This window comes from Streptomyces sp. NPDC057280, from assembly GCF_042668605.1.
Lineage (GTDB): Bacteria > Actinomycetota > Actinomycetes > Streptomycetales > Streptomycetaceae > Streptomyces.
Map to the genome: position 1 here is coordinate 112,476 of NZ_JBHUYR010000001.1, position 115,343 is coordinate 227,818.

Below are 115,343 nucleotides of genomic sequence, written 5' to 3' on the forward strand. Positions count from 1 at the left end.
GCCCTGTACCGCGAAGAGATCACCTCCGGGACCGATGTGCTGGATCTGGGGACAGGCACCGGCGCGGTCGCCCTGCAGGCGGCCCTCCTGGGCGCACGGGTGACCGCGGTGGACATCTCGCGGCGGGCGGTGTTCGCCACCCGCGTCAACGCGCTACTGGCAAGGCAGCGACTTCGCGTACGACGCGGCGACCTGACGAGCGCCGTCACAGGGCAGTCGTACGACCTCGTCGTCAGCAATCCGCCCTACGTCCCCTCGCCCGCCGACCGGCTGCCGCGCCGGGGAGCTGCCCGCGCCTGGGACGCGGGCAGCGACGGCCGGGCGTTCGTGGACCGCATCTGTGGGGCAGCGCCTACCCTGCTGCGTCCGGGCGGAGTCCTGCTGATCGTGCACTCCGGGTTGTGCGGGCCGGACACCACGTTGCGACGGCTGACGGAACGCGGGCTGCGCGCCTCGATCACCGACCGCGCCCTGGTGCCCCACGGTCCCGTACTGCGCTCCCGGATGCCGTGGCTGGTACGCCAGGGCCTGGCCGGAGCGGACGACAGCCGGGAGGAACTCGTGGTCGTCCGCGCCGAACGACGGTGAGCACGCGCCCCGATCCGGCCGAACAGCTGCCATCCGCGCCCTCACAGCAACGAGGCACCGTGCTCCCGCAGGACCGCGCCAGGTGACCGGCCGTGCCGGACGCCAGACCCCGCCACGGCACGCGTTTCATCATGCGTCGGCGAGCACCCGAGTCTTCACGGTCCACCTGGATCTTCACCTCGCCACCCTCAGGGTTTCGTTCGGGAGGCCGCGGACACCCGGCGCCGGACGGTGCCCCCCTTGGACACCGGAGCGGAGGGCATGCGGTGAAGAGGCTGTGGTGGACGGTTCCGGTCGCGGCGGCCGGGGCGGCGGCCGTGTGGCGGTCCCGGTCGGCGCGTCGGCCCGACCGACGGGCGGACGACCGTTGGCTCACTGTGACGGTCAACCTGCCAGCCGCCGACGTGGGGGCCGAGGGGAAGCTGCCTCCGCCCCTGGATGACCTGGCGGAACGGATCGACGTGCAGATCCGGCCGGCCCCGGGCGACCGCGGCACGGAACTGGCCGCGCGGTTCAAGGCGTTCGTGCCCGCCGCGTCCGCCTCCGTGCCGGCGCGTCTGGCCGGGCAGGACCCGCGCCAGGAGCTGCGGCGCGCGCTGCGGGACGCGAAGTCCCTGCTGGAGGCGGCTGAAGTGCTGCGGCCCGACGCGCCGCCCACGACTCGCTCCACGCCGGGCGGCAAGCTGGTAGGGGTGTTCACCCGCCGCTCCGGCGGGGAGGGCGTGCTGTGAAGGCCCTGTGCTGGGAAGGCGTCAACAAGCTGTCGGTCGAGCAGGTTCCCGACCCCGAGCTGCGCAACGACCAGGACGTCATCGTACGGCTGATCGCGGGCACCACCTGTGGCTCCGACCTGCACCTCATCGGCGGCTACATCCCGGCCATGCGGGCCGGTGACGTGATCGGCCACGAGTTCGTCGGCGAGGTCGTGGAGACCGGCTCGGCCGTGCGCAGGCACGCGGTCGGCGACCGGGTCGTCGTCTGCTCGTTCGTGGGCTGCGGGCGCTGCTGGTACTGCGCCAACGACCTGTGGTCCCTGTGCGACAACACCAACACCAACCCCGGTCTCGGACAGGCGCTGTTCGGCTACGAGACGGGCGCCGTCTTCGGCTACTCGCACGCCATGGGCGGGCTGCGCGGCAGCCACGCCGAGTACGTCCGCGTGCCCTTCGCCGACTACGGCGCGTTCAAGGTCCCCGAGGGCATCGACGACACCAGCGCCCTGTTCATCTCCGATTCCGCGCCCACCGGATGGATGGGCGCCGACCTGGCCGGGGTGAAACCCGGTGACGTAGTCGCCGTGTGGGGCTGCGGTGCCGTGGGACAGATGGCAGCCCGCGCCGCGGTCCTCAAGGGCGCCGAACGCGTCATCTCCATCGACCGCATCCCCGAACGGCTGGCCATGACCGAGCGATACGGCGGCGCGGAGACCATCGACTACACCACCACCGACGTCGCCGCCGAACTGCGCGAGCGCACCGGCGGACGCGGCCCCGACGTCTGCATCGAGGCCGTCGGCATGGAGGCCCACAGCGACGGCCCGATGCACCTCTACGACCAGGCCAAGCAGCAGCTGCGCCTCCAGAGCGACCGCCCCACCGCCGTACGCCAGGCCATCCACGCCTGCCGCAAGGCCGGCACCGTCTTCGTCCTGGGCGTCTTCGCGGGTGCCGTCGACAAGTTCCCGCTCGGCGCCGTGATCAACAAAGGCCTCACCGTGCGCGGCGCCCAGCAGCATGGGCAGCGTTACATCCCCATGCTGCTCGACCGGCTCGCCGCGGGAGAGCTCGAGACCGCCCATCTGGCGACCCACACTCTCCCGCTCGACGAGGCGGACACGGCCTACGACATGTTCAAGGAAAAGACCGACGGCTGTGTCCGCGCCGTCATCCGCCCCCGGCTTTAGGGTCCGCATGGTCATCACCACGGTCGCTCGCCACGTCGCCGAACGCCTGGCCCGGTGGCGGTCGGCACCGGGCCTGCATCCCCACGGGGTGCTGTGCACGGGAACGCTGACCGTCGCCGCCCGCTCGGGCACCCGATGGGGTGTGCCGTGGCTGGACCGGCCCGGCTCATACCCGGTGATCGTGCGCTGGTCGCGGGCACTGGGCCTGCCCCAGGGGCTGCCGGACGGCCTGGGGCTGGCCGTCCGCGTCGAGGAGGCCGACGGGCCGGACAGCACACTCGACCTGCTGTTCACCTCCAGCCGACCCGGCAGGTTCGGCCGCCACCTGCCCTTGCTCCGACCCCACGCCCTCAAGGGGCCGTACTCGACCCTGCTGTCGTACCGGATGGGAGAGCGCGAACGCGTGCTCGCGGCGTTCCCCGCCCGCGACCCGAGCGGCACTCGCGAGGGGACCATGCCGACCTTGTGGCAGGAGCTGGCCCGCCGGCCCGTCCGCTTCGATTCCGTGCGCGCCGCCGCCCCCGGCGAACCCTGGACCACCTTCGCCTCACTGTCCCTCGAGGCCACCCGCCCCGCTACGCCCTCCCGCACCGTGTCCTACGACCCGTACACGCACTGCCTGCCCGGACTGCGACCCACCGGACCACTGCGCGCACTCCGCGTCGCCGCGTACACCGGTTCCCGCCACGGACGAACCGGCGACGACCACGACGAGTGAGGTGATCCTGCGGTGCGGAGTGCCGACGTCCGACAACCGACGACCGACACTCTCCCAGAACCCTGCGGGTTGACTTCCTCCCCCTCCTGATGGAGGGGGATTCCTACGGCTCGCGCCGTGGGGTTTCCCGCTTCGCAGCCGAGTGCCCGTCGTGGCCGTACCACCGGCCCTTGTACTCCGGCGTGCTCCGAAACTCCGACCAGGCCGCATCCCTGTGGCGCGGGCCAGACGGCCGCCCTTCACCATGCTCAGCGCAGCGACGCATCGTGGTGCCCGAGGTCCAGGCGACTGTCGTGACTGTGATGACCGGGGCATCTGCGGGAAGAAGGATCCGTAACTCAAGGAGGGTGCGGTGAGGCGTGATCGAATCGGGCTGGCCGAGGTACTGGCAGCAGCGGAGGGTGCCGCGCCGGTGCACTCCCTCGATGTCGTGGCGCACAACCTGCGCCAGCGATTCGGCGCACGTTACGTGTCGTTCCTCTTCGTCGACGTCGTCGGCCGACGCCTGCTACGGGTCAGCGACGAGGCGACGGCACCACACGAGCACGCCGCCGACCAAGTTCTCCTGGCCGGCAGTGTCTACGACGATGTCCTGCGCACTCAGAAAGTGGTGCAAGTGACCGAGGGCTCACAGGGGCAGCGCGTGCTAGCCCCCGTGACCAACCGTGGCGACGCCATCGGGGTCCTGGAGCTCCATCTCACCCACGTCACACAAAACATCCTCCAGCAGGTTGAGGAGGCTGCTCACGCCCTGGCGTACATCATTGTCACCGACCGGCGCTTCACCGACCTCTACTACTGGGGCAACCGCACCGCCACGGTCACCCTGGCCGCGGAGATCCAGCGTCAGCTACTGCCCTCGGCTCCCTCGTGCGAGGCTCCCGAGTTCACCCTCGCCGGCGCCCTTGTCCCGGCCTCCGACATCGCCGGTGACACCTACGACTACAGCCTCGACCACGACACCCTGCACCTGTCCATCACCGACGCCATGGGCCACGACGTCGACGCCTCCCTCATGGCCACCCTCCTGGTCAACGCCTCCCGCGGCGCCCGCCGCGCCGGCGTCGACCTTGCCGAACAAGCCCGGCAGACGCACGAAGCCCTCATCGAACACGGCAGAAGGACCTTCGCCACCGGACAACTGATGCGCATCGCTCTGGACGGAAGCAGCGCACAGCTCGTCAACGCGGGCCACCCCTGGCCCCTACGACTGCGCGACGGCACCGTTGACGAGATCAAGCTGCACATCAACCAACCCTTCGGGTTTTTTACACAGGGCCCCTATCAAGTACAGGACATCGACCTGCGCCCTGGTGACCGCCTCGTCTTCTACACCGACGGCGTGCAGGAGCGCCAAGCAGAAGCCGTCGACCTGCCGCGCCTCATGCGCGACACCGCAGGCGAGCATCCCCGCGAGGCGGTACGCGCCATGGTCGCCGCCGTCACCGACGCCCGCCACGGGCACGTGCGAGACGACGCCACGGTCCTGTGCCTGGACTGGCACGGCACTGCCTCCGCAGACCGAAGCGCGTAACACCCAGGGCCTGTGGGATGTCGTGCGGCTGCCGGCCGTACTCGCCTATCGGCAGGAACGGCTCGATCAACTGCCGCCGGGTGTGTCCTGGTCGGTCAGGACTTCGTCTCCGTCGCCCACTGGTCCGTTCGGAGTGGGAGACCTCCGAGCGGACCGAGATCGCAGGCCACATCCTGTCGCGCTTCCCAAGGAGCGCGGGTCAGGGGTTGTCTGCGCCGACGCGATCCGGGGTGCACGTCCACAGCCCCGTCACGTAGTTGCCGTTGGGACCGTACCCGGAGAAGGTCGCCCAGTTGCCGGGGTCTAGGACGCGGCAGGGGGCCCACTGGTGGTCCGTGTACTCAACCGTGACGGCGACGGTGTCCTGGCAGCCGTTGTGGACGTCGGTGTAACGCCAGCTCTGGTAGTACTCCACGCACGACGGAGCCGGAATTTCGGTGGCCGCTCCCGCAGGGTGGGCCGTGATCAGCAAGAGGCCTGCTGTGGTCATGGTGGCGAGAGCCGTGTGACGCGATATCTGTGCGATGCGTGTCGTCATGTGACGCATTCTCAGACGAGATGAAAGCACGATGCAACTCATTGAAAATATTTTCAGTCAAGATCCGACTCGGAGAACAAATGCCCAGCTAAAAGCTCATGTTGAGCGTTGAAAGAATCTGAAACGGCCTCACCTTCGCTCCATGAAGCACGTGTTCCTGGCGGGGCTTGGATGCCGTCGCAGCCTTCCAGGCCCCCTCCTCGCACGGCCGACCGCCCGTACCCGGCCCACCGGTGGTGAGGTCCTGGTTGCCGCCACCGGACAGTGCATCGCCGGGGGCCGGCTGCAGCGGGTTGCGCGTCAGCCCAGGATGCTCCAGCGGCCCGTCGACGGTTCGGATCATCCCGGTCGCCAGCTGCGGTGCCGGCCGAGGTGTGTGCCCAACACATTTGGATACACGCCCAGGCGCCGCGAGGTTCCTGGCGCGTCATCGTGCGCCGCACGACCGTTCACGAGACCTTGATACCGGAATATCCACTTCTATGGATGAAGGACCCGATGACTGCTGAAACTGCGCCAGTCACGCTGGTGCCTACCGAGGGGCGGCGCAGCAGAGGCCGTGTGGTCGTGTCCTGGCTGACCACCACCGATCACAAGAAGATCGGCCACCTCTATCTGATCACCTCGTTCTGCTTCTTCCTGATCGGCGGGATCCTCGCCATGGCGATCAGGGCGGAACTGGCCCGGCCGGGGCTGCAGTTCCTGTCGACCGAGCAGTACAACCAGGCGTTCACGATGCACGGCACGATCATGCTGCTGCTCTTCGCCACCCCGACCTTCGCCGGGTTCGCCAACGCCATCATGCCGCTGCAGATCGGGTCGCCGGACGTGGCCTTCCCGCGGTTGAACATGTTCTCCTACTGGCTGTTCCTCTTCGGCGGCCTGATCGTCCTCGGCAGCTTCCTCACCCCGCAGGGCGCCGCCGATTACGGCTGGACCGCTTACACCCCGCTCAGCGGCCCCATCCGCAGCGGTTACATCGGCGCCGACCTGTGGATCATGGGCCTTGCGCTGGCCGGGTTCGGCACCATCCTCGGCGCGGTCAACTTCATCACCACCATCATCTGCATGCGCGCCCCGGGCATGACCATGTTCCGCATGCCGATCTTCACCTGGAACGTGCTCCTGACCTCAGTGCTGGTCCTGCTGGCCTTCCCGGTTCTGGCCGCCGCACTGTTGGCCCTGGAAGCGGACCGCAAGTTCGGCTCGCACGTCTTCGACGCCCAGTACGGCGGGGCGATCCTCTGGCAGCATCTGTTCTGGTTCTTCGGCCACCCCGAGGTCTACATCCTCGCTCTGCCCTTCTTCGGCGTCATCACGGAGATCATCCCCGTGTTCTCCCGCAAACCGATCTTCGGCTACATGGGCCTGGTCGGCGCGACCATCGCCATCGCCGGCCTTTCGGTCACCGTCTGGGCGCACCACATGTTCGCCACCGGCGCCGTCCTGCTGCCGTTCTTCTCCTTCATGACCTACCTGATCGCGGTGCCCACGGGGGTGAAGTTCTTCAACTGGATCGGCACCATGTTCAAGGGCTCGCTGTCCTTCGAACCACCCATGCTGTGGGCCGCCGGCTTCCTCGTCACCTTCCTGTTCGGCGGGCTGACCGGTGTGATCCTCGGCTCCCCGCCACTGGACTGGCACGTCACCGACAGCTACTTCGTCGTCGCCCACTTCCACTACGTGCTCTTCGGCACCATCGTCTTCGCGATGTTCGGCGGATTCAGCTTCTGGTGGCCCAAGATGACCGGCACCATGCTCGACCACCGCCTGGAGAAGATCCACTTCTGGACCCTGCTCGTCGGCTTCCACACCACGTTCCTGGTCCAGCACTGGCTCGGTGCCGAGGGCATGCCCCGCCGCTACGCCGACTACCTGGCCGTCGACGGCTTCACCGGCCTGAACACCGTCTCCTCCATCGGCGCCTTCCTGCTGGGTCTGTCCACCCTGCCGTTCCTCTACAACGTGTGGAAGACCGCCAAATACGGCAAGAAGGTCGAGGTCGACGACCCCTGGGGATACGGCCGCTCCCTGGAGTGGGCGACCTCGTGCCCGCCCCCGCGCCACAACTTCGTCGCCCTGCCCCGCATCCGCTCGGATTCTCCGGCGTTCGACCTCCACCACCCCGACGTGGCACAGCTGGACCAGGCGGAGACCACCGGCAAACGCGATGCGATCGACGCCGAAGGACACAAGGGCGACCGGTCGTGATCAGAGGGCAGGCTCGTCACCACAGCGCCGACCAAGCGGCCGTGCTGGGCCCCGAGGCAAAGGGCCACCTCCTGGCCCGCAGCCACCGCGACACCACACGCCGTGAGGCCGAGGAGTTGTGCGCAACATGCACTGGCTGACCGCCGCCCAGGCCCAACACATCACCCGCCACTCGGTGCTCACTGGGCACATCCTGCGCGCAACCGTCCAACGCGTCGAGCAGCTGAGCCTGGCGTACGAGACCCGCTACCAGGAACTGCGCCGCGCACTCCTCAGACTCCATGCGGCCTGCGCGTCGGCGGTCCCGGCTGCGCCCGGGGCGCGGACGCCGCGGTGGGCCTGCCGGCGCGATAAGCGCGACGGCCGGTCCGTTTCGCGCAGGGCGCACAGGGCGGTCGTCGCCCCGCCGTATCGCCGGTCGAAGCCGCTCAGCCCTCTTTCTTCCGCCGCGTCCTCCACCTGACGTAGGCGACGGTCGAGACCACGACAAGGAGCATGACCGCGTCCTCGGCCAGGGTCCCCGACGCGTTCGTGACGGAGTGGCCGAACGTGATGGCGGCCGCGAAGTGGGCGATCGCGATGGCGCAGAGCATGAGCGCGAATCTCAGCAGCGAGAACCCATGCTTCTTCTCGTCCGCATCAGCTGTCATCTCCGGCGTCCCCTGAGCCAGACGGTCGCCGACGCGATCAGCAGGAACACGACCATGAAGACGAGGTGCTGCCCAACGGCCGACCAGCGGTAGTCCGTGAAGGTCGCGCCGAGGATGTACAGAAGGGCGAACACCCCGAACAGGGCAGCCAGGACATAGACGCGCCCCCAACCGGATTTCACTTTCCGGGTCATCCGAGCAGCGGCCCCGAGTTTTTCCGGGATGTGGTACATGAGCACTTCCATCTTCACGGTGTGGCCGGTCTTGCCCAGGGGGACGGAACGGCTGCCTCTGGTCGACGGCCGGCTGTCCAGCGTGATGTTCTCCGAGAGGGGGCTGCCGGACCCCCGACGTCCTGAAGCTACGCCCCCCATCGCTCCTGCCTGCGTCTGTACAGGACCACGCCCATCACGAGTGCGGTGGTCACGCCTGCTTCGATGACCATGCGGATCAGGGCGCCGATCAGCCCGCCGGCTGTGCGGTCGGACAGGGCCGTGCCCAAAAAGTGCACCACGGTTCCCGAGTAGAGGACGAGGGCAACCAGCGCCAGCGGAATCCGGTGGGTCGGTTGCCCCGGTCGCCCTTCGTTCTCCTCGTCCGGCGTGCCGTTCCCGCCGTTCACGTCCCGCATGCCCTTGATCGGGACCGGGAGACCAGCGCCGGATCTGCCGGACCTGGATCTGCTGCGCACGGACTATCCCCCGTGATCTTTCCATCGGTGAAGGTGAGGAGCAGCAGATCTTTGCATCGTCCACAAACGGCGTTGTATGACGAGCACTCACATCATCAATCAGGAGTAAAGGGGGTCGGCAGGAGATCCCGAACGAGAGCATCCGAAGATCACCTAAATACTGACATTGCTTCCAAGTGCGTTGTCACCGAGCGCGATCTGTCCCGGTTCTCGGTACGGGTGTCTGTTGGGCAGGTCTTTACGGAAAATCACTTCAAGTGCGAATAAAAGGGTCACGAATGTCAAGGAATTGATGTTACGTCGCGTCAGCCCTCGGATGGGACGACGGTTCGACAGATCGATGAACTCGATCTGGGTGATGGCGACTTGACCCGGTTGCGATGAACGCCTGGCCTTGGGGCGAGAGCGGAGGGGAGCGAACGCACCTGGGCTACGGAACGGATACCCCAGAGCCGCCATGTCCACCAGATACGTGATCACTCGAAGGCCGCGCGCGGTAACACTCGCCGAGAGCCTGCGGCCGCCGCAACGAGTCGGCAGGCACGGTTCCGTACGTCCTGCAGACCCAGGCGTGCACTCCATTTCCTGGGACGGGTGAGGCGTAGAGCGGCGGGGGCGGTCTACCGGGTGCGCCGAGCGGCGGCGTGAGGGCCGTGGGCTCCTGCTCGGCCTCGTCGACGGCACGGAGGTCCGCGACACCGCGGCCACGTGGACCGGACGGGTCGACGCCGTCACCGCCCGCACGGACCGAGCGGACGTCGAGGCGTTGCTCATCCGGCCCGACGACTGCGTTGCCCGGGCCTTGCCCACCGGGCAGGACCTCGACACCACCACCCTGCTGTGCGCACCGGGCACACCGGTCGGCCGACCCGCCTCAGCAGCGCATTAACAGTCGCCTCAGGTTCGCTCAGTACCAACTAGGCGTCCAGACAAGCGATGCAACTCGTATGTAGGAGGCTAGTGATGGCAGTCAACGCAGGGCCGTCCGGGGAAGCTCCGGCCGGTCGGTTGGCCGGCCGGTGGGTGCCCTGGTTGGTGATTGGCTTGTGGCTGGTGCTGGCGGCGGGCATGGTGCCGCTGAGCGGAAAGCTGAGCTCGGTCACCACCGACAGCGCCGTAGACACCCTGCCGGCCAGTGCCGAGTCCACCAAGGTGGCGGTGCTGGAAGACAGTCTCCCCGACGGTGACAGCAACACGTTCGTCTTCGTGTACCACCGCGCCGGCGGCCTGACCGACGCCGACCGAGCGACGGTCGAGCGCCACTACACCACACTGGCCAAGCGGTATCCGCCGAAGGCGACGGCCGCCGACGAGGACGACGAGGGCTCACCGACGAGCCCCTCCACCGACGGCGAGGCGATGATGTTCACCCTCGAGGTGAGCACGGTCTACGGCGAACCGGAGACCCTCGTCGGCCCGTTGCGCGATGCCACGAAGGACCGCCCCTCCGGCCTGGACCTCGACGTGACCGGCCCGGGCGCGATCAACGGCGACATGGATGCCGTCTTCGACGGCATCGACGTGCAGGTCCTCCTCACCACGATCGTCGTCGTCACGCTCCTGCTCATCCTCACCTACCGCAGCCCGGTGCTGTGGCTCATCCCGCTCATGGCCGTCGGCGCGGCCGCACTGACCGCGATGGCGACCGTCTACCTGCTCGTCAAGGGCTTCGGCATCGTGGTCAACGACCAGAACTCGGCGCTGCTGACGATCCTGGTGTTCGGCGTCGGCACGGACTACGCGCTGCTGCTCATCGCTCGATACCGGGAGGCACTGCACCACCACGAGAACGTGCGGGTCGCGATGGTCCACGCGCTGCGCGGCGCGGCGCCGGCCATCGTCGCCTCCGCGGCCACCGTGGTCGCCGGCCTGCTCTGCCTGCTCGTCGCGGACCTGAACAGCACCAGCGGGTTGGGCCCGATCGGTGCGGCCGGCATCCTCTGCGCGCTGGTGGCCATGCTGACGCTGTTCCCGGCGGTCCTCGTGGTGCTCGGCAGGCGGATCTTCTGGCCCGCCATCCCGCGGTTCAGCACGGCGGTTCAGGAGAAGCCGGGGCTGTGGGGACGGCTCGGCACCGTCATCAGCCACCGCCGGTGGGTGGCGACCCTCGGCTCGGTCGGAGTCCTCGGCGTCCTCGTCCTCGGGCTGGCGGGCAACACCGGTGCCCTGCGAGAGCAGGACCAGTTCCTGTCCGCGCCGGAGTCGGTCACCGGCTTCACCGTCCTGCGCCAGCACTTCCCGGAGCTCGGCGGCCAGCCGATGACGGTCTTCACGCGGCCGGCGCACCAAGAGCAGGTGCTCGACGTCGTCAAGGACACGCGCGGTGTGGCCCTGGCCATCCCGGAGCAGACCAGCGGGGGTTGGGCCGGCATCTCCGTGTTCCCGAAGGACGCGCCGGACAGCGTCGCGGAGTACGACACGATCAGGCGGGTGCGCACCGCCGTGCACGCGGTGAGCGGGGCGGAGGCGATCGTCGGTGGGCCGAGTGCGGAGAACCTGGACACCGAGGCGACCACCGAGCGCGACGAGAAGCTGGTGATCCCGCTGGTCCTCGCCGTCGTCCTCATCGTCCTCGGGCTGCTGCTGCGGGCGATCCTCGCCCCGCTGGTCCTGATGGCCACCGTGATCGTCTCGTTCGCCGCAGCCTTCGGCGGCAGCGTGTTCGTCTTCGACACGATCCTCGGCTTCAAGGGTGTCGACTCTTCGGTGCCGCTGCTGGCGTTCCTGTTCCTGGTGGCGCTCGGCGTCGACTACAACATCTTCCTGGCCAGCCGGGCCCGGGAGGAGACCGTGCGTCTCGGCACCGCAAACGGCATGCTCAAAGCCCTTTCCGCCACCGGTGGCGTCATCACCTCGGCAGGCCTGGTCCTGGCGGCCACGTTCGCGGTCCTCGCCACCCTTCCGCTGGTGATGCTGATCGAGGTCGGGTTCCTGGTCGCCTTCGGCGTGCTGCTCGACGCCCTGCTGGTGCGGTCGGTCCTGGTGCCCGCCCTCACCCTGCTGATCGGCCGACGCATCTGGTGGCCGAGCCGGCTGTCCCGTCCAGCGGTCCAGCTGCCGGACGGTCAACAACCGCTTGCCGACGACGAGGAGCCCGCGCTGCAACGCTGAGCGCGGCGGCACGGACGCGATCCGGGACGGGGCCCCAGGCCTGTCCCGGATCTCTTCATGGGCGCGAAGTAACCTCGTACCTGCGGGAGTTCAGCGCCTTGTGTGCCGGTCCCGGTCAGGGGTTGGACGATCTCGGGACGTCGGGGCGACCTCCTGGGCACCGGACCTCGGTGTCCCCGCCGAACACCTCCCGCCGCCCGACTGGCCGGAGCCCCTGTCCGCTCACGAGATCCAGCGACTGCGGGACGCGTTGCGGAACGGAACACGTGACGAACTGACCAGGCTGCAACCCCGGCCGGCCCAACGTTGACCGCGCCCATCTGAACCTGCGGGTAGGGGGCCAGCGGCGTGCACACGTGGCGGCTGACCTGCTCCGGGGTGTCCTGGCGGCGCGGCCGGTGGAGTTCGAGTGGTCCGTCCTCCGTGGGGTTGTCAGCCGCAGCAAAGCAGAGCACAGACAGCACCAAGCCCTGTGCAAAGCTCTGGTCACGCGCCGTGCGGCCGGGACTGGGGCCGGCGGGCCGTGTCCTGCCCCGACGGTCAGCCACGCAGGGCCATGTCCGAGAGACGCCGCCCCTCGTCCTGCGCCGCGTCGCCGGGGCGGGTCAGTGCACCGCGCTGTCATCCCCGGCGGCGAGCGACGCGATCGGAGTGGGCGGAGCCGCGGTCGGAAGCTCGACCCGGAGCAGCGCGCCACCCCGTGCGGAGCGGCCAACGGTGGCCCGGCCGCCGTGGGCGTCGACGACCCGCTGCACGATCGACAGCCCCAGACCGGATCCCGGCAACGCCCGGGCACTGTCGGCACGGTAGAACCGGTCGAACACCCGCGGTACGTCGGCTGCGTCGATGCCCGGCCCGGCGTCGTCGACCTCAAGCACCGCCGACGCGCCCTCGGCACGGAGCCGGACCTGGACCGGCTGATCCGCAGGAGACCACTTGCCGGCGTTGTCGATGAGGTTGAGCACCGCCCGCTCAAGCGCAGCGGGACGCCCGCTCACCCACACAGACGTCACGTCGAGCGCGACCTCGACGTCGGGCACCCGGGACCGCGCCCGGATCGCGGCGGCCGCCACCACGTCGGCGAAGTCGAGCACTTCGGTGCTCTCGTCGCTGACGTCACCGCGCGCCAGGTCGGTCAGCTCAGCGACCAGGGTGCTCAACTCGCCCACCTGGGCGCCGACATCGTTGAGCAGCCGGGTCCGGCTCTCCGCCGGAAGTGCGCTGTCCAGGGTGCCGCGCCGATCGAGCCGGATCAGCAGCTCCACGTTGAGGCGCAGGCTGGTGAGCGGGGTCTTGAGCTCGTGGGCGGCGTCCTCGGCGAGCAGCCGCTGGGCCCGTCGGGAGTCCCGGAGCGCGGCGAGCATGTCGTTGATCGACTGGACCAGCCGCCGGATCTCCCCACCCCCCTCGTCCGGGATGTCGGCGTCGAGATCCCGGGTGCGCGCCACGCGTACCGCGGCGGCGGTCAGCCGGTCGATCGGTGCCAGCCCGGTCCGCGCCACAGTCCGCCCGACAAGGGCACCGCCGACCACGCAGAGCAGCCCGATCAGCAGCATGCCGAACCCGAACCGGTTGATCGGGCTGTCGTCGACCGCGCGCGCCACCTGGACCGCGCCGTCGCCCGCCCGCAGCGTGTAGATGACGTACCCGTCCTCGTCGCTGTCGTTCGACTCCATCAGGTCGACCGACGCGCCCTGCGCCACACGCCAGGCTACCTCGCTGACCGGGGGCAGCGCGGGTTGCCCGGCCGGCGTCCGGATCGAGCCGTCGGACAGGATGACCCGCACCAGCCGTCCGGATCCGGGATACGGCGGTAGCCGGACCTGCGCCAGACCGGCGCGCTCGGCGTCCGTCGCCAGGACGCGGGAGTCGGCGCGTAGCTGATTCTCGGTCGTTCTCTGCAGTTCCCAGCCCATGAGCTGGCTGGCCACCTGAAAGGCCACGAACACGCTTACCGCGATGGCCGTCGCCGCGATCACCGTCAGCCTGGCCCGCAGGGACCGCCGACGCCACCACCGGGTCAGCCGGCGCGGTTCCCGGCCCGCGGGCCTGCTCACGGAGGAGTCTCCCGCAATGTGTATCCCAGGCCGCGCAGTGTGTAGATCAATCGCGGCTCACCGTCGGCCTCCAGCTTGCGGCGCAGGTAACTCACGTACACCTGGAGGTTGTTGGCGGTGGAGCTCATGCCGAAGCCCCAGATCGCCTCGAACAGCGCGTCGCGGGTCAAGACCCGGGTCGCATTGCTCAGCAGCACCTGCAGGAGGGAGAACTCGGTCCGGGTCAGGTGCAGCGGCCGCCCGCCACGCCACGCCTCGAACCTGTCGGGATCGAGCCGGACGTCGGCGTACGACAGGATCTGCGACTCCTCGTCGGTCGGCGTCCGCCGACGCAGCAGGGCCCGCACCCGGGCCAGCAACTCCTCGGTGGCGAACGGCTTGGGCAGGTAGTCGTCGGCGCCCGCATCCAGCCCCGCGACCCGGTCGGAGACCTGGTCACGGGCGGTGAGCATCAGCACCGGCAGATCCTGGCCCGCGGCCCGCAACCGCCGGCAGGTCTCCAACCCGCCGAGGCGGGGCATCATCACGTCGAGGAGCAGCAGATCCGGCGCGTCACCACCGACCTCGTCGAGCACGGCAAAACCGTTGGCGACGGTGCTGGTGTCGTACCCCTCCACCTGGAGCACCCGCTCCAGCGAGTCGCGGATGGCTGCCTCGTCATCCGCGATCATGATCCGCACCCCGGCCCGCCCCCTCCAGTCGATGCCCTTGCCGCTCATTGTCGCCGACCAACCTGAAGCCAGGCTTAGAGGTCCTCAGAGAAGCCAGCTGATCATGTGACTGTCGGTGAATTGGCGGGGGCGCAGTTCTCGGGCGTGCGGTCGAGGCGCGCGGTTCTCAGAACGGCCATGGAGCCGGTGCCGAATCGGTGAACGAACCCCGTTGCCGGTGACGTAGAAGACCGCATCCGACATCTGCCGGTGACAGTGGCCCTTCGGCAGCCCGCCCCGGTCCTCCAGCCCTGCCGGCGCCGGCAGCGCATCCCGCACGCCGTCCACTCTGCATCCGTCATGTCCGACGGATGCCGCCGCAGGGCCTCCTGGTACTCGAGTGGCGTCGCAACTCCGAGCTGCCAGGAGGCCCTGTCCTCATACATCCCTCAGGCCAAGATCACCCGACCAGCAGTGGCCGCCGTGGGAACCGCCGCTCGTCAGCTGATCGGAGTCAGCTGCCAGAGCTCGGAGTCGGTCCCGTTGTCGGTGTTCTGGAGCGTGCTCGCTCCGGGGTCGGTCGAGGCTGCGGAGACGTCCAACGGCAGTCCGCTGCGCACGTTGACCAGCTTGACGTAGCCGTGGCCGGCGTCGACCACCTTCCACAGGTGGTCGTCGTGGCCGTCGTCGCCCCATTGCACGGCGTCGGCGCCCGGGTTGCCGGAGCCGCCGGCGATGCCGAGCAGCAGGCCACTGTTGACGTTCTTGAGCTTGTACTGGTCGTTGCCGGCGGGGATCAGCCGCCACTGCTGGTTGGCGGTGGCGTCCGCGCTCTGCTGTACGACCGCACCGCCGTCCGTGGTGGAGGCGCCGTCGATCCCCAGGTCGAGGTTGCTCTTCTTGTTGGTGATCTGGATCGCCGGGGCCTTCGTGCTGGCGATGGTGACCTGGCCGGGGTAGGCGGCCACCAGTGGGTCGGTGACCGAGGAGGGGGCGTCGGTGTCCACCACGATCCGGTCGCTCGTCCCGTCGTAGTGGGCGGCGGCGTAGTACATCGTCGAGCCGACCGGCTCGATCTGGTCGACGGCGGCGACGATGATCTTCTGGACCTGCGCGGCGGTGAACTGGGCGCTGCGGGTGGTGGTCGGAGTGGGCCAACTGGTCGGGGTGTTGCCGCCTGCGTCGGTCCAGTCGCTCGGGTGTTGCAGGTTGTTGATGTCACCGGCGTAGTCGGACGGGAAGATGATCACCGGGCCGGTGTTCGGGTCCTCATAGGCGGACAGGGCGCAGTTGTAGTCGGCCAGGGCCTGCAACTGCTCGCTCGCCGCGGTCGCGCCGCCCTTGTTGCCGGGGTTGGACGTGAGCGAGAGCTGCGGCTCGCACACGGTGGGCGGGGTGCTCGCGGGCGGGCCCTGGATGACGACCTGGTCGGGGTACTTGGCGGCCAGCGGGTCGGTGACGGACGAGGGGGCGCTGGTCTGCACGATCACCCGGTCGCTCGCGCCGTCGTAGGCGGCAGCCAGGGAGTAGGTGGTGGTGTCGTTGCCGGGCTGGATGGCGTCGAGGACCGCGTTCTGCACGGTGTTGAGCTGGTCCTGCGTGAACGAGGAGCTTTTGGCGGTCGCGGGGGTGGGCCAACTGGTCGGGGTGTTGCCGTTGGAGTCGGTCCAGTCGCTCGGGTGTTGCAGGTTGTTGATGTCACCGGTGTAGTCGGACGGGAAGATGATCATCGGGGAGCCAGTTTTCGGGTCCTCGAACGCGGTGAGGGCGTGGTTGTAGCCCGCGAGTTCCACCACCTCCTCCCAGTCGGAACCGGTGGCGGTGTCGGCGTGTGCGGCCGCGGCCGGCAGCAGCGACCCGCCCGCCAGCACAAGCGACAGGAGTGCGAGCAGGGCGGCGTGCGGCCGCTCCCGCAGCGCGGAGCGCATGCGGCGCGGCGCTGTTGATGCGTTGTCCAACATGGTCTTCCTTGGGTCCGAGGGGCGGGCGATCACGGCGGCGTCTGCGTGGTCGGTTGTGTCGGGAGTCGAGCCGGTTTCAGCCATGGCCACCGTCATCGCCCCTGCACCGGGTGATCGCTGAGCAGCCGCGGTGGTACGGGTTCGCCGGGATCGAGGGCACGCCGAGGTAGGTGTCCCTGTTGAAGTGGGCGCCCGGGTCAGCGGACGGGTCATAGGTCATCTGCGCCTGGGCATGGGCGGGGTTGCCTACGAAGCGGTCGTACGTGAACGTCTGGCCCCGGTATTCGAGCTGGCCATTGACGACTTGCGCCCTCATTCGGTACACGCGCGCGCCGATGATCGCGGTGTTCGGGATGTGGTGGATGTACGCCCACTCCTGCTGGCCCCCGAAGCGCGCCAGCCCGGGGTTTCCGCGCACCTGGTCGTCGGTGTAAAGAGCGTTCCGCGCCATGTTGGCATCGATGAGGTACACGTAGGTGTCGGCCTCCACCCAGCGGCTGGTGCACTGACCGGTGATTCTCCAACCCATCCCCGGAAAGGGAGTCCACTGCGCATTCGGGCGGCCGCTCCGGCAGGGATTCGTCATCGCCGCACCCAGATTGCGGCCACCCTGGCTGCGGGCGAAGGTTTCCGACACCGACAGGGCCGCGCTCGTGGAGATGTAGCCGCTGCCGTCGCGGCCTTGGATGTGGCGCGGGAGGTCGTAGTCGGTACCGACCGCTGTGAAGCCGTTGTTGAAGATCTCGTACGGCGTCCGCGAGTCCCCGCGGTACACCACGGCCGGCAACTGCCGTTCGCTGACCGTGTCGGTGTTGACGATGTTGGAACACGAGGAGCCGTTGCCGAAGCCGCCCGCGCAGAAGCCGTACCCTGCCGCGTGCGCCGGGCTGGTCGAGACGAGGGCCTGGGTCAGGATGACCGCGACGGCGGCGAGGAACACCGCGAGTGCTGATATCCGGTAGCGCATCTGCCAGTTGGGCAGACGCGTTGCTGCTCGATTGAACATGGGCTCTCCGTGTCGGGGAGTGGTTGCGGTGTGCCACTGCACGCGCAGGTTGGAGTGCGAGAGCGTTCTCACGCGTTGTCGTGGCTTTCACCTGCATGGATGGCATCGACGATCCAGGCTCAGGGCAGGCCGAAACAATGGGGGACGGATTGAATGGGTAGGCGGCGCATCAGGATGGGTAGGGCCGATCCGGCCGCTGCGCGAACCCCTGCCGTAGGCGCCGGTGGTGGACGCGCTCGGCAAGGTCGGTCCCTGGCTGCCGGCCACCGGGCTGCCGTGGGCTGCGCCACCAGTCGATCCAGGCCGTGACGCCGTCGGCCCACGCGAGAGCGCGCTCACCCGCCGTCGACGACTGAACCGCGGGTTTCGGTCTCCGGAAGCGTCCGCGAAGGGTGGGGAAACAACACCGACGAGGCACGTCCGCGGTGCAGCGAAACAATGAGGAACGCGTCACAAACGTATTGAATGGGTAGGCAGCCGCAATAAAGTGCGTACCGCCGACGACGGCGGACGGACCAGCCTCCGCCGGTCACCTTTTCCGTCACCAGTCGAGCCAGGATGTGTCCGCAAGGGACGGTGCGCAGGTGGCTGAGCAGCAAGGCTCCCCCGGTCTTGGCCGGGGCTTCACGTTCGTCGGTCGCCGCCAGGAACTCGATCTGCTACTTGCCGTCACCAGACGGCCGCCCGCCGTGGTCATGATCGAGGGCGAGGCCGGCATGGGCAAGTCCCGGCTGGTGCGCGAGGCCACCCAGATCCTGAAGACCGAGGGGTGGCGGGTGGTGACGGGCTACTGCTGTCCACTGCGCGAACCCCTGCCGTACGGGCCGGTGGTGGACGCGCTCGGCAAGGTCGGTCCGTGGCTGCCGGCCGGCGGGCTGCCTCCGTCGGCCGGGGCGCTGGCCCCGCTCCTGCCGGACCTGGCCGACCGCCTCCCGGCGGCACCCGCCACACCGGGCCACCCCGGTGCGCTGCGCCACCAGTTGATCCAGGCCGTGCGCTCCGTGCTCGACGCGGTCGGGCGGGTGATCCTGGTCGTCGAGGACCTGCACTGGGCCGACGAGGCCACCCGCGAACTGCTCCTGCTGCTCGCCCGTGACCTGCCCGACCAGTTCGTCCTGGTGGTCACCTACCGGGCCGAGGACCTGGCGCCCGGGACGGCGGCCCTGGGCGCGGCCTACCGTCCACCACCCTGCACGAGCGGCACCGTGATCCGGCTGTCACCGCTGACCGAGAACGACGTGGCGGATCTCGCCGGCGCCGCGCTCGGCAGCCACGCCACCCCAGAGCTGTGCACGGTCCTCCACCGCCGCAGCGAGGGCCTGCCGCTGGTCGCCGAGGAAGACCTGATCACGCTGCGGGACCAGGCGTGTCGCGACGTCAGGGAGCTGGAGCGGGCCGAAGTGCCCACCGGTCTCAAGGAAGCGGTCAGCGAGCGGCTGACCTCGCTGTCGCCGGTCGGCGCCGCGGTCGTGGACGCGGCGGCGGTGCTGGCCGTACCGGCCACCGAAGAACTGCTGGCCGAGGTCGCCGGCCTGGACGGTGACGCGGCGGCCGAGGGGCTGGTCGACGCGCTGCGGGCGGCGGTGCTGCGCGTGACCGACACCGGCCGCTACACCTTCCGTCACGTGCTGGCCCAGCAGGTCGCCTACCGGCACATCCCGTGGCCTCGCCGGGCCCGCCTGCACCGGCGGGCCATCGACGAGCTCCAGGCCCACGACCCCCTCCCGCTGGTGCAGATCGCCCGCCACACGCTGGCCACCGGCGACCAGGAGGGCTGGCTCGACCAGATCGAGCAGGCCGTCGACCAGGCGGTCGCGCTCGGCGACACCGGCACCGCGGCCACCCTCCTGCACCGGATCCTGGACCGACCCCACGTGGACACCGAGCGGCGGTCCCGAGCCGCGCTCACGCTCGCCCGGATCGTCAACTACGGCGTCGACTACGCCGTGACCGTCCGCGAGCTGGGATCGGTGCTGGACGATCCGCGGCTGCCGGATGCCGTCCGGGGCGAGATACGCCTGGGGCTCGGCCTGGTCATGCTCAACCTCGGCGCCGACCCGGCCGGTTTCCGCGAGCTCGCCCACGCCGCCGACGAACTGGCGGCCACCCAGCCGCACAAGGCCGCTGTAGCGATGTTCAACCTGGCCCTCAACGAGCGGGACGGTGCCGCCGCGCACGCCTGGAACTGGCAGGACCGAGCCGAGCGGACCGTCCGCGACAGCGCCGACGAGAGGACCCGGAGACTGGTCCAGATCAACCGGCTCATCCTGACGGCTCGGGACGGCGATCCCGCCGTCTGGCCGCTGCTGGACCGGCTACCGCGCCGAGATGCCACCGGCGCGGTGCCGCGTGACGCCATCTACGCGCTGTACTCCCTCGCCGAGGTGGCCATGCAGCTCGGCCATGACCGGCGGGCCCGTGCTCTGCTGCGCGAGGTCGAGGACTTGGTCGAGCACGCGGCTCACGGGCGCATCGAGTGCCTGCCCCGCGTTGTGGGGCTGCGCCTGGACTGGCTGGCCGGGCGCTGGAGCAGGCTGGAGGAGGAGTACGCGGCCCTGGCGCAGGCCCACCCCGACGTGAAGCAGATCACCGTGGACCGAACTCTGTGCCAGGGACACCTCGCCCTCGCCCGGGGACGGCGCTCCCTGGCCCACGACCACTTCGCTACCGCGGCGGCGGCCGCCGACGGCACGAGCGAGGTGGACGTGAGCATCAGGATCGCCGCCGCGCTCACCGCGGTCCATCTCGCCGAGGGTGACCCGCAGGCGGCCTGGGCGATCGCCGAACCCGCGCTGTCAATGCTGCGAGGACTCAGGTCCTGGACTCGGACCATAGACCTCCTCCCGGTCGCCGCCGAGGCCGCACTGGCCTGCGGGCACCACGCGTTGGCCGAACGACTCGTGACGGAGGCCGAGTCGGACCTGTGCGACCGCGACGCGCCGGCGACCTCGGCCGAACTGGCGGTGGCCCGGGGTGTGTTGCTCCGCGCCATCGAGCCGGCGCGGGCCGCCGAGCACTTCGCCCAGGCGCAGCGCAGGTGGCAGGACATCGGCCGTCCCTACGACGCCGCCAAGGCCGCCGAACGCCGGGGTGAAGCCCTGACCTGCTCGTCTCCCGACGACGCGGCGGCGCACCTGGCCGACGCCGCGCGCTGCTTCACCGAGCTCGGCGCGAACGGCGACGCGGCACGCTGCCAACACCGCTTGCGCGAAGTCGGTGTCCAGACGTCGCGGCGACCGGGACGCCGCGGCTACGGCGGCGAGCTGTCGCCCCGTGAACGGGAAGTCGCCGAGCTGCTCGCCGACGGCGCCACCAACCAGGACATCGCCCAGACCCTGTTCCTGTCCCCCCGCACCGTCGAGAAGCACGTGGCCCGCGTCCTGACCAAGCTGGGCACCGAGCGGAAGGGAATCCAAGGCGGCCTGCCGATCTCCGGCGGCCACGGCCCTACGACCCCGTCTGAGCAAAGAGCCGAGCACCACCGATGATGCCGGACACACCGCACGGCACGTCATTGCACTCCAACGGAAACCGTCGGCTGGACAGGCCGCTGGTCTGGCACGGCTACGCTCCTTGCCCTTCCTCAGCCGCAACTGAATGCACGCGGGTGCATCACTTTCGTGAAACATGGGCCTTCTACTGTGAATGAACCGGTTGGTTCAATCGGGCTTCGCTCCGGGGACTTCAGGAGGCGCTGTGCCGGACGTCAGCTCCGCAAGTTTCATCCCGCGCAAGGTGACCGGCCCGCAGGAGGCGGCAGAGGTGCTCGCCGCCGAGGGCGCGGCCATCGTGACGGGGCTGGCGGACGAGGAGAAGGCGGTCGCGATGGGCCGCGCGATCATGGGGGACCGGGCAGTGCGGTGCGGTACCCAGTTCGAGGCGACGAAGGAGAGCGCCCGGGTCGAGGCGATGCAGATGAAGGCGCAGCCAGCCGACAGGCGCGGCCGCAAACGCGACGCCGCCGGCCCGTCCGAGGAGCGGATGGTCGCCCACAACGACGGCTTCGCTTTCGGTGACTACGCCCCCGACCATCTGTTCCTGTGGTGCGAGCGGCCCGCGGCCCGCGGCGGCGACTCCTTCCTGATCGACACCTCCCGGCTGCTGGACCTGCTGGCCGCCGATCCCGGCAGCGCCGCGCTCGCCGACTTCTGCCGTACGGTCGACATCGACCACTCCGAGCCCAACTACCCGCAGCGCGGCTTCTCACCGATCGTCCGGCGGACCCCGTCGGGCCGCTTCCAGGGCCGTCACCACCCCTATCTCGCGCCGGTCGAGGGTCCGTCGGAGCTGGAGCACTGGACGTATGTGCGTGCCTGGCAGGCCGCTGTCGTCGCGGCCCGTGACAGCGGGCCGATGTTCCGGGTGGGCCCGGGCGAGATGATCTGCATCGACAACTACCGGGTGTTGCACGGGCGGGACGGGTACAGCGACCCGCTGCGCAGGGTCTGCTCGATCTGGGGCTGGAGCCAGGACGCGGTCGCGGTTCCGGACGGCCCGCTGGACATCGTCGTTCCCCGGATCCCGATGGCGTCGTGAAACCTCCGTCGTTCCAGCGCCGTCCCTGACCGCGCGACCGGCCCCACCTCCAGCACCACCCACGCCCCCCTGTGCCGAAACCGGGCATGGAATCCGTAAGTAACGAACACGGAATGGCAGGGCAATCTACGTGCGTCAGTCTCGGCTTGGTCAACGGCGGGCGGCAGACAGTCGGCACTGAGCACGGAGGGATGCGCGATGAGCTGTGTCAGCACATGCAGCACGGATCTCCGGTGCCGTGCCCACCGGTCGGCCTGGACCCGCGGACGCGTGGCGCACGGTTCACATCCGGGGTCCGAGGGCTCTCACCACTGACCTCGGACCGATGACCGCGCCCGGCGCCCTGCCCGCTCAGTGGTTCCACGGTGCCTCCACCCCGGGATCGGCTTGTCACCGCGCTCTCTCGCCTCACACGTGTCCACGCCCCCGTGCCGGTGTGTGCGCCGCACACGTGTCTGTCCGGCCGTTCCCCGCCGCGCCACGCAGAAGGACTTCCGCATGACCACTGCTCCACCCCGCCCTGCTCTCCCTCAGGACTGCACGTTCGACGCCGGCGACTGGTCGATCCTCGCCCAGCACCGGTACCCGGTCGCCCTTTCGAGCCAGATCGGCGACGCCCCGACCGCCGTGCGCCTGCTCGAAGAGACGCTGGTGGCCTACCGCGTGGGCGGCAGCGTGGTCGTGCCCAACGGCATCTGCCCGCACCGCGGGGTGCCGCTGAGCCTGGGCGGCGGCGACCCCGCGCGGGCCTGCCTCCCGAACTCCAGGTCCCCGAACCGGACACGGCCGCCTGCGTCTTCGGGCCCGACGGCTTCATGACCCACGTCGCGGCCGAGGCGACGGCCGCGGGCTGGCACCCGGGGCAGCTTCACACCAAGCGCTTCGCCCCGGCGGCTCCGCCGTCCGCCGAAGCCGAAGCCGGAGCCGGAGCCGGAGCCAAAGCAGTTAGTCGCCACCGCGTGCACCATACGGATCGCAAGCACCGGCACCGGCTACCGCGTCCCCGCCGAACGCACCATCGCCGAGGTCTTCACCGCCCATAGCGTCGAGGTCGAGTTGTTCTACGAGCAGGGCATCTGCGGCGCCTGCCTCACCCCCGTCCTGGCCGGCGACCGGATCACCATCTGCTGCTCCCGCGCCCGCACCCCCGAACTCCTCCTCGGCCTGTGACCCGCGATCCCTGATCCCGGGCCGCCGCCCGACCGGAGACCGGCCCGGCACCGTCCGGCCTCGCCCCACCCACGTTCCTCAGGTCCGCAAGGCCGGTGCCGACCCGGCCAGTGAAAGGAAAGCGCGCCATGACCCGAAGCACGAACAGTGACAGAGCGTTCGCCGCCACCGACCGCCGTCTCTTCCTCAGGCGGGGACTCCAGTTGGGCGGTGCCGTGCTGCTCGGCGGCCCGCTGCTCGCCGCGTGCGGCGATTCCGATTCGTCGTCCTCCACTTCTCCCACGTCCTCCGGTGACAAGAGTTTCGGTGAGCTCACGCTTCGGCTGTCCTGGATCAAGAACGTCGAGTTCGCGGGCAGCTACATCGCGGACAGCAAGGGCTACTACACGGACGAGGGCTTCTCGAAGGTCACGCTGATAGGCGGCGGCCCGTCCGCGACCCCGATGGAGACGGACGTCGTCACCAAGAAGGCGCTCGTGGCGATCAGCGCCCCCGACATCACGGGCTCGGCCGTCGCCAAGGGCGCGCCGCTGAAGATCATCGGCGCGCAGTACCAGAAGAACCCGTTCTGCATCATGTCGATGGCCAAGGCCCCGATCACCAAGCCGGAGGACATGTACGGCAAGAAGATCGGCGTCCAGGCGGGCAACGAGTCCGTGTGGGCGGCGTACATCAAGGCGACCGGGCTCGACGAGTCGAAGATCACCAAGGTGCCGGTGCAGTTCGACCCGCTGCCCCTGACCCAGGGCACCGTGGACGGCTGGTTCTCCTTCGTGACGAACGAACCGAACACCCTGCGCCTGAAGGGCTTCAAGGTCGCCACGATGCTGCTCGCCGACACCGGCTACCCGCTGGTCTCCGAGACGTACATCGTCCGCCAGGACACCATCGACAAGCAGCGCGAACTGCTCAAGGCGTTCCTGCGCGCGGAGATCAAGGGCTGGAAGGCGAACATCGCCGACCCGGCGCTCGGCGCGAAGCTCGCGGCCGAGACGTACGGCAAGGGGCTCGGGCTGACGACCGAGGAGCAGACCCTCGAGGCCAAGGACGAGAACAAGCTCATCGTGAGCACCGACACCAAGAAGAACGGGCTGTTCACGATCACGCCGGAGCTGGTCGAGGAGAACCTCAAGACGCTGAAGTACGGCGGCCTCGACCTCACCGCCGCCAAGCTCTTCGACCTCTCGATCATCGAGGAGGTCTACAAGGAGGACCCCAGCCTCATCTGAGGCTCCGGCGGTACCGGTGCGGCCCCGTCGGGCCGCCGGTACCGGCTTCCCACTACCCGCACCGCACCCAGAGGTCAACTGATGAGTACCGCAGCAGCTGTTCCCGACGCCTCCGACGACCCCGGACAACAGGCCCGCTCCGGCACCGGGCTGTCCCTGCGCGGGCTGAGCAAGGAGTTCAAGCTCGGCCGGCAGCGCGTCCCCGCACTGGCCGGCGTCGACCTGGACACGGCCGAGGGCCAGTTCCTCACCCTGCTCGGGCCGTCGGGCTGCGGCAAGTCGACCGTGCTGCGGATCCTCGCCGGTCTCGACAGCCCGACCTCCGGTACGGCGCTCGTGCACGGCGAGGATCCGGAAGCGGCCCGGAAACGGCACCACCTGGGCATAGCCTTCCAGGACGCCGCGCTGCTGCCGTGGCGCTCGGTCGCCGCCAACATCCGGCTCCCGCTGGAGATCAGCGGCATCAAGGCCGACCCGGCCGCCATCGCCGACCTCATCAAGCTGGTCGGCCTCGAAGGCTTCGAGAAGGCCCGCCCCGCCCAGCTCTCCGGCGGCATGCGGCAGCGCGTCGCGATCGCCCGCTCGCTGGTCGTCGACCCCAAGGTGCTGCTGCTGGACGAGCCGTTCGGCGCGCTGGACGACATGACCCGCCAGCGGCTCAACCTCGAACTCCAGCGCATCTGGCAGGCCCGCGCGGTGACCACCCTGCTGGTCACCCACTCCATCAACGAGGCCGTGCTGCTGAGCGACACCGTCGCGGTCATGTCTCCCCGTCCGGGCCGGATCGTGGAGGAGGTCACCATCGATCTGCCCCGCCCGCGGACCCCGGAGATGATGCGCTCGCCCGAATTCCACGCGTACGCCGACCAGTTGTCGGAACTCCTGTTCGGCCGCGCGGAGGCTCCCGCCGAGGCCACCGAGGCCACCGCCGAAGCCGCCGACGCCGCCCCCGAGCCCGCCGCGGAGGCGTCATGAGCGCGCACCGCTCCGCCTGGGCCGGAGGGGCCCTCGGCATCGCCGCCCTGCTCGGGGTGTGGTCGCTGCTGTCCACCACGGTCGTCGGCACCGGGGACGGCGTGCCCACCCCCTGGGCGGTCGTGGCGAGCGTGTTCGACGACGGCTGGACCTTCTACAGCCCGCACGTCACCCAGACCGTGGGCGAGGCCCTGACCGGCTATCTGCTCGGCAACGCGCTGGCGCTGGGCCTGGCGGTGCTGGTTCTCCTGGTGCCCGTGCTGGAGCGGGTGATCACGCAGATCGCAGTGGCCTCGTACTGTCTTCCGATCGTCGCGGTCGGCCCGATCCTGTCCCTGGTCCTGGACGGTGACAAGCCGATGGCGGCGATGGCCGGGCTGTCGGTCTTCTTCACCACCCTCATCGGCGCCCTGCTCGGACTGCGCTCGGCCGACCCAGCCTCGCTGGACCTGGTACGCGCCTACGGCGGCGGCCGCTGGCAGCAGTTGCTCCGGGTCCGCCTGATCGCCGCGCTGCCCAGCACCCTGGCCGCGCTCCGGATCGCCGGTCCCGCGGCACTGCTCGGCGCGATCATCGGCGAGTACCTCGGCCGCGTCGACAGCGGCCTCGGCATCGCCATGACCATCGCCCAGCAGCAGCTCGACGTGCCCCGCACCTGGGGCATCGCCCTGGTCTCGGGCGCGGTGGCAGGCGTCGCGTACGGGGTGGTCGGGCTCGTCGCCCGCTATGCCCTGCCGTGGTCGCGCACGACGACAGTGGAAGGCGGAGGCGCATGAGCACCGTGACGGGAACGCAGCCAGGGAGGGCCCCGGCGCTGCGGTTCGCGGCGGGCGTGCTGCGCCCGCTGTTGAACGTGATCGTGACGATGGCGGCCGTCGTCGTCCTCTGGATCGTCTTCCTGGAGGTCTACGACCTGGACCCGCTGGTGGCCAAGTCACCGGTCGACATCTTCCACTACCTGTTCACGGGCGCGGACGCCGGCGCCCACCGTTCGCTGGTCTCCTCGGGCCTCGGTCGCACGCTGCTGGACGCCGGGTTCGGCTTCGTGGCCGGGCTGGTGGCGGCGGTCGCGGTGGCGGTCGTGTTCGTCCTGTCCCGGAGCGTCGAGCAGGCGCTGCTGCCCGTGGCGGTCGTCCTGCGGTCGGTACCCCTGGTGGCGATGACCCCGCTCATCACGCTCGTCTTCGGGCGCGGTCTGATGGCCACCACCGTCATCAGCGGCCTGATCGTCTTCTTCCCCGCCCTGGTCACCATGGCCTTCGGCCTGCGCTCCGCGTCCCGCCAGGCGGCCGACCTGTGCCGCGCCTACGGCGCCGGTGACTGGACGGTCGCCCGCAAGGTCATGCTGCCCAGCGCGGTCCCCGCGTTCTTCGCCAGCGCCCGCGTCGGCGTCCCCGGAGCCCTGATCGGCGCGCTGCTCGCCGAATGGCTCTCCACCGGCCAGGGCCTCGGATACGCCATGCTCAAGGACTCCTCCACCTTCGACTACGACCACCTCTGGGCGTCGGTCGCGGTCCTCACCGCGGTGTCCGCACTGGCGTACAACATCATCGCGGCCGTGGAGACCGTCGCCCTGGCCCGCTTCGCGCCCAACATCCGTCCGGGCACCTGATCCCGTCCCGCTGCAACTGGAGACCTGCGCAATGGATGCCTCCGCCGTCGCCACCACCTTCGGCGCCCAACTCCCCCCATGGGTGCTGACCGAACTGGCCGACGCACCCGAGACCCTCCCCACCGACGAGGACCGGATCCGTCTCACCAACCGCCTCGCGGACCGCAACCACCGTGAGGACACCGGCGGCCCGTTCGCCGCCCTGGTCGTGGAGACGGAGACCGGTCGCCTCGTCTCGGCGGGGGTCAACCTCGTCCTGTCCTCAGGGCTCTCCTCCACCCACGCCGAGGTCGTCGCCGTCTCCCTCGCACAGACCCGGCTGGGCGCGTGGGACCTCGGCGCACCGGGCGGCCCCGATCTCGAACTGGTCGTGAACTGGCGCCCCTGCGTGATGTGTTACGGCGCCGCGATGTGGTCCGGGATCCGCCGCCTGGTCATCCCGGGAGAAGGCCCCGAGCTGGAACAGCTCACCGGCTTCGACGAGGGCCCCATGCGTGAGGACTGGGCCGAGCAGTTCGAGCAGCGCGGCATCCAGGTCACGTCCGGAGTACTGCGCGATGAGGCGATCGCGGTCTTCCGCGCCTACGGCGAACGCGAGGACGCCGTCGTCTACAACGCACGCGGCTCCGCCACGGTCACCTCGTAGCCGATCCGGGTGGCGCATACGACCAGGAACCCGACCACCGCGGCACCGACATCGACCACGACGGCCCCGGCGCACCATGTGCTTGGGCCAGTGCCGTCCAGCCACGGGCAGCACGACGTCGGACATTCCCCAGAGGATCCGTCGACCGGCTCAGCGACGGACGCGGTAGCGGATGTGAGTGGCCTCCGGCGTGTCGATCACCCGGATGATCTCCAACTCGATCTGCGACGGCAAGACGTCGAACAGCCGACGGCCATCACCGAGCAGTACCGGGATCTGATGGATCTGCACCTCGTCCAGCACCCCGGCCTCAAGCGCCCGTTGCGCGGTGTACGCGCCACGCACCTGCACGTCCTTGTCCCCGGCGGCGGCCTTGGCCTGTGCCATCGCGCTTTCGATCCCGTCAGTCACGTAGGTCACCAACGGATAGCCCCAACGGGCGGCGGGGCCGGGTGGGCGGTGACTGGGCACGAAGATCGGGAGACCGCCGTGATCACCACCCCAGTGATCCATCAGTTCGGCGGTGCGTCGTCCCGCGAGCACCGCACCGGCTGCGTTCCATTCGTCCTGGAATCGCGCGGCCGGCCCGGACAGCGAGCCGGATTCGTCCTCCGGGTCGGCCCACTTGTGCAGTCGTTCGCCATCGTCGCCGCCCAGAAAGTCGTTTGGATCGGCGATGAATCCGTCGAGCGACATCGACATGTCGAGCACTGATACGGACACTGCGACCTCCTGCGGCTTCGAACCAGACTGCTTCAACTGGGCTGTAGACCCGGCACGGCGCCATTACTCATCGGGCAGTGCGGCGGCAACGGCTCACCGAGGAAGAAGCGGCCGTAGAGCTGGGTGAAGCAGGCCTCTGCCGCGGAGATGCACTGTCCGTCTTTCCGCAGGTCAGGAGCCTGCACAAGGGAGACGGCGGGTGGGACTCGAACCCACGGCCGACGGATGATGAGTCCGCCGCACCGCGCCAACGGCGTTCCGCCGAGCGGATCCGGATCAGGGGCCCGCGAGTCTGGCCGCCAGATACGGCGCCGTGGCGCTGCGGCGGGACCTCGCCACCTTGGCCGGCGCCCCCGCCGCGACGACCCGGCCGCCCGCGTCGCCGCCGCCCGGACCGAGGTCGATGACCCAGTCGGCGGTGGCGATGGTGTCCAGGTCGTGCTCGACGAGGACGACTGTGTTGCCGGCGTCGACGAGCCGGTGCAGCTGCCGCAGCAGCAGCGCGATGTCCGAGGGGTGCAACCCCGTCGTCGGCTCGTCGAGCAGGTACAGTGCGTGCCCGCGGCGGGCGCGCTGCAGTTCGGTGGCCAGTTTGATGCGTTGCGCCTCACCGCCGCTGAGTTCCGTCGCGGGCTGGCCCAACCGCAGGTACCCCAGCCCCACCTCGCGCAGCGTCTCCAGGCTGCGGGAGGCGGCCGGGACGGCGGACAGGAACGTGGCGGCGGCGTCGACGGACAGCGACAGTACGTCCGCGATGTTCTTGCCGCGGTAGGTGACTTCCAGCGTTTCGGCGTTGTACCGGGCGCCTTCGCAGGTCGGACACGGCGCGTAGGTGCCGGGCAGGAACAGCAGTTCCACCGCGACGAAACCTTCGCCCTGGCAGGTCTCGCACCGCCCTTCGGGCACGTTGAAGGAGAACCGCCCGGCCGAGTAGCCGCGCGCCCTGGCCTCGTCCGTCGCCGCGTACAGCTTGCGCACCGCGTCGAACATCCCCGTGTACGTGGCCAGGTTGGAGCGGGGAGTTCGGCCGATGGGCCGTTGGTCGACCAGGACCAGCCGGTCGAACGACTCGACCCCCGCCGCGTCCTGGACGTCGACCTCAAGCTGCGCCTCGTCGGGTTCTTCGGGCACGAGTCCGAGGTGGCCGCGGACGACCTCGGCGAGCACCTGTGTCACCAGCGTCGACTTCCCGGAACCGGACACGCCCGTCACCGCCGTCAGCACGCACAGCGGTACGTCGACGGACACGTCGTGCAGGTTGTGGCGGGAGACGCCGCGCAGGTGCAGCCAGCCGTGGGGTGCGCGCGGGCGGTGCTCGAGCGGCTGGGCGCGGCCGAACAGGTACCGGCTCGTCGCCGACTCCTCGACCCGCTCAAGACCGGCGACCGGGCCGCTGTAGAGCACGCGTCCGCCGCCCTCGCCCGCGCCGGGGCCGATGTCGACCACCCAGTCCGCCCGCCGTACGACGTCCATGTCGTGCTCCACGACGAACAGCGAGTTGCCCGCCGCCTTGAGGCGGTCCAGCACGTGCAGCAGCGGTTCCGCGTCAGCCGGGTGCAGGCCCGCGGAGGGTTCGTCGAGGACGTAGACGACGCCGAACAGCCCCGAGCGCAGCTGGGTGGCGATCCGCAGACGCTGCGCCTCGCCGGGCGACAGGGTCGTCGAGCGGCGCCCGAGGCTGAGATATCCGAGACCCAGGTCGAGCAGTACGTCGATCCGCGCGACCAGATCACCGCAGATCCGGACCGCGACCTCGGTCGTCTCCCCGGACCGGGCGGTCGACGTGGTGGCCTCGGCCTTCGACCGCTCCGCGACGGGCCGCAGCAGCACCACGACCTCGGTGAGCGGCATCGCGTTGATCTCGGCAAGGGAACGCCCGGCGAAGGTCACGGCGAGCGCCTCGGGTCGCAGTCCGCTGCCGTGACACTCGGGGCAGGGCACACTCCTGACGAACCGGAGGGCCCGTTCGCGCATCTTTTCGCTCTTGGAGTCGGCGAGGACGTGCATGACGTGCTTGCGGGCGCTCCAGAACTTGCCCTGATAGCCGTAGTCGACGCGGTCCTCCTCCGGCTCGATGTACACGGAGGGCTGCTCGTCCGTGTACAGCAGCCAGTCCCGGTCCTTCTTCCTGAGCCTGCGCCATGGCCGGTCGATGTCGATCCCCAGGTTGCTCACGACGCTTCGCAGGTTGGCGCCCTGCCAGGCGCCGGGCCAGGCGGCGATCGCCCCCTGACGGATGCTCAGCGAGGGGTCCGGGACGAGCAGGTCCTCGGCCACGTCGTGGACGACGCCGAGCCCGTGGCACTCCGGGCACGCGCCGGCCGCGGTGTTGGGGGAGAACGACTCGGCTTCCAGCCGCGCGGCCCCGGGCGGATAGGTACCGGCACGGGAGTACAGCATGCGCAGCAGATTGGACAGCGTGGTGAGGGTGCCGACCGTCGAGCGCGAGCTGGGCGACCCGCGCCGCTGCTGCAGGGCCACGGCCGGTGGCAGCCCGGTGATCTCCTGCACGTGCGGTGCACCGACCTGTTGCAACAGCCTTCGGGCGTACGGTGCCACGGACTCGAAGTAACGCCGCTGGGCCTCCGCGTAGAGCGTGCCGAACGCGAGCGAGGACTTGCCCGAACCGGAGACGCCGGTGAAGGCGACCATCGCGTCCCGCGGGACGTCGACGTCGATGTTCCGCAGGTTGTTCTCACCGGCGCCCCGGACATGCACGAATGGGTCGGTCGCGTCCTTGTCCACCGTTCATGCTTACCTGATCACGCCGGGCACCGCGCGACGGACGCCATCATGGGGCCCCGCTCAGGCGAGCACCCGCCAGATCTCCCGTATGTCGTGGCCCGCTTGGTCGACGCTGGTCAGCTGGACAGGAGTGAGGCCGGCGATCTCGGTGGTATGGCGGACACGAACGTGCTCGGTGAGCCTGTGCCTGCCATCGCCTCGGTGTAACCGCTGGTCAGCACGGTCTCGGGTGTGCGCTCCCAGAGCCACTGGGTCACGTCCAGCGGCAAGGTCCCGGTGTACATGGGTACGTCCGCGGTCTCCCTCACGTACGTGGGATCGATCACCGTGAAACAGCGTGGGAGTCCGCAGCCGGGAGACAGGACGGCGGTGGCTGGGGACGTTGTGAACCGTGAGGTCAGGGCAGAGGGCGTCGGTGATGCAGCGGCGACCGGCTCATGGTTGACGTGTGCGGTCGGCCTCGGGCGATCATGGTGCATGACTCGCGCTCTGTCGACGCCGCCCGTCATCACCCCCGGCTTGCTCGGGGGCTCCCCCCAACCCGTGCTCCCCGCCGCCGGGGGCTTGCTGCTGCGCCCCTGGGAAGACGCCGACGCACCGGCGTTCCTGTCTGCTTACCAGGATGATGAGATCCGCCGTTGGCACACGCGTCGGCCCTCCTGCGAGGGCCAGGCCCGGGAATGGTTCGACGCATACCGCCAGGACTGGAAGCGCGAGAAGGGCGGCCACTGGGCGATCACCCGCGACGGCGAGGAGGTGCTCGGCCGGCTGGCGCTCCGCGGCCTGGACTTCGACGACGGCACAGCCGGCGTGGCCTACTGGACACTTCCGGCCGCCCGCGGCGCCGGTGTGGCGTCGCACGGCCTCCAGGCGCTCACCGCCTGGGCCCTGGACGAGATCGGCTTCCACCGTCTGGAACTGGACCACTCCACCCACAACCATGCGTCGTGCAGGGTCGCCACCAAGTCCGGTTACCTCCTGGAAGGCACCAAACGCAGTGCCGCCGTGCATGACGACGGCCGACACGACATGCACCTGCACGCCCGCATCCGAGAAGACCGGGACACCCCACCGACACCGCCCGCCGGCCCCCGTTCAGACCGCCCTCCGAAGCCAATTCACGACGCCTGGTCTTCATGAATCATGGGCGAACTGGGGCCGGTTGAGGTCGCCTCCGCGGGGCCGCGGAAAGAGCAGGAGATGACGGCAGAACTGGCCACGCACATCGTGGAAGTGTGTGGTCGTCACTACGCGGCCGTGACCGGCGCAAAACCTCTGCAGCAGTGGGGCTGAGGGGGCGTGCAGACGGGCGGCGCGGAAAGCCTGGGCAACGACGCCGGTGGTCTGTTTCAGGCCGCCCGCCCGGCCAACCTGTGCAGGGTCCTTGCGGCAGATGATCCGGGGTCGGCCGTGATCAGGACGACTTCCTGGTCGTCCTCGGGTACGAGCAGGACATCGCAGTTCAAGCGCAGCGTGCCGGCCTGCGGGTGGTGGAGGGTTTTGGTGCGGTGTCCGGGGGCGTGGACCGGGCGCGTCTGCCAGATCTGGCGGAACTCCTCGCTGCCGGCGTGCAGTTCTGCCAGCAGGGCCGACAGCTGTGGGTCATGCGGATAGCGGTCGGCGGCCCGGCGCAGCCGCGCCACCACCATGTGCCCGAACTCCTCAGTGCGGGAGGTCTCGTACATCCGTCCCTGGCCGAGGAAGCGGCGCCGGGCCAGGTTGGTCGTCCCGCTGCCGAGGTCGCCGCCGAGCAGTACCTGGGCCAGGGGGTTCCAGGCGACGACGCCGTACGCCGCGTCAGTGACGAGGGCGCCGGTCTCCGGCAGCCGCTCCAGCATCCGGGCCACATGCGGGCGCACCCGGCGCACGGCGCTGATGCCGGGCGGTGCGCTCGATCCCGCCAAGCGGAACAGATGGCTGCGCTCGGCCGACGTGAGCCGCAGCGCCTTCGACAACGCCTCCAGGATCCGGGCCGACGGCCGCGGGCCCCGGGCCTGCTCCAGCCGCGTGTAGTAGTCGACCGACATGTGGGCGAGCTCGGCCACCTCTTCGCGGCGTAGGCCTGGCGTCCGGCGATCGGTGCCCGTCGCCGTCAGCCCGATCTCGTGCGGACGCAGGCCCGCCCGGCGGTCCCGCAGGAAGCGGGCCAGCTCCTGCCGTGCCATGCCGATTCCTCCCACTGCCTGGTACAGGCTGTCCCTGGCAAAGCGCCCACGGCCAGGGAACCGTAGTTGTCATGAACGATCGCACAGCTTTGGTCACCGGTGCCAACAAGGGCATCGGCAAGCACATCGCCCGGCTGCTCGCCGCCGAGGGCCTCACCGTGTACGTGGGCGCACGCGATCGCGGGCTCGGACAGCGAGCCGTCGAGGAGATCGGTGAAGGCGCCCGCCTGCTGGTCCTCGACGTGACGGATCCTGACGGCATCGCAAGGGCCGCGTCCCAGGTGGAGCGTCTGGACGTGCTGGTCAACAACGCCGGGATCTCACCGTCTCTCGCCTTGCCGGCCGACACGAGCGTCGAGGAGTTCCGGCGCACCTTCGAGACCAACGTCTTCGCAGTGGTGGCGGTGACCAATGCCTTCCTGCCCGCCCTGCGCCGGTCCCCGTACCCGCGCATCGTCAACGTCTCCAGCGGCACCGCGTCGCTGACCTGGAGCACCAACCCCAACCCCCAGTTCACACCCGGAAGCGGTGGCGCTGCCGCCTACCGGTCGTCCAAGGCCGCTCTGAACGCCCTCACCGTCCTCTACGCCCAGACATTGGCCGAGGACGGCTTCAAGGTGAACGCGCTCGCCCCCGGCATGCGGGCCACCGACCTCAATCCCCTGGCCGCCGCTGCCGGCGGCGACCCGGCCGAGGCCGCCCGGGAAGCCGTCCACCTGGCTCTGCTGCCGGACGACGGCCCCTCAGGAGGCTTCTTCTCCTGGGACGGAACACCCGTGCCCTGGTGAGCGCGGCGACACCCGGGCGACGCCTGGCGGTCCTGCGTCACTCCGAGGAAGCCGCACAGGAGGCGACGAGACACCGTATGATTTGGGTCCGAACAATTCTGTCGTCTCACGGTCTCAGGCGGCCCGAAGGAGCGTGCACGTGCCCGGCCAGCGATCCATCACCGAGGCCGAGAAACTGGCAGCGGCCAGGCTCGGCGGTATCCCCGTCCGGCATGACCAGATGGCGGTGGTCGCCAACATCTATCGCGCCGCCTCGGCGGTGCGGCAGCACCTGGAGAACTCCGTGCTGCGCGGCGTCGACCTGACCTGGACCGCGTTCGTGGTGCTCTGGGTCATCTGGATCTGGGGCGAGTCGGAGACGCGGCACGTGGCCGAAGAAGCCGGGATTTCCAAGGGCACGCTCACGGGGGTGGCCCGGACGCTGGAAAGTCGAGGGCTTGTGCGGCGAGCAGACCATCCCACCGACGGGAGGCTGGTGCTGTTGAGCCTGACCGACGAAGGGCAGGAGCTGATGCAGCGTCTGTTTCCGGCGTTCAACGAGGAGGAAGCCTTCGTCACCGGGCGGCTCAGCGACGCGGACTGCCGGACCGTCGCCGACGGGTTGCGCCGGGTGGTACTGCAGGTGGAGGAGAACGGCGAGGAGCGCCGCCAGGATCTGCTGGGCGGTGCCGCCCCGGCGCCACGCCGCAGCGGCCGCCGTAAGGCCTGAGCCGCGGCAGTTCCGGACAGGGACGTCCGGATCGCTACGGGTCGAATTGCGACCAGGAACAGACCTCGGCCGCCCTCGTCCCCATGGCGGCCCGTCGCAGGTGGGGTGAGGTGTGGCCGCCGTCGGAGACCTCGCCGATGAGGCCGCGTTCCCGGATGAGCCGTAGGCACACCTGAGCGCCGCCGTAGCGGATGGCCGGCACCGCCGTCGCGCCGACGGGCGCCGGTAGGGCTGAGGAGAGCCTGCCAGGTGGCCGGACCTGCTGGTCACACCCTGGGGACATGCTCGACATCGCCGCTCACTGGGTGCGCGCGGGAGAGCTTCGGCTCATCAGGGAACGCCGGGTGCCCTCGGTGATGCCTGTGCGCGGTGGGCCGCGAGGAGCCGGCGCAAGGCCTCGATGCTCTCCTCGATGCGTTCCGGCGCGCCGGATGTGACCTGGTGGAAGACGAGGCCGTCCAGGGCCGCGAAGACGATCTCCGTCATCTCCTGCGACACGTCGAAGCAGGCGAGTGCCTCGCGAACGGCATCGCGATAGGCGTCGTAGAGCAGGTCGACATGGTGGCGCAGTTCCGGCCGCCGCCTGGATTCGAGCTTGAGCTCGTACTGGAACACCTGCAGGTCCGGATCGGCGGCGATGAACGCGGCGAGCGTCGCGGCGAAGTCCTCCAGACGGCCGCTGGCGGGCACCAGCGACGACGTGTCGATACTGCGCCGCACGGCCCAGCCCAAAGCCTCTTCGAGCAGCGTGTCACGTGATCCGAAGTGGTGGACGACGAGGCCGTGGGTCACACCGGCCTCGGCGGCCACGGACCGGTACGTCAGCTTCCGCAGGCCCCCTCGCGCGACGACCCTGACGGCCGCGGCCATCAAGGCTTCCCGCCCCTGACCGTACCCCGGCCGATTGTCCTGGCCGCCGGTCCCCTCATCGACCACCGTCTCGGTCATATACCCCTCTCCCCCTCCCCCTGCAGGCCCTGACAAGCAAATCTATCCTATTGACAAGTTATCCGAATGGATAGATTCTCGGCGGTGCCTCACTTCCTCCGCCTCACTGGAGTTCCCATGGCCCTGCCCGAAGGACTGCGCAGCACCCCGTTCTCCCCGCGGTACGACGACCGCGTCGAGGAGTGGATCGACGTCTACGGCCATGCCGTGCCCCTGTTCATCACGGACCCGGCCGAGGAGTACGAGGCGTTCCGCACCGCCGCCGGTGCGCTGGACTACTCGATGCTCTACAAGTGGCACGTCGAGGGCGAGGGCGCGCTCGCCACCGTCGACGCCGTCTTCTCCCGGAGCGTCCGCGGGCTCGGCGAGGGCCGCATCGCCTACGGCGTGGTCGTCGACGAGGACGGCTTCATGATCGACGACGTGACCGTGGCCGTCCTCGCGCCCGGCCACGTGGTCGTCACCGGCGGCAACCCGGCCACCCAGGAATCGCTGACCGCGCACGCCCCCGACGGCACCACGGTCACCGAGCGTCGCGACGAGTTCGCCGTACTGACCCTGCAGGGACCGCGCAGCCGAGAGGTTCTCCAGCGACTCACGCACGTCGACGTCTCCAACTCCGCCTTCCCCTACTACACCTTCATCCGGGACGTCCTGGTCGCCGGCATCAGTGCGCAGGTCAGCCGGATCGGGTTCACCGCCGAACTCGGCTACGAGATCCAGGTGCCGCGCGAGCGTGCGCTGGACCTGTGGGACGCGGTCCTCGACGCGGGGGCCGACCTCGGGGTGAAGGCCGCCGGCGCGCTCGCCCTGCTGACCTGCCGCACCGAGGCCGGGATGATCATGGGTGAGCTGGAGTACGACCACACCGTCACCCCGTTCGAATGCCGGATGGGCTGGGCCATCGACTTCGACAAGGGCCCCTTCCAGGGCCGCGACGCGCTGCTCGCCAAGAAGGGCACCGCGCAGGGGCGTGTGGTCAGCGTCGTCGTGGACACCGCCCCCGAGGCGGCCGAGGGCGCGCGCCTGGAGCTGGACGGACGGGACGTCGGCTACGTGACGATGGCCGTGCCCTCGCCCGCACTCGACGGCGCCACCCTGGGACTCGCCCGCGTGCACCGCGACGCGGTGAAGCCGGGAACCGCGCTGACCACGGTCACCGCCGACGGCTCCAAGGCCGACGCCACGGTGAAGCCCACCCCCGTGTACGACCCCGAGCGCACCCGCGTACGGGCCTGATCCGGAAGGCACCGCAGCCATGCAGCGCTACATCCTGACCGTCAGCTGCCCCGACCAGCCGGGCATCGTGCACGCCCTGTCCGGCGGCATCACCGAGGCCAAGGGCAACATCGTGGAGAGCGCCCAGTTCTCCGATCCCGGCACCGGCACGTTCACCATCCGGGTGCTCCTGGAGACCCCGCAGGCCGACGTCGAGAGACTGCGGGACGAGCTCTCCCTACGCCTGGCGCGCTTCGACCCGGTGCTGTCCCTGCGGCCGGAGCAGCAGCGACGCCGGGTCCTGCTGATGGCGTCGAGGTTCGACCACTGCCTGGTCGACCTCCTCTACCGCTGGCACCTGGGCGAACTGCCCGTCGACATCCCGCTCATCGTCTCCAACCACCCCGACCTGGCACCCGTCGCGCAGCGCTACGGCATCCCGTTCGTCCACCTCCCTGTCACCCGCGACACCAAGCCGGAGGCGGAGGCCGAGCTGGTGCGGCTGGTCGCCGAGCACCGGGTCGACTTCGTGGTCCTCGCCCGCTACATGCAGGTCCTCTCCGACGACCTGTGCCGCAAGCTGTCGGGGCGGGTCATCAACATCCACCACTCGTTCCTGCCGGGCTTCAAGGGCGCCAAGCCCTACCACCAGGCCCACGACCGGGGCGTCAAACTCATCGGCGCCACCGCCCACTTCGTCACCGCCGACCTGGACGAGGGCCCGATCATCGAGCAGGACGTCGTGCGCGTCGGACACCGGCACACCGCGCCCGAGCTGGTCGCCATCGGCCGGGACGTCGAACGGGTCGTCCTGGCGCGGGCGGTGCGCCTGCACGCCGAGGACCGGGTCGTGCTGACCGGCTCCCGCACCGTCGTGTTCTCCTGACCCGAGAGGTTCGTACGACCATGACCACCGCGACGCTGCTCGACGGCAAGGCCGCGGCAGCCGAGATCAAGGCCGAACTCGCCATCCGTGTCCAGGCGTTGAAGGCGCAGGGCGTCACCCCGGGCCTGGGGACCATCCTGGTCGGCGACGACCCGGCCAGCCACTCCTACGTCGGCGGGAAGCACCGCGACTGCGCCCAGGTCGGCATCGCGTCCATCCGGGTGGAGCTGCCCGCCACCGCCTCCCAGGCCGACGTCGAGGCCGCCGTGCTCCGGCTCAACGCGGATCCGGCCTGCACCGGCTTCATCGTCCAGCTGCCGCTGCCGGCCCACATCGACACCCACGCCGTACTGGAGCTCGTCGATCCCGCCAAGGACGCCGACGGGCTGCACCCGGCGAACCTCGGGCGCCTCGTGCTCGGCATTCCCGGGCCACTGCCCTGTACGCCCCGCGGCATCATCGACCTGCTCCGCCGCAACCAGGTGGCCATCACCGGCAGGCAGTTCTGCGTGATCGGCTGTGGCATCACGGTGGGCCGTCCGCTGGGCCTGATGCTGACCCGGAGCACCGAACACGCCACGGTCACCCTGTGCCACGAGGCCACCCAGGACATCGCGGCCCACGCCCGGGTCGCCGACGTGGTCGTGGCCGCGGCCGGCGTGGCCCACCTCGTCAGGCCTGACTGGATCAAGCCCGGCGCCACGGTCCTGTCCGTCGGCATCACCCGGACCGTGGAGGGCATCCTCGGGGACGTCCACCCGGACGTCGACCAGGTCGCCGGCTCCCTGGCCCCGCCGGTGGGCGGGGTGGGACCGATGACCCGGGCCATGCTGCTGACCAACCTCGTCGAAGCCGCCGAGCGCGGCCGGCCCTGACGGGAAAGCGGCGGGGCCGAGCCTGTCCGGGCTCGGCCCCTCAGCCGTGTGTGCACCCGCGGCGAAGGAACCGACGGCGCCGGGGCTCGACAGGCAGGACGCGCGCATGCTCGCCACCGGCAGTCGGTACGTCGCATACGTCGGCGGCGTCAGCGGACAGGCAGCGGCAGGACGCGCCGGTAGCCGGCGACGGCGACGACCGCGACCACCACATGCATCACCATCAGCGCAGCCACGGCCAGCGGCCCACTGCCGGGCGTGCCGCCACCGAGCAGGGACAGGTCGGGCCCGAACGACACGACCACGAGCACGGGCACCAGCCACCGCAGCAGCCCCGCCGGGTTCTTGGCGACACGACGGACGACCGTCCAGCCTATGGCGCCGAGGGCGACACCGAATACCGTCAGCGGCCCGTACGCGGAGGGGTGCAGCGGAGCGAAATCGCCGGACGCACCCGCCGCGCGGGCGAGCAACGCGACCACCGCGTCTGCGAGGACGGCCACGACAACCGCCGCGAGAAGCCCCGCGGCCACGGTCAAGACGCGGGATCGCGGCGCGGGCGAGACGGACGGTACGGCTTCGGGGGCGGAACCGGGCATGGGGACCTCCTGCGGAGAGCTCGAGAACGACAGGTGCAGCGCCGGAAAGGCAGATGTTTGATTTCTCAATCATGCGGGACGCTACCCCGAAGTGTTTGATCAGGCAAACACCTCGGTTAGGGTGACCCCATGACGTCCCCCCGGTGGCTCACTCCCGAAGAGCTGCGAGCCTGGATCAACTACCTCGACTGCTCGACGCTGCTGAACGACTACCTCGATCAGCAGTTGCGCCGCGACGCGGCCATGACGCACGCCGACTACAGCCTCCTGGCCCGCTTGTCCGTGGCACCCGACCGCGCCCTGGGGATGTCCTTGCTCGCCGAGCAGTTGAAGTTCACCCGCAGCCGCCTCACGCGCGCGGTGATCCGCCTGGAGGAGTCGGGCTACGTGCGGCGCCGGGAGGATCCGGCCGACGGACGCGGACAGCTGGCCGAACTCACCGATGTCGGCATGGAGTTGATGACCAAGGCCGCCCCCGGCCATGTTGCCGCCGTGCGCCGCGTGGTGTTCGACGCCCTCAGCCCGGAACAGGTGGAACAACTCGCCACCATCACCGCCACGGTCGTCGCCTCCCTCAAGCAGGCCGGCGAGGAGGACACCTACCCGGCGGCCTTGCCGTGGCATCGCCGCTGACTCCGAGAACCCGCCCCTGCCGCTCGAGGGCCGCGTGCATGCAGGTGGTCGCCGCGTACTGTGCGGACTGACCTGAGCGCGCGCCGGCTCGTGGGAGAGCTGGGCTTTCCCTCGTTGAACCGGGTCAACTTCCGCCGCACCTCAGAGGGCGATGTGCAGGCTCGACCGCGTCATGGGCCTGACACAGGCCCTCGACCGCCGGACCAGCCACCCTCTCGGTGTCGGCCGAGTCGGGGTGGCCGGTCCGTCGCATGGTGGCAGCAGCCCAACAGCCCTCCTGAGAAGGGCTGTAGAGGCGTCGTTCGTGCAGTCGGACCCGTCCAGCCTCACTCCTGGGCTGTCATGGCCCAGGGATGGGCTTGTTCCGAGCGCAGGTGCGCTTTCAACCACTGCTCGGTGTTGCTGACGTGCAGGAGCGCGGCGGCCTGGCTGAGGGACGTGTCGCGAACGGACAGGGCCCGGAAGATCGCCTCGTGTTCGGCGAGGGTGCGGTCCGAGGCCCGGGTGTCGACCAGGCCGCGCCAGATGCGGGCGCGCAACGTACGTCCGGAGATGCTTTCCAGGAGGGTGAGGAGGGTCTCGTTGCCGGTGGCGGAGATGACGGCGCGGTGGAACGCGGCGTCGTGGGCGTTGAGCCGCTCCACGTCGTCACGGGCTTCGCGCATGGCGTCCAGGTGCCGCTCGACCTCGGCGAGTTGCTGGTCGGTGATGCGGGTGGCGGCCAGTGCGGTGGCGACCGGTTCCAGGAGCCGGCGTGTCTCCATGAGGTCCTGCAGCGCGGTCGAGTCGCCCTGCAGCAGTTCCACCGCACCGCCGAGTCCTTCCAGGAGCAGGCTCGGCTGCAGGCTGGTCACATAGGTGCCGTCGCCCCGCCGGACCTCCAGGACCCGGCCGACGGCCAACGCCTTGACGGCCTCCCGGGCGAGGTTGCGGGACAGACCCAGCTGGGCGGCCAGCTCCGGCTCAGGGGGGAGTTTCGAGCCCGGCGGCAGCGCTCCGCTGCGGATCAGCTCCCGGATCTGCGCGATGGCCTTGTCCGTCAAAGACATGGTCTCCTCCTTCCGGGCTCGTCGGCCGAGGGCACGTCTGTTCTGATGAGTCCCCGGCTGCGGAGATCGTCCCAGAGGCCGTCGGGGATGTGCTGACGGTGGAGTTCCGCGTTCCGTCCGACCTGTTCCGCGGTCCGCATGCCGAGGGTGACGTTGACGACGGCGGGGTGGCTGAACGGGAAGGCGACCGCCGCCGCGGGCAGCGTCGTGCCGTGCGCCGCGCAGACCTCGGCGATGGCCCGGGCGCGGTTCACCAGGGCTGGGGGTGCCTCCTGGTAGTCGTACTTCATGCCTTCGGCGGGACGGTCCTTGGAGAGCAGGCCGGAGTTGAAGACGCCGACCGCGACGACGCTCTTGCCGTGGGCCTGTGCGGCGGGCAGGACGTCGTCGAGGGCGGACTGGTCGAGCAGTGTGTAGCGGCCGGCGAGCATGACCACGTCGGCGGCGGTCTCGCGCAGGAAGCGGGCGAGCATGGCGGACTGGTTCATGCCGGCCCCGATCGCTCCGATCACGCCCTGGTCGCGCAGGTCGGCCAGGGCGGGCATGGCCTCGTCGGCGGCCTGCTGCCAGTGGTCGTCGGGGTCGTGGAGGTAGACGACGTCGATGCGGTCCAGGCCGGTGCGCTCCAGCGTGGCCTCCAGGGAGCGCAGTACGCCGTCGCGGCTGAAGTCCCATTGCCGGCGCAGGTCGTCGCGGACGACGAAGCCCTGGTCGTCGACGCCGGTCGGGTGTTCGTTGGGGACCAGGAGGCGGCCCACCTTGGAGGAGATGACGTATTCGTCGCGGGGGCGGTCGCGCAGGGCGGCGCCGAGCCGGCGTTCGGAGAGGCCCAGGCCGTAGTGCGGCGCGGTGTCGAAGTAGCGGACGCCCGCGTCCCAGGCCGCCTCGATCGCCGCGTGGGCGTCGTGCACCGGGGTGACCTTGTAGAGGTTGCCGATGACGGAGGCCCCGAAGCCGAGTTCGGTCAGCTCGACGGGGGTGCTCCCGATCTTCCGGCGCCCCATGCTCGGTTGCGTCAACTGTTCTCCTTGGGAAGCCGGGGCGGCGTGAGCGTCCATGGGACAGTCACCGCCTTACGGCGGCCGAGCCGCCTGTCATGAGTGCTTCCACCTCGGCGAGCGAGGCCATGGACACGTCGCCGGGGGTGGTCATGGTGAGGGCGCCGTGCGCGGTCCCGTAGGCCAGGGCGCGGCTCAGTGTGGCGACGTCGAGGGGCGCCGTCGGCCTGGCACCGCCCGCCGGTCCGCCCTCTTCACCGCAGGCGGTCAGCAGTCCGTAGATCAGGCCGGCGGCGAAGCCGTCACCCGAACCGATGCGGTCCAGGACGTGCAAGCCGGACATCTGCGGGCCACGGACGTACCCGGTAGGGGCCGACCAGGCGGCGGAGGACCAGTCGTTCACGCCCGCCGAGGGCACCTCGCGCAGCGTCGTCGCCAGCACCTTCACCTCAGGCAGCAGACCGGCCACCTCCGCGAGGGCGTCCTGCGCCTCGTCCGCCACGACGCGTACCGCCCCCGGGTACGGTCCGGCCAGGCCGAGGGCGCCCACGATGACGTCGGCGTGCCGGGCGAGCCGCAGGTCGACCTCGCGGGCGCGTTCCGGTCCGCCGCGGTCGGCCCAGAGGCTGGGGCGGTAGTTGGGGTCGTAGGAGACGGTGACGCCGTGCCGGCGCGCGGCCGCCATCGCCTCGTCGGCCACGTCGACGGTGGTGTCCGACAGGGCGGCGAAGATGCCGCCGGTGTGAAACCAGCGCACCCCGGCCGAGAACACCGTGTCCCAGTCGATGTCTCCCTTGCGCAGTTGGGAGACGGCGGTGTGGGCGCGGTCGCTGACGCCGAGCGCGCCGCGGATGCCGTAGCCGCGCTCGACGAAGTTGAGGCCGTTGCGGGCGGTGCGGCCGATGCCGTCGTCGGGCACCCAGCAGATCAGCGAGGTGTCGACGCCGCCCTGGAGCATCAGGTCCTCGACGAGACGGCCCACCGCGTTGTCCGCCAGCGCGGTCACGACGGCGGTGCGCAGGCCGAAGCAGCGCCGCAGCCCGCGCACGACGTTGTACTCGCCGCCGCCCTCCCACACCTGGAAGGTACGGGCGGTGCGGATGCGGCCCTCACCGGGATCGAAGCGCAGCATGACCTCGCCCAGGGCGATCACATCGGTCATGGCGTGCTCCTTTCGACCGCGTCGGCGGTCAGCCGTCGGATCTCCGCGAAGTCACCGCTCTTCAGAAGGGCGGGAGTGGCCATCCAGCTGCCACCCACCGCGAGCACCGCCGGGTCGGCGAGGTAGGCGGCCATCCGGTACGCGTCGATCCCGCCCGTCGGCACGAACCGCACCCCGGGAAACGGCGCCGCCAGCGCCCGCAGCGTGCGCAGGCCGCCGAGCGACTCGGCCGGGAAGAGCTTGACGGCGTCGAGGCCCGCCTTCAGGGCCCGCATCAACTCGGTGGCGGTGGCAACCCCGGGCACCACGGGCACCCTCAGTTCGCGGCACTTCGTGACGACGTCCTCGTCGAAGCCGGGCGAGACCACGAAGCGGGCCCCGGCCGCCACGGCCCGCTCCGCCTGCTCGGGCGTGAGTACCGTGCCCGCGCCGACGGTGAGGCCACCGTGCGCGGCCATCGCCTTCACGACCTGCTCGGCGTCCGGGGTGCGGAAGGTGACCTCCGCACAGCGGGCACCGCCCGCCGCGAGCGCATCGGCCAGCGGGCCGGCACTCGCGATGGACGGCACGGTCAACACCGGCAGGAGCCGGGCACCGGCCAATACCGAGGCCGGGTCGCTGCTGTTCATCGGCCCAGCCATCCGCCGTCGACGGGCAGGGTGACGCCGTGGACGTAGGCGGCCGCGTCGGAAGCGAGGAAGACGGTGGCGCCCGCGAGGTCGTCGGCGCTGCCCCAGCGGCCGGCCGGGATACGCTCCAGGATCGCCTTGCTGCGCACCGGGTCGTCTTGCAGGGCCTGGGTGTTGTCGGTGGCGATGTAGCCCGGCGCGATGGCGTTGACGTTCACCCCGTGCGGCGCCCACTCGTTGGCCAGCGCCTTGGTCAGACCCGCAACACCGTGCTTGGCGGCGGTGTAACCGGGCACCGTGATGCCGCCCTGGAAACTCAGCAGCGAGGCGGTGAAGACGACCTTGCCCTGGCCGCGGGCCACCATCGCCGCACCGACCGCCCGGGTCAGCGCGAACTGCGCACTCAGGTTGACCTGGAGAACCAACTCCCAGTCCGCGTCGCTGTGTTCGCCCGCCGGGGCACGGCGGATCGTGCCCGCGTTGTTGATGAGGATGTCCACCGGCCGTTCCCGGCCCGCCAGGTCCGCGCCCAGTTCCCGCACCGCGGCGGGGTCGGCGAAGTCGGTGCGGATCGCCTCGAACGTACGCCCGGCGGCGTTCACGTCCTTCTCCACCGCGCTGCCGGAGGCCTCCAGCGAGGCGCTCACCCCGATGATGTCCGCGCCGGCCTCGGCGAGCGCGCGGGCCATGGCCCGCCCGATGCCGCGCCGGGCCCCGGTGACCACGGCCAGCTTCCCGGTGAGGTCGAAGGCGTTCATACGGCGGCCTCCCGGGCCTCGTCGGTGCAGTCCACCAGGATCTTCATCACGTCACCGCCGCCCTCCAGCGCCTCGAACGCGGCCGGGGCCTGGGTGAGCGGGACGACCTTGCTGATCAGCCGGTCGGCCGGAACCGTGCCCTCGGCCACCAGGGCGACGGCCTTCTCGAAGTCGCAGCGGTCATACAACCGGGCGCCGACGAGGGTCAGTTCACGCCAGAAGAAGCGGTGCAGATTGATCTCACGCGGCTTCGGATGGATCGCGACCAGACACAGCCGCCCCCGCACCCCGAGCACATCGACCGCGGTGTCCACGCCGCCCTGCGCGCCGGACACCTCGAAGGCGACGTCCGCACCCGCATCCCCGCTCCACTCCCCGACCAGGTCGGCCACGTCGTCGGTGGCCGGGTCCCACACAACAAGCCCCAACTCCTCGGCGAGCAGCCGCCGGTGGGCGCTGAGCTCCACCACCCGCACATCCCCGCCGGCAGCCTGCGCCACCAGCGCGATCAGGACACCCACCGGCCCGCCGCCGACCACCACCACCTTCTCACCGGCGGCGACCTGCGCCCGGCCCACGTCATGCACGGCGACCGCGGTGGGCTCCACCAGCGCGGCCCGGTCCAGGGCCAGGGTGTCGGGCAGCCGTATGAGGGTGGTGGCGGGCACGGTCCAGCGCTGCTGCATCGCGCCGGGGGAGTCGATGCCGATGAAGTCCAGGTGCTGGCAGATGTGCTGGTGGCCCACGCGGCAGGCCGGGCAGGTGTCGTCCCAGCGCAGCGGCATCACGGTGACCGCGTCCCCGGGCGCCCAGCCCTCGACGCCCGGGCCGACACGGACGACCCGGCCGGCCATCTCATGCCCCAGGACGGCCGGTACGGCGACCCGGGCGTCCATGTCGCCGTGGAAGATGTGCAGGTCGGTGCCGCAGATACCGACGTAAGCGGGGGCCAGTTCCACCTCGCCGGGACCCGGCGGTGTGCTGGGAGCCGGAGCCGTGTCGAGAGTGCGGGCGGACAAGTAGCGGGCGGCAAGTGTCATCGTGTCGTCAGGGTCCCTTCAGCGCGGACGCCGATGGTCAGCAGCAGGTTGGCGTAGGTACGGGTGTCGGCGGTGACGATCGCCAGCGCCAGGTCGGGCGAGCGTGCGGCGTCGTAGAACGCGAAGCGGTCGAGCGTGTCGACCGGGACCGGGGCCAGCCTCTTGCGGTACTCGGCGATGGCCGGTGGCTCCGGTTCGCCCTCGGGCGGCACCATCACCTGGGCCGACTCGACCGGCAGGGCGCGCAGCAGGACGTCGAGCACGCTCGTGACGTCGAGCAGGCCGGGGGCGAGGTTGAGGTGGACGGTTCTGGCGCGCTCGCCGGTGGCGGTGCTCGCCGGGTAGTGGCCGTCGGCGAGCAGCACACGGGCGCCGTGGCCGGCTCCGGCCAGGGATTCGAGGATGCCGGGGTGCAGCAGTTCGGTCAGGAGCACAGCGTCCCGTCCTTCATCGGAGCAGGGGCAGGGGTCAGGTGGTAGAAGGCGGTCGCGGTGCCGACGAGCACTGCCTGGGTCTCTGGGCCGGAGCAGCCGTCCAGGAGTTCCTCGACGGTGGCGGCCCAGCGGTTCCAGCCGCCCGCGAGGTTCGCCACCGGCCAGTCGGAACCGAACATCAGCCGGTCCGGGCCGAAGGCGGAGAGCAGGACCTCCCACACCGGGCGGATGTCGTCGACGGTCCACTTCTCATGGTCGGCCTCGGTGACCAGGCCCGACACCTTGCAGTGGACCTGGGGATGGCGGGCCAGCGTTCGCAACTGCTCCTCCCAGTCGGCCAGTTCCCCCCGTGCGATGGGCGGCTTGCCCGCGTGGTCCAGGACCAGCGGCAGCTCGGGGAACCGCTCGGCGAGGCGGAGCGCCTGGGGAAGCTGGTGGCTGCGGACCAGCACGTCGTATCCGAGCCCGCGCTCCCCCACCGCTCGCAACCCCCGTTCGACGTCCGGCCGTTGCAGCCACTGGGGGTCGGGCTCGCCCTGCACGACGTGTCGTACGGCCCGCAGGTACCGGCCCTGGGGACCTGTGCGCAGGTCGTCCAGTACGTCGCCGGCCGCGGGTGACGTCAGGTCCACCCAGCCGACGACGGCGCCGATCAGCGGATCGCTGTCGGCCAGGGCGAGGAGGTCGCGGGTCTCGGGCACGGAGGCGATGCACTGCACGACCACCGTGCTCGTCAGCCGGCGTCCGGCGATCGGCCGGGTGGCGGCCGAGCGCAGGGCGTGGGATCCGAAGCTGCGGCGGATCGGCTCGTTCCCCGGTTCGTCCAGCCAGGGCTGCGGCCGGACGTCCAGGTCCCACACATGGTGGTGGGCGTCGACGAGGGCCTGGGCGTCAGACACGCGCGCTCCAGACCGGGCCGTCGGGGTAGGCGTACTCCTTCAGGGACTCGGGGTGCATCTGTGCGCTCAGCCCGGGCAGGGTCGGCGCCAGGTAGTGGCCGTCTGCGATGCGGACCGGGTCGACGAAGTGCTCGTGCAGATGGTCGACGTACTCGATGACGCGGTCCTCGGTGGTGCCGGAGACGGCGACGTAGTCGAACATCGACAGGTGCTGCACCATCTCGCACAGGCCGACTCCGCCCGCGTGCGGGCAGACCGGGACGCCGAACTTCGCGGCGAGAAGCAGGATCGCGATGTTCTCGTTGACGCCGCCGACGCGGGCGGAGTCGATCTGCACGATGTCCACCGCGCCGGCCTGGAGAAGCTGCTTGAACACGACCCGGTTGGCGATGTGCTCGCCGGTGGCGACCTTGATCGGACTGACGGCCTTGCGGACGGCGGCGTGGCCGAGGATGTCGTCGGGCGAGGTGGGCTCCTCGATCCAGTACGGGTCGTAGGGGGCCAGGGCACGCATCCAGTCGATGGCGGGCTGGACGTCCCATCTCTGGTTGGCGTCCACCGCGATGCGGATGCCCGCGCCGACCGTCTCGCGGGCGGTACGCATGCGCCGTACGTCGTCCTCCAGGTCGGCGCCGACCTTCAGCTTGATCTGGGTGAAGCCGTCGGCGACGGCCTCGCGGGCCAGGCGGGCCAGCTTCTCGTCGGAGTAGCCGAGCCAGCCCGGGGTGGTGGTGTAGGCGGGGTAGCCGCGCTCCAGCAGCCGCGCGATCCTCTCCTCGCGGCCGGGTTCGGCGCGGCGCAGGATCTCCAGGGCCTCCTCGGGGGTGAGCGCGTCGGACAGCCAGCGGAAGTCGACCTGGGCGACCAGGTCTTCGGGTGACATCTCGCCGAGGAAGCGCCAGACCGGCTGGCCGGCCCGCTTGGCGGCCAGGTCCCAGGCGGCGTTGACGACCGCGCCGGTGGCCATGTGGATGGCGCCCTTCTCCGGTCCCAGCCAGCGCAGTTGGGGATCGTGGACGAGGGAGCGGGAGAAGGCTCCGAGATCGCCGCAGACCTCCTCGACCGACAGGCCCACCACGTGCGGGGCGAGGGCCGCGATGGCGGCGGCCTGGACATCGTTGCCGCGTCCGGTGGTGAAGGCCAGGGCGTGGCCCTCCAGTCCGTCACCGGCGTCGGTGCGCAGGACGACGTAGGCGGCGGAGTAGTCGGGTTCGGGGTTCATCGCGTCCGACCCGTCCAGATGCTCGGACGTCGGGAAACGCACGTCCAGCACGTCCAGAGCGGTGATGCGGGCGGATGAGGGCACGGTGGAGGACATGGGCGGCAACTCCTGTGAGGGGCAAGGGAGAATCGGTCCCCTTGCGACGAGACGTGAACGCGGCGGAGGTCGGGCGGCCGGCGGCGGCCGCCCGGGTCACTCCTGGACCTTGCCGCCGGTGATGCGGGAGATGGCGAGGGCGACCAGGATGATCAGGCCGTTCAGGGCGCCGATCCACTGAGCGGGGACGCCGCCCAGGGTCAGCACGTTCTGGATCATGAAGAGCAGCAGGATTCCGCAGAACGCGCCGAACATGGTGCCTTTACCGCCGTTGAGGCTGATGCCGCCGATGACGGCGGCGGCGAAGACGGTGAAGATGTAGCCGTTGCCCTGCGCCGAGGCGACAGAGGCCAGCCGTCCGGAGAGCAGCAGTCCGGCGAGGGCGGCGAGCACGCTGCCGGTGACGATGACGATCCACAGCACCCGGTCGGTGCGGATGCCGGCGGCCTTCGCCGCGTCGACGTTGCCGCCGATGGCGTACAGCGAGCGTCCGAAGCTGGTCCAGCCGAGGACCACGATCGCGACGGCGAACAGCGCCAGGCAGATCCAGATCGAGGCGGGCATGCCGAGCCACTGCGCGGTGCCGAGGTAGAGCATCGACTCCGGCAGCTGGAAGAAGGTCTGCCCGCCGGAGATGCCGGTGAGGACGCCGCGCAGGACGATCAGCATGCCGAGGGTGACGATGAACCCGTTGAGGCCGAAGCGGATGATGAGCAGGGAGTTGATCACACCGACGAGCGCGCCCACGGCGAGGGTGACGGGAACGGCCCAGGCGCCGGGGAGCAGGCCGAGGCCATGGGTCGCGCCGGTGGGCACCACCAGCCAGGCCGCGACACCGGGCGCGAGGCCCATGGTGGACTCCAGCGACAGGTCCATCTTCTTGACGATGAGGACCATCGTCTGGGCGAGGACCAGCAGGGCCATCTCGGACATGGTCTGCAGGACGTTGATGAGGTTGTCGGTCTGCAGGAAGACCGGGTTGACGATCTGGCCGACGATCGCGATGACGACGATCGCGGGGACGAGGGCGAGGTCGCGCAGCCGGGCCAGGGGGATCCGGCCGCCGAGCAGTGCGGTGCGCTTGGGCTTGGGTTCAACGGCCTTGGCGGCTGCGTCCGCGAGGGCGGTTTCAGGCATCGAGGTCCACTCCTTCCATCGCGGCCACGAGTTCGTGGTCGTGCCAGCCGCGGGCTATCTCTGAGGTCACCCGGCCCTGGAACATCACCAGGACCCGGTCGCACATGCGCAGGTCGTCGAGTTCGTCGGAGGCGATGAGCACTCCGGTGCCGGACGCTGCGGTCTCCTCGACCTTGCCGAGGAGGAACTCCTTGGAACGCACGTCCACGCCCGCGGTCGGGTTGATCAGCACCAGCAGACGGGGATCGTCCGCCAGGGCGCGGGCCATGACCACCTTCTGCTGGTTGCCGCCCGAGAGCGCGGAGACGGGCAGTTCGGGTCCCGGCGTCTTGATCGCCAGCTTCTCGATCATGGTTCCGGCGAGCCGGTCCCGGCGGTCACGGCTGAGGAAGCCGTTCTTGCCGAGCCGGTGAGGAACGGACAGCGTGGCGTTGTCCGCGATCGACATGTCGGGCACGAAGCCCTGATGGTGCCGGTCCTGCGGGACGAATCCGACGCCGGCTGCGAGCGCGGCGGGCACACTGCCCGGCCGGGGGCGCCGCCCGGCGATCTCCACCTCGCCGGCCTGGGCCGCCCGCAGGCCCACGACGGTCTCGGCGACCTCGGTGCGCCCGCTGCCGGCGGCGCCCGCGAGTCCGACGATCTCCCCGGCGCCCACCTCGAAGGTGACGTCACCGTAGGCGTCGTCACTGCCCAGTGCCTGGACGGACAGTGCGGGCTCGGCGGTGCGGTCGAGGGTGCTCGGCCGCGCCTGCAGCCGGTCGATCGCCGCTTCGCCGGTCATGGCGGCGACCAGCTCGGTGCGGGGTAGCTCCGCGACCGGCGCGGTCACGATGTGCCGGGCGTCCCGGAACACGGTCACCATGTCGCAGATGTCGTAGACCTCCTGGAGATGGTGGCTGATGAACAGGAAGGTCACGCCCTGGCGCTGCAGATCGCGGATCCGGTCGAAGAGCCGGCTGATGGCCGCACCGTCGAGCTGCGCGGTCGGCTCGTCGAGGATGATGAACCGGGCCCCGAAGGACAGGGCCCGCGCGATCTCGACGAACTGCCGCTGCTCCACGCTCAGTTCACCGGCCGGGGTGTTCGGGTCGACGTCCACCGACCACGTCGACAGCAGCTCCTGCGCCTGTCGGCGCACACCCTGCCAGCTGATCAGCCGGTTGGCGCCGTGGTGGTGCCGGTTCAGAAAGAGGTTCTCGGCGACGGTCAGCGTGGGGATGATCGTCGACTTCTGGTAGACGCAGGCCACGCGCCGGCGCCAGGCGTCGCGGTCCGAGAGGCGTGGTGCCGCCTCGCCGCCGAAGGTCACCGTGCCCTCGTCGGGGGCCTGAAGGCCGGTGAGGACCGACACCAGGGTCGACTTCCCGGCACCGTTGCGGCCGACCAGCGCATGCGTCTCGCCGGGCCTGATGGTGATCCGGGCGCCGTTGAGGGCCACCGTCGGACCGAATCGTTTGACTATGCCCGTCGCCTCGACGACGGGCGGGGCTGCGGGGGCCCGCCCGTCGTCCGCCGGGGCGGGCGCGGGGGTCACTGCTCGCTCCCCGTCGCTCATCTCAACCGCCTTGTTCTCGTGAGCCGTTGGTTCCGGAGGAGGAATCAGCCGAGGTTGTTGCCCCACAGCGACTTGTCATCGCTCTTGACGCTGGCCACGCCGCCGTAGGTGCCGCCGTCCGCGGTGACCAGCGGGGCGGAGAGCTGGTCCTCCAGCAGACCCTCGCGGACCTGGATGATGGTGCTGTCGTGGTCGGTCTTGCCGGGCTTGAACGTCTTCCCCTCGATCGCCGCCTTCAGGTAGTACAGGGCGTACTTGGCGTACAGGTCGGCCGGCTGGGAGACGGTGGCGTCGATCTTGCCCGCGGCGATGTCCTTGAGTTCCTCGGGGATGCCGTCGTTGGAGACGACGAACACGTGCTTCTTGTCCTTCGGGTCGACCAGCAGGCCCTTCTGCTTGAGGACCTGGAGCGTTCCGGACAGGGCGAAGCTGGACTGCATGTAGACGCCCTTGATGTCCGGGTGGGCGGTCAGGTCGGTCTGGAGCTTCTGCGCGGCGACGGCGCCGTCCCAGTTGGTGGCCTCGCCGAACACCTTGATGCCGGGGTAGTTCTTCTTCATGCAGTCGTTGAACGCCTCGGTGCGGTCACGGCCGTTGATGGAGTCCAGGCCGCCCTGGAGCATGACGACCTTGCCCTTGCCGCCCAGCTTGGTGCCGAGGTACTGGCAGGCCTTCTCGCCGTAGGCGCGGTTGTCGGCGCGCACCACCATGAACACGTTGCCGCTGTCCGGGCGGGTGTCGACGGTGACGACCGGGATCTTCTTCGCCTCCAGCTGCGCCAGCGTCGGCGCGATGGCGGCGGTGTCCTGCGGGGCCATCGCGACGCCCTTGACGCCCTGGCTGATGAACGTCTGCGCGTTGGCGGTGAGCTTGGCGACGTCGTTCTGGGAGTTCGTGGTCTTCAGGTCCAGGCCGAGTTCCTTGGCGTTCTCCGGCGTGTACTTGATGTACGAGTTCCAGAAGTCGGTGTCGGAACGCGGGTAGTCGACGCCCACGAGCGGCTTGCCGCTCGACGAGTCGGTGGTGCCGGAGCCGCTGCCGCAGGCGCTGAGCAGCGTCAGTGCGCAGACGACGGAGGCGGTGGAGCCGAGTGCGGTTCTCAGTCTCATGGGGATTTCCTCGCGCTGGTCCCGGAGCGGGGTTGTTACGCCGATGCGACGGTTGCGTGTCGTCGGCGGAGAGATGGGATGTTTATAGGGCGGGAGGCGTGAGGTTGTCTAGGGGGTGCGGCAAAAGTGCTGGAGATGGCTCGCCTGGGCAGTAGATCCATCCCATCAATGATGCGCACTCGTGATGGCCTGACGGGTTGCCCGGGGACCGCCCATGTGGTGTCACACCCTTCGTCGAGCCCAAGACATTCCATGTTTGGCCCCACGGCAATGCGCTGATAGCCCTTGTTTATGGACAAAAGGTGCTTGAGATAAGGGTTTTCATCCCTGCACGCCCGTTGACATCAGCGCGTCACATGGTCGAACTTCATGCGTAACCTCCGACGCCCCGCAACCGTCGGTGTCCCGCGTCTCCCCCGTCCCCTTGCTCCTACCTCAGGGATGTCCTCATGTCGCGTTCCCTCAACAGACGCCAGTTCCTGTCCGCCGCCACCGGTGTGGCGGCGGCGGCCGTGGCCGGCGGCGGCCTGGGCGCCGGCGTCGCCCAGGCGGCACCGAGCACGTACACACCGGACTGGAACTCGGTCGACCAGCACCCGCCGGCCCCGGAGTGGTTCCAGGACGCGAAGTTCGGGATCTACTTCCACTGGGGCGTCTTCAGCGTTCCCGCCTTCGGCAACGAGTGGTATCCGCGGTCCATGTATCACGCCGGCGACAGCGTGAACCAGCACCACATCGCGACCTACGGCCAGCCCTCCGCATGGCCCTACCACAACTTCATCAACGGGGCGAACGACCTGCAGGGCAACTTCGTCAAGTTCGCGCCGAAGCTGAAGTCGGCCGGCGGGAACTTCGACCCCAACGAATGGGCACAGCTGTTCCTCGACGCCGGCGCCAGGTTCGCCGGCCCGGTCGCCGAGCACCACGACGGCTTCTCCATGTGGGACAGCCAGGTCAACGAGTGGAACTCGGTCAAGAAGGGCCCCGGCCTCGACCTGCTGCAGTTGTTCACCACAGCCATCCGGGCCAAGGGCCTGAAGCTGCTGGTGGCCATGCACCACGCTTACAACTACAACGGCTTCTACGAGTTCGCCCCCGCGCAGACCGACCCCAGCCTCAAGAAGCTGTACGGGCAGCTGGGGGCGACCGCGGAGAACCAGCTCTGGTACGACAAGCTCAAGGAAGTCGTCGACCGCGCCCAGCCCGACATCCTGTGGCAGGACTTCAAGCTGGACGCCGTCGACGAGACGCAGCGCCTGAAGTTCCTGTCCTACTACTACAACCAGGCCAACTCCTGGGGCAAAGAGGTGGTCGCCACCTACAAGGACGGGTTCAACGGCAAGGGCGAGGTCTTCGACTACGAGCGCGGCGGCCCGGGCGACCTCACCAACCCGTACTGGCTGACCGACGACAGCATCTCCAGCTCCAGCTGGTGCTACACGCAAGGCATCGGCTACTACAGCAGCCAGCAGATGCTGCACTCGTTCCTCGACCGGGTCAGCAAGAACGGCAACGTGCTGCTGAACATCGCGCCGATGGCCGACGGCACCATCCCCCAGGCGCAGAAGGACATCCTGCTCGCCATGGGCGACTACCTGAAGCGATTCGGCGAGTCGGTGTACTCGACCCGCGCCTGGACCGTGTACGGCGAGGGCCCGACGAAGATGGGCGGCGGCGCCTTCACCAGTCCGACGGCCGGCACCGCGCAGGACATCCGCTTCACCCGCAACAAGGCCGGCAACGTCCTGTACGCCACCGTCCTGGGCTGGCCCGGCAGCTCGGTGACGATCAAGACGCTCCGCTCGGACCGCATCAACCTCTCCTCGCTGACCTCGGTGAAGCTGCTCGGCTCCACCGCCGGCACCTACATCGACCTGCCCACGCCCACGCAGAACTCCTCCGGCCTCACGGTCACCCTGCCGTCCTCGGCGCCGTACAGCGCGGGCGCCTATGTCCTGAAGCTGGCCTTCTCCGGCGCCATCCCGACGCTGTCGCCGCTCGCCGGCGCGACCGCCTTCACGGACGTCAACTACACCGGCGGCTCGGCCCCGTTGCCCGTCGGCGACTACACCGCGGCCGACCTGAGCGCCGCCGGCCTGGGCACCCGCACCATCTCCAGCCTGCGCCCGGCCCCCGGCTACCAGGTGGTCGGCTACTCCGGCGACAACTTCACCGGCACCGCCTGGACCTTCACCGCCGACAACCCCGACCTCAGGGTCACCGGCAACAACGACCAGATCACTTCGCTGAGGGTCCAGTTCAACCCGGCGACGTACTTCCGGATCACCAACGTCACCGACGGACTCGCCCTGGACAGCGGCGGCAACGTCGCCTCCGGATCCAACCTCAAGCAGTGGAGCTGGGACTCCAGCAACAACCTCCAGTGGCAGGCGGTCGACGTGGGCGGCGGCTACTACAAGCTGGTCAACCGCACCAACGGCATGGTCGCCGACGGCTGGGGCAGCACCGCCGACGGCTCCCCGGCCCAGCAGGCCGCCTGGAACGGCGGCACCAACCAGCAGTGGAAGATCACCCCCCGGGGCGGCAACACCTACACCATCGCCAACCGCACCACCGGCCTGGTCCTCGACGGCGGCGGCAACGTCTCCTCGGGCTCCGTCACCAAGCAGTGGACCAACGGCAGCAGCACCAACCTGCAGTGGACCTTCACGGCGCTGTGACGCCCGCGCCGCCCTGACAACCGCGGCGGGCACGCCCTCGGCCTGCCCGCCGCCTTCACCCCCCCCCGCATCCAAGCCATCCGACCGGGAGTACACCCATGTCGTCAGAGAGAAGACTGTCCCGCCGTACCCTGCTGGGCGCCGCGGGCGCCGCCGTGGCCGCGAGCGCGCTGCCCGTGGTGCCCGGCTTCTCCCGCCTGCTCGACGAGGCCGCCGCCGCAGACCTGCAGACCAACCTCAGCAAGCTGGTCGACATGCGGTTCGGCATGTTCAACCACTTCAACCTGGGCACGTTCACCAACCAGGAGTGGGCCGAACCGAACCAGAATCCCGCTCTGTTCGCCCCCACGGCCGTGGACTGTGCCCAGTGGGCCGACGCCGCCGCGGCGGCGAAGATGAGCTACGGCATCCTGACGACCAAGCACCACGACGGCTTCGCCCTGTGGCCGAGCGCCTACGGCACCCAGAACGTCGCCAACAGCTCCTACAAGCACGACGTGGTGCAGGCGTACTGCGACGCCTTCCGGGCCAAGGGGCTGAGGGTCGGGCTCTACTACTCGATATGGGACCGCACCTTCGGCGTCGAGGCGTGGGAGAGCCGGCACAAGAACGTCGGTCTCGAGACCACCGATGCCATCCAGCCCTCCGACATGACCTTCATCCTGGGCCAGATCACCGAACTGCTCACCAACTACGGCACCATCGACCTCTTCATCACCGACGGCTACGCGTGGCAGATGGGCCAGCAGGCCGTCTCCTACCAGCGGATCCGCGAGCACGTGAAGTCGCTCCAGCCGGACATCGTCATGATCGACCACGGTGCGCTGTCGGTGCCGTTCCTCGGTGACGCGATCTACTTCGAGGAGCCGTTGGGCGTCAGCGCGCCCGCCGGAAACACCTACGCCGCCACGCAGGGGCAGACCATCAGCAACGGCTGGTTCTGGCATCCGGCCACACCGACCGAGAGCCTGATGAGCAAGGACGCGATCCTCTCCCATCTGGCGGACCTGGAACCGAAGTACACCTCCTTCATCCTCAACTGCCCGCCGAACCGCAACGGCAGGCTCGACACCAACATCGTCAACCGGCTCGCCGAGGTCGGCGCGGCCTGGAGCCCCGACACCTCACGCCCGCCGCTGCCGACGCAGATCCTGCGCGCCGAGCACCCCGTCACACCGGTCAGCGCCTACGCGACCGCGTTCCGCACCGGCGAGGGGCCGCTGAACGCCATCGACGGACTGAGCGACCGGAACTACGAGACCTGCTGGTCGACCTGGGGCCTGTCCCCGGCCCTGCCCCACGCGCTCACGATCGACCTGGGCGGGGTGTGGAGCAACGTCTCCACCCTTGAGTACCTGCCCAAGCAGTGGAACCGCACCAACACCACCGACGGCGACATCACGTCGTACACCATCTCCACCAGCACCGACGGCACCAACTTCACCCAGGTCGCCACCGGCACCTGGGCCGGAGACCGCGCCACCAAGGTGGCCGAATGGCCCGCACGGAACGTGGGCTTCGTACGCATCCAGGCCAACACGGCCACCGGCGGCTACGCCAACATCGGCGGCATCCACATCGGCGGCCGCACCGCCAAGCCGGCCCTGGTCTCGAAGGTCCTGCCAGGTGACGGCACGGTCTACCGCATCGTCAACCGCAAGAGCGGCAAGGTCGTCGACGTGTTCAACTTCGGCACCGCCAACGGCACCAACATCCAGCAGTGGCCGTGGCTGAACAACACCGCCCAGAAGTGGACCTTCGCCTCCACCGGCGACGGCTACTACGAGATCAAGAACGTGAACAGCGGCAAGCTGATGGAGGTGGCCGGACTGTCGCGGGTGGACGGCGGGAACGTCGCCATCTATTCGGACAGCAACGTGCCCCAGCAGCACTGGGCGGTCACGCCCACCGGCGACGGCTACTACTACCTCACCAACCGGTTCAGCGGCCTGTCGCTCAACGTCGACGCGGGCTCGACCGCCGACGGGGCCAACGTCAACCAGTTCACCTACACCCGCGCCCCCGAGCAGCAGTGGCAGATCATCGCCCTCTGACACCCCCGACGACGGGCGAGGCCTTCACCGGCAACCGCGGTCGGTGAGGCCCGCCCACCCGGCGAGAGCCAACGGTCAGCGTCTGTCGTGGGCGGCTCGGACCAGGGCGTCGAACAGTCCCTGCTGGGCGGGGTCCTCGTGGGCGGTGTCCTCGGGGTGCCACTGGACGGCGGTGAACCATCCGTGCACTCCGGGGAGTTCGAGCCCCTCCACGGTGCCGTCGGCCGCGCGTGCGCTGACCGCGAGTCCCACGCCGGCCCGGTGGACGCGCTGGTGGTGGTAGCAGGACGCCTCGACCTTCTGCGCGCCGGTGGCCTGCTCCAGCAAGGTGCCGCGCTGGACCGCCACGGGGTGGACGACATGCCGGTGCTCGCGTTCCGGGCCGCCCATGTCCTGCTCCAGGGTGCCGCCGAGGGCGACGTTGACGACCTGGAGTCCTCGGCAGACCGCCAGCAGCGGCAGGCCCAGGTCGAGGGCTGTGCGGGCGACTTCGAGGTCGAAGTCGTCCTGCACGTCGTCCACGTCGTAGACGGTGTCATGGGTGTCGGTGGCGCCGTAGCGGTGCGGGGCGAGGTCGCCGCCGCCGGGGAGGAGGACGCCGTCGAAGCGGGCGAGCCGTTCGGGGACGTCCGCGGTCGCGGGGTGGATGCTCGCCGGTTCGCCGCCCGCCCGCCACACCGCCTCGATCAGTGCGCGGGCGTTGACCTCGGCGGCGTAGCGCAGTGCGGAGGTCGTCGCGGAGAAGCGGGCGGGGATCGCGATCAGGGGTCGGGTCACAGCTGGATCCAGGTGGTCTTCAGTTCGGTGTACTTCTCGATGGCGTGGGCGGACTTGTCGCGGCCGTTGCCGGACTGCTTCATGCCGCCGAAGGGGACGGTCAGGTCGCCCTCCTCGTAGCAGTTGACCCAGACGGTGCCGGCCCTGAGCGCGCGGGAGACCTGGTGGGCGGTGGACAGGTCGGAGGTCCACAGGCCCGCGGCGAGGCCGTACTCGGTGTCGTTGGCCAGCCGGACCGCCTCGTCGAGGTCGTCGAAGGTGAGGACGGACAGGACGGGGCCGAAGATCTCCTCGCGGGCCAGTCGCATGCCGGGGCGCACGTGGTCGAAGACGGTGGGCCGGAGGAAGCTGCCGCCGGTCTCGGCCTGGGTGCGGCCGCCGCCGACGCGCAGGCGGGCGCCTTCCTCGAGGCCGGTCCCGATGTGGCCGAGGACCCGTTCGAGGTGGCTCTCTCCGGCCATCGCGCCCATCTCGGTCGCCGGGTCGAGCGGGTCCCCGACGACCAGTTCCCGGGCCCGCGCCACGATCGCGTCGGTGACCTGTTCGGCGACGGAGGAGTGCACCAGCAGCCGGGAGGGCGCGGTGCACATCTCGCCCTGGTTGAAGAAGATGCCCCAGGCGGCGGTGGCGGCGGCCTTCTCCAGGTCGGGCGCGTCCGGGAAGATGATGTTGGGGGACTTGCCGCCGAGTTCGAGCCAGACCCGCTTGAGGTTGGAGTCGGCCGCGTAGTGCAGGAAGTGACGGCCCACGGCGGTCGAGCCGGTGAAGGCCAGGACGTCGACGTCGGGGTGGAGACCGAGAGCGCGCCCGGCGACGGGGCCCTTGCCGCCCACCACGTTGAGCACACCGGGCGGCAGGCCGGCCTCGGTGGCGAGCCGGCCGAGCAGCAGAGCCGAGAGCGGGGAGTTCTCCGACGGCTTCAGCACGACGGTGCAGCCCGCCGCGAGAGCCGGCGCCACCTTCCAACCGGCCAGCGTCAGGGGGAAGTTCCAGGGCACCACCGCGCCCACGACACCGGCCGGCTCCCGGGTGACCAGTGCCAGGGCATCGGGCGCGGTGTGGGGCGATTCGTCGGTGAGTTTGTCGGCCAGCTGCCCGTACCAGCGGAACGTGTTGATGACGGCGCGCAGCTCGATGCCGTGCGCGTCCGTGACGGGCTTGCCCATCTCCAGGCTGACGGTCAGCGCCAGTTCCTCGCGGTGCTCTTCGAGCAGGTCGGCGACGCGCAGCAGGATCCGGCCGCGGTCGGCCGGTGCGAGGCGGGGCCAGGGGCCGGAGTCGAAGGCCCGGCGGGCGGCGGCGACGGCCGCGTCCACCTCTTGCGTGCCCCCGTCGGCGACCTGGGTCAGCACCTGGCCGTCGCGGGGCGAGACGGCGGCGAAGGTCGCCCCTCCCCCGCCCTCGTCCACGCCGTCGATGTGATGCGCGCCGGCCAGGTCCAGAGCCTTGGCCCGGCGCAGCCATTCCTCGTGGGTGATGTCCAGCATGCAGAACCTCCGAATAGTTTATTTGATTCCAAACGATATGCTGGGGGCTCAGCCGTCACAAGAGTTCACGGATCGATCCCACGAGTCCGTGGACCCCGGGAGGGAGCCCACCGTGCGCGCACTCGTCATCCAGCACGACCACGTGACCGACCCCGGCCCCGTCGGGGCCCGGCTCGTAGAGCGCGGATACGACCTGCACGTCGTGACCGTCGTACCCGAGCACCGCCACCACGCGCCGGACGTCGCCTTCGACTTCCCGGCGGCCGACGGCTGGGACCTGATCGTGTCGCTCGGCGCGCCCTGGTCGGTGTACGACGAGAGCGCCGTGGGCTCCTGGATCGGTGGCGAGCTGGCGCTGTTGCGCAAGGCCCACCACCTCGGTGTCCCGGTGCTCGGCGTCTGTTTCGGCGCGCAGGCGCTGACCACCGCGCTCGGCGGCTCGGTCGAGGCGTCGCCGCGCCCGGAGATCGGCTGGGTCCGGGTCGACACCGACGATCCCCGACTGATCGGCCCGGGCCCGTGGTTCCAGTGGCACTACGACCGCTGCCTCCTGCCGCCCGGGGCCGAGGAGGTGGCCCGTACCTCCGTGTGCACCCAGGCGTTCCGGCTCGGGCGCAGCCTGGGGGTGCAGTTCCATCCGGAGATCACGCCCGCCACCGTGCGCCGGTACCTGGGGCTCGGCGGCGCCGAGCAGTGCCTGCGGCACGGCGTGGATCCCGGGCAGTTGCTCACCCGGACAACGGAGCTGGCGGCGACGGCCCGTGCGAACGCCCGCCGCCTCGTCGACGGATTCCTCGACCAGGTGGCGGGCACGGCCGGCTGACCGTCATGGTGGCCGATCCGGCTGGAAGCCCGGACCGGCCACCCCGTGCGAAGCAGCGTCCTCAGACCTGATCCGTCGCCCGGTCACGCGTCACGCGGGCGGTGACGACGCCGAGGATCAGGACCAGCGGAACGGCCAGTTCGAGCCAGGCCGCCGTGGTCGAGTCGCCGCCGATGAGGGTCGTGAAGTTGGCCAGGATCAGCCAGATCGCACCGGCGATGCCGAGCGCGCCCAGGATGGGGGCGATCAGAGTGTTCCAGGGGCGGGTATCCAGCCGCTCGCGCCGGAAGAACACCACCACGGACACGGAGGTCAGCAAGTACAGGAGCATGATCCCCAGCACGGCCACTCCGCTGAACCACGAGAAGAGGGTCAGCACCGGGTCCTTCCCCAGCAGCGCGAAGGGCATGACGAGCAGCAGCGAGAGCACGGTCTGCACGCTGCCGGCCGCCCACGGGGCGTGACGTCGGTTGGTCGCGGTCAGCCCGTGGGGCAGCAGGCCGTCGCGGCCGAGGGAGAAGAGGTAGCGGTTGGCGGAGTTGTGGAAGGCCAGGAGGCCGGCGAAGAGGGAGGTCGCCAGGAGGATCGGCAGGACGTCGCCCACCCATGCGCCGAACTGCGCGGTGATCGGTCCGAAGACCCATGCCGTGGCGTCACCGTTCGCCAGCGCCTTGCCGGCCTCACCGGTGGCGCGGGAGGCGCCGTGGGCGGAGACCAGCATCCACGAGGTGAAGGCGAAGAAGCCGGTAATCACGGCGACGGAGAGGTACGTGGCCCGGGGCACTGTCCTGCGCGGCTCGCGCGCCTCCTCGCCGTAGATGGCGGTGGCCTCGAAGCCGAACATCGACGCGACGGCGAACATCAGGGCGACGCCGGGAGCGCCCTGGAGCGCGGCGTGCGGCGAGAAGCTGTCGGCGAAGCCCAGCCCCTCGGGGCCGCCGCCCTTGAAGAGGGTGACCAGGGCGAAGACGAGCAGGATGCTGAACTCGGCCAGGACGAACACGGCCAGCACCTTGGCCCCCATCTCGATGCCGGCCGCACCGAGGATCTGGACGATCGCCATGGTGACCAGGACCCAGACCCACCACGGGGCGTTCAGACCGGTGTACTGCTCCACCAGGGCGCTGACGGTCGATCCGTACAGCCCGTACATGGCCGCCTGGACCGCACAGTAGGCGAAGAGCGCGACACCGGCGCTGCCGGATCCGGTCGGACGGCCGAGCCCCTTGCCGATGTACGTGTAGAAGGCGCCGGCGTCCACGACATGGCGCCCCATGGCGACGAAGCCCACGGAGAACAGCAGGATGACGATCCCGGCCCCGGCATAGGCGGCGGGCGCACCCGCGCCGTTGCCGATGGCGACGGCGATGGGCACGGCCCCGGCGATGCCGGTCAGGGGGGCCTGGGCGGAGAGGACGAAGAAGAGGATGCCCAGGACGCCGAGGGAGTTGGGCTTGAGTCGGCCAGCGGTGGGTTCGTCCTGCACGGTCTGGTTTCTCTGGACCGTTTGACTGTCCACGGGGATCACCTGCCAGGGAGCGGAGCGACGGAGGTTTGTTTTGGAGCCAAACGAGTTGCCTCATAGTGGAGGTGGAACTATCCACATGACAAGGGGTTGAGCGATGATTTTCCGCCGCCGCCCCGCTTCTTACACAGCCGTAACCGGCTCACTCGTGGACGGTGATGGCCTGCAGCGGGCAGACGTCCGCGGCTTCCTGCACCTCGTCGACGTTCGCCGCGTCCAGCTCCGCGGTGTACAGCTCGGTGGCCTCGTTCCGCAGGGACAGGCGTCCCTGCTCGTCCAGGGCGAAGAGTTCGGGGGCGGCGTAGACGCACTGGCCGTGGTCCTGGCACTTCTTGAGGTCGACTTCGACGCGCATGGTGACTCCTGGGTGTGGTGCCGTGCTGTGTGCTGAGCGGGAAAGGCCGGGGTGCGGTCAGCGCAGCCGGATCGGCAGATGGGCGATGCTGCGCAGGAACTCGGTGTGGGTGAAGGTGGGCTCGCCCGCGAGTTCGATCGCGCTGAAGCGGTTGACCAGCGTCGTGAAGACGACGTCGGCCTGTGCGCGGGCGAGCACCTGTCCCGCGCAGCCGTGCTGGCCGGAGCCGAAGGCCAGGTGCTGGCTCGCGACGGCCGGACGGGTGTGGTCGAAGCGGTCCGGGTCGGGGAACGCCTCCGGGTCGCGGTTGGCGGAGCCGATGAGCAGGACGAGGACCTCGTCGGCGGGCACGGTCGTGTCGCCGATGACCGTTTCCTGGGTGGTGAGGCGCGAGACCATCTGCTCGGGGGTCTCGATGCGCAGCACCTCGTTGATGAAGCCGGGCCGGATGTCCGGCTGGTCGCGGTAGATCCCGAGGTACTCGGGGTGTTCGGCCAGGTGCCGGATGCCTTGCACGATGAGGTGCTTGATGTCCAGGTGGCCGACGGCGAAGAAGAGCAGGATCGAGAAGACGACCTCGTTCTCGCTCATGTTCCCCGCGTCCTGCTCGGCGAGGAAGTGGTCGATCAGTCCGCTGCCGGGCTGCGCGCGCTTGTGGCCGATCAGGGCACGGATGTGCTGCTCGTACCACTCGAAGGCTTCGCCGGTGACCCGCCAGTCGTCCTCGTCGGACCCGGGCCCGAGGCTGACGCCGATGTCGTAGGTGGCCTTCTGGATCTCCAGCATCTTCGTGGGCTCGACGCCGAAGATGTGACAGATGGTCTCGAAGGTGGAGCGCAGGGCGAGGTCGTCCACCGCGTCGAGCGTGCCGCCCGCCTCGACCGCCTTGTCGAGTGCGGCGTCCACGGACGCCTGCATCACCTTGGACCAGTCCTCGACCGCCTTGGGTGTGAACCAGCGGTTGGTGATGCGGCGCAGCCGGGTGTGGTCGGGGGCGTCCTGGCCGAGCACCGTGTCGTGCAGCGGATCGGCCACGCCGAAATCGAGCTTGCGGACACTCAGGGTGGGGTTGCGGATCAGCTTCGCGACGTCCTCGTAGCGGGACACCACGTACACGCCGATCGGATGCCGGTAGACGGGCGCGTACGTGCGGAGCCGGGCGTAGTACGGAGCGGGGTTCGCGCGGTAGGCCGGGTCGCGGAACGGGAGCAGCTCGGCTGCGGGAGCCTCGATGGTCATGGTGGTCTCCTAGGGATGCATGGCGGCCGCAGGGCGGTCCCTGCCATGCAGGCGAGAATTATCCATCTGGAAAGCTGCGTCAATGATTCCGGCACCCGTAACCAACTCTTTACTCGTACGGAATCAAACGAGATCAGGGCGCCGCACAGCGAAAGGCTCCGGACGCCGAACGTCCGGAGCCAGAGAACAAGCAGGTCAGAGGGGTCTTTCAGCCGTCCTCGGCGGTACGGTCGCCGACAGCGTCTCCGTCGGCGTCGAGAAGCCGCAGCAAAGAGCGCAGCTCGTCCAGTGCGGCATCCGTGACGTCGGGCTCACCGAGGACGAGCTGGTGCAGTACGAGGCCGTCGAGCGCGGCGAAGACCAACCGGGTCAGTGCCTTGTCCGCGCCGGCGGGCAGCATGCGGGTCAGTTCGCGCCGGGTGGCGTCGAAGTACTCGTCGTACAGCGCGCGGATCTGGGGCAGCAGCTCCGGGCGGCGGCGCGATTCCAGCAGCAGCTCGTACTGGAACGCCTGGAGGTCCGGATCCGCCGTGACCATCTCCGACAGCCCCGCCGAGAAGTCCGCGACCTTGCCGGTACCCGGTTCGAGCGCACTGGTGCTCAGCGAGGTGCGGATGGTGTGGGCGAGGGTCTCCTCGATCAGGGCATCGCGCGAACCGAAGTGGTGCACCACGAGGCCGTGCGTGACCCCGGCCTCCTCCGCGACGGCCCGGTAGGTGAGCCGGCGCAGGCCACCCCGCGCCACCACACGCACGGCGGCGTTCAGCAGGGCCTCCCGGCCCTCGCCGTACTGCAGGCGCTTGCGTGAGGGCCGGCTCTTGGGGGCGTCGGTGGACTCGGTCATGGGGGCGACCCTACCTGGGCGGGCGGCCGCACCGGACGCCTCGGTCGGCAGGCCCGGTGCGGCGCCGTCTCATGGGCGTTTGTCAGCGCCTGGGCGGCCGGATGCCGCGGAACTCCCAGTCGCCGCCGAGCGCCGTGGACAGCACTTCCTCGGACTCGGTGGGCTGGGCACCGACGTCGGCACGGACGGGAGTCGGGCCGGTCACGATGCGGTTCGTCAGCCGGCCGAGCCCCTCCACCTCCACCTCCACCACGTCCCCCGGCTGGACGGGGCGGGAGTTGGCGGGGGTGCCGGACAGCAGCACGTCGCCCGGGTAGAGGGTGATGGTGCGGGCGATGTCGGCGACGAGGTAGTGCATGTCCCACTTCATCTCGTCGGTCGAACCGTCCTGCACCACCTCGCCGTTGACGTAGGTGCGCAGGCTCTTGCCGCGGAAGTCCCAGTCGGTGACCAGGCCGGGGCCGAGTGGGCAGAGGGTGTCCGAGCCCTTCACGCGGAGCATGGAACCGGCGTCGGTGTCACGGAAGTCGTGCAGGCCGTAGTCGTTGGCGATCGTGTAGCCGGCGATGTACTCCCCCGCCTCGGCCGGGGAGATGTTCCGCGCGGTCCGCCCGATGACGATGGCGACCTCTCCCTCGTAGTTGAGCCACTTGCAGCCCTCGGGGCGGACGATGGCGCCCTGGTGCGAGTTGAGGGAGGAGGTCGGCTTGTGGAAGTACGTGGGAGTGTCGGGCAGGTCGATCTGGAACTCGTCGACGCGGCTGCGGTGGTTGAGGTGGACGGCGATCACCTTCGACGGCACGACCGGCGGCAGGTGCTGTGCGTCCTCGGTCTTGACGCGGCGGCCGTCACCGGCGACGAGTTCGTCGCCGTCGACGGTGACCTGGACGGCGGCGCCGTCGAGGAGGATGCGGCGGTATTCGGGCATGTTCCGGGCTCCTAGATACGACTGTGAGGGGTGCGCGGGGCGGGGGTTGCGGACGGGCCGGTGCCGGTCCAGCCGTCGGCCGGGCGGTCGAACCACAGGTGGACCTGACCGGTGCCGATGGAGTTCTCGTACTCGCCGTACTGGCGGGCCCTGGCGACGCACGCCTGTTCGCCGAGGGCGCCGGCCATCATCAGGTAGTGGAAGAACTTCGCCTCGGGCTTGTACGTCCAGAACTCCGGCATGGTGTCGAGGACCTTGTCGTGGCGGCCCTCCTTGAACCAGGCGATGCGCTCGTGGTCGGCCTCGCGCGCTTCCGGCGTGAAGATGTGGACGGGGTCGCTCGACTCGTGGTCGCGCAGTTCGCGCAGCGGCCAGAAGGTGTGAGACAGCGCACCGGAGGCGATGAGCAGGACCCGGCGGCCCGGGGTGGCGGCGATGCCGTCAGCCAGGGCACGGCCGAGGCGCAGGTGGTCCTCCATGTCGCCGGTCTGGCAGACGCCGATGGTCACCCACCGCTTGTCGGGCAGCCCCTCGCCGAGGAACTTCCAGAGGTTGATGGTGGCGTAGTAGATCGGCAGGTAGTCGTCCTCAATCGCGGTGATCCAGGTGCCGTGCTTGTCGGCGAACTTCTCGATGTTGTGGGCGAGTTCGGGGTCGCCCGGGAAGTCGTACGGCATACGGCACATGCCGCGCGGCAGCTCCTCGGAGGTGAACAGGCCGGCCCTGCGCGCCTGCGCGGTGACGACGAACTCGACCGTCGTGGCCCAGTGGGAGTCCAGGACGACGACGGTGTCGTAGTCGTCGCGCTCGAAGACGTCCTTGCGGAGCTGGTGCAGGCCGGTGACGAGGGTGATCTCCTTGCCCTCGTTGAGCTCCAGCCGGGTCTCCTCGGGAAGCACGATGGTGGGGACGTGGGCGAGCAGGCCCGCCCCGACGATCTCACCCATGGTTCCTCCAACCGTTGGGCGCGGTCACGGTGTTCTTCACGTCGCAGTAGAAGTCGAAGCTCCAGGTGCCGCCTTCGCGGCCGACGCCGGAGTGGCGGGAGCCGCCGAAGGGCGCCTGGAGGTCGCGGACGAAGAAGCAGTTGGTCCAGACGGTGCCCGCGACCAGCTGTGCGGTGACGCGTTCGGCGCGCTCGGGGTCACCGGTGGCGAGGGTGGCGGCCAGCCCGAAGCGGGTGTCGTTGGCGAGGCGGACGGCCTCGTCCTCGTCTGTGAAGGTCTGCAGGGTCAGGACCGGTCCGAAGACCTCCTCCTGCACGATCTCCGAGTCCTGGGCGACGTCGGTGAGGAGGGTCGGCGCGTAGTACTGACCGTCCTTTCGGTGACCGCCGATGACCGCGCGGGCCCCGGCCGCGATCGCCCGCTGCACGAACCCGTCGATCTTCTCCAGCTGGCGCGGGTGGATGTTGGGGCCGATGTCGGTGGCCTCGTCACGCGGGTCGCCCTGGGTGAGCTGCGCGGCCTTCTCGACGAAGCGGCGGGTGAACTCCTCGGCGACCGACTCCTGGACCAGGAAGCGCGTTGCGGCCAGGCACACCTGCCCGGCGTTGTCGTACTGCTCCACCGCCAGGTCGACCGCGAGGTCCAGGTCGGCGTCGGCGAACACCAACAGGGGTGACTTGCCGCCGAGTTCGAGGCTGAGCGGGGTCAGGTTGGCGGCAGCCGAGGCCGAGATCCGCTTCGCCGTCGGCACGGAGCCGGTGAAGCTGATGCGGCGCACGTCGGGGTGCGAGGTCAGGGCGTCACCGATCTCCGAGCCGTAGCCCTGGACGACGTTCAGCACTCCGGCCGGCAGCCCGGCCTCGGCGGCGATGTCGGCGAGCAGGGAGGCGGTCAGCGGGGTCCACTCTGCGGGCTTGAGGACGACCGTGTTTCCGGCGGCGAGAGCGGGGGCGACCTTCCACGTGGCCAGCATCAGGGGGGCGTTCCAGGGGGTGATCAGCACGGAGGGGCCCGCCGGGTCCCAGCTGACGTGGTTGGTGTGCCCGCGCGTCTCGAAGTCCTCGTGCTCCAGCTTCAGCAGCCAGTCCGCGAAGAAGCGGAAGTTATGGGCGACGCGGGGCATGACGCCCCGGCGGTGGGAGCGGAGCAGGGCGCCGTTGTCGGTGGTCTCGACGATGGCGAGCTCTTCCAGCCGCTTCTCGACGCCGTCGGCGATCGCGTGCAGGACGCGGGCGCGTTCGGCGCGGGGGGTGGCGGCCCAGGCCGGGAAGGCGGCCTTCGCCCCGGCCACCGCGGCCGCGGCCTCCATGGCGGTGCCCCGGGAGATCTCCCCCAGGACGCTGCCGTCGATCGGCGAGACATCGGTGAACGTCTCGGTGGAGGCGACGCGCTCGCCGCCGATCCAGTGCCGGGTGTCGACGGCGACCCCGGCCACCGTGAGGGTGTGCTCGGTCATGTCCGGTCTCCAAGTCCTTTGGTGCGTAAGGGGGCTACTCGGCGCCGGACGTGCCGGACTCCAGCAGTCGGCCGCCGTCCCAGACGACGCCGACCTGCCGGTAGTAGGCGGCGATCGGCTCGCGGATCTCCAGGCGTGCCAGTTCCTCGGTGGGTGCTTCGAACAGCTCCAGCTCGGCGTCGCCGCGCCACGGCTGCCCGCCCTCGAAGGAGGCGGCGCCGGACTCGATCAGCTCGTCGAGCGCCAGGCCCTTGCCCTTCTCGATGGAGGGCAGCCAGCGGTGGTGGGCCATGGGGTGGGCGTTGACGAAGCCGTTGGTCTCGGACGGTTCGCGCAGGGTGACCACGGCCTGGGCCAGCCGCCGGTCGGCGGCCGCCAGGGTCGCGCCGAAACGAGCGCCGGCTTCGATGCGCGGGGCGGGCCCGTACGGGTGCGGGCGGGTCTGGTGGATCGAGCCGAGCTTCTTCGGATAGCCCTGGTGCAGTCCGCGCGCGATGGCGAAGTCCTTGTCGACCCAGATGTACACGCAGCGGGTGTAGGTCTGCCCCCGGTACTTGCAGCGCACGACCGCGAACGCCTCCTTGTACTGGGCCAGTACGGGGTCCAGCAGCTCCTGGCCGGAACCCGAGCAGGACTGCCAGTCGGCCCAGATCAGCGCCACGGCGCCCGGGTTCTCGTCCGCCAACTCCAGCGGCTCGGGCAGCAGTTCGCGCACCCGCGCGGGATCCGTGCGGTACTCGACGGTCAGCAGGTCGCCGGAGTAGCGCCACGGCGGGGACGGGATCAGCGAGGAGGCACCGCTCGCCGTCTTGGGGTGGAAGTAACCACGGACAGTGGACATGAAGGGGTTCCTTACGCGGTGAGGGCGGGCTGCTTGAGCAACTGGGCGCGATAGCGGGCGGCGCCCATCGCGGCGGCCTGGCCGCCGAGCGCGACGACGCCGACGAGTTGACCTGCCGTGTGGTAGCCGACGAGGACGTCACCGTCGGGGTCGCCGTCCAGGATCCGGACGTCGTCCTTGCCGAGTACGGGCGCGCCGAAGGACTGCAGCCGGAAGTCGTGCTGGTCGCTCCAGAACGTCGGCAGCGGGGCGAAGGGCACCAACTCCCCGTCTGTGCCGGTGAGATGGGCGACGAGGGCCTTCGCGGCGTGCTTGGCCGTGTCGGTGGGGATCGACCAGTGCTCGACCCGGCGGGCTACGCCGTCGTAGCGGGCGTTGGGGAAGCGGGCGACGTCGCCGACCGCGACGACCTCCGGCCGTCCTCCGACCCGCAGCCGCTCGCAGGTGAGGACGCCGTCACTGAGGTCGAGGCCGTTGCCCTCCAGCCACTCGGTGTTGGCCACGGAGCCGACGGACTCCACGACCACGTCGGCGGGCAGCACGCTGCCGTCGCTCAGCACGACTCCGGTGACCCGGTCCTCGCCCTCGAAGCCGGACACTCCGGTGCCGAGCGCGAAGCGCACCCCGCGTTCCTCGTGCCGCTTCAGCAGCGCGCGGCCGAGCAGTTCGCCGAGCGGGCCGACCATGGGCAGGGGGAACGGGTCGACGACGGTCACCTCGCGGACGCCGAGGCCCACGGCGGTGGCGGCGACCTCGCAGCCGATGAAGCCGGCGCCGACCACGACCACGCGGGCATCGGGGCGGGTCAGCTCGTCGCGCAGGCCCTGGGCGTCGGCCAGGGTGCGGACGGTGTGGCGGCCGGTGAGCGGTCCGGGGCAGCGCAGGCGCCGGGGCCGCATGCCGGTGGCGACGACCAGTCCGTCGTACGAGATCGCCGAGCCGTCGTCGAGTGCGACGACGCGCCGGTCGAGGTCGGCCGCGACGACCTTCGTGCCCAGCCGCCACTCCACGTCGGCGGCGGCTGCCTTCGGTGTGAAGGCGAGCGACTCGAAGGGGGCCTTGCCGGCCAGCACCTCCTTGGACAGCGGGGGCCGGTTGTAGGGCATGTGGGGCTCGTCGCCGATGACGGTGATCGTCCCGGTCCAGCCCGCGGCGCGCAGCTGTTCGGCGGCACGCAGGCCGCCCATGGAGCCGCCGGCGACGACGACCCGACCGCTCGTGGGCGCGGTCATGGCCGTCATCCCTCGATCCGGATGGCCTGCAGCGGACACACGTCGGCGGCCTCTTCGACCTCGTCGCGCAGCGCGTCGTCGGGGTCGGACACGTACACCAGGTGTCCTTCGTCGTCCATCGAGAAGACGTCGGGGGCGGCGAAGACGCACTGGCCGTGGTCCTGGCACTTGTTCATGTCGACGACGACCTTCATGGCGGTCCTCCTGAGGGGTGAGGCGTCGGAGCAGGAAGAGAGGGGGAGGAAGAGACGGGCCCGGCCCGGGTCGAGCCGGGCCCGTCGGCCAAAGGGGGCGAAATTCAGCGGATGCCGCACCCCTCACTCGTTTGGCTTCAAACAAGATAGGAAGCCTCCGGACCCTGGTCAATACCTGTCCAGATGGATAACTTTTTTCCACCAGCCCCTTGCGGGGCGGCAACCCTCTCCATATCGTTCGGGATCAAATGATTAGCCCGGGAGTGCCTCTCCGCCGCCCCGGCTCCCCCTCCTCCGCACCCCCTCCCCCAGTGCCCCGGCACCGGGAGTCCCTTCCTTCCGCCAAGGAGACACTGGTGAGCGCATCCGACACCTCAGACATCCGCCGGCACATGGAGCGGCTCGCAGCCGCGGGCGTCGACGTGGTCCGCGTGGTCTACCCCGACCTGATCGGTACCGACCGCGCCCGCGAGGTGCTGCTGGACCATCTGCCGGCGGCCTGCGAACACGGCCTCGCCTTCTGCCGGGCCGTCTACCACACCACCCCGCAGGGCGACGTGGTCCCGGTCGCGGGCGGTCTGGACGCCGGCCTGCCGGACGTGACCGTACGCCCCGACCTGTCCACCCTGGCCGTCCTGCCCTGGGAGCCCGGTGTCGCCACCTGTCTCGGCGAGGTCACCGACCCGGCGACCGGTGCCCCGGCACCCGAGTCCTCCCGCGACCTGCTGCGCACCGTTCTGGCCCGCTGCGGCGAGCAGGGGCTGCGCCCCGTGGTCGGCCCCGAGCTGGAGTACTTCCTGCTGGAGGCCGCCCCCGGCTCGCCCACCGGCTGGCGCCGCTCACCGGAGGCCGCCGGCGCCGTCTACACCGCGGGCCTGCGCGCCGACCCCGACAACCACCTGCTGCGCACGCTGCGGGCGCTGCGCGACCTGGGGCTCGGTGTCGTCACCGGCAACCACGAGTTCGACGGCGGCCAGTACGAGATCAACCTGACCCATTCCGCCGCCCTCGACGCCGCCGACCGCGCCTTCCGCTTCAAGGCGGCCGTCAAGGAACTGGCCCGCAAGGAGGGCAACCTCGCCACCTTCATGGCCAAGCCGTTCGGCGACGCGGGCGGCTCCGGCTTCCACCTCCACCTGTCCTGCAACGACGCCGACGGCGACAACGCCTTCGACGACCCGGCCGGCTCCTACGGCCTGTCCGCCACGGCCCGGCACGCCATCGCGGGCATTCTCGCCCACGCGCCCGCGCTCGCGGCCCTGGCCAACCCCACCGTGAACTCCTACAAGCGCTTCGGCCCGGACACCCTCGCGCCCTGGCTCATCGACTGGGGGCTCGACAACCGCAGCGCCATGGTCCGCATCCCGCCGGAACGCGGCGGCGGGGCGCGGCTGGAACTGCGGCTCGGCGACGCGAGCGCCAACCCGTACCTGCTGATCGCCGGCACGATCGCCGCCGCGCTGCTCGGCGTCCAGGCCGGCGAGGAACCGCCCGCCCCGCTGGAGGGCTACGGCTACGACACCTCCCGTGCCGCCCTGCTGCCCCACAGTCTGTCGGCCGCGCTCGACGCGCTGGAGGCGGACACCGCCCTGACCGATCTGCTCGGCAAGGACTTCACCACGTCCTTCCTCACCTACAAGCGCGATGAGCTCGAACGCTTCGGGCGGCACGTCACCGACTGGGAGTTCACCGAGTACGCCTACCACCTCTGAGCCCGCCCCACCTGTAAGCCCGCTCGCCCGTCTGCAAACCCGCCCCGAGCCCTCGCCCGAAGGAACCCGCCCCATGACCAGCCCCACCGTTCCCGCCGTCCCCACCACCCGGGCCGAGCTGCGCGCAGCCCTCGACGAGCCCCTGCCGCTCGACCGGGTGGACCTCGCCGACCTCGACAACTTCGCCGACGGCATCACCCCGTGGCGCATGTTCCACACCCTGCGCCACCAGGACCCGGTCCACTGGCAGCCCGAAGAGGCCCCCAACTCCGGCTTCTGGTCGGTGACCCGCCACGCCGACATCGCCACCGTCGACCGCGACCCGGAGACCTTCACCTCCACGAGGTTCGTCAACCTCGAAGAGCTCGACGACGACCAGATCAAGAAGCGCGCCTCCATCCTGGAGATGGACGGCGTCCGCCACCGTGCCCTGCGCAGCGTGATCCAGCGGCAGTTCGGCGCGAGCGTCATCAACAGCTACAGCGACTTCCTGCGCGGCCTGACCGCCAAGACGCTCGACGCGGCCCTCGCCAAGGGCACCTTCGACTTCGTCGCCGACGTCTCCGCCGACTTCCCCATCAACGTCCTGGCCCGGCTCCTCGACGTACCCCCGGAGGACAACCAGCAGCTCATCGACTGGGGCAACCGGATCATCGGCAACACCGACCCCGACTACGCGGACGTCCTGCTGCACAGCGCGGAGAGCGAGAAGTACCGCGACCTGCCGTTCCGCTCCCCCGCGTCGATCGAAGTCTTCGAATACGGCCGCGAGTTGGCGCGCCAGCGGCGCGGCGGCGACGGCACCGACCTGGTCTCGAAGCTGGTCAACAGCACGCCGCGCGACGGCATCCCGCTCTCGCCCCAGGACTTCGACAACTACTTCCTGCTCCTGGTCGTGGCCGGCAACGAGACCACCCGCCACACCATCTCCCACTCCATGCTGGCCCTCCTCCAGCACCCCGAGCAGCTGGCGAAGCTGAAGGACGACCCGTCGCTGATCCCCACGGCCGTCGAGGAGTTCCTGCGCTGGGCCTCCCCCGTCTACCACTTCCGCCGCACGGCCACCCGCGACGTCGAACTCGGCGGCAAGAAGGTCAAGGAAGGCGACAAGGTCGTCATGTGGTACGCCTCCGGCAACCGCGACGAAGAAGTCTTCGGCAACCCCTACGACTTCGACGTCACCCGGCAGAACAACGACCACGTGACCTTCGGCAAGGGCAGCCCCCACCTGTGCCTGGGCAACCTCCTCGCCCGCACCGAGATCCGCATCATGTTCGAGGAGCTCATCCCGCGCATCGCCGACATCAAGCTCGCCGGCGACGTCCCCCGCGTCCGCTCCAACTTCGTCAACGGCATCAAGCACCTGCCGGTCGAGGTCACCCTCGCCTGACGACCGCCGGCCGCAGCCACCCGGTCGGCTGCGGCCGCCCCACCCATCCGCCCTCAAACACGCCCGCCTTGAGGATCGCCACGATGACCACTCCCCGCATGCAGCTCGTCCTGAGCGAGAACTGGACCATGACCGCAGGCCGCGCGGACCTGCCCACCGTGGTCCGCTGGGCCCGCGAGGCCGAGGACGCCGGATTCGACTCCGTCATGATCAGCGAACACATCGTGCTCGGCCCCGACGCGGGAGCAGGCGGCGTGATGGGCAACCCGCGCGACTACGCCCTGCCGGGCAACCAGGACCCGTACACCCCCTGGCCCAACTCCCTCATGCTGCTCAGCGCGATCGCCGCCGTCACCGAGCGGCTGCGTCTCGCCGCGTCCGCGGTCATCGCTCCCCTGCGGCATCCCCTGCTCCTGGCCCGGGAGCTCGGCACCCTCGACCTTCTGTCCGAGGGCCGGTTGATGGTGCTGCCCAACGTCAGCTGGAGCCGGGACGAGTACGCGGCACTCGGCGTCCCGTTCTCCCGGCGCGGCAAGCTCCTCGACGAACACCTGGAGATCTGGGCGAAGTTGTGGGGTCCTTCGCCTGTGTCCCACGACAGCGAGTACTATACCTTCCGGGACGTCTACTTCGAGCCCAAGGCCCACCGCCCGGACGGCCCCCGGCTGTGCTTCGGCGGCGCGGGCATGCACGACGCGATGGTCCGCAGGATCGTCCGGCACGGCCACGCCTTCAACCCGCTGGGCAAGGTGACGCCCGAGCAGATGCAGACGCTGAAGACGGCGATGGCAGCCGCGGGCCGAGACATCGCCGATCTGGAGATGATCGGCGGCACCCGCGCCGTGTTCCCCGACGACGACTCCTGCGCCGACCTCGCACAGGCCCTCGAACCCATCCCCGCGCAAATGGCCCAGGGATTCACCACCTTCTGCATCAAGCCCTCGCAGTTCACCGACGACCCGGACGCGGTGGGCGCCTTCTGCCGCGAGGTGATGCGCCGCGTGGAGTCGCTGACCGCGTGACGGCGCCGGCCGATGTCCCGCAGCGCGGCCCGAGCGGCACCGGGCCGCGCAAGGACGAACGAACCGAACGAGCCAAGGACCACAGCAGGCCGATTCCCGACGCGCCGCCGACCCCCGCCCTTCCCCTCCCGCTGAAGCCACTCGCAACGACCCCCATCGCCTTCCCGATGTGTCCGGCCTGGTCGTCGGCGTCCTCGGCGGAACCGGCCCCCAGGGGCGCGGCCTCGCCCACCGGCTCGCCTCCGCGCTGCCCTCCTCGGGTGTGAGTGCGTGGGCCGTTCTTGTCGAAGTACGGCGGACGACTGCGCAACGCCCACCAAGGTGGAGTCGCTGGTGGCCAACCTGATCTCGGTGGACCGCCGTTACAAGGCTCGCGCCGGCCTGCACATCACCGACGTCTGAGTATCAGGAATCGACTTCTTGCAAGGAGGTGTCGGTCAGACTCGCGGCGAGCCACTGCTCGACGGCCGTGATGTGGACGGTCGCGGCAGAGACGGCCAGCAGGCCATCGCGTGACTGGAGGGCGGCGAGTATCTGTTCATGGTCGTGGTGGGCGTTGTCCAGGGCGTGCGGGGTCTTGCTGCCGCGGACGATACGGATCCGTTGGGTGCGGGTGGAGAGCACCTGCAGCAGCATCGACAGCACCGGGTTCCCGACGGCTTCGACGATCCTGAGGTGGAAGGCGATGTCGTGGGCGACGAACTCCTCCACGGTGGTGACGGTCCGGGACCGGTCGAGGATGTTGCGCAGTTCTCGGAGGTCCTTCGGTCCCAGGAGCGCGGCGGCCAGCCCGGTGGCCTGCGGTTCGAGCAGCCGCCGTACCTGCAGCAGCTGCAGTGCGGTGCGGCCCTGGGAGACGTCCGCGGCGAAGGAGAGGCTCTCGAGCAGCAGGTGGGGCTCCAGGCCGGAGACGTACGTGCCGTCGCCCTGACGGGTGATCAGTATCCGCATGGCGGTCAGCGCCCGCACGGCCTCGCGCAGGGAGTTCCGGGACAGCCCGAGTTGCTCGGCGAGGATCTCCTCCCTGGGCAGCCGGGAACCGGGCGCGAGTTCGCCGTCGACGATCATCGTCTTGATCTTGTCGATCGCATCGTCCGTCAGTGCCACGGGCGTGCCTCTCCGTGCCGGGGATGAGGGGGACGGGCTCCGCCGGGGTCGGTTCGAGGCCGGCAGAGCCGCTTGCGGTGCGTGGCTATTCCTGCTTCTCGCCGGAGGCGAAGCGGGAGATGATCAGGGCGACGATGATGATGGCGCCGTTGAGGAACTGGTTCCACAGCGGGGGTACGCCCGCCAGCGTCATGACGTTGACCACCAGCTGGAGGGTGAGGACGCCGGTGAGGGCGCCGAAGACGGAGCCCTTGCCGCCGTTGAGGCTGACTCCGCCGATGACGGTCGCGGCGAAGACCTGGAAGATCCAGCCGCTGCCCTGGGTGGCGGAGATGGAGCCGTAGTGGCCGCTGTAGAGGATGCCGGCGAACGCGGCGAGGACACTGCCGAGGATGAGGACGACCCACACGATGCGGTCGACGCGGATGCCCGCGGTGCGGGCGGCTTCCGCGTTGCCGCCGATCGCGTACAGCGCGCGGCCGTGCCGGAGCCAGGCCAGCGCGCTGCCGCCGAGCGCGAAGAGCAGGGCGCACACCCAGATGGCGGCGGGTACGCCCAGCCAGGAGGCCCTGCCCAGGTAGGTGAAGGAGGACGGCAGCTCGACGATGGACTGGCCCTCCGAGAGGGCGACTTGCAGGCCGCGGAGCATGGTCAGGGCGCCGAGGGTGACGATGAAGCCGTTGAGGCGCAGCTTGAGGATGAGGAAGCCGTTGACGGCGCCGATCAGCGCGCCGACCAGCAGACAGAGCGGGACGGCCGTCCACTCGGGCAGGAGGCCCAGCCCGTTGAACCGGCCGCCGCTGGTCGGCAGGACAAGCCATACGGCGATGACGGGTGCCACGCCGATGGTGGATTCCAGCGACAGGTCCATCCGTCCGGCGACCAGGATGAAGGTCGTGGCGAGCACCAGCAGGCTCAGCTCGGTGGACTGCTGGGCCACGCCGATGAGGTTGTCGGCGGTGAGGAAGGCCGGCGAGACGATGAACCCGATCAGGCCGAGGACGAGGATCGCCGGGACCAGGGACAGTTCACGGAAGCGGCTGAGGTCGACCCGGCGGCGCGCGGTGTCCTTGATGGCCGGCTCCGCCGTGCTCGCTGCGGGTTCGGTGAGATCTGTGGTGGCGGACATGACTACCTTCCGTGCTCGTCCGCGCCGGATGAGGCGGGTACGGCGGATGCGGGGGACGCGGTGGCGGGGGGCGTGTCGCCGGAGACGCCCTCGATGGCGGCGACGACGGCCTCGTCCTTCCAGCCGCGGTCGAACTCGGCGACCACGCGCCCGTGGAACATGACGAGGACCCGGTCGCAGGCCTTGAGGTCGTCCAGTTCGTCGGAGACGATGAGCGCGGCCTTGCCGCCGACCGCGACCTGCCGGATGCGCCCGAGCAGGAACTCCTTGGACTTGACGTCCACGCCGTTGGTGGGGCGGATGGCCACCAGTACGTGGGGGTCGGTGGCCAGGGCGCGGGCGACGACGACCTTCTGCTGGTTGCCGCCGGACAGGGCGGAGACCGGGGTGGTGGCTCCCGGGGTCTTGATGTCGAGGTCCTCGATCATGCGCCGGGCGAAGGTCCTGGTCCGGGCGGGCAGGACGGTGCCGAACGGGCCGAGCTGGTCGGTGACGGTCAGGGTGGCGTTCTCCGCGACACTGCGGTTGTTGACCAGTCCCTGGAGATGGCGGTCCTCGGGGACCAGACCGACGCCGGCGGTCAGCGCGGACGGCACACTGCCGGTGCGCACGGTCTTGCCGCCGACCGAGACGCGGCCGGCCCCGGCGCGGTGCAGACCGGCGATCGCCTCACCCACCTGGACGTTTCCGCTGGCCGTGGCCCCGGCGAGCCCGACCACTTCGCCGGAACGGACCGTGAGGGAGATGTCCTCGCACACGCCGGGCAGGGTCAGTCCCTCGAGCGTGAGCAGTTCGGTGGCGTCCGCCCGAGCGACAAAGGGCCGGCCGGCAGCGGCCGTGACCGTGGCGGCGGACTCGCCGGTCATCGCCTCCACCAGGGCGTGACGGCCGAGTCCGGCCACGGGTGCGGTCAGGATGTGGGCCGCGTCGCGGTAGACCGTGACGGTGCTGCACAGGTCGTAGACCTCTTGCAGGTGGTGGGAGATGAAGAGGAAGGCGACGCCCTGGTCCTGGAGGTCGCGAAGCTTGTCGAAGAGGCGGCCGATGCCGCGGGCGTCGAGCTTCGCGGTCGGCTCGTCGAGGATGATGAACCGGGCACCGAAGGACAGCGCGCGGGCGATCTCGACGAACTGGCGCTGCTCGACCGTCAGGTCCTTGGCCCGGGCGGCGGGATCGACGGCCACCCCGTACTCGCCGAGCAACTCCGCTGCGCGCCTGCGCAGTTGCTTCCATCGGATGGGCTGCACGGCGCCGGCGCTCTGCCGGTTCAGGAAGAGGTTCTCGGCGACGGTCAACTCGCCGATGACAGTGGAGCGCTGGTAGACACAGGCGACCCGAGAGCGCCAGGCGTCGATGTCGCCGAAGGCGGGCGCCGGCTCCCCGGAGAAGCGCAAGGTCCCGGTGTCCGGCTGCTGCAGGCCGGTGAGGATGGACACGAGTGTCGACTTGCCGGCGCCGTTGCGTCCGACCAGGGCGTGCGACTCGCCCGGGGCGACGGCGATGCGGGCGTCGCGCAGCGCGACGGTCGCGCCGAATCGTTTGCTGATGCCGGTCGCCTCGGCCACCGGGGCCGGGGTGACGGGGCCGGTCGCCGGGGCGGTCGCGGACTCCGCCATGGTGGATACCGTCCTTCGTGTACGGGGCTGGGGCCGGGAGGGTGCGGGCGCGCACCCGGGCGGCGGGGAGCGCGACGGGGACGAGGGCTGTCCGTCCCCGACGCGGCGGGCGGAAGGCGCCGTCGGTCAGCCGACGTTGTTGCCCCACAGGGACTTGTCGTCGACGTTGTCCTTGGTGACCAGCGGGGCGGCCAGCTGGTCCTCGAGACCGTTGGGCAGCTTGATGATGGTGGAGTCGTGGTCGGTCGGCCCCGGCTTGAAGGTCTTGCCCTCCGCCGCTGCCTGGGCGTAGTACAGCGCGTACTTGGCGTACAGGTCGGCGGGCTGGGAAACGGTGGCGTCGATCTGGCCCTTGCGGATGGCGTCGAACTCCTGCGGGATGCCGTCGTTGGAGACGATCGAGATGTGGCCCTTCTGCCCGGCGGGCTTGAGCAGCTTCTTCTGCTCCAGCAGCGCCAGGGTGGGCTGCAGGAAGGCACCGCCGGCCTGCATGTAGATGCCGTTCAGGTCAGGGTGCTGGGCCAGCAGCGACTGGAGCTTGGCTGACGCGACGTCGCCCTTCCAGTCGGTGGGCAGCTCGAAGACCTTGATCTTGGGGAACTTCGTCTTCATGCACTCCGCGAACGCCTCGGACCGGTCGCGTCCGTTGATGGAGTCCAGGGAGCCCTGGAACTCGGCCACCTTCCCCTTGCCGCCGAGCTGCTTGCCGAGGAACTCGCAGGCCTTGGTGCCGTACGCCCGGTTGTCGGCGCGTACCACCATGTAGACGTCGCCCTTGTCGGGTCTGGTGTCGACGCTGACCACGGGGATCTTCTTGGCCGCGAGGGTGTCGAGGGTGGAGGCGATGGCACCGGTGTCCTGGGGTGCCATGACGACGGCCTTGGCGCCGGTGTTCTGGAACACCTGGACGTTGGCGACCAGCTTGGTGACGTCGTTCTGGGAGTTGCTGACCGGCAGGGCGTTGATGCCGTCGGTCTTGATGTCCTTCTTCAGGTACTGCGCGTAGGAGTTCCAGAAGTCGGTGTCGGAGCGCGGCAGGTCGATGCCGATGGCCGGCTTGTCGCCGCCCGAGGCGGTCGCGGCGGTGCTCTCGCGGTTGCACGCGGTGGCGAGGGACATCACCGCGAGGACGGCGGTGACGGCTGCGGCGGTGGAGCGGGTGCGAGCGAGCTTCATGGCCGTGTTCTCTCCTTAGCCAGGGGCGCTGGGCCGCAGGGCGACGGTGGGAGGGGTGGGCGCACCCGCCGGCCGGAAAGCGGCGGGTGCGCCGGCCGGGCTGGTGCCGATCCGGGCGTCGGTGTGCGCGGACCGTGCCCGAGGGGAGCGGGACGAGGGGCGGCGGGTGACCGAGGCAGCGGAGGTGGAGCGGCCGCACGGCAGCAACCGAGCTGCGCACCGATTCATGCGGCTCATTCCTCCGATGTATCTCGGACGCCGAGACGTTACGACGCCGTTGCCGAGGTTGACAAGAGTCCGTCATCCACGAACTTTCCGGAGACGTCGCCCGGGACGACGAGGTGCCGCCCGGACTTGCGCAACCGCCGACCAAAACCTCAACTACCTGCGATTTCAGAGGTTCAGAAGTCTCGGGCTGATCCACTGCGGCAGTTCACGATTCGGCAGCGACGGCCGCTCGCCGCCGACAGGGCACCGTTCGGGACGGCTCATCCGAGAAGGGTGCGCCCTTCTGGACGGCCGGTGGCGCCGGCCGATCCGGCGCACCATCAGGGGAGACGGTCCGGCGGCTCCGGCTCGCGATTCATCGGATGGAAGCCACCGGCCACCCCTCCTGGCTACTCCCGCCTTGGCAAGAGAGGCGCTGGCGAACGCCGGGCAGCCAAGGCCGAGCAAATACATCCGAGGAATCCATTGTCAGCGAGACGTCCACACCCTAAGGTCGCTGTGCCGCCATACATCCGATGACTTTCCCCGTGGGGGCAACGAAACGGAACCGTCCAGCTCAGGACACAGGCGGCCCGGCCCCGCGGCCGGCCTTGCCCCGGATCAATCCCGCATGACAAGGAAGCTGCCCAGTGAAACTGCTACGAGTCGGCTCCCCCGGTGAGGAACGGCCCGCTGTCCGCACCGACGACGGCCGGCTGCTGGATCTGTCCTCGGTGACCTCGGACATCGACGGCGCCTTCCTCGCCGGGGGCGGTGTGCACCGGGCACGCGCGGCGGTCGCTGCCGGCGCGCTGCCCGAACTGGACCCGGACGGTCTGCGGATCGGCGCACCCGTCGCCCGTCCCGGCAAGATCGTCTGCATCGGCCTGAACTACCGTGACCACGCAGCCGAGACCGGCGCACCGATCCCGCCGCGTCCGGTGGTGTTCATGAAGGACCCCGGCACGGTCGTAGGCCCTTGCGACGAGGTGCTGATCCCGCGCGGCTCGGTGAAGACCGACTGGGAGGTCGAGCTCGCGGTGGTCATCGGCCGCCGGGCGCGCTATCTCGACGGCCCCGAGGCGGCACGCGACGTGATCGCGGGTTACACGATCAGCCATGACGTCTCCGAGCGCGAGTTCCAGCTGGAGTACTCATCGCAGTGGGACCTCGGCAAGTCCTGCGAGACCTTCAACCCCCTCGGCCCGTGGCTGGTCACCGCCGACGAGATCGGCGACCCGCAGAACCTCGGACTGCACCTGAGCGTCAACGGCGTGAAGCGGCAGGACGGCCACACCAGCGACATGATCTTCCCGGTCGACCACATCGTGTCCTACCTGAGCCGATACATGGTCCTCGAACCGGGCGACGTGATCAACACCGGCACCCCCGCGGGCGTGGCCCTGGGTCTGCCCGGCACCCCGTTCCTGCGCCCCGGTGACACCGTCGAGCTGTCCGTGGACGGCCTCGGCGGCCAGCGCCAGACCTTCGGCCAAGCGTGAAAGGCACCTTCGTGACTGCAACCACCGCCAGGATCATCGCGGTCGACACCTATGACGTCCGCTTCCCGACCTCACGGGAGCTGGACGGCTCGGACGCGATGAACCCGGACCCCGACTACTCCGCCGCCTACGTCATCCTGCGCACCGATGCCGCTGACGGGCTCGAGGGCCACGGCTTCACCTTCACGATCGGCCGCGGCAACGATGTCCAGGTCGCCGCGATCAACGCACTGCGGCCCCACATCGTCGGCCGGTCCGTGGACGCGTTGTGCGCCGACCCGGGCTCACTCAACCGCGACCTGATCGGCGACAGCCAGCTGCGCTGGCTCGGCCCCGAGAAGGGCGTGATGCACATGGCGATCGGTGCCGTCGTCAACGCCGTGTGGGATCTCGCCGCCAAGCGGGACGGCAGACCGCTGTGGCAACTGCTCGCCCACGCCGACCCCGAGTGGCTCGTCTCCCAGGTCGACTTCCGCTACATCGCCGACGCCCTCAGCCCCGAGGAAGCCCTCCGGCTGTTGCGCGAGGGCCGCACCGGCCTCGCCGAGCGCGAGTCGCTCCTGCTCGAGCGCGGCTACCCCGGCTACACCACCTCCCCCGGCTGGCTCGGCTACTCCGACGACAAGCTCACCCGCCTCGCCAAGCAGGCCGTCGCCGACGGCTTCACCCAGATCAAGCTCAAGGTCGGAGCCGACCTCGACGACGACATCCGCCGCCTGCGCACCGCCCGCGCCGCCGTCGGCGACGGCATCCGCATCGCCATCGACGCCAACCAGCGCTGGAACGTGGACGAGGCGATCGAATGGACCAACGCCCTCGCCGGGTTCGACCCGTACTGGATCGAGGAACCCACCAGCCCCGACGACATCCTCGGCCACGCGGCGATCCGCACGGGCGTCGGCCCCGTGAAGGTCGCCACCGGCGAACACGTGCAGAACCGCATCGTCTTCAAACAGCTCCTCCAGGCCGGCGCCATCGACATCCTGCAGATCGACGCGGCCCGTGTCGGCGGCGTCAACGAGAACCTCGCCATCCTCCTGCTCGCCGCCAAGTTCGGCGTGCCCGTCTGCCCGCACGCCGGCGGGGTCGGCCTGTGCGAGCTGGTTCAACACCTGTCGATGTTCGACTACCTGACACTGTCCGGGACCACCCAGAACCGGGTGATCGAGTACGTCGACCACCTCCACCAGCACTTCACCGCACCCGTCGTGATGCGCGACGGCCACTACACCGCGCCACTGGCCCCCGGATTCTCCGCCACCATGCGGGAGGAGTCCATCGCCGAATACCGCTACCCGGACGGGACGTTCTGGGTCGCCGACCGCACCGTCGAGGAGGATGCGGCATGACCGGACTGTCAGGACTCAGGGCCGTCGTCACCGGAGGCGCCTCCGGCATCGGGCTCGCCACGGCCCGCGCGCTGGCCGCGCAAGGCGCGGCGGTGGCCGTGCTCGACCTCGAACCGAGCGGCGTCGACGAACCGCTGCTCGGCCTCAAGGCCGACGTCACGGACGACGGCTCGGTGCGCGCCGCCGTGGAACAGGCCGCCGAGCGGTTCGGCGGCCTGGACATCCTCGTGAACAACGCCGGCATCGGCGCCATCGGCACCATCGAGGACAACCCCGACGACCAATGGCACCGGGTCCTCGACGTCAACGTCCTCGGCCTGGTCCGCACCTCCCGTGCCGCGCTGCCGTATCTGCGCCGCGCCGCCGCCGCCCGTCCGGGCATTGCGGCCATCGTCAACACCTGTTCCATCGGCGCCACCGCGGGCCTCCCGCAGCGCGCCCTGTACTGCGCCAGCAAGGGCGCGGTGCTCTCTCTGACCCTTGCCATGGCCGCCGACCACGTCCGCGAGGGCATCCGCGTCAACTGCGTCAACCCCGGCACCGCCGACACCCCGTGGGTGGCCCGGCTCCTCGACGCCGCCGACGACCCCGAGGCCGAGCGCGCCGCCCTCAACGCCCGCCAGCCCATGGGACGCCTGGTCACCGCCGACGAGGTCGCCGCCGCCATCGTCTACCTGGCGAGCCCGGCGGCGGCATCCGTCACCGGAACCTCGCTCGCCGTCGACGGCGGCATGCAGGGGCTACGGCTGCGCCCGGCGGCCGAGTCGTGAAGACCACCAGGCTGGGTGGCAGCGCCGTACCGGTCACCGAGCTGGCGCTGGGCACGGCCGCCCTCGGCAACCTCTTCCACCCGGTCACCGACGAGACCGCCCACGCCACGGTGGACGCGGCCTGGGACGCCGGCATCCGCACCTTCGACACCGCCCCTCACTACGGCCTCGGCCTGTCGGAACGGCGCCTCGGCGCCGCGCTGCGCGACCGCCCCCGCGATACCTACACCCTCTCCACCAAGGTGGGCCGGCTCCTCGTGCCGAACCCGGAGGACGATGCCGGCGACGACCTCGCCAACGGCTTCGCCGTCCCGGCCACCCACCGCCGCGTCTGGGACTTCAGCGCCGACGGCGTCCTGCGCTCCCTGGAGGCGAGCCTGACACGCCTCGGTGTCGACCATGTCGACGTGGCCCTGCTGCACGACCCGGACGACCACGCCGAGCAGGCGCTCCGCGAGGCCTACCCCGCCCTGGAGCGGCTGCGCGCCGAGGGCGTGATCGGAGCGATCGGCGTCGGGATGAACCAGTCCGCGCTGCCCGCACGGTTCGTCCGCGAGACCGACATCGACGTGGTGCTGCTGGCCGGCCGCTACACCCTCCTGGAACAGGACGGGCTCGATGAACTGCTTCCCGAGGCGGCCGCCCGCGGCCGGAGCGTGCTCATCGGCGGCGTGTTCAACTCCGGGCTGCTGACGGCGCCGAAGCCCGGAGCCACCTACGACTACGCACCCGCTCCCCAGCCGGTGCTCGACCGGGCACTGCGGCTGCTGGCCGTCTGCGAACGCCACGGCGTGCCGCTGCGGGCCGCAGCGGCACGCTTCCCCTTCGGCCACCCCGCGGTCGCGAGCGTCCTGACCGGCGCGCGCTCCCCTGACGAGGTACGCGACATGGTCGAACAGCTACGGCACCCGATCCCGGACGCCCTGTGGCACGAGCTGTGCGCCGAGGACCTGCTGGCCCCGGACACCCCCGTCCCCGCAGCCGAGGAAGCCATGCCATCACAGGAGCCGTCATGAAGGTCGCCCTGCACACCAAGGTCCGCGCCGACCGCATCGAGCAGTACGAGGCCGCGCACCGGGCCGTACCCGAGGAACTCACCGCCGCCATCCGCGCCGCGGGGGTGAGCGAATGGACGATCTGGCGCAGCGGCACGGACCTGTTCCACGTGCTGGAGGTCGCGGACTACCAGGCGATGATCGCCGAACTCGACAAGCTCCCGGTCAACATCGCCTGGCAGGCCCGGATGGCCGAACTCCTCGACGTCGTCCACGACTACTCCGCGCAGGGTGCGGACGCCTCGCTGCCGGTGGTGTGGGAACTGTGACCGCGACCGGCACCGGGCCCGGCCTCGTGGACGCCCACCACCATGTGTGGGACCTGTCCGTCCGCGACCAGGACTGGATCAGGGGAGACGCACTCGCCCCGCTGCGGCGCGACTTCACTCTCGCCGACCTGACACCGGAGGCTCACTCGGCCGGTGTCACCGCCACGGTGCTGGTGCAGACGATCACCGTGCCGGAGGAGACCCCGGAGTTCCTGGCCCTGGCCGCCGGGAGCGACCTGGTCGCCGGAGTCGTCGGCTGGACCGACCTGACCGCCCCCGATGTCGTCGAAACCCTCGCCGGACTGCGCGCGGGCCCCGGAGGGGAACACCTGGTGGGCATCCGCCACCAGGTGCAGGGCGAGCCGGACCCGCGCTGGCTCGTACGCCCCGAGGTACTGCGCGGCCTTTCCGCGGTCGCCGAGGCGGGACTCGTCTACGACCTCGTGGTGCAGCCCCGCCAACTCCCGGCGGCCGTCGAGGCCGCGCAGCAACTGCCCGGCCTCACCTTCGTCCTCGACCACCTCGGAAAGCCGCCCATCGCCTCCGGCGAACCAGCCCCCTGGGCGCAACACATCCGGAACTTCGCCGCCCTCCCCAACACCGTCTGCAAACTCTCCGGCATGGTCACCGAGGCCCACTGGGACCGGTGGAGCGTCGAGGACCTACGGCCGTACTCGGACACGGTGCTGGACGCCTTCGGCCCGCGGCGGCTGATGTTCGGCTCCGACTGGCCCGTCTGCCGCCTCGCCGCCACGTACGCCGAAGTGATCGCCGTCGCCCGCGAGTTGGTCGCCGGCCTCAGCCCGGCCGAGCGTCACGACGTCTTCACCGGCACGGCCGTACGGACCTACGGCCTGTCCGTCGCCGCACGGCCGGCCCAGCACCAGGAATCCCCACGTGCATAGCCCTGTTCATCACCTGCTTCGACGGCACGATGTTTCTCAGGGGCCGCCGTACAAGCGGTCGTCGCCCTCGCGGCCGGTTTCGTCGAGGCTCGGACCCAGCGTCTCGCGCAGGGTGGTCAGGGCGGGGCCGTCCAGTTCGGTCTCGGTCAGCTGCCCGTCGTCGGTCAGGGCCAGCCTCGCGTAGTAGCCCAGGGAGAACGGGTTGAGCACCTCCTCGTAGAAGAGGTCGATCGTGTCGTCCGGGTACTCGTCGATGAACCCGCGGATCAGCGGGGCAAGTCGGTCCAGCCGGTCGTCGGCCAGGTCGTCGCCGGCGAACACGGCCACCACGCGGTCTGAAGCCACGCGCCAGACGCGCAGCTGCAAATCGAGTCGTGCTTGGGCGCCGGGCGGCCAAGGATCCTCGGTCCTGAGCACGGAGGAAGCCGAGGACGCGGCGTCCCCGCCGTCCGGTCCCGTGCCGGTGTCCGGCGCCGGGAGCGCGCAACCGACTCCGAAGGCGTTCTCGAACAGCGCGACGGTGATGCCGAGGTCCGCGACGAAGGCGGCCACCTGTCGCCCGGCCTGTGCGATCCGTTCGGCTCGTCCTGCCTTCAACTCGTCTCGCCGGGCCTGCAGTTGCGTTGTACGGCGTTCGAGCCGCTGTCCGCCCCACGAGGTGCGGCTGCGGGACGCCCGCGCCGCCAGGTCCGCGATCCGTCCGGGCAGGTCGGCGAGTTCGGCCGCGTCGGACAGCACGTCGTGGATGGCGCTGCGGGGTCTCTGCTGCGCCTCGGCGAGCAGGGGGCACAGGGGAGCCAGGGCCAGGCTGAGTGTGTCGTCGACGGTGCCGGAGCCCAGCACCTGTGCGTCCGCGGCGATGCGCGTATGTTGCTCGAATGCGGTGATGTACATGTTCCGGCCGGTGTTCTCGAACGTCAGCCGGGTCTTGAGCAGTTCGCCCGCCCGCTCGAAGTCCGGTGGATCGCCCGCCAGCGCCTCGGCGACCTGCCGCCAGGTACGCACGCCGACGGCGAGAATCCGGCCGAACCGCGCGACATTCCCTGAGGCGCCGGCCTCGGCCGGGTCGCACCCGCGCAACCGTGCCGTCGCGATGGCCGCTTCGAGAGCGGCGGCGACCGTCATGTGCGTCCTCGCTTTCCGGAGCCCGGCCCGTACGTACCGCGCACCTTGGTGACCGATGCCCGGGGGCACGATGCCCGATGCCGCGCGGGCGGGAACCTGTCGTGAGCAAGGGGCACCGGCTCGTCGGGGCGCGACCAGGGCCTCCCGCATTCCCGGACCGGGCCGCAACGGGAATCCGCCGTCCGACGTCCGACCTGGGCCGACGCACGCGTCGCTGGTGCCGCGGGGAGAGAAGGCCGGGCTGTGTCGGCTACGTTCTCGCCTCCAGACGGCTGCCGCGACGCCTTCGGGTGCCCGGTGACAAGGAGGCATCGTGCGCAGAACCATGCCCGTGGTGGGCGTTCTCATGATCCTGCTGGGGGTCCTCGTCGCGGGGCTGAGCATGCTGACGTACGCCGACAAGGGCGAGCGGATCCTGGCCGAGAAGAGACTCGCCGGCCCGCTCTCGGACCAGGAGCGGGAACTGGCGCTCGGGCAACTGCGCGGAATCGAGGACCGCGAGCGCCTGAACATCTCGATGACCGTCGGGGGGACCGTCTTCGCCGCGGCCGGTGGCGCGGTACTCGTGTCCGTCCGCCGCCGGGCCGCCGAAGCCCGCCGGGGCTGACGCGAGGTTCTAGGGAGCGGCGGCGTCCCGTTCCCCGGACCAGTCGGTGAGCAGCTGCCCGGTCTCGCGGGTGCGAGGGTGGTCGGCGCCCTGGACCCGCACCATGTCGGCGAGCACGGCGTTGAGTTGGCTCATCGCGGTGGTGTGATCCCCGGCGCGGTACAGGAGTTCGGCCCGCTGCTGCCGGACGCGCAGGGAGCGTGGGTGGTCGGCGCCGAAGACCTGCTCGACGGTGCTCTGAAGCCGCTCGAGTTGTTCCGCCGCCGCGGCGGTGTCTCCGCTCGCCCCGCGCCAGAAGGCCAGGTTGGCACGGCAGGTCAGGGTCATGGGGTGCTCGGCGCCCAGCACGCGTTCGGCGTCCTCGGCCGCCGTGACGAGTTGCTCGACCGCCAGGTCGTGGTCCCCGGCCATGCCGTGCCAGTAGGCGAGATTGTGCCGGGCGACGAGGGTGTCGTGGTGCAGTCGGCCCAGGACTCCGGTCAGTCCGTCCACCGCTTTGCGGAAGGTGGCGACGGCGGACCGCACGTCACCCGTCTCCCCGATCCACCGGCTGAGATCGGTGAGGATCCGTAGTGTCGACGGATGCCGTGGGCCGAGGCTGCGCTCGAGGTCCGTGGCGAGCACGGTGTAGGCCTCGCGGGCACCCTCGGCATCCCCGGACAGGCCGCGGCACAGGGCGGCGTGCTCCTGTGCCGCCGTCACCAGGGGGTCGTCCGCGGCGAGCACCGACCGCGTCTCGGCGGCCAGCGTGACGAAGTCGGCCAGTGCGGCGACGATCAGGCCTGACTCCATCCGCAGGCGGGCCTCGTGCAGCCGGATGGACAGCGTGTCCGGGTCGGCCTGACCGAGAGAGTCCTCCGCCTGGCTCCGGAGCTCCGCCAGCAGCCGTACGGCGTCCGAGGTGTTCCCCAGGTCTCCTTCGGCCTGAGCGACCTGCGCCCACAGCGTCAGCAGGTCCCGATGACCGCCGGGGAGCCGTCGCCCGGCCCGGTCGGCGAGTTCCTTCGCCATGGTCCGTGCCGCGGCGTGGCGGCCCAGGCCCGCCAGGTGTGGCCCCAACCGGCGCAGCAGTGGGTGCATCCCGCCGTCGTTCCAGAGATGATCGCCGGCGTGTGCCAGCAGGGCCTCGGCGCTGCGGTACAGCATGGTCATCGTCGCGGGCGCGCATTCGGGCGAAGACCACACCTCTTCCAGTGCGTCGGCCGCCGCCCCGGCGATGCCGGCTCGGCGGTCCCCCGGTATGCAGTCGCGGACGGCCCGCTGGACCAGGGAGTGCACCTCCACGACGGCCGGACCCGACGGTCCCCGGTGGGTGACGAGACTCAACCGGTGCAGGGCTCGCAATGCCAGAAGGCTGATGCGCGCGGGGAGTTCACCTCGCCCGGAGGGTCGGTCGCCGCCGAGCCAGGCTCGGGTCGTCGGGCCGAGCAGGACCATCTCCGGAATGCCGTCGGGCGCCAGCAGCGAGATCAACTCGAGCAGGGCGCGTGCAGCGCCGGGCGGGGCCAGTGACTCGGCTCGTTCGAGGGCGAGTTGGAGGGTGCTCGTCACCGTGCCGTCGTGCTCGTCGGCGGGGGACGACGACGGGAACAGGCCGGCGAGACTCTCCCGCTCGTCGGTCAGCAGGCTCAGATAGGAGGGCAGGTCCATGCCGGTGTCGATGAGGAAGGCCGCCGCCTGGGAGAGGGCGAGTGGAAAGCATCCGAGCACCGTGGCGAGGGCGGCCAGGTCCTCAGGACGATGCGTCGTCGAAAGCCCCTGCGATCCGGCCGCGGATTCCACCGCGGGGCCCGCATCCAGCGACAGCCGCTCGGCCAGGTAACCGGTGGCCTCCTCGGCGGTGAACACCCCGACGGGGATCACCCGCACACCCGGGTGCAGCAGCGAGGCATCCCGCCGACGGGTGGTGACGACGGTCCGGCCGGCCTCCCCCGCCGGCCACAGCCCGGCCACTTCGCCGACGTCGTCGACATCGTCGAGGACCACGAGCCAGGACGCCCCGGCCGACCGCAGCCAGGCGAGGAACAGGTCGGCCTGTGTCTCGTCGTCACTGCCGGGGTCGTTGCCGGGGTTGGGGCCGTCGTCGGTGACGCTCGCCCGCGAGAGTGCGCGCCAGGCGCGGGCGTAACCGTCCAAGATGGAGGCACGGTTGTCGGCGGCCACCCAGAGCAGAAGCTCGGTTCGCTGCTTGGCACGGTGGAAAGCCGCCGCGGCCAGCTGCGACTTGCCGAGGCCGCCCGCGCCGGTGAGCAGGATCCGCCGTACCGAATCATCCGTCAGGCCCTCGTCTATGCGTTCGGCGAACGCGTCACGCCGGCGCAGCGCGGCGGCATCGCTCGGCGGACGCCCGATGACGATCGGTGCCCGCGACTTACGCGGCGGCGGCGCGATCTGCTCCGGCACTTGGGTGACGGGGCCGCCGCCGCGGTGCTCCCGCGCGGCGCGCCACAAACTCTGCAAGCGCGCCACCGCCGTCCGGTCGGACGTGGCACCACCGGCCGCCTGCTCGATGGCGCGTACCAAAGCCATGACGGCCTCGAACTGGCGGGGCACCGACTGCCCGCTGGTCCATTCGCCGAGCCGACGTGCGTTGACAAGCACCCGGCGCCCGGACGGCAACACCATCGCGCTGGCCCGCCGGGCCAAGGCCTCGTCCGACAGGTCGGGCAGTCGGCGGCGCAGCCGGGTGAGCTCCGCCGCGAAGACGAGCCGAGGATCACCGGTTCCTTGTCCGCCCACCTGCACCGCCCCTGTCGGGTGTCCCGCCCCAGACCCGTGATGATCGCAGAGACGGCCGTCGGCTGTCTGCGAGTTGGTGGCCGACATCGCGCTCGACAGGCGTGTCACAGCGAGGCAGGACCGCCCACGCCCGGAGTTTGCGGCGCCACGCGTACAGCGCGAGGACGAGGAGTGTCATGGCGTAGCCGAGGGCGGCGAGCCCTGGGGTGCTGGCCGCCTTTCCGTCGCGCTCGACGGCGTCGGCTGCGGGGCCCGCCTCGCGCAGCACCCGGCGGAACTCTTCGCCGCGGCCGGCCTCGACAAGACTGACCGTCGGCATGCCCGCTACAGCCATCACGGTCCACAGGGGCCAGGGGCCAGGGGCCACGGTGGAGCGTCGCAGGCACGTGGGGGTGCGCGGTGACACCGTCGGCGGTTTCCAGCTCGAGCGCCTGCCGGGCCAGGGCCACGGATCGCGCGGCCTCGGCATCCGACATGCCGAAGCCTGCGCGCACGGTGAGCACGGCAGCGCGGAAGCTGTGCCAACCAGCCACGACGGAATCCGGGGTACCGCGCACCTCGCAGACATCCAGTCGGCGGTTCACACGGCCCTGGTCGCCGCAGAGCGCGGCGGGGTGTGGTTTCCGAGGGACGCGGAGGGTGGCGAGGCGCGACCGGTGTGCCTTACCGGTCGCGCCTCGCCACAGGATGGGTTCCGCCCGCGTTGTCTACGATCCGGTGGCAGCCTCCGTCTGCTCCTCCGTCGCCGGAGCATCGGGGGTGGGAACGGTGAGCGGGCTCTTGCCTCCGCTGAGGGCGAAGTAGATCACTCCGGCGACGGCGACGCCGATGAACCAGGAGTACGGGCCCAGGGTGTCCCCGTATCCGGACGGGCCGTAGACCGGCAGGATGCTGGAGAAGACCGAGCCCACCGCGGCGGCCACGAGCGCCCGGACGTTCCAGCCACCCTGGAAGCGGAACTCGCCGTCCTCCTGGTAGAGCGCGGGCACGTTCAGCTGGGTCTTCCTGATGAGGTAGTAGTCGACGACGAGCACACCGAAGAGCGGGCCCATCGTCGACCCGATGGCGTTGACGAAGCTGGGGGCGTTGTCCCAGGGATGCAGCGGGTAGAGCAGCAGCGCGATGACGGCGGCGATGAGGCCACCGCGTCGGAAGGTCACGTACTTCGGCGCCACGTTGGCGAAGTCGAAGGCGGGGCTGACGAAGTTGGCGACGACATTGATGCCGAGGGTGGCGACGGCGAAGGTCAGGGCGGCGAGCAGGACGAGGGCCGCGCTGTCGAACTTGGCGGATATCTTGGCCGGTTCGAGGATGACCTCCCCGTACACCTTGCTGGCGGCGGCCGTGGTGACGGCCGCGACGAGGGAGAAGAGGATCAGGTTGACGGGCAGGCCCCAGACGTTGCCCTTCTTCAGGGTCTTCATGTCCGGGGTGAAGCGGGCGAAGTCACCGAAGTTGAGGAACAGGGCCGCGAAGTAGGTGACCCAGGTGGCGGCGATCGCGGCGATCGCGGCGAACGAGCCGGGGCTGACGTCGAGTCCGGTGGCGCTCTTGGCGAGTGCGCCCAGGTCCTTGGCCGGCATGTCGACCGAGAAGGACAGCGCACCGGCCTTCACGGACAGCGCGATCGCCAGTACCAGCATCATCAGCCAGACCGCGGGTCCGGCGAAGTCCTGGAAGCGGCGCACCGTCTCCATGCCCTTGCTGATGATGAGCAGCTGGGCGGCCCAGACGCCGAGGTAGCACAGCACCTCGAGGCCGCTGTGGTCGAAGAGGTGAGTGGTCTCGTGCAGGTGCCTGGGGCCGTCGTAGCGGACGAGGAAGGCGACGATGGCGCCGGCCGCCGCGCTGGTCTGGGCGCCGTACCAGAAGGTGGCGACCACGGCCCGGGCGAGCGCCGGGACGTTGGCGCCGAAGGTGCCGAACGAGGCGCGGGCCAGGACGGGATAGGGGACGCCGGTCTTGACGCCCGCCCGGCCCATGAGGGTCATCAGCCAGTAGATGACCAGCGAGCCCACGGCGATGCCGATGAGGAACTTGAGGGTGTTGCCCGCGACGAGGAACAGGCTGGCGGCCAGGAAGTAGCCGTACAGACTGTGTACGTCCGAGGTCCAGACATTGAAGATGCTGAAGGCGCCCCACTTGCGCTCGGTGGCCGGGGCGAGATCCTCGTTGTAGAGACGGGGGGAATACCCCGGCGGGGTGACAGTTCTGTCCGCGTCCGCGCTGTCCGTCGCCGTCATGTGGTGCTCCTTGGTGCTGGCGCGACATGTGCCTCCGGCATCGCACCGGATGGTTGAGGCGTCAGACAACGGCCTGTGTATTGCACCCGGATGCCCGGCGCGTAACGGACTCGTCAACGGAAAATACTTTCCAGTTCCAGCCTTGCCTGACCCACCACGCAGGGCCGACCGCCGACGCCCGCCGGGCTGACCTGCACCCTTCACAGCAACGAGCCCGCGGCATCACGTTTCCATCACATTCGACGGGGAACATGACAAGCCTCCTACGACCTCCGTGACACCGGCAAATACTGCTGCCTATCGGGAGATCTCGGAACCCAATTGCCGCCCAAAACGGACTCCGTGTCACATCGGCTTGCTCCAGACCGAGTTGGGCCGAAAACACAAGATGCCGCCTACAAGCCCGATCATGGTGGTTTGTCAACTCGCTCTGCTGACACCGGCTTTTGTGAAACTTCCCTGTGCCGGGCGACCTTTGTCCGGCGTGAACAGGGGAGGGTCGCTGATGCGACGCAGACACAGACCCGGGCACGAGCGCAGGTCAACACACACAGCAGCCGTCACTGCGGCGATACTGGTGCTGGCCCTGACCGGTGGTGCTCTGTCCACCGTCGGACAGGCCGCAGCTGACGACACACCGTCGGACTCCACCGCTTCGGCTGCGGCCGAGCAGCGGGACCGGGGACTTGCCGAGGCCGATGACGAGGGCACGGCTCGTGTGCTGGCCCAGGCTCAGAACCGCCGTATCGAGATCCTCTCGGAGCGTACGGAGACGGGCTCCACCTATGCCAATCCCGACGGCACGCTCACCGCGGAGGCGTTCGCCGCGCGCGTGCGGGTGAAGGAGCAAGGCAAGTGGGAGGACATCGACACCACGCTGTCCGACACCGGTGCCGACCTCACGCCCGAGACCGCGGCCGCGGAAATCGCGGTCTCTGACGGGGGTGACACTGACCTGGCCTCCGTGTCGGATGACGGCAAGACCTTCGGGATCGGCTGGGAGGACAAGCTGCCCACGCCCACGGTGGACGGTGACACCGCCTCGTACGCGCTGAGCGGGGGCGAGACTCTCCAAGTGACGGCGCTGCCCGAGGGCTTCTCGCAGAACGTGCTGCTCGACCGGGCTCCGGACGGACCGGTGTCCTACCGCATCCCCCTGGAACTGCATGGGCTCCGCCTCGCCGAGGCCGAGTCAGGGCATCTCCTGCTCAGGGACTCCTCCGGCCTACTCGTGGCCGAGGCGCCCGCGCCGATGATGTGGGACTCCAGCACAGACGAGCTGTCCGGCGAGCCGCAGAACCAGGCCCGGGTGGACGCCGACGTCGAGACCGCCGCCGACGGGACGCAGACCCTGATCCTCACGCCGGACGCGGACTTCCTGGCCGCGGCCACCTATCCGGTGACGGTGGACCCGACCTCCACCCTCGCGGTGACCACAGACACGTGGGTGGCCACCAACTACACCGACTCCCAGCTGTCTTCGACCGAGCTGAAGTCGGGAACCTACAACGCCGGTGCCACCAAGGCCCGTTCCTATCTGAAGTTCGACGTCTCGGACTTCGCGGGCAAGCACATCACTGACACCAACCTGGCGCTGTACTCGTACTGGTCCTCGTCCTGCTCGACCGCGGGCGCCGGCACCCAGATCCGGCGGATCACCTCCGCCTGGTCGTCCTCGACCGTCACCTGGGACGAGCAGCCGTCGACCACCACCACGGGTGCGATCACCAGCACCGCCGCCAAGGGCTACTCGGACGACTGCCCGGCCGGCACGGTCAACTTCGACATCGACGACATCGTCCAGTCCTGGGCCGACGGCTCCACGAACTACGGCATCCAGGTGCGCGGCGCCAGCGAGACGGACTCGCTGACCTGGCGCCGCTACCGGTCGGCGAACTACGTCTCCGGCGACAACTCCGTCGAGCCGCACCTGACGGTGACGTACAACTCGTATCCCAGCACGGCCGCGCAGATCCTTCCCTTCGCCTCGGCCGTCACCTCCGACGCCACCCCCACTCTCTGGGCCCGCGCGTCGGACGCCGACTCCGACCAGCTCCGCTACACCTTCGAGGTGTGGGACAGCGGGCTGACGACCCGGAAGACGACCGGCAACTCCAAGTACGTGTTGTCCGGCCGGATGGGCACCTGGACCTCCGGGACACTGGCCGCAGGCACCTACAAATGGCGGGTCAAGGCGTACGACACGACCGACCTGTCGAAGGCGTGGTCGGCCTGGCGGACCCTGACCGTCGACCCGACGGCACCGGGCGCGCCCGCCATCACCAGCAGCAGCCACGGCTCGCCGGCCAACTGGTACGCGGCGGACGACTTCACCGGCACGCTCACCGCCGACGACACCAGCGGCATCAGCGGGTACGCGGTCAAGGTCGACCAGAGCCCGGCCACCAGTGCCGGCACCACGGTCACCCAGACCTCCACGGCCGTGTCCGCCACGGATCGGACCGACGGTACCTGGTACGTCCACGCCGCCGCCCTCAACAAGGCAGGCCTGTGGTCGACGACCCAGACCTTCCCCTTCAACGTGGACACGACGGCCCCTGGCGCACCGGCCGTCACCTCCTCCACGCACCCGCTGAGCGCGTCCACCTATGCGAGCCGCACGGCCGCCTTCACCTGGACCGCCCCCAGCGACACCGCCGGTGTGTCCGCGTACGCGGTCACCGTGGACCAGAGCGGCACGACGCTGCCCAGCAGCACCGCCACCACACAGAGCGCCGCGTCCTACACCGCCACGGTGAGCAGCGACGGCACCTGGTACCTGCACGTACGGGCCAGAGACAAGGCGGGCAACTGGTCGGCCACCGCCGCCCACTACGGCTTCACGGTCGACTCCACCCTGGGCCTGTTGCCGAAGATCACCTCCTCCACCCACCCCGACCAGACGGCCGCCTACAAGGCGACCGGCTTCAAGGCGGCGTGGACGACCAGTGCCGCCGCGGCCGGTTACAGCTACATCGTGGACTCCAGTGCCACCACGGTCCCGGACACCACGGCGGACTCCGCGACCGCGACCTACAGCAGCACCGTCGCGCAGGGCACCTGGTACCTGCACGTGCGTGCCGTCAACTCGGCCGGCACCTGGGGAACCGCGGCCCACTACCGTTTCACCGTCGACACCACCGCGCCTGCCGCGCCCACGGTCGCCTCGCCGGACTTTCCGAACGGCGCCTGGGCCGGTGACGCGGGCGACACCGGGACGTTCACGCTGACGTCCGCGGACAAGGGCCTGGACACCTTCACCTACGCTCTGGACGGTGCTACGGCCACCACCATCGCCTCCTCCGCCGCAGCCACTGCGATCGACCTGACCCCGACGAATGAGGGCAGCCACAAGCTGACCGTCACGGCTACCGACAAGGCCGGCAACACCTCCGCCGCCACCGTCTACACCTTCCACGTCGGTGCCGCCGGCCTGACCGCCCCCCTGTCCGGCGAGGAGATCGGCCGCTCGGTCACCCTCACTGCTGCCGGCCCCGCGGACCTAACCGGGGCCACCTTCCAGTACCGGCGCGGTGACAGCGACAGCTGGTCGGACATCCCCGCCTCGTCCGTCACCCGCGCCTCGGACGGCACTGCCGTCACCTGGCCGGTCGCCATGACCGACGGTGTCACCCCAGCGCTCACCTGGACCACGGACGCCGTCACCGACGACGGAGACCTCCAGCTGCGGGTGACCTTCACGGGCGCCAACTCCCCGGCGCCTTCCACCTCGGTCGCCGTCCTGCTGAACCGGGTCGAGGTCACCGGCGACAGTACCGACCTCGACAGCCTGGCAGCACCGACCTCCATCGAGTCGTACGCCCTTGAGGCGGCCGAGGACCGGGCCGAGGCGTCCCCCGACACCCTGGCTCCGCCCTACCTCGACCAGGGCACGGGCAAGATCGTCGCCCCGGTCACGGACAGCGCCGCGAAGGCCGAGGCCACTGCGACGATCTCACTGACCGATGTACCGGTCGATGAAGGCGGCGACGACGGCACGGTGAATGACGCGGACGAGGCCGCCGACGGCACCACCGCGACCGAGGACGACGTGGCCCCCGCGGTCGCCACCACCGACGCCACGGTGGTTCCCACGACCAAGGTCGTCGATCACAGCCAGGCCGAACTCGATTCCATCGCCGACGAGGTCCTGCTGCTCGACGAGGACGACATCGCCGGAGCCTCCGCGCTCGCCAGCGCGGTCGTCGACGCCGAGACCAACAAGATCATCGTTGAGATCGCCACGGACAACCCGGCGCTCGCCGACGGATTGGGCCAGCGGTACGGCACCGACACCGTCACCGTCCGGGTCAACCCCGGCGTCACCCAGCTCCAGCAGACCTCGACCCGGTGGAGTGACAAGAGCCCCTACAAGGGAGGGGCGGGCTACGAGTCGCACTGGCTCGCCGGCGAATCCGCGAACAAGTTCAAGACGTGCACCACGGGCTTTGCCTGGACCTACCGGGGCCATCCGTACATCGTCAGTGCCGGACACTGCACCTACGCCGATGGCTGGATGGACAGCTGGGACAAAACAGACCCCGACCATTCGGTCACGGTCGGATTCGTCGACGTCGACAACTACGCCAACGGAAAGGGCTCGGTGAAACTCTCCGGCCAGAACTACTATTCGGGGGATCTCTCGCTGATCGAGGTCATCGAGAACAAGTACAACGTGTCCGCACGTATCTACCAGCACGACAGTGTGATGCGACGGGTGGACAACCGGTCTACCAAGCGATCCTCGAAGGGGCAGAAATTCTGCACCGGAGGCGCCCGCTCCAGCGAAGTGTGCGGCTGGAAGGTGACAGAGACCACGAAGCGGTTCAAGTACCACGACGGGGACGTCGTGCACAACATGACCGTGGGCCAGAAGAACTCGGGATCATGCGTGATATCCGGTGACTCCGGCGGGCCTGTCTACACCGTGAAGTCCAACGGCCACGTCAACGCGAAGGGCATCATCTCGGGTGCGGGCTGCGACTCGGTGACCGACGACGGCGAGTGCAGCGACGCATGGGACGGCAAGTGCACCGTCTTCTTCACCGACATTGCGTTGGCGGAGAAGGCGCTCCCGGGAGGGGTCAAGAAGTGGTGAATCCTCTGAGGCATGTGCGAGCGATCGCCGGTGCCGCTGCTTTCCTCGCGGCCCTGACCGGATGCGCCGACCACGAAGCCTGCGCCGGGGTCGGTGTGGTGTCCCAGGTCGGTGTGTACTTCGCACACGAGGGCTACGGGGATCTCACCGGAGCCTTCATACAACTGTGCGCCCAGGGCAAATGTGCCGGGCACCGGCTGGAGAACGAGGGCATTTCGGAGATAAACCTGCAGCTGCCGGAGGACGTCGGCCCCGATCTCGGCACGGTCCGTCTCCGGGTGACCCCCAAGGGCAGCACCAAGCCCATGATCGACGCGTCCACCGAGAAGAAGCTCACCTTCCAGTCCGACAACTGCGACAGCGGCGCCTATAGCGGGGCACTGGCCTACACCAAGGAGAAGGGCCTGCTGCCGAGCGTCCCGAAAGAGATCGGGAAGGCCTGGGTCCAGCAGCGCAAGGCCGAGGCCACCGCGGTTCCCACCCCCACGGCATCCTCCTGATCCTTGACAACCCCGTGCCCGGCCGTTCCGCGGAGCGGCCGGGCACGGGTGCGTGAAGCGGTCCTGCGGACCGCCGCCGGTGCAGCACACCACCGCGTCGAGGTCTGACAACCCGTCGAACAGCGCATCCAGGGAGGAAACGTCTTCCAGATCCACTCGAGTGCCCTGTGCGACCCGCCAATGGGTTGAGCCGAACGTGCCGGAGCGCGATCCTGGTGGCACCGCCCGTGATGCGCGATGCCAACGGGGTCGCCGTCACGGCAGGAACGAGAGTGGGTCGTCCCATGGACAACCGGTCCATCGGCTCCGGTGCGACACGGGGCACCGGCGTACCAGAGGACTTCGCCGTCGTCGTCGATGCCGGTCTGCGCGTCATGGCGTGGAGTTCCGGCGCCCAGGCCCTGCTCGGACACGCGCCCGACGATGTGGTGGGCCGGCCGGTCGCGGACCTGCTCGCCGCGGACCTCCCTGACCCGGCCCGTCTGCGGTGGGCCGCCGGCGAGCCCTGGACGAGCGAGGTGGCGCTGCGCCACTGCGACGGCGACCGGATCCTCGTACGGCTGAGCGGCGCGCCGCTGCCGACCGGGGGAACGGGTCCGCTCTGGCTCGTCACGGGTGCCGCACAGACCCATGCCTCCGGCCCCCGCGCCGCGGACGCGGCCGAACTGTGGGACCGGGCGCTCGCGCAGCTTCCCCTGCCGGTCGCGATCTACGACCACCGCGCCCGGTTCGTGGCCTGCAACGAAGTGATGAGCCAGGCCATGGGCCTGTCCAGCCAGGAGATGGAAGGCCTGACCCTCACCGAGATCCAGCAGAGCCACAAGGAGATGGACCAGCTCCAGCGCGAGGTCCTGCGCACCGGCGAGGCGCTCCACAGCGAGCAGGAGCCAGGCCGCGGCCTGGGCGAGGTCGACGAGCACGCCTGGTCCGTGTATCTCACCCCCCTCAAAGACCAGGACGGCTCGGTCCAGGGACTGTCGGCGCTGGTCATCGACACCACCGAGCAGTACTGGGCCCGCCGGCGCCTGGAGGTGCTCAACGAGGCCAGTGCCAGGATCGGGAGCACCCTCGACGTGACGCGGACCGCGCAGGAGCTCGCCGAGCTGGCGGTCGCCGGATTCGCCGACTTCGTCGTCGTCGACCTGCTGGAGTCCGTCGTCGGCGGGGACGAACCGGAACCGGTGTCGCCCACCGAGCTGGTCGTGCTGTGCCGTGCCGCCCACGCCTCCGTGCTGCCCGGGTGCCCCGAGTCCGCGATCGCGGTGGGCGAGACGGCCACCCGCCCTCCACGCTCCCCGGCTGCCTGGGCCCTGCGCACCGGCCGGGGCACCCGGCACCGCATCGGCGACCCGGTGCTGCGCGAATGGCTGGCGGAGTCCCCGGCGCGCGCCGAGGCGGTGCGCCGGCACGGGATGCACTCGGTGCTGCTCGTACCGCTGCGGGCCCGCGGCGTCACCCTGGGCCTGGTGTCTCTGGTGCGACACCGCACGCCGCAACCCTTCGGTGACGACGACCTGCTGCTGGCCGAGGAGATCGCCGCCAGGGCGGCCGTGAGCATCGACAACGCCCGGCGTTACACCCAGGAACGCCGCACCGCGCTCGCCCTTCAGCGCAGCCTGCTGCCCGAGCGGCTGCCCTCCCCGACAGCCGTGGACCTGGCCTACCGCTATCTGCCGGCGGGTTCCGCGAGCGGGGTCGGCGGCGACTGGTTCGACGTCATCCCCCTGTCCGGAGGAAGGGTCGCCCTCGTGGTGGGTGATGTGGTCGGCCACGGCATCCACGCCTCCGCGACGATGGGTCGCCTGCGCACCGCGGTCCGTACGCTCGCCGACGTCGACCTCGCCCCCGACGAGCTGCTCACCCACCTCGACGACCTGGTGGTCCGCCTCGACCGGGAGGAGGGACCCGATGCCCGCGGATCGACGAGCGGCGCGTCGGGCGAGGTGGGCGCCACGTGCCTGTACGCCGTCTACGACCCGGTCTCCCGCACCTGCCGGCTGGCCCGCGCCGGTCATCCGCCGCCCGCCCTGGTGACCCCCGACGGGACGGTGCGGTTCCTCGACCTGCCCGCCGGCCCGCCGCTCGGCGTCGGGGGGCTGCCGTTCGAAGCCGTCGAGGTGGACCTGGAGGAGGGCAGCGTGCTCGCCCTGTACACGGACGGTCTGATCGAGGCTGCCGACCGGGACATCGACAGAGGGCTCGGCCTGCTGCGGGACGCCCTGAGCCATCCGCCGTCCGGGCTGGAGGACATCTGCGACCAGGTGGTCCGCAAGGTGATACCCGCCGCTCCCGCCGACGACATCGTGCTGCTCCTGGCCCGGACATCCGCGCTGCGGCCCGACCGGGTGCACACCTGGCCGCTGCCCCCGGATCCCGCCGTCGTCGCCGAGGCCCGCCGGATGGCGAGCGACCAGCTGACCGTCTGGGGGCTGGGCGAGCTGGCCTTCGCCACCGAGCTCATCGTCAGCGAACTGGTCACCAACGCCATCCGCTACGGCAGCCCGCCCATCGAACTGCGCCTGCTGCGCAGCGACACACTCGTCTGCGAGGTCTCCGACGGCAGCAGCACCGCCCCGCACCTGCGGCGGGCCCGCTCCTTCGACGAGGGCGGCCGCGGGCTGCTGCTCGTCGCCCAGCTCGCGGAGCGCTGGGGCAGCCGGCAGACACCCACCGGAAAGACCATCTGGGCGGAGTTGCCGCTGCCGACGTGAGCGTCCCCGTTTCGTCCGCCCGGTCGGGCGGCAGTCGGCGCTGTGCCGCGGGGTCGACCGGCCGGGTGACGGTCGTCGGCAACACCCTCGGGGCGTACGTCCTGGTCGGGGCCGTGGCGTGCGGGATCGGATCGATCGTGGAACGGTCGGCCGTGCTGTTCCTGTCGCTGAAACTGGCCGGTGCCGCCTATCTCGTGTACCTCGGGGTCAAGGCACTGCGCACTCGACGGTCGATGCGCGCCGCGTTCGAGGCCGACCGGGCCGCCCGAGGTGGACTGGTCACGCTCTGGGAGGGGTTCGTCGTCGGGGTGTCGAATCCCAAGACGATCGTCTTCTTCGCCGCGGTCCTCCCCCAGTTTCGTCGACCGTGACCGGGGAACGTCGTGACGCAGATACTGCTGCTCGGCCTGATCTTCAACCTCATGGCGGTCGTCTTCGACAGTCTGTGGGGTCTGACGGCCGCGACGGCGCGGGACTGGTTCGCCCGCTCGCCCCGGCGCCTCGCGGCCATCGGCGGCGTGGGCGGGCTCACGATGATCGGGCTGGGCGTCACCGTGGCCGCGACCGGGCACACGGACTGACCGCCGCTCCCGCCTCGGCGGGAGGTGCTTTTGCGGGCAGTCGAGGCCGGAGCCGGGCAACGGCGTCGGGCCGAGCTGATCATGCCCCGACGTCGAGCTTGATGCAGCGGGCTCGGAATGCTCCGGTCAGGTCGGCGGTCAGGAACCGCTGGGCCTCGGCATCGTCCTTGAGGTGCCCGCCATCGCCGCGACGGTCGTCAGAGGAAGCGTCGGATGGGCGTGACGGCTGCTTCCTTGGCGCGCTGGAGCAGCGCCCGTCGTCTCCAGCGGGTGGGATCGATGGCCACGCTGTCCTTCAGGTCCTCTTCGTAGTCGCGGTCAAGTGACGCCGTGAAGGTCTCGTCCAGGACCGCGAGCATGACCTCTTCGTCGTGGTCCATGGAGCGGCGGTTGAAGTTGGTGGAACCGATCAGGGCGGCCACCGAGTCCACCGTGATGATCTTCGCGTGCATCATGGTCGGCTGGTACTGCCGGATGTGGACGCCGGCCTGCAGCAGACGCGCGTAATGGTGTTGGCCGGCCAACTGGCAGGCCCGCTGATCCGTGTGCGGGCCGGGGAGCAGGATCTCCACGCGTACACCGCGCCGGGCGGTCCGGCAGAGCAGATCGATGAAGTACGTGTCGGGTGCGAAGTAGGCGGTGGCGAGCCGGAAGCGTTCCTCGGCGGAGGTGAGCATGACGCGGATGAGTGTCTGCATGTCCTGCCAGCCGATGCTGGCCGACCCGCGCACGACCTGAACGACGGCCGAACCGCCCTGCTGGTGTTCGGTGAAGCGGTCGCGGTCGTCGAAGAGTTCCTCATGGCACTCGGCCCAGTTCTGCGCGAACGCGGCCGCGATGCCGTCGACGGCCGGACCGCGCACCTGCACATGGGTGTCCCGCCATTCGCCCGGGCCCCGGGCGTCGCCGCACCATTCCTCGGCGATACCGACCCCTCCGGTGAAAGCGGTGTGCTCATCGACGATGAGGGCCTTGCGGTGGCAGCGGTGGTTCTGTTTGAAGGGCGACAGCCACACGGGTTTGCGGAACCACGCCACGTGCACGCCCGCTCCGTCCATCAGATCGAGCAGCTGCCGTTCGATCTTCTGGGCGCCGAAGCCGTCCAGAAGCAGCCGGACCCGCACCCCCGCCCGCGCCCGGTCGGCCAGCGCACGGGCGAAGTCCCGGGCGATCTCGCCACGCCAGTACACGAACGTCATCATGTCGATCGTGTGCCGCGCCGAGCGGATCGCCTGGAGCATCGCGGGAAAGATCTCATCACCGTTGCGCAGCCGGACGAGTTCGTTTCCCTCGGTGGCAGCCACACCGATGAGCCGCTCCAGTCGACGGCGCAGGCGCTGCTTGCGTGCCTCGGACACGGCGAGTGCAGAGGCGGAAGCCGGAGCGTCGGCGGGGGATGTCGATATGCCGTCAAGAATCACGCGCTGTCTCCCGTCGGATCTTCAGGTGGGCTCGGTGGAGGCGGACCAGCGAGCCCGAGTAGCCGCTTGCCCTGCCGAGACCGTGGCACTCCTCGAAACAGACACCTTCATGCAGAAGCGGTGAATGCCGGTCAGCGGCCGGTGTCCCCGCAGTGGGCGCGTTCGCCGACGCCCTGCACCCGGCCAAGATCGACCGCTGCGCGTCTGGGCCGGGGTTCAGCGGGCATACGGCGTTGAGCCGCAGGACCAGCCTCGGCCCGGCCATCGCCGTGTCACGTTGATCAGGGGGAGCATCCATGCCGACCGCCGTATCGGGAAGACCAGCCGAGTTGCCTGGTGAGAGACCCTCGGGACGTCTCGCAGCGCTCGTCAACGGCCCCGCGGCACCGCGTGGGACGGCTTGGGCCGCCCGCTGGATCGGGGCGCTGACGATCTGCCAGGCGGCGCTGATGACAGGCATCGGTCTGCTGATCACCGGCCCCGCGCACGGCCTGTGGCCCCTGACGGTCGAGGACCAGGTCAACTCCGCCTTCGAGCGGATGCGTACGGACACACTCACCGCTGTGTCCTCGATCGCCTCCGAGGCCGGCAACACCGCGACCGTGATAGCCGTGACCGTGGTGAGCTGCCTCGGTCTGCTCCTGATGCCGAAGCTGCCCAGGTGGCGGCAGGCGACGTTCCTGGCGCTCGCCGTGTCGTTGCAGTCACTCGTCTTCCTGGCCATCACCGAGGCAGTGGACCGGCAGCGTCCCGACGTGCACCGTCTCGACGGCTCACTGCCCACGTCCAGTTACACCTCGGGCCACACCGGCGCGGCGACGGCCGTCTACGGAGGACTGGCCGTCCTCGTCCTTTCCCGCGTTCGCAGCCCGTGGCGGCGCGTCGTGGCCGGCGCCCTGTTCCTGATCCCGGTCGTGGTGGGCATCGCCCGGCTCTACCGAGGCATGCACCACCCCACCGATGTCGTGGGCGGCCTCGTGAACGGCGGCCTGTCCCTGTGGATCGTCAGGCACGCCGTACTGGCCGACGGGTTCCTGACCGCTCCCCCGGCATCCGAGGCCGGGACGACGCCGGAGGCCGAGGCCGGGCGCCGCGGACAGCGTTCGGGCCACGTCGCGGTCATCATCAATCCCACGGTCACCGACGCCGGCGACCGCGAAGCGCTCCGGCAGGTCCTCGCGCGACACGGCCACCACGCACCGAAGTTCATCGAGACCACCGCGGACGATCCCGGCGGCGGCCAGAGCAGTGAAGCGGTACGCAACGGCGCAGCCCTCGTGGTGGTCTGCGGTGGCGACGGCACACTCCGGGCAGCGGCCACCGCCTTGGCGGGCAGCGCGGTCCCTCTCGTACTGGTGCCCTGCGGAACCGGCAACCTCCTGGCCCGCAACCTGGGTCTGCCCCTGTCTGCCGCCCATGCCCTGGACGCCGCGCTGCGCGGCACCGTCCAACGCGTCGATCTCGGCCGCATCGAGGCCGACGGCCTGCCCCCGACGCACTTCGCCGCCATGTGCGGCGCCGGGCTGGACGCCGCCATGCTGCAACGGGCCAACGCCCATGACGGCACGAAGTCCCTCCTGGGCTGGCCCGCCTACGTGCTCGCCCTCCCCCGCGCCTGGCGGCGCACCCCCCGCATGGCCGTGGACGTACGGCTGGACGGCGCCGAGGCTGTCCGGCGCACCGCCCGCATGGTGCTGATCGGCAACGTCGGCGCGGTGCAGGGCGGCATGCGCCTGCTCCCCGACGCGCGCCCCGACGACGGGCGGCTCGATCTGCTGATCCTCGATCCCCGTGGTCTGGGCGGCTGGATCAGCGCCCTGTGGACGCTGCTGCGCGGCACAGCCTCCCCGCAGCCGGCGGTGAGCGCCCCCGGTGAGCAGCAGCCGGCCCGCGGCACCGACGCGCCGGTGTCGTTCTTCACCTTCCGGCAGGCCGAGTTCACCTTCGACCGCGCCCAGCCCCGCGAACTGGACGGCGACCCCGTGACGCCCGGGCGCCGCCTGAGCGTCGAGGCGAGCCCCGGCGCGCTGACGATGCTGCTGCCCGTACGGGAGAAGTAGATGGGTACGGCGACCAAGGTCCCCGAGACGCGCGACATGGCCGGAGAGGAACTGTCCGGCGACGAGGCCTGGGCAGCTCTGCGCCGGTACGGCGGCTGGCCCTTGCTGCGCGACGCGTTCATCCGCTTCCGCTACGCCGACGGCTTCAGCCACGCCCGGGCCCTCGCCCTGCAGACGGTGCTGGCGGTCGTCCCCTTCGCCATCGCCTTCGTCGGCCTGTCCACCAGCCTGCACACCGAGAACGTCGGCAGGCTCGCGGAGTTGACCATTCACCGGATCGCCCAGGGGCCGAGCGCGGCCGTCGTCGACGACGCGCTCGACCGCAGCCGACGCAACTCCGGATCCGGTGCCGAGGTCGCTCTCTGGTTCGGCGCCGTGTTCTCCCTGGTCAACGTCACCACCGCCATGTGCCAGATCGAGCGGGGTGCCAACCGGATCTACGGCAACGAACGCGACCGCCCCTTCCACCTCAAGTACCTGCGCGGTCTGGTGATGGCACTCAGCGCCGGCCTGCCACTGGGTCTCGGATTCATCCTCATGGTGGCCGGCGACGACCTCGCCGCGGCGGCGGTCACCGTCTACGGCCTGAGCGACAGCACCCTGCACGCCTGGGACATCCTGCGCTGGCCCCTCGGGTTCCTGCTCGCCCTCATCTCCGCGAGCGTCGTCTTCCGCCGTTCGCCACGCCGCAACCAACCCGGCTACACCTGGCTCGCTTTCGGCGCGGCCGTGTACCTCGTGCTGTGGATGGCCCTGACCTGGGTACTGAGCCTCTACCTCAACCTCAGTGGCTCCTTCGACACCGTCTACGGCCCCCTCAGCGCGTTCATGTCCCTGCTGCTGTGGGCCTACCTCACGTCCATCGCCCTGCTGCTCGGCCTGTCCTTCGCAGCACAACTGGAAGCGGCGCGCGGCCGGCGCCCCGGACCGATCCAGGACGACCCAGGAGTCTGACATGAGCACGAACGCAGCCTTGCGAAACCCACGGGACCGGCGCCGGCAGGCCGACCGCAGGTACGGTGCCCGGCTGCTGGCCTCCGCCGGCCTGGCCGCCGTCAGCGCGGTCCTCTTCGGGCTGGTGCTCATCCTGGTCGAGGGCCGGTGGCGTCCGTTGCAACGGCTGGACACGGGAGCCGCGCGACGGCTGCACACCGCAGTCCTCGACCATCCCGCATGGGAAAGCACACTGCACGTGCTGTCCGACCGGGTCTGGGATCCGGTGACCCTGCGGGGGGCCGTCGCGGTGCTGACGGTGTGGCTGGTGTACCGCCGGGCGTGGCGTCTGGCCGTGTGGGCGGCCGTGACCGCCATCGCCGGCGGGTTCATCGGCTTGCTGGTCAAGACGGTGGTGGAACGGGCCAGGCCGGATCTGCAGGACCCGGTCGCCCACGCGCCGGGCTACTCCTTTCCTTCCGGGCACGCCATGACGGCGACCACGTCCTTCGGCATCTTCCTGCTCGTGCTGCTGCCGCTCGTTCCGCGGGCCTGGCGGGTCGTGTTCTGGTGCCTGTCCGTGCTCTCCGTCCTCGGCGTCGGCTTCACCCGAGTCGCTCTCGGGGTGCATTGGTGCAGCGACGTTCTGGGCGGCTGGCTCCTCGGCCTCACTGTCGTCGCCGGCACTGCCTGGGCCTTCCAGACATGGCGCGCCGAAACGGGTCGAGGCCACACGGCTGTGACGGACGGTCTGGAACCGGAGATCACCCATGAAGCACCTGAGGACGACGCTGCACAGCCGTAGGTGATCCGTCACGGCCCGGCACCACGGACCGTGGGTCAGAGGGCGACGAGTTGCCAGTCCTGGTTGGGGCCGTCGGTGGTGGGCCACTGGATCACGTAGGCCGCGTCGCTGGTCGAGGCGTCCTTCACGTCGGCGCACCAGCCGTTGTGGACGTTGACGAGCCGGTAGTAGCCGCTGGTCCTGGAGGGGACCAGCTTCCACCACTGGTTGTCGCCGCCGTCGTCGGCCGACTGGTCGAGGATCGCGCCCTGGGCGGAGCCGTCGGGGCTTTCGAGGACCTTGCCGCTCTTGGCGCTCACCAGCCGGTAGGAGCCGTCCGCGTTCGGCTGCAGCTTCCACTGCTGGTTGAGGCCGCCGGTCCAGGGATACTGGATGATCAGGCCGCCGTCGGTGGTCGCGGCGTCCTTGACGTCCAGCACCTTGCCGCTGTTGCGGTTGACCAGCTTGAAGGCGCCGAGGTCCGCGGCGAAGGGCCGGTCGTAGACCTCCAGGTTGCGGATGGAGGCCCACACGCCGGTCGGCAGGCCGGTGACCGTGACGCGCACGTACCGCGCCTGCGCCCGGAACTGGGCGACCTGCACCTGACCGGTGGCGGCCGTGGCGGTGAGGTCGGCGAGCAGGGTCCAGGTGGTGTTGTCGGTCGAACCCTCGATCTTGTACTGGTAGTTGGTCTTGTCCAGCTCCCAGGCGATGCGGGTGCCGGTGAGGGAGCGGGTGGAGCCGAGGTCGACCTTCAGCCAGTGGCCGGAGTTGCCGTTGTTCGCGCACCAGCGGGTGGCGGTGGATCCGTCGACGGCCTTGGCCGCGGTGTTGCCCTTGGAGGTTTCCTCGCTGTCGGCGGTGGTGCTCTTGCCGACGGCGATGTCGGCGGGCTGCACGGACCGGTCGAGCGTGACGCCGACGACACTGTCCTGGGGGTGGGTGGTGCGGTCGATGCCGCCGATGGCGATCCGGCCGTCACCGCCGACCGTGTACGACAGGTTGGCGCCGGAGCGTACGTCGAACACGCGGGCGACCTGGGCGTCGCCGACCGGCCCGGTGGTGAAGGAGGTTCCGCTGTAGCCGGGCAGCAGGTGGACGTAGAACGTGTTGTCCTTGTACGTGTAGCCGTACTGGCCGTCGACGGGGTTCCACGGGCCGCCGCGGGTGCCGTAGACGGACTGGCCGCAGGCGGTCATGAAGGCGCCGATCTGGCGCAGCAGGTCCGCCTGGCCGGAGGAGACGGTGCCGTGCCGGTCCGGGCCGACGTTGACCATCGCGGTCATGTTCCGCACCCAGCAGTTGACCAGGATGTTCATCGCGGTGCCGTAACTCATGACCTTGTTGTCGGCGTTGTAGCCCCAAGAGCTGCCGACGGTGAAGACCTTCTCGACGAGGTTGCCGGTGCGGATCGCCCCGGTGGGCACGCCGGAACCCTCGTCGTTGATGTAGTCGCCCATCCAGCCGGAGCGCAGGTTGGCGACGATGTCGGGCTGGTGCTTGCGCACCATGCCCATCAGCCCCAGCGGCTTGCCGCCGGCGTCGGTTTCGCCGTAAACGGCGTCCACCGGCCACTGGTTGGCGGTGTCCCGGTACTGGCCGGGCTCCCAGAAGAACGCCGCGTCGGCGTCACTGCCCTGCTCCGCCAACCAGCCGCCGTCCCACCACAGGTCGTCGATCACCCCGTACTGGGTGACCAGCTCCTTGACCGACTCGTACACCTCGGTCTTCATGATCCGCGCGTTCTCCTTGTGCGCGGGATCGGTGGTGTAATTCCAGGGATTGGTCGCGCAGTTGGTGCCGGTGACGTCGTAGTAGCCGGGGTAGCGCCAGTTGATCGGCGAGTAGTACAGGCCCACCTTCAGCCCGGCCGCCCGCACCGCCGCCACGTAGTCCTTGACGAAGTCCCGGTTCAGTGGCGCCTGCCCGGAGCTCCAGGCATTGGGATGGTTCAGCGGCCACAGTGCGAACCCGTCGTGGTGACGCGTCGTCAGCGTCACGTACTTCGCGCCGAGGTCCTTGGCCAACTGCGCCCACGCGGTGGGGTCGTAGGCGTCGGCGGTGAACTGCTCACTTGTGGCGTCGGTGAGGTACTTCCGGTAGTCGGACGGCGTGATCGGGGCGTTGTGCATCCACCACTCGCCCTTGGCCGGCCCCGCGTACACACCCCAGTGGATGAACATGCCCAGCTTGGCGTCCTGCAGCCACTGGATCTTGGAATCGGGCTGCTGCTCGAGGCCCAGGTCGGTCTTGGGGATGCGCAGGGGCGGGAGCGGCAAGGGATCGGCGGCCGTTGCGGCGTACGCGGGTGTTGTCAGCGCGACGGACCCGACCGCGGCGGCCGCCGTCACGGCCGCCATACCGGCGAGCACCGATCTGCGTGAGAGGGATTCCGGCACCGTGGTTCCTCCTGTTGGATCGTCGGAAACTCATCCGGGTTCAGCGATCTCGGGCAGGGCCGCAGCACGACTCGACCAGTGAGTCCGGGAGCCCATGGGCGTCCTGACGCCGTCTCACTTCGCCCGCATACATTGGATGATTAACGACGACGCATGACACGCCTGTCTAGTGTTGTGACGCATTCTTCTGACACCGAGCACAGACCGATTCAGCGAGCACCTCACCGATCAAGCCACACATGGGATGTATCGATGGAGGCGTCAGACGTGCGGACTCGAGGCCGAAACCGTCCGAAGCGTTGACGGGCCTTCCGTCGAGCCCTACCGTGCTCCAGCAGAAACGCACAGCTTCCGACATTTATCCAAGCTGCCCGAGGGATGAGCCGCCCTCTCGCAGGAGCCGAACCCGGCACACCGGCCTCGCTCTGCCGCCGACTCTTCGACGAAGGAATCCCCATGCTCCGTCGTGTCTGCTTGCTGCTGTCTGCCGTACTCGTGTGCGTGTCCGGGCTGCTGGCCACCGGCGTACCCGCGCAGGCCGCAACCGTCACCGTGACCAACGCGACCCAGTTCACCGACACCACCGGAGCCGTGGTCCACGCCCACGGCGGTGGCGTCATCAGAGTGGGCACGTACTACTACTGGTTCGGCGAGAACCGCAATCCCGACAACTCCTTCAAGTACGTGTCGGTCTACCGGTCGACGGACCTCAAGACCTGGGAGTTCCGCAACAACGTCCTCACGCAGAACAGCGCGGCCGAACTGGCCTCCGCCAACATCGAGCGCCCCAAGGTCATCTACAACAGCGCCACCGGCAAGTACGTCATGTGGATGCACAAGGAACTGGCCACCGACTACACCCAGGCCCGCGTCGCCGTCGCCGTCTCCGACACGGTCGACGGCACCTACACCTACCTGGGCAGCTTCCGGCCCCTCGGCATCACCTCGCGGGACATGACCCTGTTCAAGGACACCGACGGCACCGCGTATCTGGCCTCTTCCGCCAACGAGAACGCCGACCTCGACATCTTCAGGCTCACCGCCGACTACACCGGCGTCAGCAGCCTGGTCGCCAACCCGTGGCCCGGCACCTACCGCGAGGCACCGGCACTGTTCAAGCGGGGCAGCGTCTACTTCATGCTCACCTCGGGCAACAGCGGCTGGAAACCCAACCAGCAGCGATACGCCACCGCCACCGACCTCGCCGGCCCGTGGACGGCCATGACGGACATCGGCAACGACACCGCGTACGGCTCCCAGACCGCCTACGTCCTTCCCGTCCAGGGCACCTCGGGCACCTCGTACCTGTACATGGGCGACCGCTGGGGCAACTCGATGGGCGGCAACGTCGAGGACTCCCAGTACGTCTGGCTGCCCCTGACCTTCCCCACCAGTACGACCATGGACCTGCCGTGGTACCCGCAGCTCGCCATCGACACCGCCGCCGGCACCGTCACCGGCGTGGGCGGCGGCCCCTACGACAACCTCGTCGCCCGGCACAGCGGCAGGTGCCTCGACGTCTCCGACAACTCCGCCGCCGACAGCGCGATCATCCTCCAGTGGGACTGCAACGGCGGCCTCAACCAGCAGTGGCGGCTGAGCGACGCCGGCGGCGGGTACGTCCAGGTCGTCGCCGAGCACAGCGGCAAATGCCTGGACGTGGCGAACGGCTCCACCGCGGACGGCGCCTACGTCAACCAGTACCGCTGCACCACCGGCACCAACCAGCAGTGGCTGCTCCAGGACCAGGGCAACGGCTACTACCGCCTCGTCGCCCGGCACAGCGGCAAGTGCCTGGACGTCAAGGACGCCGCCACCGCCAACGGCGCCCGCCTCATCCAGTGGCCCTGCGGCACCGGCACCAACCAGCAGTTCCAGCAGCGCGGCGCCTGACGCCGCCCGCATGCCTGCCCGGGGCCCCGGGCGGGCATGCGTCACGGGATCATGAGAGCGGCGGGTAGGCGTCCGCGGCTGCTGGAACCGGGCCGGTCAGCTCGTCACGCGGAAGGTGGCGTCACTGCGGGCTGTCGCGGTGGTGATCGGGTCGAGGCGCAGCTCGTAGGCGTAGTGGCGGATGTAGCGGTCGGGGTAGTTGTACGACTGGAACGACGACCAGGTCGCGTCGGCGAGGCCGTCGACCTTGCGGAAGGTGGCGTCCGCGGCGAACTGGGTGGAGCCGTCGTTGCGGGCGAGCTGGAAGTCGAAGTTGAAGTGGCGCAGGAAGTAGCCGGGGTGGTTCACCGACTCGAAGGAGACGGTGCCGGTGCCCGCCAGGCCGGAGCGCAGCCGGAACTGGGAGTCCTCGGCGGGGCTCACGTTGGGATCGATGCGCACGTCGAAGTTGTTGTGACGCACGTACCGGTCCTGGAAGTTGTACGACTGGAGCCGCTGCGCGGGGGTGTTGGGCCAGCGGGCGAGCACGCGGCTCTCCTCGGCGGCGGTCAGGTTCATGATCCAGCCGTGGCGCTTCTTCGTGCCGCCCATGTTGTAGCTGGTCGACGCCTGTGTCTGGTAGGCGGCGGGGTTGGAGGGGTCGGTCGTGGTGACGGGCATGTAGCCGCGGTTAGTGGCGTACTGGTCGAGGTAGAGCGCCCACTTGTTGGTGCCGTTGAACTTCATCCACATCGGGCCCTCGACCATCGACCCGGTCAGGCCGATGCCGGAGAGGTCGCCGAGCTTGGTCCAGGTGCCGAAGATGGAGTTGCTGCCTTCGAGGGTGATCTGTCCGTCACCGGAGGCCCGCACATAGCGGTAGTTGCCGACGCCCGGGGGCACTTCGATGATCTGGGTGTCGATGATCTCCTGGGCGCCGGGGCGGTCGATGTAGAGCTGGGGGGTGGTGACGGTGCGGAAGTCGCTGGTGTGGGCGGCGAAGATGCGGTGCTTCGTCGCGCCGTTGAAGGGGACGTTCGTGGCCCAGTACAGGACGTAGTCGTTGGTTTCGGGGTCCCAGATGGCTTCGGGTGCCCAGGCGTTGCGGCCGTCGGGTATCGCGCCGGCGACGTTCAGCAGCCACGGCTGCGACCAGGTGACCAGGTCGGTGGACTCCCACACGACGAGGTTGCGGCTGCCGTTGTTGATGGCGGCGTTCCAGTCCTGGCCGCAGCTGATGCACAGGTCGGTCGCGATGATCCAGTACTTGCTGCCGTCGGGGGATCTCACGAATGCGGGGTCGCGTACGCCCTTCGTGCCGACGGTGGAGCGCAGGACCATGCCGCCGCCGTTGAGGTCGTTCCAGTGCAGGCCGTCGGTGCTGTGCGAGAGGTACATCTGCTGGTTGGTCGCCCCCTCACCGGTGAAGTGCACCATCAGGTAACCCGGATCGGCTGCGTCGGCCTGTTGGGGTGCGGTCAGGGCCTGACCGGCGAAGAGGAGGCAGGCGGCGAGCAATATCACCGTCAGCCGGGCGCGGAGCGCGGACATGTGGATCTCCTGTCTTCGTGCAGGTGCCACCGTCGGCAGTGGGGAAGAGCGGGGTGGCGGAGGAGCTCGTCTCGGTGGGGGTGGGACGGGACGGTTACCGCACGATCCGGAAGGGGCACGGATCCGGGGAACGGTGTGGCTGTGGCATGACGGGGTTACGACGGGTGCGACATATCGAACGCCGTTCGTAGAATCGGGCAGACATTAAGTGGGGGATTCGGGACGCGTCAATACATCCGACAGCCCAAGGGCCCGCACGGTGGGCGTCGACCGATTCGTCGGCTCTTCTTTGACCAAAGCGTTGACGTGGGCGAGTGCGTGCCTTACGTTCTGGCCGAATTCACGAACGGCGTTCGAAATACCGTAAATTGAGTGGACGGTTTCTCTGCGCCGCCCGCACCAGAGGGAGCAATCCGTGAGACCTGTCCTCACCCGTCGATCGGTCCTCGGCTTGATCGCCGGCTCGGCCGCGGCCACCGTCACCGGTGTCTCGGCCGGTACTGCCCACGCCGCCGCGCCCGCGTCGCCAGGTGTGACGTACACGAACACCATCGCCGAGCAGCGGGCCGACCCGCACATCTTCAGGCACACCGACGGGTTCTACTACTTCACCGCGACCGTGCCGGCGTACGACAGGATCGTGCTGCGCCGTGCCACCACGATCCAGGGGCTCACGTCGGCCGCTGAGACGACCATCTGGACCAGGCCCGCCACCGGCACGATGGGCGGCTACATCTGGGCCCCGGAGATCCACTTCATCGACGGCAAGTGGTACCTCTACTTCGCCGCCGGTGACGCCAACAACGTCTGGCACATCCGGCCCTACGTCCTGGAGTGCGCCGACGCGAACCCGATCACGGGCACCTGGACGGTGAAGGGGCGTATCGCGCTGCCGCTGGACACCTTCTCGCTGGACGCGACGACCTTCGCCGTGAACGGCACCCGCTACCTCGCCTGGGCGCAGAACGACCCGGCCGTCGGTCCCGGCACCAACATCTACCTCGCGCGGATGTCCAGCCCCTGGGCCATCACCGGCACACCCGTCATGATCAGCAGGCCGACCGCCGCCTGGGAGACCGCCGGAGGCGAGACGGTCAACGAGGGCCCGGCCGTCCTCCAGCGGAACGGCAAGGTCTTCCTGACCTTCTCGGCCAGCGCCACCGACGCCAACTACTGCCTGGGCCTGCTCACCGCGTCCGCCTCGGCCGACCTGCTCAGCGCCTCGTCATGGGCCAAGAGCACCGGCCCGGTCTTCGCCAGCTTCGCCGCCACCAGCCAGTACGGCCCCGGACACAATCAGTTCACGGTCTCCGAGGACGGCACCTCGGACCTCCTCGTCTACCACGACCGCAGCTACAAGGACATCAGCGGGTCCCCGCTCAACGACCCCAACCGCCGCACCCGCGTCCAGAAGATCTACTGGAAGGCCGACGGCACACCCGACTTCGGCATCCCCGTCGCGGACGGCCTCACCCCGATCCGGCTCTCCTCCTACAACTTCCCCGACCGGTTCATCCGGCACTGGGACTACCGTGCCAAGATCGAGGCGAACGTAGCCCCGCTCGCCGACTCGCAGTTCCGCGTCGTCACCGGACTCACCGGAACCGGCACCGTCTCCCTGGAGTCGGCCAACTTCCCCGGTTACTTCCTGCGTCACAAGAACTACGAGGTGTGGGTGGAGAAGAACGACGGGACGGGGCAGTTCGCGTCCGACGCCTCCTTCACCGCCCAGGCCGGCCTCGCGGACTCCGCCGGGGTCTCGTACGAGGCGTACAACCTTCCGGGCCGCTACATCCGCCACTACAACTACCTGCTCTACGTGCAGGCCCCCAGCACGGCGACCGACCGGGGCGACGCCACCTTCTACACGCAGTGAGCCACAGGGATGGCCGTTGACTCTCGGGAGGCCCGAACGGGCAGCAGGTGCCGACCGGTTGGGCCTTCCACCCTGCGATAACGCGGGTTCCGCCCGCAGCCGCACGCGTGCTTCAGTGACTGCGCGCCGGATCTTCCGGTGCGCACAGCGAGGAGGACCAGCGGTGGAATCCATGATCGTGATCAGTACCCTGCGTCTGCGCGCCGACCGGGCGGACGAGGCCCGGAAGGTCATCGCGTCGGTGGTCTCGCAGACCCACGAGGACGCGGGCTGCCTCACCTACGCGGCACACGAGGACGCCGCCGATCCGCTGACCATGGTGCTCGTCGAGAAGTGGGCCTCACAGCAGGCCATCGACGAACACAGCCAGGCTCCCTTTCTCACCGAGGCGATGAGCCGGGTGGGAGAACTGCTCACCGCCGAGCCCGAGATCCGCGTCATCACCCCGCTCGGCTACGGCACGGGCGACAAGGCCGCCCTGCGCTGACCGTACCTGGGCGGGCCCGAGTCTGTCCGGGCCCGCCCAAGCGGCAGGGTCAGAGCCGAACCTCATGGGTGGGGCCCCACACGCTGCGCCTGTCCCACTGTGGGCAGGGCGACGCTCGCCGAGGCCACATTGCCCACGGCTCGCTTGAAGTCGGGGCAGTCGACGAGCGGTTCGTGCTCGCAGACGGCGGCATGCCGCAGGCTGTCCCGGAGCCGGGTGAGCCGGCCGATCTGCTCGTCCAGGGCGTCGGCCTTGGCGGACATACCTGTCCGCAAGTCCGTGTCGGACGGCCGTGCCTGGAGGAAGCGGCCGAGTTCGGCGACGGAGAACCCGGCACTGCGTGCGCAGGTGATGAGCGCCAGTCGTTCCAGGACGTCCGGGTGATAGGTGCGGCGCAGCCCGTTGCGGCCGGCCGGAGCGATCAGGCCCTTCTTCTCGTAGAAGCGCAGCGCCGACGGCGCGAGTCGGCTCCGCTGTGCGACCTCGGCGATGTCCAGCAGCGACGCGTCCATCAAAAGCCTCCTTGACTTGAACCGCGGTTCAAGTCGCAGCCTAGTCGCCATGCGAATCCATCACCTGAACTGCGGATCGGTCCGCACCATCGAGCCCACCTACGACGGCCCGCGGGCCGCTCCTGCCGTCAACCACTGTCTGCTGGTCGAGACCGACACCGACGGTCTGGTCCTGGTCGAGACCGGGCTCGGCCTGGCCGACGTCCGCGACCCGGTCGGCACGCTCGGCGCCGAATGGGTCGAGATGGCGCAGCCCGCGCTCGCCGAGGAGGAGACGGCCGTACGACAGGTCGCCCGGCTCGGATACAGACCGTCCGACGTCCGGCACATCCTCGTGACCCATCTGGACGTCGACCACTGCGGCGGCCTTCCCGACTTCCCCGACGCCCAGGTCCATGTGCTCGCCGCCGAACTCCACGCGGCGCACGCGGAGTCGCCCAGTTTCCGCTACCGCCCGGCTCACTGGGCGCACGAACCCCGCTGGGTCACCTACGAACCCGGGCCTGGTGAAGAATGGTTCGGCTTCACCGCCGTACAACCGAAAGGCCTGCCACCGCAGTTCAAGCTGGTCCCCCTGGGCGGTCACACCGCGGGTCATACCGCGGTCGCCGTGGACACCGGCGACCGATGGCTCCTTCACTGCGGTGACGCCTACTACTACCACCGCGAAGTCGAGGACGCGAAGGAGCCGCATCCGTTGATGGACCTCGTCCAGACGGGCGCCGAGGTCCATCGCGATCTGCGCCTGGGCAGCCAGGCCCGACTGCGGGAACTGCTCCGCGACCACGGTGACCGGGTCGAGACCTTCTGCGCCCACGACCCGTGGGAGTTCGCCCGCTACCAGGGCGCCGACAAGGGCTCCGGTCCCGATCGTTCCGTCTGAGGCCGGCCGGACTACGCCCCTGGGCCCGGCTCGGCGGCGGGCTGCCACAGTTCGATCCGATGGCCCTCGGGATCGGTGACCCAGCCGAACCGTCCGACACCGTCCATCTCCTGTGTCTCCGCCGCCACATCCGCTCCCTTGGCGCGCAACTGCGCGAGCATCGCGTCCAGGTCGCGGACCCGGAAGTTGAGCATGGACTGCTG

The 115,343-nt window shown here is 70.0% G+C and carries 94 protein-coding genes, 1 tRNA gene and 3 pseudogenes (2 of these 98 cut by a window edge); 48 read left to right on the plus strand and 50 right to left on the minus strand.

Translation table 11 applies throughout. From position 1 onward, the window contains the following. The 5 genes from ACFUO4_RS00530 to ACFUO4_RS00550 form a co-directional block, all read left to right on the plus strand. Positions 1 to 588, plus strand: the 3' portion of a protein-coding gene (locus tag ACFUO4_RS00530; RefSeq protein ID WP_383478142.1) for a HemK2/MTQ2 family protein methyltransferase. The gene continues 96 nt to the left of window position 1, outside the view; 588 of the gene's 684 nt are visible here — the last part of the coding sequence; its start codon lies beyond the left edge, outside the window; it ends in the stop codon at positions 586 to 588. A gap of 266 nt (positions 589 to 854) precedes the next feature. Then, a complete protein-coding gene (locus ACFUO4_RS00535; RefSeq protein ID WP_383478145.1) occupies positions 855 to 1,319 on the plus strand; it encodes a hypothetical protein in 465 nt (154 codons plus the stop codon). Beyond that, on the plus strand, positions 1,316 to 2,491 hold the full coding sequence (locus ACFUO4_RS00540) for a zinc-dependent alcohol dehydrogenase (RefSeq protein ID WP_383478148.1): 1,176 nt from the start codon (positions 1,316 to 1,318) through the stop codon (positions 2,489 to 2,491). Before ACFUO4_RS00535 ends, ACFUO4_RS00540 begins: the two co-directional genes overlap by 4 nt. Before the next feature lie 7 nt (positions 2,492 to 2,498). Further along, the gene (locus ACFUO4_RS00545; protein ID WP_383478151.1) at positions 2,499 to 3,209 is read left to right on the plus strand and encodes a phosphodiesterase; all 711 of its coding nucleotides are present in this window, start codon (positions 2,499 to 2,501) and stop codon (positions 3,207 to 3,209) included. A 352-nt stretch (positions 3,210 to 3,561) separates the two neighbouring features. Then, positions 3,562 to 4,743 (plus strand): PP2C family protein-serine/threonine phosphatase, encoded by a 1,182-nt coding sequence (locus tag ACFUO4_RS00550; RefSeq protein ID WP_383478154.1) that lies wholly within the window; start codon positions 3,562 to 3,564, stop codon positions 4,741 to 4,743. A 199-nt stretch (positions 4,744 to 4,942) separates the two neighbouring features. On the opposite strand, the gene ACFUO4_RS00555 is transcribed toward ACFUO4_RS00550, so the two are convergent. Then, complete coding sequence (locus tag ACFUO4_RS00555; protein WP_383478157.1) at positions 4,943 to 5,281, minus strand: alpha-amylase; 339 nt, start codon at positions 5,279 to 5,281, stop codon at positions 4,943 to 4,945. Positions 5,282 to 5,779: 498 nt separating this feature from the next. On the opposite strand from ACFUO4_RS00555, the gene ctaD reads away from it, so the two are divergent. Beyond that, the gene (gene ctaD, locus ACFUO4_RS00560) at positions 5,780 to 7,492 is read left to right on the plus strand and encodes a cytochrome c oxidase subunit I (RefSeq protein ID WP_383478160.1); all 1,713 of its coding nucleotides are present in this window, start codon (positions 5,780 to 5,782) and stop codon (positions 7,490 to 7,492) included. 428 nt (positions 7,493 to 7,920) lie between these two features. On the opposite strand, the gene ACFUO4_RS00565 is transcribed toward ctaD, so the two are convergent. The 3 genes from ACFUO4_RS00565 to ACFUO4_RS00575 form a co-directional block, all read right to left on the minus strand. Beyond that, positions 7,921 to 8,142, minus strand: a complete 222-nt coding sequence (locus ACFUO4_RS00565) for a hypothetical protein (protein WP_179143479.1) — start codon at positions 8,140 to 8,142, stop codon at positions 7,921 to 7,923. Continuing rightward, a complete protein-coding gene (locus tag ACFUO4_RS00570) occupies positions 8,139 to 8,387 on the minus strand; it encodes a hypothetical protein (protein ID WP_383478164.1) in 249 nt (82 codons plus the stop codon). The genes ACFUO4_RS00565 and ACFUO4_RS00570 overlap by 4 nt, the downstream gene beginning before the upstream one ends. A 116-nt stretch (positions 8,388 to 8,503) precedes the next feature. Then, positions 8,504 to 8,773: a hypothetical protein gene (locus tag ACFUO4_RS00575; protein ID WP_079310782.1), complete on the minus strand. Its 270-nt coding sequence runs from the start codon at positions 8,771 to 8,773 to the stop codon at positions 8,504 to 8,506. Between the two features lie 676 nt (positions 8,774 to 9,449). On the opposite strand from ACFUO4_RS00575, the pseudogene ACFUO4_RS00580 reads away from it, so the two are divergent. Together ACFUO4_RS00580 and ACFUO4_RS00585 are read left to right on the plus strand one after the other, a co-directional pair. Next, a pseudogene (locus ACFUO4_RS00580) lies at positions 9,450 to 9,722 on the plus strand (FAD-dependent oxidoreductase); the annotation flags it as partial. Between the two features lie 74 nt (positions 9,723 to 9,796). Then, positions 9,797 to 11,944 (plus strand): MMPL family transporter, encoded by a 2,148-nt coding sequence (locus ACFUO4_RS00585; protein ID WP_383478167.1) that lies wholly within the window; start codon positions 9,797 to 9,799, stop codon positions 11,942 to 11,944. Between the two features lie 605 nt (positions 11,945 to 12,549). Here ACFUO4_RS00585 and ACFUO4_RS00590 read toward each other — a convergent pair. From ACFUO4_RS00590 to ACFUO4_RS00605, 4 genes are all read right to left on the minus strand, one after another. After that, positions 12,550 to 14,001, minus strand: a complete 1,452-nt coding sequence (locus tag ACFUO4_RS00590; protein ID WP_383478170.1) for an ATP-binding protein — start codon at positions 13,999 to 14,001, stop codon at positions 12,550 to 12,552. Then, positions 13,998 to 14,681 (minus strand): response regulator transcription factor, encoded by a 684-nt coding sequence (locus ACFUO4_RS00595; RefSeq protein ID WP_383482184.1) that lies wholly within the window; start codon positions 14,679 to 14,681, stop codon positions 13,998 to 14,000. Before ACFUO4_RS00595 ends, ACFUO4_RS00590 begins: the two co-directional genes overlap by 4 nt. Before the next feature lie 470 nt (positions 14,682 to 15,151). After that, positions 15,152 to 16,612 (minus strand): RICIN domain-containing protein, encoded by a 1,461-nt coding sequence (locus tag ACFUO4_RS00600; protein WP_383478173.1) that lies wholly within the window; start codon positions 16,610 to 16,612, stop codon positions 15,152 to 15,154. A 76-nt stretch (positions 16,613 to 16,688) separates the two neighbouring features. Then, positions 16,689 to 17,618 carry a hypothetical protein gene (locus tag ACFUO4_RS00605; RefSeq protein WP_383478176.1) on the minus strand — a complete coding sequence of 310 codons (930 nt, stop codon included), beginning with the start codon at positions 17,616 to 17,618 and terminating at the stop codon, positions 16,689 to 16,691. A gap of 584 nt (positions 17,619 to 18,202) precedes the next feature. On the opposite strand from ACFUO4_RS00605, the gene ACFUO4_RS00610 reads away from it, so the two are divergent. The 8 genes from ACFUO4_RS00610 to ACFUO4_RS00645 all read left to right on the plus strand — a co-directional run bounded on the left by ACFUO4_RS00610 (position 18,203) and on the right by ACFUO4_RS00645 (position 27,786). Beyond that, entirely contained in the window at positions 18,203 to 21,106 is a 2,904-nt protein-coding gene (locus ACFUO4_RS00610) for an AAA family ATPase (protein WP_383478179.1), read from the plus strand. Positions 21,107 to 21,314: 208 nt separating this feature from the next. Continuing rightward, complete coding sequence (locus tag ACFUO4_RS00615) at positions 21,315 to 22,154, plus strand: TauD/TfdA family dioxygenase (protein WP_383478182.1); 840 nt, start codon at positions 21,315 to 21,317, stop codon at positions 22,152 to 22,154. 498 nt (positions 22,155 to 22,652) lie between these two features. Continuing rightward, positions 22,653 to 22,973: a Rieske 2Fe-2S domain-containing protein gene (locus ACFUO4_RS00620; protein ID WP_383478185.1), complete on the plus strand. Its 321-nt coding sequence runs from the start codon at positions 22,653 to 22,655 to the stop codon at positions 22,971 to 22,973. A gap of 479 nt (positions 22,974 to 23,452) precedes the next feature. After that, on the plus strand, positions 23,453 to 24,553 hold the full coding sequence (locus ACFUO4_RS00625) for an ABC transporter substrate-binding protein (RefSeq protein WP_383478188.1): 1,101 nt from the start codon (positions 23,453 to 23,455) through the stop codon (positions 24,551 to 24,553). A gap of 81 nt (positions 24,554 to 24,634) precedes the next feature. Continuing rightward, positions 24,635 to 25,528: an ABC transporter ATP-binding protein gene (locus ACFUO4_RS00630; RefSeq protein WP_383478191.1), complete on the plus strand. Its 894-nt coding sequence runs from the start codon at positions 24,635 to 24,637 to the stop codon at positions 25,526 to 25,528. Further along, the gene (locus ACFUO4_RS00635; RefSeq protein WP_079310791.1) at positions 25,525 to 26,304 is read left to right on the plus strand and encodes an ABC transporter permease; all 780 of its coding nucleotides are present in this window, start codon (positions 25,525 to 25,527) and stop codon (positions 26,302 to 26,304) included. The genes ACFUO4_RS00630 and ACFUO4_RS00635 overlap by 4 nt, the downstream gene beginning before the upstream one ends. Further along, complete coding sequence (locus ACFUO4_RS00640; protein ID WP_383478194.1) at positions 26,301 to 27,140, plus strand: ABC transporter permease; 840 nt, start codon at positions 26,301 to 26,303, stop codon at positions 27,138 to 27,140. The genes ACFUO4_RS00635 and ACFUO4_RS00640 overlap by 4 nt, the downstream gene beginning before the upstream one ends. A 31-nt stretch (positions 27,141 to 27,171) precedes the next feature. Continuing rightward, a complete protein-coding gene (locus tag ACFUO4_RS00645; RefSeq protein ID WP_383478197.1) occupies positions 27,172 to 27,786 on the plus strand; it encodes a nucleoside deaminase in 615 nt (204 codons plus the stop codon). Between the two features lie 150 nt (positions 27,787 to 27,936). Here ACFUO4_RS00645 and ACFUO4_RS00650 read toward each other — a convergent pair whose 3' ends face one another. The 3 genes from ACFUO4_RS00650 to uvrA all read right to left on the minus strand — a co-directional run bounded on the left by ACFUO4_RS00650 (position 27,937) and on the right by uvrA (position 31,254). Then, positions 27,937 to 28,509 carry a dihydrofolate reductase family protein gene (locus ACFUO4_RS00650; protein WP_383478200.1) on the minus strand — a complete coding sequence of 191 codons (573 nt, stop codon included), beginning with the start codon at positions 28,507 to 28,509 and terminating at the stop codon, positions 27,937 to 27,939. A gap of 193 nt (positions 28,510 to 28,702) precedes the next feature. Further along, positions 28,703 to 28,772, minus strand: a tRNA-Ile gene (locus ACFUO4_RS00655). A 13-nt stretch (positions 28,773 to 28,785) separates the two neighbouring features. Next, positions 28,786 to 31,254: an excinuclease ABC subunit UvrA gene (gene uvrA, locus ACFUO4_RS00660; RefSeq protein WP_383478203.1), complete on the minus strand. Its 2,469-nt coding sequence runs from the start codon at positions 31,252 to 31,254 to the stop codon at positions 28,786 to 28,788. 477 nt (positions 31,255 to 31,731) lie between these two features. Here uvrA and ACFUO4_RS00665 point away from each other — a divergent pair, with 477 nt between their 5' ends. Continuing rightward, positions 31,732 to 32,394 (plus strand): GNAT family N-acetyltransferase, encoded by a 663-nt coding sequence (locus ACFUO4_RS00665; RefSeq protein WP_383478206.1) that lies wholly within the window; start codon positions 31,732 to 31,734, stop codon positions 32,392 to 32,394. A gap of 209 nt (positions 32,395 to 32,603) precedes the next feature. Here the strand turns inward: ACFUO4_RS00665 and ACFUO4_RS00670 are convergent, their stop codons facing one another. Continuing rightward, positions 32,604 to 33,419: a helix-turn-helix transcriptional regulator gene (locus tag ACFUO4_RS00670; protein WP_383478209.1), complete on the minus strand. Its 816-nt coding sequence runs from the start codon at positions 33,417 to 33,419 to the stop codon at positions 32,604 to 32,606. A gap of 71 nt (positions 33,420 to 33,490) precedes the next feature. Here ACFUO4_RS00670 and ACFUO4_RS00675 point away from each other — a divergent pair, with 71 nt between their 5' ends. After that, entirely contained in the window at positions 33,491 to 34,207 is a 717-nt protein-coding gene (locus tag ACFUO4_RS00675) for an SDR family oxidoreductase (protein ID WP_383478212.1), read from the plus strand. 139 nt (positions 34,208 to 34,346) lie between these two features. Beyond that, a complete protein-coding gene (locus ACFUO4_RS00680; protein WP_079310798.1) occupies positions 34,347 to 34,916 on the plus strand; it encodes a MarR family winged helix-turn-helix transcriptional regulator in 570 nt (189 codons plus the stop codon). Between the two features lie 330 nt (positions 34,917 to 35,246). Here the strand turns inward: ACFUO4_RS00680 and ACFUO4_RS00685 are convergent, their stop codons facing one another. Next, positions 35,247 to 35,864, minus strand: a complete 618-nt coding sequence (locus tag ACFUO4_RS00685) for a TetR/AcrR family transcriptional regulator (RefSeq protein ID WP_383478215.1) — start codon at positions 35,862 to 35,864, stop codon at positions 35,247 to 35,249. 117 nt (positions 35,865 to 35,981) lie between these two features. Between ACFUO4_RS00685 and ACFUO4_RS00690 the strand changes: the two genes are divergently transcribed. Genes ACFUO4_RS00690 through ACFUO4_RS00700 form a run of 3 tightly spaced genes read left to right on the plus strand, consistent with a single transcriptional unit; the run spans position 35,982 to position 38,843 of the window. Next, positions 35,982 to 37,103, plus strand: a complete 1,122-nt coding sequence (locus ACFUO4_RS00690; protein WP_383478218.1) for an aminomethyltransferase family protein — start codon at positions 35,982 to 35,984, stop codon at positions 37,101 to 37,103. A 19-nt stretch (positions 37,104 to 37,122) separates the two neighbouring features. Continuing rightward, positions 37,123 to 37,968: a formyltetrahydrofolate deformylase gene (gene purU, locus ACFUO4_RS00695; RefSeq protein WP_383478221.1), complete on the plus strand. Its 846-nt coding sequence runs from the start codon at positions 37,123 to 37,125 to the stop codon at positions 37,966 to 37,968. 20 nt (positions 37,969 to 37,988) lie between these two features. After that, positions 37,989 to 38,843, plus strand: a complete 855-nt coding sequence (locus ACFUO4_RS00700; protein ID WP_383478224.1) for a bifunctional methylenetetrahydrofolate dehydrogenase/methenyltetrahydrofolate cyclohydrolase — start codon at positions 37,989 to 37,991, stop codon at positions 38,841 to 38,843. A 149-nt stretch (positions 38,844 to 38,992) separates the two neighbouring features. On the opposite strand, the gene ACFUO4_RS00705 is transcribed toward ACFUO4_RS00700, so the two are convergent. Continuing rightward, the gene (locus tag ACFUO4_RS00705) at positions 38,993 to 39,442 is read right to left on the minus strand and encodes a DUF6069 family protein (RefSeq protein ID WP_383478227.1); all 450 of its coding nucleotides are present in this window, start codon (positions 39,440 to 39,442) and stop codon (positions 38,993 to 38,995) included. A 129-nt stretch (positions 39,443 to 39,571) separates the two neighbouring features. Between ACFUO4_RS00705 and ACFUO4_RS00710 the strand changes: the two genes are divergently transcribed. Next, on the plus strand, positions 39,572 to 40,075 hold the full coding sequence (locus ACFUO4_RS00710) for a MarR family winged helix-turn-helix transcriptional regulator (RefSeq protein ID WP_383478230.1): 504 nt from the start codon (positions 39,572 to 39,574) through the stop codon (positions 40,073 to 40,075). A gap of 326 nt (positions 40,076 to 40,401) precedes the next feature. Here ACFUO4_RS00710 and ACFUO4_RS00715 read toward each other — a convergent pair whose 3' ends face one another. The 12 genes from ACFUO4_RS00715 to ACFUO4_RS00770 form a co-directional block, all read right to left on the minus strand. Further along, positions 40,402 to 41,124 carry a FadR/GntR family transcriptional regulator gene (locus ACFUO4_RS00715; RefSeq protein ID WP_079310804.1) on the minus strand — a complete coding sequence of 241 codons (723 nt, stop codon included), beginning with the start codon at positions 41,122 to 41,124 and terminating at the stop codon, positions 40,402 to 40,404. After that, positions 41,115 to 42,128, minus strand: a complete 1,014-nt coding sequence (locus tag ACFUO4_RS00720; RefSeq protein ID WP_383482187.1) for an aldo/keto reductase — start codon at positions 42,126 to 42,128, stop codon at positions 41,115 to 41,117. The genes ACFUO4_RS00715 and ACFUO4_RS00720 overlap by 10 nt, the downstream gene beginning before the upstream one ends. 61 nt (positions 42,129 to 42,189) lie before the next feature. Next, positions 42,190 to 43,284 (minus strand): PfkB family carbohydrate kinase, encoded by a 1,095-nt coding sequence (locus ACFUO4_RS00725; RefSeq protein WP_383478233.1) that lies wholly within the window; start codon positions 43,282 to 43,284, stop codon positions 42,190 to 42,192. After that, complete coding sequence (locus ACFUO4_RS00730) at positions 43,281 to 43,913, minus strand: bifunctional 4-hydroxy-2-oxoglutarate aldolase/2-dehydro-3-deoxy-phosphogluconate aldolase (protein ID WP_383478236.1); 633 nt, start codon at positions 43,911 to 43,913, stop codon at positions 43,281 to 43,283. The genes ACFUO4_RS00725 and ACFUO4_RS00730 overlap by 4 nt, the downstream gene beginning before the upstream one ends. After that, positions 43,910 to 44,671, minus strand: a complete 762-nt coding sequence (locus tag ACFUO4_RS00735; RefSeq protein ID WP_383478239.1) for an SDR family oxidoreductase — start codon at positions 44,669 to 44,671, stop codon at positions 43,910 to 43,912. The genes ACFUO4_RS00730 and ACFUO4_RS00735 overlap by 4 nt, the downstream gene beginning before the upstream one ends. Beyond that, complete coding sequence (locus tag ACFUO4_RS00740) at positions 44,668 to 45,711, minus strand: zinc-binding dehydrogenase (protein ID WP_383478242.1); 1,044 nt, start codon at positions 45,709 to 45,711, stop codon at positions 44,668 to 44,670. Before ACFUO4_RS00740 ends, ACFUO4_RS00735 begins: the two co-directional genes overlap by 4 nt. Beyond that, positions 45,708 to 46,145, minus strand: a complete 438-nt coding sequence (locus tag ACFUO4_RS00745; protein ID WP_383478245.1) for an RbsD/FucU domain-containing protein — start codon at positions 46,143 to 46,145, stop codon at positions 45,708 to 45,710. The genes ACFUO4_RS00740 and ACFUO4_RS00745 overlap by 4 nt, the downstream gene beginning before the upstream one ends. Then, positions 46,136 to 47,044: an amidohydrolase family protein gene (locus ACFUO4_RS00750; RefSeq protein WP_383478248.1), complete on the minus strand. Its 909-nt coding sequence runs from the start codon at positions 47,042 to 47,044 to the stop codon at positions 46,136 to 46,138. The genes ACFUO4_RS00745 and ACFUO4_RS00750 overlap by 10 nt, the downstream gene beginning before the upstream one ends. Continuing rightward, positions 47,037 to 48,362, minus strand: coding sequence for an L-fuconate dehydratase (locus ACFUO4_RS00755; protein WP_383478251.1), 1,326 nt, complete (start codon positions 48,360 to 48,362; stop codon positions 47,037 to 47,039). The genes ACFUO4_RS00750 and ACFUO4_RS00755 overlap by 8 nt, the downstream gene beginning before the upstream one ends. A gap of 96 nt (positions 48,363 to 48,458) precedes the next feature. Beyond that, positions 48,459 to 49,499: an ABC transporter permease gene (locus ACFUO4_RS00760; RefSeq protein WP_383478254.1), complete on the minus strand. Its 1,041-nt coding sequence runs from the start codon at positions 49,497 to 49,499 to the stop codon at positions 48,459 to 48,461. Beyond that, positions 49,492 to 51,057 (minus strand): sugar ABC transporter ATP-binding protein, encoded by a 1,566-nt coding sequence (locus tag ACFUO4_RS00765; protein WP_383478257.1) that lies wholly within the window; start codon positions 51,055 to 51,057, stop codon positions 49,492 to 49,494. The genes ACFUO4_RS00760 and ACFUO4_RS00765 overlap by 8 nt, the downstream gene beginning before the upstream one ends. A gap of 44 nt (positions 51,058 to 51,101) precedes the next feature. Further along, on the minus strand, positions 51,102 to 52,166 hold the full coding sequence (locus tag ACFUO4_RS00770) for a sugar ABC transporter substrate-binding protein (RefSeq protein ID WP_079307272.1): 1,065 nt from the start codon (positions 52,164 to 52,166) through the stop codon (positions 51,102 to 51,104). 449 nt (positions 52,167 to 52,615) lie between these two features. On the opposite strand from ACFUO4_RS00770, the gene ACFUO4_RS00775 reads away from it, so the two are divergent. After that, entirely contained in the window at positions 52,616 to 54,847 is a 2,232-nt protein-coding gene (locus tag ACFUO4_RS00775; protein ID WP_383478260.1) for an alpha-L-fucosidase, read from the plus strand. 98 nt (positions 54,848 to 54,945) lie between these two features. Further along, positions 54,946 to 56,901: an RICIN domain-containing protein gene (locus ACFUO4_RS00780; protein ID WP_383478263.1), complete on the plus strand. Its 1,956-nt coding sequence runs from the start codon at positions 54,946 to 54,948 to the stop codon at positions 56,899 to 56,901. Between the two features lie 75 nt (positions 56,902 to 56,976). On the opposite strand, the gene ACFUO4_RS00785 is transcribed toward ACFUO4_RS00780, so the two are convergent. Continuing rightward, the gene (locus tag ACFUO4_RS00785; RefSeq protein ID WP_383478266.1) at positions 56,977 to 57,678 is read right to left on the minus strand and encodes a gamma-glutamyl-gamma-aminobutyrate hydrolase family protein; all 702 of its coding nucleotides are present in this window, start codon (positions 57,676 to 57,678) and stop codon (positions 56,977 to 56,979) included. Continuing rightward, positions 57,675 to 59,165 (minus strand): aldehyde dehydrogenase, encoded by a 1,491-nt coding sequence (locus ACFUO4_RS00790; RefSeq protein WP_383478269.1) that lies wholly within the window; start codon positions 59,163 to 59,165, stop codon positions 57,675 to 57,677. Before ACFUO4_RS00790 ends, ACFUO4_RS00785 begins: the two co-directional genes overlap by 4 nt. 112 nt (positions 59,166 to 59,277) lie before the next feature. On the opposite strand from ACFUO4_RS00790, the gene ACFUO4_RS00795 reads away from it, so the two are divergent. Next, positions 59,278 to 59,988 (plus strand): type 1 glutamine amidotransferase, encoded by a 711-nt coding sequence (locus ACFUO4_RS00795; RefSeq protein ID WP_383478271.1) that lies wholly within the window; start codon positions 59,278 to 59,280, stop codon positions 59,986 to 59,988. Positions 59,989 to 60,049: 61 nt separating this feature from the next. On the opposite strand, the gene ACFUO4_RS00800 is transcribed toward ACFUO4_RS00795, so the two are convergent. The 10 genes from ACFUO4_RS00800 to ACFUO4_RS00845 form a co-directional block, all read right to left on the minus strand. Next, a complete protein-coding gene (locus tag ACFUO4_RS00800; protein WP_079307266.1) occupies positions 60,050 to 61,507 on the minus strand; it encodes an APC family permease in 1,458 nt (485 codons plus the stop codon). Between the two features lie 148 nt (positions 61,508 to 61,655). Next, on the minus strand, positions 61,656 to 61,868 hold the full coding sequence (locus tag ACFUO4_RS00805) for a ferredoxin (protein WP_079307264.1): 213 nt from the start codon (positions 61,866 to 61,868) through the stop codon (positions 61,656 to 61,658). A 57-nt stretch (positions 61,869 to 61,925) separates the two neighbouring features. After that, complete coding sequence (locus ACFUO4_RS00810) at positions 61,926 to 63,107, minus strand: cytochrome P450 (protein ID WP_383478275.1); 1,182 nt, start codon at positions 63,105 to 63,107, stop codon at positions 61,926 to 61,928. Positions 63,108 to 63,315: 208 nt separating this feature from the next. Beyond that, positions 63,316 to 63,951: a TetR/AcrR family transcriptional regulator gene (locus ACFUO4_RS00815; protein WP_383478278.1), complete on the minus strand. Its 636-nt coding sequence runs from the start codon at positions 63,949 to 63,951 to the stop codon at positions 63,316 to 63,318. Positions 63,952 to 64,033: 82 nt separating this feature from the next. Next, a complete protein-coding gene (locus tag ACFUO4_RS00820; RefSeq protein WP_079307259.1) occupies positions 64,034 to 64,879 on the minus strand; it encodes a fumarylacetoacetate hydrolase family protein in 846 nt (281 codons plus the stop codon). Between the two features lie 11 nt (positions 64,880 to 64,890). Beyond that, positions 64,891 to 65,826, minus strand: coding sequence for a 3,4-dihydroxyphenylacetate 2,3-dioxygenase (locus ACFUO4_RS00825; RefSeq protein ID WP_383478281.1), 936 nt, complete (start codon positions 65,824 to 65,826; stop codon positions 64,891 to 64,893). Beyond that, positions 65,819 to 67,282 carry an aldehyde dehydrogenase gene (locus ACFUO4_RS00830; protein ID WP_383478284.1) on the minus strand — a complete coding sequence of 488 codons (1,464 nt, stop codon included), beginning with the start codon at positions 67,280 to 67,282 and terminating at the stop codon, positions 65,819 to 65,821. Before ACFUO4_RS00830 ends, ACFUO4_RS00825 begins: the two co-directional genes overlap by 8 nt. Before the next feature lie 34 nt (positions 67,283 to 67,316). Then, positions 67,317 to 68,123 (minus strand): acetoacetate decarboxylase family protein, encoded by an 807-nt coding sequence (locus tag ACFUO4_RS00835; protein WP_383478286.1) that lies wholly within the window; start codon positions 68,121 to 68,123, stop codon positions 67,317 to 67,319. A gap of 11 nt (positions 68,124 to 68,134) precedes the next feature. After that, complete coding sequence (locus ACFUO4_RS00840) at positions 68,135 to 69,355, minus strand: NAD(P)/FAD-dependent oxidoreductase (protein WP_383478288.1); 1,221 nt, start codon at positions 69,353 to 69,355, stop codon at positions 68,135 to 68,137. 5 nt (positions 69,356 to 69,360) lie between these two features. After that, positions 69,361 to 69,549 carry a ferredoxin gene (locus tag ACFUO4_RS00845; protein WP_079307251.1) on the minus strand — a complete coding sequence of 63 codons (189 nt, stop codon included), beginning with the start codon at positions 69,547 to 69,549 and terminating at the stop codon, positions 69,361 to 69,363. A 356-nt stretch (positions 69,550 to 69,905) separates the two neighbouring features. On the opposite strand from ACFUO4_RS00845, the gene ACFUO4_RS00850 reads away from it, so the two are divergent. From ACFUO4_RS00850 to ACFUO4_RS00865, 4 genes and pseudogenes are all read left to right on the plus strand, one after another. After that, a complete protein-coding gene (locus ACFUO4_RS00850; protein WP_383478292.1) occupies positions 69,906 to 71,261 on the plus strand; it encodes a glutamine synthetase family protein in 1,356 nt (451 codons plus the stop codon). A gap of 73 nt (positions 71,262 to 71,334) precedes the next feature. Then, positions 71,335 to 72,651, plus strand: coding sequence for a cytochrome P450 (locus ACFUO4_RS00855; protein ID WP_383478296.1), 1,317 nt, complete (start codon positions 71,335 to 71,337; stop codon positions 72,649 to 72,651). A gap of 83 nt (positions 72,652 to 72,734) precedes the next feature. Next, positions 72,735 to 73,673, plus strand: coding sequence for a TIGR03619 family F420-dependent LLM class oxidoreductase (locus ACFUO4_RS00860; RefSeq protein ID WP_383478299.1), 939 nt, complete (start codon positions 72,735 to 72,737; stop codon positions 73,671 to 73,673). A gap of 290 nt (positions 73,674 to 73,963) precedes the next feature. Then, positions 73,964 to 74,075, plus strand: a pseudogene (locus ACFUO4_RS00865) (NADPH-dependent F420 reductase); the annotation flags it as partial. 3 nt (positions 74,076 to 74,078) lie between these two features. On the opposite strand, the gene ACFUO4_RS00870 reads toward ACFUO4_RS00865, so the two are convergent. From ACFUO4_RS00870 to ACFUO4_RS00885, 4 genes are all read right to left on the minus strand, one after another. Further along, positions 74,079 to 74,780 (minus strand): FadR/GntR family transcriptional regulator, encoded by a 702-nt coding sequence (locus ACFUO4_RS00870; RefSeq protein WP_079306212.1) that lies wholly within the window; start codon positions 74,778 to 74,780, stop codon positions 74,079 to 74,081. A gap of 85 nt (positions 74,781 to 74,865) precedes the next feature. Further along, complete coding sequence (locus tag ACFUO4_RS00875) at positions 74,866 to 75,909, minus strand: ABC transporter permease (protein ID WP_079306210.1); 1,044 nt, start codon at positions 75,907 to 75,909, stop codon at positions 74,866 to 74,868. A 2-nt stretch (positions 75,910 to 75,911) separates the two neighbouring features. Beyond that, positions 75,912 to 77,525, minus strand: coding sequence for a sugar ABC transporter ATP-binding protein (locus tag ACFUO4_RS00880; protein WP_383478303.1), 1,614 nt, complete (start codon positions 77,523 to 77,525; stop codon positions 75,912 to 75,914). Between the two features lie 126 nt (positions 77,526 to 77,651). After that, positions 77,652 to 78,701, minus strand: a complete 1,050-nt coding sequence (locus ACFUO4_RS00885; protein ID WP_383478306.1) for a sugar ABC transporter substrate-binding protein — start codon at positions 78,699 to 78,701, stop codon at positions 77,652 to 77,654. Positions 78,702 to 79,558: 857 nt separating this feature from the next. On the opposite strand from ACFUO4_RS00885, the gene ACFUO4_RS00890 reads away from it, so the two are divergent. The 6 genes from ACFUO4_RS00890 to ACFUO4_RS00915 are packed head-to-tail and all read left to right on the plus strand — an operon-like array spanning position 79,559 to position 84,758. After that, positions 79,559 to 80,410 carry a fumarylacetoacetate hydrolase family protein gene (locus ACFUO4_RS00890; protein WP_383478309.1) on the plus strand — a complete coding sequence of 284 codons (852 nt, stop codon included), beginning with the start codon at positions 79,559 to 79,561 and terminating at the stop codon, positions 80,408 to 80,410. An 11-nt stretch (positions 80,411 to 80,421) separates the two neighbouring features. Further along, on the plus strand, positions 80,422 to 81,759 hold the full coding sequence (locus ACFUO4_RS00895; protein WP_079306204.1) for an L-fuconate dehydratase: 1,338 nt from the start codon (positions 80,422 to 80,424) through the stop codon (positions 81,757 to 81,759). Beyond that, positions 81,756 to 82,529: an SDR family NAD(P)-dependent oxidoreductase gene (locus tag ACFUO4_RS00900; protein WP_383478312.1), complete on the plus strand. Its 774-nt coding sequence runs from the start codon at positions 81,756 to 81,758 to the stop codon at positions 82,527 to 82,529. The genes ACFUO4_RS00895 and ACFUO4_RS00900 overlap by 4 nt, the downstream gene beginning before the upstream one ends. Beyond that, on the plus strand, positions 82,526 to 83,545 hold the full coding sequence (locus tag ACFUO4_RS00905) for an aldo/keto reductase (protein WP_383478315.1): 1,020 nt from the start codon (positions 82,526 to 82,528) through the stop codon (positions 83,543 to 83,545). Before ACFUO4_RS00900 ends, ACFUO4_RS00905 begins: the two co-directional genes overlap by 4 nt. After that, positions 83,542 to 83,853, plus strand: a complete 312-nt coding sequence (locus tag ACFUO4_RS00910) for an L-rhamnose mutarotase (protein WP_079306198.1) — start codon at positions 83,542 to 83,544, stop codon at positions 83,851 to 83,853. Before ACFUO4_RS00905 ends, ACFUO4_RS00910 begins: the two co-directional genes overlap by 4 nt. Next, positions 83,850 to 84,758 (plus strand): amidohydrolase family protein, encoded by a 909-nt coding sequence (locus ACFUO4_RS00915; RefSeq protein ID WP_383478318.1) that lies wholly within the window; start codon positions 83,850 to 83,852, stop codon positions 84,756 to 84,758. The genes ACFUO4_RS00910 and ACFUO4_RS00915 overlap by 4 nt, the downstream gene beginning before the upstream one ends. 36 nt (positions 84,759 to 84,794) lie before the next feature. On the opposite strand, the gene ACFUO4_RS00920 is transcribed toward ACFUO4_RS00915, so the two are convergent. Beyond that, on the minus strand, positions 84,795 to 85,883 hold the full coding sequence (locus ACFUO4_RS00920) for a hypothetical protein (protein WP_383478321.1): 1,089 nt from the start codon (positions 85,881 to 85,883) through the stop codon (positions 84,795 to 84,797). A gap of 313 nt (positions 85,884 to 86,196) precedes the next feature. Between ACFUO4_RS00920 and ACFUO4_RS00925 the strand changes: the two genes are divergently transcribed. Further along, positions 86,197 to 86,490 (plus strand): hypothetical protein, encoded by a 294-nt coding sequence (locus ACFUO4_RS00925; RefSeq protein WP_383478324.1) that lies wholly within the window; start codon positions 86,197 to 86,199, stop codon positions 86,488 to 86,490. A gap of 9 nt (positions 86,491 to 86,499) precedes the next feature. Here ACFUO4_RS00925 and ACFUO4_RS00930 read toward each other — a convergent pair whose 3' ends face one another. After that, complete coding sequence (locus ACFUO4_RS00930; RefSeq protein ID WP_383478327.1) at positions 86,500 to 89,229, minus strand: tetratricopeptide repeat protein; 2,730 nt, start codon at positions 89,227 to 89,229, stop codon at positions 86,500 to 86,502. A gap of 707 nt (positions 89,230 to 89,936) precedes the next feature. Further along, positions 89,937 to 91,472: an NCS1 family nucleobase:cation symporter-1 gene (locus tag ACFUO4_RS00935; RefSeq protein WP_383478330.1), complete on the minus strand. Its 1,536-nt coding sequence runs from the start codon at positions 91,470 to 91,472 to the stop codon at positions 89,937 to 89,939. 505 nt (positions 91,473 to 91,977) lie between these two features. Between ACFUO4_RS00935 and ACFUO4_RS00940 the strand changes: the two genes are divergently transcribed. The 4 genes and pseudogenes from ACFUO4_RS00940 to ACFUO4_RS00955 all read left to right on the plus strand — a co-directional run bounded on the left by ACFUO4_RS00940 (position 91,978) and on the right by ACFUO4_RS00955 (position 100,362). Then, positions 91,978 to 96,570, plus strand: a complete 4,593-nt coding sequence (locus ACFUO4_RS00940; protein ID WP_383478333.1) for a DNRLRE domain-containing protein — start codon at positions 91,978 to 91,980, stop codon at positions 96,568 to 96,570. A gap of 14 nt (positions 96,571 to 96,584) precedes the next feature. Beyond that, complete coding sequence (locus tag ACFUO4_RS00945; protein ID WP_383478336.1) at positions 96,585 to 97,070, plus strand: hypothetical protein; 486 nt, start codon at positions 96,585 to 96,587, stop codon at positions 97,068 to 97,070. A 284-nt stretch (positions 97,071 to 97,354) separates the two neighbouring features. Beyond that, positions 97,355 to 99,781 (plus strand): SpoIIE family protein phosphatase, encoded by a 2,427-nt coding sequence (locus ACFUO4_RS00950; protein WP_383478339.1) that lies wholly within the window; start codon positions 97,355 to 97,357, stop codon positions 99,779 to 99,781. Continuing rightward, a pseudogene (locus ACFUO4_RS00955) lies at positions 99,754 to 100,362 on the plus strand (LysE family translocator). The gene ACFUO4_RS00950 and the pseudogene ACFUO4_RS00955 overlap by 28 nt, the downstream one beginning before the upstream one ends. A gap of 197 nt (positions 100,363 to 100,559) precedes the next feature. Here ACFUO4_RS00955 and ACFUO4_RS00960 read toward each other — a convergent pair. Beyond that, complete coding sequence (locus ACFUO4_RS00960) at positions 100,560 to 101,720, minus strand: phosphatidylserine/phosphatidylglycerophosphate/cardiolipin synthase family protein (RefSeq protein WP_383478342.1); 1,161 nt, start codon at positions 101,718 to 101,720, stop codon at positions 100,560 to 100,562. A gap of 359 nt (positions 101,721 to 102,079) precedes the next feature. Here ACFUO4_RS00960 and ACFUO4_RS00965 point away from each other — a divergent pair, with 359 nt between their 5' ends. Genes ACFUO4_RS00965 through ACFUO4_RS00975 form a run of 3 tightly spaced genes read left to right on the plus strand, consistent with a single transcriptional unit; the run spans position 102,080 to position 105,581 of the window. Next, on the plus strand, positions 102,080 to 103,843 hold the full coding sequence (locus ACFUO4_RS00965; protein WP_383478345.1) for a diacylglycerol kinase family protein: 1,764 nt from the start codon (positions 102,080 to 102,082) through the stop codon (positions 103,841 to 103,843). Next, the gene (locus ACFUO4_RS00970) at positions 103,844 to 104,797 is read left to right on the plus strand and encodes a YihY/virulence factor BrkB family protein (RefSeq protein WP_383478348.1); all 954 of its coding nucleotides are present in this window, start codon (positions 103,844 to 103,846) and stop codon (positions 104,795 to 104,797) included. It begins immediately after the preceding gene. 1 nt (position 104,798) lies between these two features. Continuing rightward, positions 104,799 to 105,581 (plus strand): phosphatase PAP2 family protein, encoded by a 783-nt coding sequence (locus ACFUO4_RS00975; protein WP_079306182.1) that lies wholly within the window; start codon positions 104,799 to 104,801, stop codon positions 105,579 to 105,581. A 35-nt stretch (positions 105,582 to 105,616) separates the two neighbouring features. Here the strand turns inward: ACFUO4_RS00975 and ACFUO4_RS00980 are convergent, their stop codons facing one another. After that, positions 105,617 to 107,959 (minus strand): alpha-L-fucosidase, encoded by a 2,343-nt coding sequence (locus ACFUO4_RS00980; RefSeq protein WP_383478352.1) that lies wholly within the window; start codon positions 107,957 to 107,959, stop codon positions 105,617 to 105,619. A gap of 456 nt (positions 107,960 to 108,415) precedes the next feature. On the opposite strand from ACFUO4_RS00980, the gene ACFUO4_RS00985 reads away from it, so the two are divergent. Beyond that, a complete protein-coding gene (locus ACFUO4_RS00985; protein ID WP_383478354.1) occupies positions 108,416 to 109,852 on the plus strand; it encodes an RICIN domain-containing protein in 1,437 nt (478 codons plus the stop codon). 96 nt (positions 109,853 to 109,948) lie between these two features. Here the strand turns inward: ACFUO4_RS00985 and ACFUO4_RS00990 are convergent, their stop codons facing one another. Beyond that, the gene (locus ACFUO4_RS00990) at positions 109,949 to 111,382 is read right to left on the minus strand and encodes a glycoside hydrolase family 43 protein (protein WP_383478357.1); all 1,434 of its coding nucleotides are present in this window, start codon (positions 111,380 to 111,382) and stop codon (positions 109,949 to 109,951) included. 451 nt (positions 111,383 to 111,833) lie between these two features. Here ACFUO4_RS00990 and ACFUO4_RS00995 point away from each other — a divergent pair, with 451 nt between their 5' ends. Together ACFUO4_RS00995 and ACFUO4_RS01000 are read left to right on the plus strand one after the other, a co-directional pair. Then, positions 111,834 to 113,258: a family 43 glycosylhydrolase gene (locus ACFUO4_RS00995; RefSeq protein ID WP_383482190.1), complete on the plus strand. Its 1,425-nt coding sequence runs from the start codon at positions 111,834 to 111,836 to the stop codon at positions 113,256 to 113,258. 172 nt (positions 113,259 to 113,430) lie between these two features. After that, positions 113,431 to 113,745, plus strand: a complete 315-nt coding sequence (locus ACFUO4_RS01000; protein WP_128111966.1) for a putative quinol monooxygenase — start codon at positions 113,431 to 113,433, stop codon at positions 113,743 to 113,745. 62 nt (positions 113,746 to 113,807) lie between these two features. Here the strand turns inward: ACFUO4_RS01000 and ACFUO4_RS01005 are convergent, their stop codons facing one another. Further along, positions 113,808 to 114,257, minus strand: coding sequence for a MerR family transcriptional regulator (locus ACFUO4_RS01005; RefSeq protein WP_383478360.1), 450 nt, complete (start codon positions 114,255 to 114,257; stop codon positions 113,808 to 113,810). 49 nt (positions 114,258 to 114,306) lie between these two features. On the opposite strand from ACFUO4_RS01005, the gene ACFUO4_RS01010 reads away from it, so the two are divergent. Continuing rightward, positions 114,307 to 115,140, plus strand: coding sequence for an MBL fold metallo-hydrolase (locus ACFUO4_RS01010; protein ID WP_383478363.1), 834 nt, complete (start codon positions 114,307 to 114,309; stop codon positions 115,138 to 115,140). A gap of 11 nt (positions 115,141 to 115,151) precedes the next feature. Here the strand turns inward: ACFUO4_RS01010 and ACFUO4_RS01015 are convergent, their stop codons facing one another. After that, positions 115,152 to 115,343 carry the 3' portion of a VOC family protein gene (locus ACFUO4_RS01015; RefSeq protein WP_383478367.1) on the minus strand. The gene runs 183 nt beyond the window's last position, so only the last 192 of its 375 coding nucleotides appear in the window; its start codon lies beyond the right edge, outside the window; the stop codon is at positions 115,152 to 115,154.

Bases quoted from the DNA above. Each gene is read 5' to 3' on its own strand.
- ACFUO4_RS00600 (WP_383478173.1), bottom strand. From the start codon at position 16,612: ATGTTGGACAACGCATCAACAGCGCCGCGCCGCATGCGCTCCGCGCTG.
- ACFUO4_RS00830 (WP_383478284.1), bottom strand. From the start codon at position 67,282: ATGACCGAGCACACCCTCACGGTGGCCGGGGTCGCCGTCGACACCCGG.
- ACFUO4_RS00715 (WP_079310804.1), bottom strand. From the start codon at position 41,124: ATGTCTTTGACGGACAAGGCCATCGCGCAGATCCGGGAGCTGATCCGC.
- ACFUO4_RS00740 (WP_383478242.1), bottom strand. From the start codon at position 45,711: ATGACACTTGCCGCCCGCTACTTGTCCGCCCGCACTCTCGACACGGCT.
- ACFUO4_RS00820 (WP_079307259.1), bottom strand. From the start codon at position 64,879: ATGCCCGAATACCGCCGCATCCTCCTCGACGGCGCCGCCGTCCAGGTC.
- ACFUO4_RS00975 (WP_079306182.1), top strand. From the start codon at position 104,799: ATGAGCACGAACGCAGCCTTGCGAAACCCACGGGACCGGCGCCGGCAG.
- ACFUO4_RS01000 (WP_128111966.1), top strand. From the start codon at position 113,431: ATGATCGTGATCAGTACCCTGCGTCTGCGCGCCGACCGGGCGGACGAG.
- ACFUO4_RS01005 (WP_383478360.1), bottom strand. From the start codon at position 114,257: ATGGACGCGTCGCTGCTGGACATCGCCGAGGTCGCACAGCGGAGCCGA.
- ACFUO4_RS00555 (WP_383478157.1), bottom strand. From the start codon at position 5,281: ATGACGACACGCATCGCACAGATATCGCGTCACACGGCTCTCGCCACC.
- ACFUO4_RS00735 (WP_383478239.1), bottom strand. From the start codon at position 44,671: ATGAACGCCTTCGACCTCACCGGGAAGCTGGCCGTGGTCACCGGGGCC.
- ACFUO4_RS00570 (WP_383478164.1), bottom strand. From the start codon at position 8,387: ATGGAAGTGCTCATGTACCACATCCCGGAAAAACTCGGGGCCGCTGCT.
- ACFUO4_RS00565 (WP_179143479.1), bottom strand. From the start codon at position 8,142: ATGACAGCTGATGCGGACGAGAAGAAGCATGGGTTCTCGCTGCTGAGA.
- ACFUO4_RS00630 (WP_383478191.1), top strand. From the start codon at position 24,635: ATGAGTACCGCAGCAGCTGTTCCCGACGCCTCCGACGACCCCGGACAA.
- ACFUO4_RS00885 (WP_383478306.1), bottom strand. From the start codon at position 78,701: ATGAAGCTCGCTCGCACCCGCTCCACCGCCGCAGCCGTCACCGCCGTC.
- ACFUO4_RS00685 (WP_383478215.1), bottom strand. From the start codon at position 35,864: ATGACCGAGACGGTGGTCGATGAGGGGACCGGCGGCCAGGACAATCGG.
- ACFUO4_RS00760 (WP_383478254.1), bottom strand. From the start codon at position 49,499: ATGCCTGAAACCGCCCTCGCGGACGCAGCCGCCAAGGCCGTTGAACCC.
- ACFUO4_RS00700 (WP_383478224.1), top strand. From the start codon at position 37,989: ATGACCACCGCGACGCTGCTCGACGGCAAGGCCGCGGCAGCCGAGATC.
- ACFUO4_RS00765 (WP_383478257.1), bottom strand. From the start codon at position 51,057: ATGAGCGACGGGGAGCGAGCAGTGACCCCCGCGCCCGCCCCGGCGGAC.
- ACFUO4_RS00805 (WP_079307264.1), bottom strand. From the start codon at position 61,868: ATGCGCGTCGAAGTCGACCTCAAGAAGTGCCAGGACCACGGCCAGTGC.
- ACFUO4_RS00730 (WP_383478236.1), bottom strand. From the start codon at position 43,913: ATGAACAGCAGCGACCCGGCCTCGGTATTGGCCGGTGCCCGGCTCCTG.
- ACFUO4_RS00645 (WP_383478197.1), top strand. From the start codon at position 27,172: ATGGATGCCTCCGCCGTCGCCACCACCTTCGGCGCCCAACTCCCCCCA.
- ACFUO4_RS00725 (WP_383478233.1), bottom strand. From the start codon at position 43,284: ATGACCGATGTGATCGCCCTGGGCGAGGTCATGCTGCGCTTCGATCCC.
- ACFUO4_RS00670 (WP_383478209.1), bottom strand. From the start codon at position 33,419: ATGGCACGGCAGGAGCTGGCCCGCTTCCTGCGGGACCGCCGGGCGGGC.
- ACFUO4_RS00935 (WP_383478330.1), bottom strand. From the start codon at position 91,472: ATGACGGCGACGGACAGCGCGGACGCGGACAGAACTGTCACCCCGCCG.
- ACFUO4_RS00605 (WP_383478176.1), bottom strand. From the start codon at position 17,618: ATGTTCAATCGAGCAGCAACGCGTCTGCCCAACTGGCAGATGCGCTAC.
- ACFUO4_RS00675 (WP_383478212.1), top strand. From the start codon at position 33,491: ATGAACGATCGCACAGCTTTGGTCACCGGTGCCAACAAGGGCATCGGC.
- ACFUO4_RS00855 (WP_383478296.1), top strand. From the start codon at position 71,335: ATGACCAGCCCCACCGTTCCCGCCGTCCCCACCACCCGGGCCGAGCTG.
- ACFUO4_RS00900 (WP_383478312.1), top strand. From the start codon at position 81,756: ATGACCGGACTGTCAGGACTCAGGGCCGTCGTCACCGGAGGCGCCTCC.
- ACFUO4_RS00840 (WP_383478288.1), bottom strand. From the start codon at position 69,355: ATGACCGCGCCCACGAGCGGTCGGGTCGTCGTCGCCGGCGGCTCCATG.
- ACFUO4_RS00970 (WP_383478348.1), top strand. From the start codon at position 103,844: ATGGGTACGGCGACCAAGGTCCCCGAGACGCGCGACATGGCCGGAGAG.
- ACFUO4_RS00625 (WP_383478188.1), top strand. From the start codon at position 23,453: ATGACCCGAAGCACGAACAGTGACAGAGCGTTCGCCGCCACCGACCGC.
- ACFUO4_RS00770 (WP_079307272.1), bottom strand. From the start codon at position 52,166: ATGAGACTGAGAACCGCACTCGGCTCCACCGCCTCCGTCGTCTGCGCA.
- ACFUO4_RS00755 (WP_383478251.1), bottom strand. From the start codon at position 48,362: ATGTCCTCCACCGTGCCCTCATCCGCCCGCATCACCGCTCTGGACGTG.
- ACFUO4_RS00780 (WP_383478263.1), top strand. From the start codon at position 54,946: ATGTCGTCAGAGAGAAGACTGTCCCGCCGTACCCTGCTGGGCGCCGCG.
- ACFUO4_RS00790 (WP_383478269.1), bottom strand. From the start codon at position 59,165: ATGCTGGACATCACCCACGAGGAATGGCTGCGCCGGGCCAAGGCTCTG.
- ACFUO4_RS00720 (WP_383482187.1), bottom strand. From the start codon at position 42,128: ATGGGGCGCCGGAAGATCGGGAGCACCCCCGTCGAGCTGACCGAACTC.
- ACFUO4_RS00985 (WP_383478354.1), top strand. From the start codon at position 108,416: ATGCTCCGTCGTGTCTGCTTGCTGCTGTCTGCCGTACTCGTGTGCGTG.
- ctaD (WP_383478160.1), top strand. From the start codon at position 5,780: ATGACTGCTGAAACTGCGCCAGTCACGCTGGTGCCTACCGAGGGGCGG.
- ACFUO4_RS00705 (WP_383478227.1), bottom strand. From the start codon at position 39,442: ATGCCCGGTTCCGCCCCCGAAGCCGTACCGTCCGTCTCGCCCGCGCCG.
- ACFUO4_RS00825 (WP_383478281.1), bottom strand. From the start codon at position 65,826: ATGGGTGAGATCGTCGGGGCGGGCCTGCTCGCCCACGTCCCCACCATC.
- ACFUO4_RS00710 (WP_383478230.1), top strand. From the start codon at position 39,572: ATGACGTCCCCCCGGTGGCTCACTCCCGAAGAGCTGCGAGCCTGGATC.
- ACFUO4_RS00775 (WP_383478260.1), top strand. From the start codon at position 52,616: ATGTCGCGTTCCCTCAACAGACGCCAGTTCCTGTCCGCCGCCACCGGT.
- ACFUO4_RS00620 (WP_383478185.1), top strand. From the start codon at position 22,653: ATGACCACTGCTCCACCCCGCCCTGCTCTCCCTCAGGACTGCACGTTC.
- ACFUO4_RS00875 (WP_079306210.1), bottom strand. From the start codon at position 75,909: ATGTCCGCCACCACAGATCTCACCGAACCCGCAGCGAGCACGGCGGAG.
- ACFUO4_RS00940 (WP_383478333.1), top strand. From the start codon at position 91,978: ATGCGACGCAGACACAGACCCGGGCACGAGCGCAGGTCAACACACACA.
- ACFUO4_RS00810 (WP_383478275.1), bottom strand. From the start codon at position 63,107: ATGACCATCGAGGCTCCCGCAGCCGAGCTGCTCCCGTTCCGCGACCCG.
- ACFUO4_RS00965 (WP_383478345.1), top strand. From the start codon at position 102,080: ATGCCGACCGCCGTATCGGGAAGACCAGCCGAGTTGCCTGGTGAGAGA.
- ACFUO4_RS00815 (WP_383478278.1), bottom strand. From the start codon at position 63,951: ATGACCGAGTCCACCGACGCCCCCAAGAGCCGGCCCTCACGCAAGCGC.
- ACFUO4_RS00575 (WP_079310782.1), bottom strand. From the start codon at position 8,773: ATGCGGGACGTGAACGGCGGGAACGGCACGCCGGACGAGGAGAACGAA.
- ACFUO4_RS01010 (WP_383478363.1), top strand. From the start codon at position 114,307: ATGCGAATCCATCACCTGAACTGCGGATCGGTCCGCACCATCGAGCCC.
- ACFUO4_RS00910 (WP_079306198.1), top strand. From the start codon at position 83,542: ATGAAGGTCGCCCTGCACACCAAGGTCCGCGCCGACCGCATCGAGCAG.
- purU (WP_383478221.1), top strand. From the start codon at position 37,123: ATGCAGCGCTACATCCTGACCGTCAGCTGCCCCGACCAGCCGGGCATC.
- ACFUO4_RS00835 (WP_383478286.1), bottom strand. From the start codon at position 68,123: ATGTCCACTGTCCGTGGTTACTTCCACCCCAAGACGGCGAGCGGTGCC.
- ACFUO4_RS00665 (WP_383478206.1), top strand. From the start codon at position 31,732: ATGACTCGCGCTCTGTCGACGCCGCCCGTCATCACCCCCGGCTTGCTC.
- ACFUO4_RS00640 (WP_383478194.1), top strand. From the start codon at position 26,301: ATGAGCACCGTGACGGGAACGCAGCCAGGGAGGGCCCCGGCGCTGCGG.
- ACFUO4_RS00990 (WP_383478357.1), bottom strand. From the start codon at position 111,382: ATGTCCGCGCTCCGCGCCCGGCTGACGGTGATATTGCTCGCCGCCTGC.
- ACFUO4_RS00950 (WP_383478339.1), top strand. From the start codon at position 97,355: ATGGACAACCGGTCCATCGGCTCCGGTGCGACACGGGGCACCGGCGTA.
- ACFUO4_RS00545 (WP_383478151.1), top strand. From the start codon at position 2,499: ATGGTCATCACCACGGTCGCTCGCCACGTCGCCGAACGCCTGGCCCGG.
- ACFUO4_RS00690 (WP_383478218.1), top strand. From the start codon at position 35,982: ATGGCCCTGCCCGAAGGACTGCGCAGCACCCCGTTCTCCCCGCGGTAC.
- ACFUO4_RS00860 (WP_383478299.1), top strand. From the start codon at position 72,735: ATGACCACTCCCCGCATGCAGCTCGTCCTGAGCGAGAACTGGACCATG.
- ACFUO4_RS00635 (WP_079310791.1), top strand. From the start codon at position 25,525: ATGAGCGCGCACCGCTCCGCCTGGGCCGGAGGGGCCCTCGGCATCGCC.
- ACFUO4_RS00880 (WP_383478303.1), bottom strand. From the start codon at position 77,525: ATGGCGGAGTCCGCGACCGCCCCGGCGACCGGCCCCGTCACCCCGGCC.
- ACFUO4_RS00920 (WP_383478321.1), bottom strand. From the start codon at position 85,883: ATGACGGTCGCCGCCGCTCTCGAAGCGGCCATCGCGACGGCACGGTTG.
- ACFUO4_RS00845 (WP_079307251.1), bottom strand. From the start codon at position 69,549: ATGAAGGTCGTCGTCGACATGAACAAGTGCCAGGACCACGGCCAGTGC.
- ACFUO4_RS00585 (WP_383478167.1), top strand. From the start codon at position 9,797: ATGGCAGTCAACGCAGGGCCGTCCGGGGAAGCTCCGGCCGGTCGGTTG.